The sequence below is a fragment of the Bacillus sp. (in: firmicutes) genome (genome assembly GCF_031983925.1).
In the GTDB taxonomy this organism is placed as follows: Bacteria; Bacillota; Bacilli; order Bacillales; family Bacillaceae_G; genus Bacillus_A; species Bacillus_A pacificus.
In genome coordinates, this window is the sequence record NZ_DALYZR010000007.1 from 1 (window position 1) to 115,343 (window position 115,343).

The 115,343-nt window shown below is 34.7% G+C and carries 97 protein-coding genes, 3 tRNA genes and 1 pseudogene (1 of these 101 running past the window's edge); 73 read left to right on the forward strand and 28 right to left on the reverse strand.

Annotation, left to right across the window (positions count from 1 at the left end; genetic code table 11):
- The first annotated feature begins 69 nt into the window (after window positions 1–69).
- The 15 genes from RTP99_RS19065 (at window position 70) to RTP99_RS19135 (ending at window position 17,091) form a co-directional block, all read left to right on the forward strand.
- Window positions 70–140 (forward strand) — tRNA-Cys (locus RTP99_RS19065).
- 10 nt (window positions 141–150) lie between these two features.
- Window positions 151–232 (forward strand) — tRNA-Leu (locus RTP99_RS19070).
- Window positions 233–722: 490 nt separating this feature from the next.
- Entirely contained in the window at window positions 723–1,442 is a 720-nt protein-coding gene (locus RTP99_RS19075; protein ID WP_000532946.1) for a YebC/PmpR family DNA-binding transcriptional regulator, read from the forward strand.
- Window positions 1,443–1,590: 148 nt separating this feature from the next.
- Window positions 1,591–2,052 carry an NUDIX hydrolase gene (locus RTP99_RS19080; RefSeq protein ID WP_000400448.1) on the forward strand — a complete coding sequence of 154 codons (462 nt, stop codon included), beginning with the start codon at window positions 1,591–1,593 and terminating at the stop codon, window positions 2,050–2,052.
- A gap of 486 nt (window positions 2,053–2,538) precedes the next feature.
- On the forward strand, window positions 2,539–3,315 hold the full coding sequence (locus RTP99_RS19085) for a transglycosylase domain-containing protein (protein ID WP_000664712.1): 777 nt from the start codon (window positions 2,539–2,541) through the stop codon (window positions 3,313–3,315).
- 188 nt (window positions 3,316–3,503) lie between these two features.
- Window positions 3,504–4,157, forward strand: coding sequence for a DsbA family protein (locus RTP99_RS19090; protein ID WP_000842720.1), 654 nt, complete (start codon window positions 3,504–3,506; stop codon window positions 4,155–4,157).
- A 114-nt stretch (window positions 4,158–4,271) separates the two neighbouring features.
- A tRNA-Gly gene (locus RTP99_RS19095) sits at window positions 4,272–4,345 on the forward strand.
- 198 nt (window positions 4,346–4,543) lie between these two features.
- The gene (gene queG, locus RTP99_RS19100) at window positions 4,544–5,686 is read left to right on the forward strand and encodes a tRNA epoxyqueuosine(34) reductase QueG (RefSeq protein ID WP_000345218.1); all 1,143 of its coding nucleotides are present in this window, start codon (window positions 4,544–4,546) and stop codon (window positions 5,684–5,686) included.
- A gap of 44 nt (window positions 5,687–5,730) precedes the next feature.
- On the forward strand, window positions 5,731–6,618 hold the full coding sequence (locus tag RTP99_RS19105; RefSeq protein ID WP_000260538.1) for an amidase domain-containing protein: 888 nt from the start codon (window positions 5,731–5,733) through the stop codon (window positions 6,616–6,618).
- A gap of 58 nt (window positions 6,619–6,676) precedes the next feature.
- Window positions 6,677–7,165 (forward strand): tRNA (uridine(34)/cytosine(34)/5-carboxymethylaminomethyluridine(34)-2'-O)-methyltransferase TrmL, encoded by a 489-nt coding sequence (gene trmL, locus RTP99_RS19110; protein WP_000538147.1) that lies wholly within the window; start codon window positions 6,677–6,679, stop codon window positions 7,163–7,165.
- Between the two features lie 129 nt (window positions 7,166–7,294).
- Window positions 7,295–9,403 carry a sensor domain-containing protein gene (locus tag RTP99_RS19115; protein ID WP_000664295.1) on the forward strand — a complete coding sequence of 703 codons (2,109 nt, stop codon included), beginning with the start codon at window positions 7,295–7,297 and terminating at the stop codon, window positions 9,401–9,403.
- Window positions 9,404–9,795: 392 nt separating this feature from the next.
- The gene (locus RTP99_RS19120) at window positions 9,796–11,691 is read left to right on the forward strand and encodes a PrkA family serine protein kinase (RefSeq protein WP_000353283.1); all 1,896 of its coding nucleotides are present in this window, start codon (window positions 9,796–9,798) and stop codon (window positions 11,689–11,691) included.
- 447 nt (window positions 11,692–12,138) lie between these two features.
- Complete coding sequence (gene yhbH, locus RTP99_RS19125; RefSeq protein WP_000503513.1) at window positions 12,139–13,314, forward strand: sporulation protein YhbH; 1,176 nt, start codon at window positions 12,139–12,141, stop codon at window positions 13,312–13,314.
- Between the two features lie 257 nt (window positions 13,315–13,571).
- Window positions 13,572–16,799, forward strand: a complete 3,228-nt coding sequence (locus RTP99_RS19130) for a leucine-rich repeat domain-containing protein (protein WP_312366946.1) — start codon at window positions 13,572–13,574, stop codon at window positions 16,797–16,799.
- A 160-nt stretch (window positions 16,800–16,959) separates the two neighbouring features.
- Entirely contained in the window at window positions 16,960–17,091 is a 132-nt protein-coding gene (locus tag RTP99_RS19135; RefSeq protein WP_000289527.1) for a hypothetical protein, read from the forward strand.
- Between the two features lie 45 nt (window positions 17,092–17,136).
- Here RTP99_RS19135 and RTP99_RS19140 read toward each other — a convergent pair whose 3' ends face one another.
- The 5 genes from RTP99_RS19140 to opuD all read right to left on the reverse strand — a co-directional run bounded on the left by RTP99_RS19140 (window position 17,137) and on the right by opuD (window position 21,833).
- Window positions 17,137–17,997, reverse strand: a complete 861-nt coding sequence (locus RTP99_RS19140; RefSeq protein ID WP_000714177.1) for a transporter substrate-binding domain-containing protein — start codon at window positions 17,995–17,997, stop codon at window positions 17,137–17,139.
- Window positions 17,994–18,761, reverse strand: coding sequence for an amino acid ABC transporter ATP-binding protein (locus RTP99_RS19145; RefSeq protein ID WP_000126486.1), 768 nt, complete (start codon window positions 18,759–18,761; stop codon window positions 17,994–17,996). The genes RTP99_RS19140 and RTP99_RS19145 overlap by 4 nt, the downstream gene beginning before the upstream one ends.
- Window positions 18,762–18,791: 30 nt before the next feature.
- Window positions 18,792–19,445 (reverse strand): amino acid ABC transporter permease, encoded by a 654-nt coding sequence (locus tag RTP99_RS19150; protein ID WP_000528399.1) that lies wholly within the window; start codon window positions 19,443–19,445, stop codon window positions 18,792–18,794.
- Window positions 19,426–20,091, reverse strand: a complete 666-nt coding sequence (locus tag RTP99_RS19155; RefSeq protein WP_046646254.1) for an amino acid ABC transporter permease — start codon at window positions 20,089–20,091, stop codon at window positions 19,426–19,428. The genes RTP99_RS19150 and RTP99_RS19155 overlap by 20 nt, the downstream gene beginning before the upstream one ends.
- A gap of 191 nt (window positions 20,092–20,282) precedes the next feature.
- Entirely contained in the window at window positions 20,283–21,833 is a 1,551-nt protein-coding gene (gene opuD / locus RTP99_RS19160; protein ID WP_011039981.1) for a glycine betaine transporter OpuD, read from the reverse strand.
- A gap of 246 nt (window positions 21,834–22,079) precedes the next feature.
- On the opposite strand from opuD, the gene colA reads away from it, so the two are divergent.
- The 7 genes and pseudogenes from colA (at window position 22,080) to RTP99_RS19190 (ending at window position 32,029) form a co-directional block, all read left to right on the forward strand.
- Complete coding sequence (gene colA / locus RTP99_RS19165; RefSeq protein ID WP_001036369.1) at window positions 22,080–24,977, forward strand: collagenase ColA; 2,898 nt, start codon at window positions 22,080–22,082, stop codon at window positions 24,975–24,977.
- Between the two features lie 247 nt (window positions 24,978–25,224).
- On the forward strand, window positions 25,225–25,773 hold the full coding sequence (locus RTP99_RS19170) for an NfeD family protein (protein ID WP_000242449.1): 549 nt from the start codon (window positions 25,225–25,227) through the stop codon (window positions 25,771–25,773).
- 12 nt (window positions 25,774–25,785) lie between these two features.
- Complete coding sequence (locus RTP99_RS19175; RefSeq protein ID WP_000155012.1) at window positions 25,786–27,360, forward strand: flotillin lipid rafts scaffold protein FloT; 1,575 nt, start codon at window positions 25,786–25,788, stop codon at window positions 27,358–27,360.
- 242 nt (window positions 27,361–27,602) lie between these two features.
- Window positions 27,603–28,637: pseudogene (locus tag RTP99_RS27870) on the forward strand (HAMP domain-containing protein); the annotation flags it as partial.
- An 81-nt stretch (window positions 28,638–28,718) separates the two neighbouring features.
- Window positions 28,719–29,579, forward strand: a complete 861-nt coding sequence (locus RTP99_RS27875; protein WP_372460108.1) for a methyl-accepting chemotaxis protein — start codon at window positions 28,719–28,721, stop codon at window positions 29,577–29,579.
- Window positions 29,580–29,726: 147 nt separating this feature from the next.
- Window positions 29,727–31,337, forward strand: coding sequence for an ATP-binding protein (locus RTP99_RS19185; protein ID WP_011039983.1), 1,611 nt, complete (start codon window positions 29,727–29,729; stop codon window positions 31,335–31,337).
- The gene (locus RTP99_RS19190) at window positions 31,337–32,029 is read left to right on the forward strand and encodes a response regulator (RefSeq protein WP_000503478.1); all 693 of its coding nucleotides are present in this window, start codon (window positions 31,337–31,339) and stop codon (window positions 32,027–32,029) included. The genes RTP99_RS19185 and RTP99_RS19190 overlap by 1 nt, the downstream gene beginning before the upstream one ends.
- Window positions 32,030–32,071: 42 nt before the next feature.
- Here RTP99_RS19190 and RTP99_RS19195 read toward each other — a convergent pair whose 3' ends face one another.
- Window positions 32,072–33,376, reverse strand: a complete 1,305-nt coding sequence (locus RTP99_RS19195) for a CitMHS family transporter (RefSeq protein WP_000880457.1) — start codon at window positions 33,374–33,376, stop codon at window positions 32,072–32,074.
- Window positions 33,377–33,627: 251 nt separating this feature from the next.
- Here RTP99_RS19195 and RTP99_RS19200 point away from each other — a divergent pair, with 251 nt between their 5' ends.
- The 19 genes from RTP99_RS19200 (at window position 33,628) to RTP99_RS19290 (ending at window position 52,324) form a co-directional block, all read left to right on the forward strand.
- Window positions 33,628–33,882, forward strand: coding sequence for a biotin/lipoyl-binding protein (locus RTP99_RS19200; RefSeq protein WP_000857646.1), 255 nt, complete (start codon window positions 33,628–33,630; stop codon window positions 33,880–33,882).
- Between the two features lie 131 nt (window positions 33,883–34,013).
- Window positions 34,014–34,517 carry a nitrous oxide reductase accessory protein NosL gene (locus RTP99_RS19205; RefSeq protein WP_001259402.1) on the forward strand — a complete coding sequence of 168 codons (504 nt, stop codon included), beginning with the start codon at window positions 34,014–34,016 and terminating at the stop codon, window positions 34,515–34,517.
- A 388-nt stretch (window positions 34,518–34,905) separates the two neighbouring features.
- Complete coding sequence (locus RTP99_RS19210) at window positions 34,906–35,775, forward strand: ankyrin repeat domain-containing protein (protein WP_000287347.1); 870 nt, start codon at window positions 34,906–34,908, stop codon at window positions 35,773–35,775.
- Window positions 35,776–35,922: 147 nt separating this feature from the next.
- Window positions 35,923–36,603, forward strand: a complete 681-nt coding sequence (locus RTP99_RS19215) for a GNAT family N-acetyltransferase (protein ID WP_001239732.1) — start codon at window positions 35,923–35,925, stop codon at window positions 36,601–36,603.
- A 305-nt stretch (window positions 36,604–36,908) separates the two neighbouring features.
- On the forward strand, window positions 36,909–37,475 hold the full coding sequence (locus tag RTP99_RS19220; protein WP_000472010.1) for a glycerol-3-phosphate responsive antiterminator: 567 nt from the start codon (window positions 36,909–36,911) through the stop codon (window positions 37,473–37,475).
- Window positions 37,472–38,569 (forward strand): ABC transporter ATP-binding protein, encoded by a 1,098-nt coding sequence (locus RTP99_RS19225; protein WP_000571385.1) that lies wholly within the window; start codon window positions 37,472–37,474, stop codon window positions 38,567–38,569. Before RTP99_RS19220 ends, RTP99_RS19225 begins: the two co-directional genes overlap by 4 nt.
- The gene (locus RTP99_RS19230) at window positions 38,569–39,501 is read left to right on the forward strand and encodes a carbohydrate ABC transporter permease (RefSeq protein WP_000573569.1); all 933 of its coding nucleotides are present in this window, start codon (window positions 38,569–38,571) and stop codon (window positions 39,499–39,501) included. Before RTP99_RS19225 ends, RTP99_RS19230 begins: the two co-directional genes overlap by 1 nt.
- Entirely contained in the window at window positions 39,498–40,319 is an 822-nt protein-coding gene (locus RTP99_RS19235) for a carbohydrate ABC transporter permease (protein ID WP_000635951.1), read from the forward strand. The genes RTP99_RS19230 and RTP99_RS19235 overlap by 4 nt, the downstream gene beginning before the upstream one ends.
- Before the next feature lie 21 nt (window positions 40,320–40,340).
- Window positions 40,341–41,717 carry an ABC transporter substrate-binding protein gene (locus RTP99_RS19240; RefSeq protein WP_000060586.1) on the forward strand — a complete coding sequence of 459 codons (1,377 nt, stop codon included), beginning with the start codon at window positions 40,341–40,343 and terminating at the stop codon, window positions 41,715–41,717.
- 400 nt (window positions 41,718–42,117) lie between these two features.
- A complete protein-coding gene (locus RTP99_RS19245) occupies window positions 42,118–42,822 on the forward strand; it encodes a metallophosphoesterase family protein (RefSeq protein WP_000821960.1) in 705 nt (234 codons plus the stop codon).
- 212 nt (window positions 42,823–43,034) lie between these two features.
- On the forward strand, window positions 43,035–43,706 hold the full coding sequence (locus tag RTP99_RS19250) for a response regulator transcription factor (RefSeq protein WP_001238614.1): 672 nt from the start codon (window positions 43,035–43,037) through the stop codon (window positions 43,704–43,706).
- Complete coding sequence (locus RTP99_RS19255) at window positions 43,703–44,953, forward strand: sensor histidine kinase (RefSeq protein WP_011039988.1); 1,251 nt, start codon at window positions 43,703–43,705, stop codon at window positions 44,951–44,953. Before RTP99_RS19250 ends, RTP99_RS19255 begins: the two co-directional genes overlap by 4 nt.
- Before the next feature lie 205 nt (window positions 44,954–45,158).
- Window positions 45,159–45,980 carry a hypothetical protein gene (locus tag RTP99_RS19260; protein WP_000728565.1) on the forward strand — a complete coding sequence of 274 codons (822 nt, stop codon included), beginning with the start codon at window positions 45,159–45,161 and terminating at the stop codon, window positions 45,978–45,980.
- Between the two features lie 13 nt (window positions 45,981–45,993).
- Window positions 45,994–46,743: a C39 family peptidase gene (locus RTP99_RS19265; RefSeq protein WP_041184641.1), complete on the forward strand. Its 750-nt coding sequence runs from the start codon at window positions 45,994–45,996 to the stop codon at window positions 46,741–46,743.
- Between the two features lie 237 nt (window positions 46,744–46,980).
- Window positions 46,981–47,139: a hypothetical protein gene (locus RTP99_RS19270; RefSeq protein WP_154304924.1), complete on the forward strand. Its 159-nt coding sequence runs from the start codon at window positions 46,981–46,983 to the stop codon at window positions 47,137–47,139.
- A gap of 148 nt (window positions 47,140–47,287) precedes the next feature.
- A complete protein-coding gene (locus RTP99_RS19275; RefSeq protein ID WP_000746417.1) occupies window positions 47,288–48,892 on the forward strand; it encodes a sensor histidine kinase in 1,605 nt (534 codons plus the stop codon).
- Window positions 48,889–49,596: a response regulator gene (locus tag RTP99_RS19280; RefSeq protein WP_000598648.1), complete on the forward strand. Its 708-nt coding sequence runs from the start codon at window positions 48,889–48,891 to the stop codon at window positions 49,594–49,596. Before RTP99_RS19275 ends, RTP99_RS19280 begins: the two co-directional genes overlap by 4 nt.
- A gap of 122 nt (window positions 49,597–49,718) precedes the next feature.
- A complete protein-coding gene (locus RTP99_RS19285; protein WP_000512693.1) occupies window positions 49,719–51,065 on the forward strand; it encodes a 2-hydroxycarboxylate transporter family protein in 1,347 nt (448 codons plus the stop codon).
- Between the two features lie 59 nt (window positions 51,066–51,124).
- Window positions 51,125–52,324: an NAD(P)-dependent malic enzyme gene (locus RTP99_RS19290; RefSeq protein ID WP_000892413.1), complete on the forward strand. Its 1,200-nt coding sequence runs from the start codon at window positions 51,125–51,127 to the stop codon at window positions 52,322–52,324.
- A 297-nt stretch (window positions 52,325–52,621) separates the two neighbouring features.
- Here RTP99_RS19290 and RTP99_RS19295 read toward each other — a convergent pair whose 3' ends face one another.
- Together RTP99_RS19295 and RTP99_RS19300 are read right to left on the reverse strand one after the other, a co-directional pair.
- Window positions 52,622–53,146, reverse strand: coding sequence for a DUF4871 domain-containing protein (locus RTP99_RS19295; RefSeq protein WP_000719650.1), 525 nt, complete (start codon window positions 53,144–53,146; stop codon window positions 52,622–52,624).
- 115 nt (window positions 53,147–53,261) lie between these two features.
- Entirely contained in the window at window positions 53,262–54,188 is a 927-nt protein-coding gene (locus RTP99_RS19300; protein WP_001059048.1) for a DMT family transporter, read from the reverse strand.
- Window positions 54,189–54,308: 120 nt separating this feature from the next.
- Between RTP99_RS19300 and pdxR the strand changes: the two genes are divergently transcribed.
- A complete protein-coding gene (pdxR, locus tag RTP99_RS19305; protein WP_000891906.1) occupies window positions 54,309–55,730 on the forward strand; it encodes a MocR-like pyridoxine biosynthesis transcription factor PdxR in 1,422 nt (473 codons plus the stop codon).
- Window positions 55,731–55,748: 18 nt separating this feature from the next.
- On the opposite strand, the gene RTP99_RS19310 is transcribed toward pdxR, so the two are convergent.
- The 3 genes from RTP99_RS19310 to RTP99_RS19320 form a co-directional block, all read right to left on the reverse strand.
- Entirely contained in the window at window positions 55,749–56,261 is a 513-nt protein-coding gene (locus tag RTP99_RS19310) for a GNAT family N-acetyltransferase (RefSeq protein WP_000351212.1), read from the reverse strand.
- A 292-nt stretch (window positions 56,262–56,553) separates the two neighbouring features.
- Entirely contained in the window at window positions 56,554–57,999 is a 1,446-nt protein-coding gene (locus RTP99_RS19315; protein WP_000041015.1) for a HAMP domain-containing sensor histidine kinase, read from the reverse strand.
- 65 nt (window positions 58,000–58,064) lie between these two features.
- Window positions 58,065–58,736 (reverse strand): response regulator transcription factor, encoded by a 672-nt coding sequence (locus RTP99_RS19320; RefSeq protein ID WP_000238954.1) that lies wholly within the window; start codon window positions 58,734–58,736, stop codon window positions 58,065–58,067.
- A gap of 329 nt (window positions 58,737–59,065) precedes the next feature.
- Here RTP99_RS19320 and RTP99_RS19325 point away from each other — a divergent pair, with 329 nt between their 5' ends.
- The gene (locus tag RTP99_RS19325) at window positions 59,066–59,188 is read left to right on the forward strand and encodes a hypothetical protein (protein ID WP_001068392.1); all 123 of its coding nucleotides are present in this window, start codon (window positions 59,066–59,068) and stop codon (window positions 59,186–59,188) included.
- A 476-nt stretch (window positions 59,189–59,664) separates the two neighbouring features.
- On the opposite strand, the gene RTP99_RS19330 is transcribed toward RTP99_RS19325, so the two are convergent.
- Together RTP99_RS19330 and fdhD are read right to left on the reverse strand one after the other, a co-directional pair.
- Window positions 59,665–60,171 carry a GNAT family N-acetyltransferase gene (locus RTP99_RS19330; protein ID WP_000405875.1) on the reverse strand — a complete coding sequence of 169 codons (507 nt, stop codon included), beginning with the start codon at window positions 60,169–60,171 and terminating at the stop codon, window positions 59,665–59,667.
- 231 nt (window positions 60,172–60,402) lie between these two features.
- The gene (gene fdhD / locus RTP99_RS19335) at window positions 60,403–61,209 is read right to left on the reverse strand and encodes a formate dehydrogenase accessory sulfurtransferase FdhD (RefSeq protein WP_000433849.1); all 807 of its coding nucleotides are present in this window, start codon (window positions 61,207–61,209) and stop codon (window positions 60,403–60,405) included.
- A 299-nt stretch (window positions 61,210–61,508) separates the two neighbouring features.
- On the opposite strand from fdhD, the gene fdhF reads away from it, so the two are divergent.
- The 7 genes from fdhF to RTP99_RS19370 all read left to right on the forward strand — a co-directional run bounded on the left by fdhF (window position 61,509) and on the right by RTP99_RS19370 (window position 73,174).
- Window positions 61,509–64,445, forward strand: a complete 2,937-nt coding sequence (gene fdhF / locus RTP99_RS19340) for a formate dehydrogenase subunit alpha (protein WP_000840630.1) — start codon at window positions 61,509–61,511, stop codon at window positions 64,443–64,445.
- A gap of 12 nt (window positions 64,446–64,457) precedes the next feature.
- Window positions 64,458–64,940 carry a helical membrane plugin domain-containing protein gene (locus tag RTP99_RS19345; RefSeq protein WP_001040524.1) on the forward strand — a complete coding sequence of 161 codons (483 nt, stop codon included), beginning with the start codon at window positions 64,458–64,460 and terminating at the stop codon, window positions 64,938–64,940.
- Window positions 64,941–65,095: 155 nt separating this feature from the next.
- Complete coding sequence (locus tag RTP99_RS19350) at window positions 65,096–66,967, forward strand: glycerophosphoryl diester phosphodiesterase membrane domain-containing protein (RefSeq protein WP_001164744.1); 1,872 nt, start codon at window positions 65,096–65,098, stop codon at window positions 66,965–66,967.
- 521 nt (window positions 66,968–67,488) lie between these two features.
- A complete protein-coding gene (ald, locus tag RTP99_RS19355; protein ID WP_001219742.1) occupies window positions 67,489–68,622 on the forward strand; it encodes an alanine dehydrogenase in 1,134 nt (377 codons plus the stop codon).
- Between the two features lie 103 nt (window positions 68,623–68,725).
- On the forward strand, window positions 68,726–70,141 hold the full coding sequence (locus RTP99_RS19360) for an amino acid permease (RefSeq protein WP_001284877.1): 1,416 nt from the start codon (window positions 68,726–68,728) through the stop codon (window positions 70,139–70,141).
- A gap of 265 nt (window positions 70,142–70,406) precedes the next feature.
- Complete coding sequence (locus RTP99_RS19365; protein WP_000918377.1) at window positions 70,407–70,784, forward strand: ArsR/SmtB family transcription factor; 378 nt, start codon at window positions 70,407–70,409, stop codon at window positions 70,782–70,784.
- A gap of 23 nt (window positions 70,785–70,807) precedes the next feature.
- Window positions 70,808–73,174 carry a heavy metal translocating P-type ATPase gene (locus tag RTP99_RS19370; protein ID WP_000796590.1) on the forward strand — a complete coding sequence of 789 codons (2,367 nt, stop codon included), beginning with the start codon at window positions 70,808–70,810 and terminating at the stop codon, window positions 73,172–73,174.
- 352 nt (window positions 73,175–73,526) lie between these two features.
- Here the strand turns inward: RTP99_RS19370 and RTP99_RS19375 are convergent, their stop codons facing one another.
- Window positions 73,527–74,990 carry a nicotinate phosphoribosyltransferase gene (locus RTP99_RS19375; RefSeq protein ID WP_000222901.1) on the reverse strand — a complete coding sequence of 488 codons (1,464 nt, stop codon included), beginning with the start codon at window positions 74,988–74,990 and terminating at the stop codon, window positions 73,527–73,529.
- A 200-nt stretch (window positions 74,991–75,190) separates the two neighbouring features.
- Here RTP99_RS19375 and RTP99_RS19380 point away from each other — a divergent pair, with 200 nt between their 5' ends.
- The 3 genes from RTP99_RS19380 (at window position 75,191) to RTP99_RS19390 (ending at window position 78,464) form a co-directional block, all read left to right on the forward strand.
- Window positions 75,191–76,468 (forward strand): tetratricopeptide repeat protein, encoded by a 1,278-nt coding sequence (locus RTP99_RS19380; RefSeq protein WP_001187924.1) that lies wholly within the window; start codon window positions 75,191–75,193, stop codon window positions 76,466–76,468.
- The gene (locus RTP99_RS19385) at window positions 76,465–76,593 is read left to right on the forward strand and encodes an NprX family peptide pheromone (protein ID WP_000709401.1); all 129 of its coding nucleotides are present in this window, start codon (window positions 76,465–76,467) and stop codon (window positions 76,591–76,593) included. Before RTP99_RS19380 ends, RTP99_RS19385 begins: the two co-directional genes overlap by 4 nt.
- A 170-nt stretch (window positions 76,594–76,763) precedes the next feature.
- The gene (locus RTP99_RS19390; RefSeq protein WP_000730367.1) at window positions 76,764–78,464 is read left to right on the forward strand and encodes a M4 family metallopeptidase; all 1,701 of its coding nucleotides are present in this window, start codon (window positions 76,764–76,766) and stop codon (window positions 78,462–78,464) included.
- Window positions 78,465–78,527: 63 nt separating this feature from the next.
- On the opposite strand, the gene RTP99_RS19395 is transcribed toward RTP99_RS19390, so the two are convergent.
- A complete protein-coding gene (locus tag RTP99_RS19395; protein WP_000852208.1) occupies window positions 78,528–79,076 on the reverse strand; it encodes a TVP38/TMEM64 family protein in 549 nt (182 codons plus the stop codon).
- Window positions 79,077–79,453: 377 nt separating this feature from the next.
- On the opposite strand from RTP99_RS19395, the gene RTP99_RS19400 reads away from it, so the two are divergent.
- Together RTP99_RS19400 and RTP99_RS19405 are read left to right on the forward strand one after the other, a co-directional pair.
- Window positions 79,454–79,972 carry an RNase A-like domain-containing lipoprotein gene (locus tag RTP99_RS19400; RefSeq protein WP_000822717.1) on the forward strand — a complete coding sequence of 173 codons (519 nt, stop codon included), beginning with the start codon at window positions 79,454–79,456 and terminating at the stop codon, window positions 79,970–79,972.
- Between the two features lie 15 nt (window positions 79,973–79,987).
- The gene (locus tag RTP99_RS19405; protein WP_000288789.1) at window positions 79,988–80,260 is read left to right on the forward strand and encodes a hypothetical protein; all 273 of its coding nucleotides are present in this window, start codon (window positions 79,988–79,990) and stop codon (window positions 80,258–80,260) included.
- Window positions 80,261–80,307: 47 nt separating this feature from the next.
- On the opposite strand, the gene RTP99_RS19410 is transcribed toward RTP99_RS19405, so the two are convergent.
- The 3 genes from RTP99_RS19410 to RTP99_RS19420 all read right to left on the reverse strand — a co-directional run bounded on the left by RTP99_RS19410 (window position 80,308) and on the right by RTP99_RS19420 (window position 84,187).
- Complete coding sequence (locus RTP99_RS19410) at window positions 80,308–81,570, reverse strand: VanW family protein (RefSeq protein WP_000777344.1); 1,263 nt, start codon at window positions 81,568–81,570, stop codon at window positions 80,308–80,310.
- Between the two features lie 234 nt (window positions 81,571–81,804).
- The gene (locus RTP99_RS19415; RefSeq protein WP_014893323.1) at window positions 81,805–82,821 is read right to left on the reverse strand and encodes an LCP family protein; all 1,017 of its coding nucleotides are present in this window, start codon (window positions 82,819–82,821) and stop codon (window positions 81,805–81,807) included.
- Window positions 82,822–83,008: 187 nt separating this feature from the next.
- Window positions 83,009–84,187: a NupC/NupG family nucleoside CNT transporter gene (locus RTP99_RS19420; RefSeq protein WP_000668861.1), complete on the reverse strand. Its 1,179-nt coding sequence runs from the start codon at window positions 84,185–84,187 to the stop codon at window positions 83,009–83,011.
- A 91-nt stretch (window positions 84,188–84,278) separates the two neighbouring features.
- Here RTP99_RS19420 and gloA2 point away from each other — a divergent pair, with 91 nt between their 5' ends.
- The 3 genes from gloA2 (at window position 84,279) to aspA (ending at window position 87,667) form a co-directional block, all read left to right on the forward strand.
- Window positions 84,279–84,665 carry an SMU1112c/YaeR family gloxylase I-like metalloprotein gene (gene gloA2 / locus RTP99_RS19425; RefSeq protein ID WP_001017669.1) on the forward strand — a complete coding sequence of 129 codons (387 nt, stop codon included), beginning with the start codon at window positions 84,279–84,281 and terminating at the stop codon, window positions 84,663–84,665.
- A 107-nt stretch (window positions 84,666–84,772) separates the two neighbouring features.
- Window positions 84,773–86,071 carry a hemolysin family protein gene (locus RTP99_RS19430; RefSeq protein ID WP_000353306.1) on the forward strand — a complete coding sequence of 433 codons (1,299 nt, stop codon included), beginning with the start codon at window positions 84,773–84,775 and terminating at the stop codon, window positions 86,069–86,071.
- Window positions 86,072–86,233: 162 nt separating this feature from the next.
- Window positions 86,234–87,667, forward strand: a complete 1,434-nt coding sequence (aspA, locus tag RTP99_RS19435; RefSeq protein ID WP_000562154.1) for an aspartate ammonia-lyase — start codon at window positions 86,234–86,236, stop codon at window positions 87,665–87,667.
- Window positions 87,668–87,706: 39 nt separating this feature from the next.
- Here aspA and RTP99_RS19440 read toward each other — a convergent pair whose 3' ends face one another.
- The gene (locus RTP99_RS19440; RefSeq protein ID WP_046646284.1) at window positions 87,707–89,326 is read right to left on the reverse strand and encodes an L-lactate permease; all 1,620 of its coding nucleotides are present in this window, start codon (window positions 89,324–89,326) and stop codon (window positions 87,707–87,709) included.
- Between the two features lie 811 nt (window positions 89,327–90,137).
- Here RTP99_RS19440 and RTP99_RS19445 point away from each other — a divergent pair.
- Complete coding sequence (locus RTP99_RS19445; protein WP_000081429.1) at window positions 90,138–90,425, forward strand: ArsR/SmtB family transcription factor; 288 nt, start codon at window positions 90,138–90,140, stop codon at window positions 90,423–90,425.
- 189 nt (window positions 90,426–90,614) lie between these two features.
- Window positions 90,615–90,794 (forward strand): acid-soluble spore protein H, encoded by a 180-nt coding sequence (locus tag RTP99_RS19450; RefSeq protein ID WP_000382683.1) that lies wholly within the window; start codon window positions 90,615–90,617, stop codon window positions 90,792–90,794.
- A 41-nt stretch (window positions 90,795–90,835) separates the two neighbouring features.
- On the opposite strand, the gene RTP99_RS19455 is transcribed toward RTP99_RS19450, so the two are convergent.
- Together RTP99_RS19455 and RTP99_RS19460 are read right to left on the reverse strand one after the other, a co-directional pair.
- Window positions 90,836–92,221 carry a peptide MFS transporter gene (locus RTP99_RS19455; protein ID WP_000338322.1) on the reverse strand — a complete coding sequence of 462 codons (1,386 nt, stop codon included), beginning with the start codon at window positions 92,219–92,221 and terminating at the stop codon, window positions 90,836–90,838.
- Window positions 92,222–92,602: 381 nt separating this feature from the next.
- On the reverse strand, window positions 92,603–93,568 hold the full coding sequence (locus RTP99_RS19460) for an ABC transporter substrate-binding protein (RefSeq protein WP_001010255.1): 966 nt from the start codon (window positions 93,566–93,568) through the stop codon (window positions 92,603–92,605).
- 162 nt (window positions 93,569–93,730) lie between these two features.
- On the opposite strand from RTP99_RS19460, the gene RTP99_RS19465 reads away from it, so the two are divergent.
- The 3 genes from RTP99_RS19465 to RTP99_RS19475 are packed head-to-tail and all read left to right on the forward strand — an operon-like array spanning window position 93,731 to window position 96,624.
- Window positions 93,731–94,735, forward strand: a complete 1,005-nt coding sequence (locus RTP99_RS19465) for a FecCD family ABC transporter permease (RefSeq protein WP_000925208.1) — start codon at window positions 93,731–93,733, stop codon at window positions 94,733–94,735.
- The gene (locus RTP99_RS19470; protein WP_000760061.1) at window positions 94,732–95,790 is read left to right on the forward strand and encodes a FecCD family ABC transporter permease; all 1,059 of its coding nucleotides are present in this window, start codon (window positions 94,732–94,734) and stop codon (window positions 95,788–95,790) included. The genes RTP99_RS19465 and RTP99_RS19470 overlap by 4 nt, the downstream gene beginning before the upstream one ends.
- Window positions 95,791–95,802: 12 nt before the next feature.
- The gene (locus RTP99_RS19475; RefSeq protein WP_001167956.1) at window positions 95,803–96,624 is read left to right on the forward strand and encodes an ABC transporter ATP-binding protein; all 822 of its coding nucleotides are present in this window, start codon (window positions 95,803–95,805) and stop codon (window positions 96,622–96,624) included.
- A gap of 32 nt (window positions 96,625–96,656) precedes the next feature.
- Here the strand turns inward: RTP99_RS19475 and RTP99_RS19480 are convergent, their stop codons facing one another.
- Window positions 96,657–97,388 (reverse strand): class I SAM-dependent DNA methyltransferase, encoded by a 732-nt coding sequence (locus RTP99_RS19480; protein ID WP_000885935.1) that lies wholly within the window; start codon window positions 97,386–97,388, stop codon window positions 96,657–96,659.
- 213 nt (window positions 97,389–97,601) lie between these two features.
- On the opposite strand from RTP99_RS19480, the gene RTP99_RS19485 reads away from it, so the two are divergent.
- The 4 genes from RTP99_RS19485 (at window position 97,602) to RTP99_RS19500 (ending at window position 100,866) form a co-directional block, all read left to right on the forward strand.
- Window positions 97,602–98,792, forward strand: a complete 1,191-nt coding sequence (locus RTP99_RS19485) for a glycine C-acetyltransferase (protein WP_000095907.1) — start codon at window positions 97,602–97,604, stop codon at window positions 98,790–98,792.
- A 44-nt stretch (window positions 98,793–98,836) separates the two neighbouring features.
- Window positions 98,837–99,802, forward strand: coding sequence for an L-threonine 3-dehydrogenase (locus RTP99_RS19490; protein ID WP_000723136.1), 966 nt, complete (start codon window positions 98,837–98,839; stop codon window positions 99,800–99,802).
- Between the two features lie 112 nt (window positions 99,803–99,914).
- Window positions 99,915–100,457, forward strand: a complete 543-nt coding sequence (pyrE, locus tag RTP99_RS19495) for an orotate phosphoribosyltransferase (RefSeq protein WP_000417034.1) — start codon at window positions 99,915–99,917, stop codon at window positions 100,455–100,457.
- Window positions 100,444–100,866 carry an NUDIX hydrolase gene (locus RTP99_RS19500; RefSeq protein ID WP_001189933.1) on the forward strand — a complete coding sequence of 141 codons (423 nt, stop codon included), beginning with the start codon at window positions 100,444–100,446 and terminating at the stop codon, window positions 100,864–100,866. The genes pyrE and RTP99_RS19500 overlap by 14 nt, the downstream gene beginning before the upstream one ends.
- Before the next feature lie 39 nt (window positions 100,867–100,905).
- Here RTP99_RS19500 and RTP99_RS19505 read toward each other — a convergent pair whose 3' ends face one another.
- From RTP99_RS19505 to RTP99_RS19515, 3 genes are all read right to left on the reverse strand, one after another.
- A complete protein-coding gene (locus tag RTP99_RS19505; RefSeq protein WP_001248863.1) occupies window positions 100,906–102,789 on the reverse strand; it encodes a vWA domain-containing protein in 1,884 nt (627 codons plus the stop codon).
- 3 nt (window positions 102,790–102,792) lie between these two features.
- Window positions 102,793–103,686: an ATP-binding protein gene (locus RTP99_RS19510; protein WP_000892969.1), complete on the reverse strand. Its 894-nt coding sequence runs from the start codon at window positions 103,684–103,686 to the stop codon at window positions 102,793–102,795.
- Window positions 103,687–103,813: 127 nt separating this feature from the next.
- Window positions 103,814–105,343 carry a cardiolipin synthase gene (locus tag RTP99_RS19515; RefSeq protein ID WP_000743047.1) on the reverse strand — a complete coding sequence of 510 codons (1,530 nt, stop codon included), beginning with the start codon at window positions 105,341–105,343 and terminating at the stop codon, window positions 103,814–103,816.
- Window positions 105,344–105,526: 183 nt separating this feature from the next.
- Between RTP99_RS19515 and RTP99_RS19520 the strand changes: the two genes are divergently transcribed.
- From RTP99_RS19520 to RTP99_RS19530, 3 genes are all read left to right on the forward strand, one after another.
- Entirely contained in the window at window positions 105,527–105,745 is a 219-nt protein-coding gene (locus RTP99_RS19520; protein WP_000546156.1) for a hypothetical protein, read from the forward strand.
- A 30-nt stretch (window positions 105,746–105,775) separates the two neighbouring features.
- Window positions 105,776–106,090: a hypothetical protein gene (locus RTP99_RS19525; protein WP_001106372.1), complete on the forward strand. Its 315-nt coding sequence runs from the start codon at window positions 105,776–105,778 to the stop codon at window positions 106,088–106,090.
- A 457-nt stretch (window positions 106,091–106,547) separates the two neighbouring features.
- On the forward strand, window positions 106,548–108,254 hold the full coding sequence (locus tag RTP99_RS19530; protein ID WP_000893373.1) for a putative bifunctional diguanylate cyclase/phosphodiesterase: 1,707 nt from the start codon (window positions 106,548–106,550) through the stop codon (window positions 108,252–108,254).
- 25 nt (window positions 108,255–108,279) lie between these two features.
- Here the strand turns inward: RTP99_RS19530 and RTP99_RS19535 are convergent, their stop codons facing one another.
- Complete coding sequence (locus RTP99_RS19535; protein WP_000448457.1) at window positions 108,280–109,677, reverse strand: amino acid permease; 1,398 nt, start codon at window positions 109,675–109,677, stop codon at window positions 108,280–108,282.
- 449 nt (window positions 109,678–110,126) lie between these two features.
- Between RTP99_RS19535 and treR the strand changes: the two genes are divergently transcribed.
- The 3 genes from treR (at window position 110,127) to treC (ending at window position 114,080) form a co-directional block, all read left to right on the forward strand.
- Complete coding sequence (treR, locus tag RTP99_RS19540) at window positions 110,127–110,837, forward strand: trehalose operon repressor (protein WP_000987251.1); 711 nt, start codon at window positions 110,127–110,129, stop codon at window positions 110,835–110,837.
- A gap of 140 nt (window positions 110,838–110,977) precedes the next feature.
- Window positions 110,978–112,405 carry a PTS system trehalose-specific EIIBC component gene (gene treP, locus RTP99_RS19545; protein WP_000513952.1) on the forward strand — a complete coding sequence of 476 codons (1,428 nt, stop codon included), beginning with the start codon at window positions 110,978–110,980 and terminating at the stop codon, window positions 112,403–112,405.
- Window positions 112,406–112,418: 13 nt separating this feature from the next.
- Window positions 112,419–114,080 carry an alpha,alpha-phosphotrehalase gene (treC, locus tag RTP99_RS19550; RefSeq protein ID WP_000656102.1) on the forward strand — a complete coding sequence of 554 codons (1,662 nt, stop codon included), beginning with the start codon at window positions 112,419–112,421 and terminating at the stop codon, window positions 114,078–114,080.
- Between the two features lie 31 nt (window positions 114,081–114,111).
- Here the strand turns inward: treC and gerKC are convergent, their stop codons facing one another.
- Both gerKC and RTP99_RS19560 read right to left on the reverse strand, forming a co-directional pair.
- Window positions 114,112–115,236 (reverse strand): spore germination protein GerKC, encoded by a 1,125-nt coding sequence (gene gerKC, locus RTP99_RS19555; protein WP_000474034.1) that lies wholly within the window; start codon window positions 115,234–115,236, stop codon window positions 114,112–114,114.
- Window positions 115,217–115,343: the 3' end of a GerAB/ArcD/ProY family transporter gene (locus tag RTP99_RS19560; protein ID WP_041184728.1), read on the reverse strand. The gene runs 980 nt beyond the window's last position; only the last 127 of its 1,107 coding nucleotides appear in the window; its start codon lies off the right edge, out of view — the gene reads right to left on this strand; it ends in the stop codon at window positions 115,217–115,219. Before RTP99_RS19560 ends, gerKC begins: the two co-directional genes overlap by 20 nt.

Consider the following 115,343-nt stretch of genomic DNA (forward strand, 5'->3'; position numbering starts at 1 on the left):
GAATACAACCTTGCCAAGGTTGGGGTCGCGGGTTCGAATCCCGTCTTCCGCTCCAGTAAAATTTTATATGGCGGCATAGCCAAGTGGTAAGGCAGAGGTCTGCAAAACCTTTATCACCGGTTCAAATCCGGTTGCCGCCTTTTCTTTTGTGCCGATGTGGCGGAATTGGCAGACGCGCACGACTCAAAATCGTGTTCCTTCGGGAGTGTCGGTTCGACCCCGACCATCGGTATCACGAACGGCGTAATAAAAAAGACTCTACACCAAATGTGTAGAGTCTTTTTTATATTTTCATCATACTAAAGAATAAGCACAAATAGGTACTAAATGATTAAGATAAACGTATTCATGTAGTATTTGAATGTGTCATAATTCTCCCCCTCTATACTCACTTCAAATTTTTTCCTATTTTAATTATACAACAATAGAAAGGAATTAAGGGAATATTATGGAAATCGGTATCGGTGATGTAAAAAACTCTAATAGAAATGGTAGAGTTTTTTTGCTAAATTATGTTATGTGATTCTAAAATTCGTGATAAATGTAGCAATTCATGTATAATATAACTTGTCGAAAGAACAAAATGATAGTGATTTATATTATGTCTGTAATATGAATCAAAAATGAACTTTTTATATTTCTTTTAAAAATGTGTTGAACACACATGATATTTCATATTAATATTTTTATGTAGATTTAAAACCGGAAAGAGAGTGGAAAGTATGGGTCGTAAATGGAATAATATTAAAGATAAAAAAGCATCAAAAGATGCAAATACTAGCCGTATATACGCGAAATTTGGACGTGAAATTTATGTAGCGGCAAAACAAGGCGAGCCAGATCCGGAATCAAACCAAGCGCTTAGAGTGGTATTAGAACGTGCGAAAACATACAATGTTCCAAGAACAATTATCGATCGTGCAGTTGAAAAAGCAAAAGGTGGTTCAGAAGAAAATTATGACGAGCTTCGTTATGAAGGATTCGGGCCAAATGGAGCTATGGTAATTGTAGATACACTTACAAACAACGTAAACCGTACTGCAGCAGATGTACGAGCTGCATTTAGCAAAAACGGTGGTAACATGGGTGTAAACGGTTCTGTAGCTTACATGTTTGATGCAACAGCTGTTATCGGTCTTGAAGGGAAAACATCAGATGAAGTTCTTGAGATTTTAATGGAAGCAGATGTGGATGCACGTGACATTCTTGAAGAAGAAGATGCTGTTATCGTGTATGCTGAACCAGATCAATTCCATGCAGTACAATCTGCTCTTAAAGATGCTGGCGTTGAAGAATTTACAGTTGCTGAATTAACAATGCTTGCACAAAACGATGTAACACTTCCTGAAGATGCACAAGCACAATTTGAAAAAATGGTTGATGCATTAGAAGATTTAGAAGATGTGCAACAAGTTTACCACAACGTAGACTTAGGAGAATAATACGATAGAAGCCCCTTTTCATTTAACGGATAGGGGCTTCTTTTTATGAATTTCATTAAGGTGATGAATGAGTAAAGGTATTTTGTTGTAGACAGGGAATATGCTTATAGGGATATGTGAAATATTCATTATTGCTAGGAGGCTTAATATGGAACATAAAACACCAAAGCATATCGTTGCTGTAGCAGGTTATTTAACAAATGAAAAAGACGAAGTGTTATTAGCTAAAGTACATTGGCGATCGGATACATGGGAGTTGCCAGGAGGACAGGTAGAAGAAGGAGAAGCGCTCGATCAAGCAATTTGTAGGGAAATAAAAGAGGAAACAGGATTAACGGTGAAGCCTATCGGTATTACAGGAGTTTACTATAATGCTTCCATGCACATTCTAGCTGTTGTTTTTAAAGTGGCATACGTGAGCGGTGAAATACAAATTCAGCCTGAAGAAATACAAGAGGCTAAATTTGTTGCTTTAAATGAAGAGAACATAGATGAGTACATAACGCGTCCTCATATGAAATCCAGAACGCTTGATGCGATGAGAGCAACACATTGTATTCCGTATGAAACGTGGGAAGTGCAGCCATATAACTTAATAGGAAGATTGTAAAGAAAAGAGTAGCCGGTTTGAGATACAATCAAATCACTACTCTTTTTTGTATACTGTTTAAGAAAAAGGTCAAAATAATAATAGTGTTAGTATTGATTTTAAGAACGTTTGTTCTGTATAATGTATGATATATTATATACATTTAGATTACTAGATACTCAAAAGTATATATATTGGTAGATGATATAATGAAGATAGAGTGCTTTAATATAGAAAGTATAATAGCCTTAAGATTTAATCTGTTATTGGTTTAGCATAATCTATATTCAATATTTCAGATGAATAGTAGATAAAAAAGGACTGTGATACAATACTTTTTTATCCCACTATTTGCCGGGCAATCAGATTGGTGCGTTCTGATTAAAGTTTCACCTTATACCTTACAATGATGTAAGGTATGTGTAAGAGAAATCGATGGGATATTTTTTTACAACAAGGTATTCTTAAAGTAAGAATTATACGCTGTGTGGAAAAGAGGTGTTTAAGATGAAAGAACGAGTATTATCTAGGGTGAACTATCATCAAAAAGTTGCATTAAATCCAATGACTAAGTTTTTGTATAAAGCCATTATTTTATTATTATTGTTAAGTTTCGCGTTATTATTCATTGGAAATGTAATGATCGAGAAAAGTGATATTAGTAAATTACATGTACCGGCTAAGTTAGAGGTGCCAGAATCATTAACACATGCATTTATTGCAACAGAAGATAAAAGGTTTTATCATCATAACGGTTTAGATTATATAGCGATTATCAGAGCGTCTGTTGAGAATATAAAAGCTGGTGGTGTTGTGCAAGGTGGTAGCACAATTACACAACAGTTATCAAAAAATGCTTTTTTAACGAATGAACGTACATTTTCTCGCAAGTGGAAAGAAATTTTTTATACAAAAAAAATTGAACGTACATTTACAAAGGATGAAATTTTAAAATTATATGTAAGTAATATTTATTACGGAGAAGGAGCATGGGGAATTGAAAAAGCAGCAAACCTATACTTCGGTAAAAAGGTGAGCCAATTAACATTGGCTGAAAGTGCAATGATGGCTGCTGTAGTAAAGGCACCTGCTTATTACTCACCGGTACAAAATTATGATAAGGCCGTAGAGAGACGAAATGTCGTTTTGAGATTGATGGAGAAAGAAGGCTATATCAATCATGATGAGTATGTGCAAGCAGTTAGTGAGAAGTTAGTCATTCGTCATGATATAAAAACAGAGCAGTCGATGTTAAATAGTGCTCGTGAAAAAGCAGTAAGCTAATGGAAGTTCCTAAATAGGAGCTTCTTTTTTTTGAATAAATTGTGACAAATCGTGACACAATATCGTCACAATTATTGTGTTTTTGTAATTTATGTGAGCGTGTTCATTGCGTGACGTATATAAGTGTTGATATTATGTGTATTGTGTACAATGCTGTATACAGAATATGAAATTAAAGAGGAATGTATATGAAATCATCGAACAAACTCATGGCTCTTGGTATAGTTTTTTCCATTGCAGTATTGATTGTGATCGGAACGATTGCGTATAGCATCATAAATGACAAAAAAGATAAAGGGAATGAGATGTTTGCTTATTCCACACAACAATCTTTAGGGAAAGATGATGCTCCGGTTAAGGTAGTTGAATTTGGAGACTTCAAATGTCCCGCTTGTCGTACTTGGGATGTAACAGTATTGCCACGATTAAAAGAAGAGTATATTGATAAAGGTAAAGTGCAATTATACTTTATTAATTTTCCGTTTATTGGGAAAGACTCTGATTTAGGTGCAGCAGCTGGTGAAGCAATTTATAAACAAGATAAAGATTCATTCTGGACTTTCTATGATGAGATTTATCAAAGTCAAAAGAAAGATACGGAAGAATGGATTACAGAAGAATTACTTCTTAACATTGTGAAAGAGAAGCTTCCGAAAGTTGATGTAGATCAATTTAAGAAAGATTTACACAGTAAAGAAATAAAAGAAAAAGTACGTAAAGATTCAGATCGTGCTCAAAAATTAAAAGTTCAAGGTGCTCCTTCAGTATATATAAACGGAAATCTTGCAAATCCTGATTTCGATAGTATGAAGAAGGCGATTGATAAAGAATTGAAAAAGTGATGAGCTACTCATCACTTTTTCGACTTTTTTCGATAAAATTCTTGCTTCCGCTTTTTTTACATGCTATACTACTTTACATAAGTTATTCTAATATCTTATATGTATTTCATATTTGCGGGTGTAGTTTAGTGGTAAAACAAGAGCCTTCCAAGCTCTGGTCGAGAGTTCGATTCTCTTCACCCGCTCCAAATTTTATTAAATGTTTTTCTATAAATTGTGATCAACGCAGTGTTTCGTTTCCGAGATAAACGAGGCATTGCGTTTTTTAATGTTTGGAAAACAGTATTTTATGCGAAAATAGAAGTAAAGAATAGTATTCCAAAAGTGAATTGCTAACCAATAGATCGTTACATAAAGGATGGATTCATCTGAGGAGGCGATTAGGAATGGATTTTGAACAATTAAAGCAAGATGTCATTGCGTATAGTAAAACGATTGGTATAGATAAAATAGGCTTTGCTAGTGCTTCACCATTTGAAGAATTAAAGCAGCGGTTAATCCAGCAGCAACAATTAAATTATCAATCTGGATTTGAAGAGCCTGATATAGAAAAGAGAACGAATCCACAGCTTTTATTACCTGGTGCAAAATCAATTATTGCGATTGCATTAGCGTATCCTTCAAAATTAAAAAATGCACCATTAAGTAAGCGTGGAGAACGCCGTGGGATTTTTTGTCGTGCTTCTTGGGGACAAGATTATCATCTAGTTTTACGAGATCGTTTGCAGAAATTAGAAGCATATTTAATCGAAAAACTTCCCGATATAGAAGTTAAGTCAATGGTTGATACGGGTGAATTAAGCGATCGAGCTGTTTCAGAGCGTGCTGGTATTGGATGGAGCGGTAAGAACTGCTCTATTATTACACCTGAATTTGGTTCGTATGTATATTTAGGAGAAATGATTACAAACGTTCCATTCCCACCAGATCAGCCGATAGAAGATCAATGCGGGAGCTGTACAAAGTGTATTGATATTTGTCCTACAGGTGCTTTAATACAAGGAGGACAGTTAGATTCGAAGAAGTGTATAGCATTTTTAACACAGACGAAAGGATTCCTACCGGAAGAGTATCGCGACAAAATAGGTAATCGTATTTATGGATGTGATACGTGTCAGACAGTTTGTCCGAAAAATAAAGGAATGGATTTTCATAATCACCCTGAGATGGAACCAGATCCTGAGTTAGTTAAGCCGTTATTAACACCACTTTTAACAATTAGCAATCGTGATTTTAAAGAGAAATATGGAATTATGTCTGGTTCATGGAGAGGTAAAAAACCGTTGCAACGAAATGCAATTTTGGCACTTGCGCATTTTAAAGAGGCATCAGCAATTCCTGATTTAATTGGTGTTATGAAAGACGATCCAAGACCAGTACTTCGCGGAACAGCAGCGTGGGCGCTTGGGAAAATTGGTGGAGACGGCGTGGGCGAAGCTATTGAAAAAGCGATGCAACGTGAGAAAGACGAAGAGGTTCTTCATGAAATGAATCGCGGACTTGAATTGTTAGCGCAGAAAAAAGAGTAGATAATATCTCCCTTTTTCATATTGTAATATGGGAGGGAGACGAAATGGTTGTAAAAATAAATATTGAAAAGCAAGTCCAACACTTTTTAGCATATATAACAGAGAAACGAACAAATGTAGATGGTATTGCTGAAGATTTATTACAAATAGCAAAGAGAAAGAAACAATTATTTCAAAAGCGTAATGCAGAGATAGTAAAAGCAACTGCGGACGTTTCTTTTATGAGGCAATTCAATAATAGCAATCATCAAGAAATTGATTATCAAATACATTTTAAATATTTAATTAAGCATAAAGAATTATTTTATATTGAAGAGGAACAATTAAAACGAAGAGTTTGTTTAAATAATAGCCGGATAATAGGTGATTATGCTATTGAAGTGCCAGAAGCAGTTGGAATGAGTGAGACATTAGAAAGGGAAGTTACAAAAGAGAAGTACGGTTCCTATCAGTACAACCGTTTAGAGGCAGTTAAATATGCAGAGCGTTGGTGGGATGATCGAAACCCTGCATATCGTAATTTTCCTGATAATTGTACGAATTTTATTTCTCAATGTCTTCATACTGGAGAAGTACCAATGAATGGATATCCTAATATTCGCAAAGGATGGTGGCAAAGGGAGAATCAGTGGAGTTGGAGCTGGGCTGTTGCACACTCTTTTTATTGGTATTTGTCAGGTGCTACATCAGGACTTCGAGCTGAAGCTGTAGAAAGGCCAGAGGACCTTATTCTTGGTGATGTCATCGCTTATGATTTCGAGGATGATGGTAGGTGGAATCATACGACGATTGTAGTAGCAAAAGACGCAGATGGTATGCCACTTGTAAATGCACATTCAGCGAATAGCCGTCGGCGTTATTGGAACTATGAAGATTCTAGTAAATATACACCACAAATGAAATATAAATTCTTTCATATTATTAATGGGTAGAGATTTTTCGCTCAAGTGGTATAATACGTAGTAGACAAAAAACAGAGGTGAATATCGCGTGGGAGTACATGTTGTTTTATATCAACCAGAAATTCCAGCAAATACAGGAAATATTGCTCGTACTTGTGCAGCAACTGGAACAGAATTGCATTTGATTAGACCGCTTGGATTTTCAACGGATGATAAAATGTTAAAGCGTGCAGGATTAGATTATTGGCAGCACGTGAAAATTACGTATTATGATTCAATTGAAGAGTTTTATGAGAAAAATAAAGACGGTGAGTTCTTCTATTTAACAAAGTATGGCGAGAAAGCTCATACAGCGTTTGATTATAGTAAACGTGAGAAGGATTACTACTTTGTATTTGGAAGAGAAACGAACGGTTTACCAGCTAATGTAATCGAAGAAAATTTCGATCATTGTTTACGTATTCCAATGACTGATAAAGTGCGTTCATTAAATTTATCAAATACAGCAGCTATTTTAATTTATGAAGCGTTCCGTCAACAAAATTATCCAGGATTAGATTTAGAAATTGTTTATTAAAAGTCGCCATATGGCGACTTTTTTTCTAAAAATAAAAATAAATATGGAATCATACATTTAAAAAAGGGTACATAGTCATATAGAATGGTGATATATGAATAAAAATAGATCAGACAGGTTGAGATAAATATGAAGGAACAATATCGTAATCAAAATACCTTTTTAAGTATGATAGATATGGATTTAATAAGAAGAGGATTATTACATGCTATTCAAGATTTAGTATTTATTGTGAAAGTTATGGATGATGAAACCTTTACATATATTTATGTAAATAAGATAGGTATGGATTATGCAAAGCTAAGCGAAGAATGTTATGGAAAAACGTTTTCTGAAGTATTGCCGAAAGATACGGCGGAAATATTGCAAGTGCAATATGCAAAAGTAGCGAGCGAAGTAAAAGCACATACCTTTTGTGATGTAGTTAGTTTACCAACTGGTAATTTACATTATGAATCTTCACTTAATCCTGTATTTGATGAAGAAGGAGTATGTCAGTTTATTATTTGTATTACGAGGGATATTACAGCTCAAATTGAGGAGAAGATTGAAATAGAGGAAAAACAAATGTTATTTAAGTCATTACTAGAATATAATAATGACTCCATTATATCTATAGATTCTATAGGTAGAATTACATACGCGAATCCAGCAACGTATGAAATATTTGGATATCGATATGAAGAATTAAATAATAAATTTATCTTTGAATTTATTAATAAAGAATATGAAAAAGATTTTCAAAGTATATTTAAAGGATCCATGCAAGGAAAAGCGAAGCAAATTGTTTCAAAGAAGTATATTCATAAAGAAGGGTACGAGCTATATATTTCTCTGAGGACGATTCCGATTATTGTAAATGGTGAAATTGTTGGAGTATATATTGTTACGAGAGATGTTACAAGGCAAGTATTAAATGAGATGAGAACGGAATATTTAGCTTACTATGACCAGTTAACAGGATTAATGAATAGAATTTCATGTGCAAATAAGTTAAATACTTTGTTGAATGATAATATAGAGTTTGCGCTTGTTTTTATAGATTTAGATGAATTTCATCTTATTAATGATACTTTTGGCCATAAAGAAGGAGATAAAGTATTACAAAAAGTTACAGAATGTTTAAGCAGTTTTGAAATAGCTGGTATGCACTTATTTAGAGAACACGATGATCAATTTGTTATGTTAATAGAAAATATAACGAAAGAACGTGTAGAGGGAGTTGCCAAAAACATACTGAAAAGGATTAGTGAACATTTTGTAATCGAAGAAGAGGACGTGTATTTAAGTGCGTCAATCGGAATTGTAATGGCTCCAACAGATGGAGAAGATGAAAAAATATTATTCCAAAGAGTTGATGCTGCTTTGGAAAAAGCAAAAGAAAAAGGAAAAGGGCATTATGCTTTGGAAAAAGCAAAAGAAAAAGGAAAAGGGCATTATCATTTTTATTGCAGCGGGTTAGATTGTGAGCGTGAACAAAGATTTATAATAGAAAACCAATTACATCGTGCTATAGAAAAAAATGAATTCTTCTTATATTATCAGCCGCAAATTAATATTGAAACGAAAAAAATAGCTAGTATGGAGGCTTTAATAAGATGGGAGAATAAAGAATTAGGATTTGTCTCTCCCAATCAATTTATTCCGCTAGCAGAAAGAACAGGATTTATTATTAAGCTTGATGAATGGGTAGTAAATGAAGTGTGTCGACAAATACGCGAATGGTTAAATAAAGGATATGAAGTTGTCCCAATTGCAGTTAATATTTCAGCCAGGCATTTTCGCTCTATTACATTAATAGAGATGATTACACGAGCTTTACATAAGTACAATGTACCAGCCCATTTATTAGCGATAGAGGTTACAGAAGGAGCCCTTATACATAAAGATATATCGAAAAGAGTATTGCTACAATTAAAAGAACAAAATTTAAAGATTCATTTAGATGATTTTGGTACAGGATATTCATCTTTAAGTTATTTAAAAACGTATCCAATTGATACTTTGAAAATTGATCGTTCTTTTATGGAAGGTATACATGTAGATGAACGCGATACGAATATTACGGCTGCAATTATTCATTTAGCTCATACGTTGGAATTGAATGTAATTGCAGAAGGGGTAGAAAAAGCGGAACAAATACAATTTTTGAAGGAAAAGAATGTGAAGTTTGTACAAGGTTATTATTATAGCCGCCCTTTATCAAAATATGATGTGGAAAATGTGTATTATAAATAATTGATAAAAAAAGTGATGTGCTAAGAAGCACATCACTTTTTATGTGTACCGGGTTTATCATTGTAACCAGATGTAAAAATAGCTGTAAGAAATGTGAGTGATACACCTAAAATTAATAATAATTTCATACTAATATCCCTCCTATTTTTCAGTTTACGAATCTGAAATATGAATCGAAATGTATGTAATGTTCTTGGAAGAAAAGAATTTATTTAAAATGAATAGAGGTGTAAAAACTTTAATACCTATATTATACAGAATTTTCTTTGAATTTTGGAGAGAATTTTATAGCACTACTGTATATTTCATTTTGATTTAAAGAATGTTTAAGGACATCCTAGCATACCTTTTATAATAATCCGATTGAACAAGGAGATGGGGGAGGAGCTATAATGGATATTCTAAAAAAAATTGAACAGCATCGAGAAGCAGAAGAACGCTTACAATGGGAAGGTACGTTTGCGGAGTATTTGGAGCTTGTGAAGGAAAGACCATGGGTGGCTCAAACAGCACACTCTCGCATTTACAATATGATAAAAGATGCTGGAATTGAAGAAGTTGATGGTAGAAGAAAGTATAACTTCTTTAGTAATCAGCTATTTGGGTTAGAGGATGCTTTAGAACGTCTTGTAGAGGAATATTTTCATCCGTCTGCAAAACGATTAGATGTTAGAAAACGTATTTTATTATTAATGGGTCCTGTTAGTGGAGGGAAATCAACATTAGTTACGATGTTGAAACGAGGATTAGAAACATATTCACGAACAGATCGAGGAGCAATTTTTGCAATTAAAGGATGCCCAATGCATGAGGATCCACTTCATTTAATTCCGCACCATTTACGGGATGATTTCTTTGATGAGTATGGGGTTAGAATTGAAGGGAATTTATCACCACTCAACGTTATGCGTCTAGAACAAGAATATGGTTCGAGAATTGAGGATGTAGTTGTAGAGCGTATTTTCTTCTCGGAAGATCGCCGTACAGGGATTGGTACATTTAGCCCGTCTGATCCTAAATCACAAGATATTGCCGATTTAACAGGTAGTCTAGACTTTTCTACAATCGCAGAATATGGTTCAGAATCAGATCCACGAGCGTATCGCTTCGATGGGGAATTAAATAAGGCAAACCGTGGGATGATGGAATTCCAAGAGATGTTAAAATGCGACGAGAAGTTTTTATGGCATTTATTATCGCTTACGCAAGAAGGGAATTTCAAAGCGGGAAGATTTGCGCTTATTTCAGCAGATGAATTAATTGTAGCGCATACGAATGAAACGGAGTATCGCTCTTTCATAGCAAATAAGAAAAATGAAGCATTACACTCAAGAATTATTGTAATGCCAGTTCCATATAATTTACGAGTGAGTGAAGAAGAACATATTTATGAAAAAATGATTCGTGAAAGTGATGTGTCCAATGTTCACATTGCGCCACACACACTTCGCGTTGCAGCAATGTTTACAATTTTAACTCGTTTAAAAGATCCGAAGCGTCCGGATATTGATTTAATTAAAAAGATGCGTTTATATGATGGAGAAACGGTAGAAGGTTATAATGCGATTGATGTAGAAGAGCTGCAACGTGAATATCAAGATGAGGGCATGAGCGGTATTGATCCTCGTTATGTGATTAACCGAATTTCTTCTACAATTATTCGAAAAGAGGTACCATCTATTAACGCATTAGATGTACTTAGATCGCTAAAAGACGGGTTGGATCAGCATCCGTCAATTAGTAATGAAGATCGAGAGCGTTATATGAATTTCATCTCATTAGCAAGAAAAGAATATGATGAAATTGCGAAGAAAGAAGTACAAAAAGCATTTGTGTATTCATATGAAGAATCAGCGAAGACACTTATGGATAATTACTTAGATAACGTTGAAGCATATTGCAATAAATCAAAATTACGTGACCCATTAACAGGTGAAGAAATGAGTCCAGATGAAAAGCTAATGCGCTCAATTGAGGAGCAAATTGGAATTTCAGAAAATGCAAAAAAAGCATTCCGTGAAGAGATTTTAATTCGCATTTCTGCTTATGCGCGTAAAGGAAAACGCTTTGATTATAACTCACATGAGCGCCTTCGCGAAGCAATTCAGAAAAAACTATTTGCTGATTTAAAAGATATAGTGAAAATTACAACATCAACGAAAACACCAGACGAAAATCAGCTTAAGAAAATTAATGATGTTGTTGCACGCTTAATTGATGAGCACGGCTATAATTCTTCATCTGCGAATGAATTATTACGCTATGTAGGTAGCCTGCTAAACCGATAGTTTGATAACAAAACGCTGTCTCTTGTATTTTGCGGGACAGCGTTTTATTATCCATTCATATGTGTAAAGTGTCATACCTTGTCCAAATATAATAAATTAAGATGCAATTTTATGAATTTATTGTCAATTATTTTTACAATATGCATATGATAGAGTAACCAACCATTCATACGAAAAAAGCCAACACAATACAATATGTTGCAAAGTGTAAATGTGTGCAACTATGCATTGTGTTTCTTTCTTATCAAAGGCTGAATGATTCTTTTCTAGTATGTGAGTGGCAAAATTTTGTTTAGGATGCTCGGAGTATTATATGAAAAACGTTATATATGTTTATGGGATGATTTTCGATGGGCAGTTATCTTTCATTCTAGCTGGCACAGTATAAAACAAAATTTCTAGCTTGCTGTTCATATAGGAAGACAATTACAGTAAGGAGGGAAAGAAATGGGTGAAGAAAACCAACCAAATTATACGATTTCACAGGAAAACTGGTCCCTCCATCGCAAAGGATATGACGACCAACAACGCCATCAAGAGAAAGTACAAGAGGCAATTAAGAATAATTTACCCGATCTTGTAACAGAAGAAAGCATTGTTATGTCTAATGGTAAGGATGTTGTAAAAATACCGATTCGTTCTTTAGATGAATATAAGATTAGGTACAATTATGATAAAAACAAACACGTTGGGCAAGGAAATGGTGACAGCAAAGTTGGTGATGTCGTTGCGAGAGATGGATCAGGTGGTCAAAAGCAAAAAGGGCCAGGAAAAGGGCAAGGAGCAGGGGATGCGGCTGGAGAAGATTATTATGAAGCTGAAGTCTCTATTTTAGAATTAGAGCAAGCATTTTTCAAAGAGTTAGAGCTGCCTAATTTAAAGAGAAAAGAAATGGATGAAAACCGAATTGAGCATGTTGAATTTAATGACATTAGAAAAACAGGATTATGGGGCAACATTGATAAGAAAAGAACGATGATATCCGCATATAAACGAAATGCGATGCGTGGTAAAGCATCTTTTCATCCGATTCACCAAGAAGACTTAAAGTTTCGCACTTGGAATGAAGTGTTAAAGCCAGATTCAAAAGCTGTTGTATTAGCGATGATGGATACAAGTGGATCGATGGGAATATGGGAGAAATATATGGCACGGAGCTTCTTTTTCTGGATGACGAGATTTCTACGCACAAAGTATGAAACAGTAGATATTGAATTTATTGCCCATCATACGGAGGCAAAAGTAGTTCCAGAGGAAGAGTTTTTCTCAAAAGGAGAAAGTGGCGGAACAATTTGTTCTTCTGTATACAAAAAAGCACTCGAGCTAATTGATAATAAATACTCACCAGACCGCTATAATATTTATCCATTCCATTTTTCAGACGGTGATAATTTAACTTCAGATAATGCTAGATGTGTAAAACTTGTTGAAGAATTAATGAAGAAGTGTAATATGTTTGGGTATGGGGAAGTGAATCAGTACAACCGCCATAGTACCCTCATGTCAGCCTATAAAAATATTAAAGATGAAAACTTCAGATATTATATTTTAAAGCAAAAAGCAGATGTATTCCATGCGATGAAGAGCTTTTTTAGAGAAGAATCAGGAGAGAAAATGGCATAACCCCTTTTTAAGGGGTTATTTTTTTGTAAACTTTTTATTTTTTTAGTTGACAATGATAATGAAAATCATTATCATTTATTCGAGAAATGATTACATTTTGAATTATATATTTTGGAGGAGATGTAAAGTTAAAAAGAAAATAAATTAGATGTTAATGAGTGGTCAACTTAATTGGAGTGGTATCTGTTTTAGAAACAATAACTAAAAAATCATATGTTAAGAAATTACAATTTATATAACTTGGAGGAAAGTTTAAAGTGAAAAATAATAAAAGAAAACATATAAATGCAATGTTAATAGCGGCGACGTTGTCGTTGCCATTTGCTACATATTCTACGCCGGCGTTAGCAGCTGTAGTAAGTGAAGTAAATAAAGCTGGGCATATTTTAAAGGATGGAACGTATGATGTTGTTTTAAAAGCATATAATGAGAAAACAAATGAAGAATCTCGAGCTACAACGTATATAAAAGAACCGAAAGTAACAATTGAGAACGGTAAAAAAATTGTAACAGCTACGCTAAATGATAGTGATTTTTTCCAATACCTTAAGGTAGAAGATAGTCAAAATCCAGGTACTTTACATGATGTAAAAGTACTTTCAGAAGATAAGAGAAAAAATGGGACAAAAGTGATTCAGTTTGAAATTGGAGAACTAGGAAAAAGATATAAAATGCAAATGCATATTTTCATTCCATCTATGGGATATGATGAAAAGTATCAAGTGCAGTTTGAAGTAAATACAGTTCACTCAGAAAATAATACTATAGAAGAATCAAAAGAGAAAAAAGAAGAGCAACAACAAGTAAAAAACATAATATCTGATAATAAATTACAACAATATATTAATAAAAGTGTTTTACAACGAGCAGATATAAATGCACCTATTACTGAGGAAGATGCAGCACAAATTAAAGAGTTAAAGGTGTACTTAGGAAAGGGTATTGAGAGTTTAGAAGGTCTGCAGTATATGGAAAATCTAGAAGCATTTGAATTACATGAGTCTAATGTCAAAGATATATCACCAATATCAAGTCTAAAAAAATTAAAAACAATGAAGTTATATTTGAATCCAATCGAAAATATTGCACCTATTTCTCAACTGGAAAAACTACAATTCTTAACTTTACGTGATAACAAAATTAGTGATTTAACACCATTAAGCCAGTTGAAAAAAGTAAAGGTGTTAGATTTAATTGGAAATGAAATCACGGATATTAAGCCGCTATTTTCAATGGACTCTGTAACTAAATTATATTTAAGTAATAATAAAATTAGTGATCTGACAGATATTGAGAAATTAGATGATTTACGCTTGTTATGGATAGGAAATAATTATATTGATAATCTGACAGAAATTGGTAAATTGAAGAATCTTGTTGAACTAGAAGTTGCAAATGCTGAAATCAGAGATTTAACACCATTAGCAAAAATGCAACAGTTACAATCACTTGATTTAGAGCAAAATTATATTTCTGATATTTCGCCAATTAGTAAATTAAATAATTTATATGCTTTGAATTTAATAGCAAATGAAATTCGTGACATTAGACCAGTGAAAGAATTAGGGAAAAGGGTTCCTATTAAACTTCAGCGACAAAAAATCTTTTTAAGTGATGGAGTAGTAAATGAAGATATAAAAATTCCTATATACGATTCAAATGGTGAAATAGTTCAAAATATTAAATGGCAGGGCGAGGAAGGGACGCTTAATAACGGATCTGTTAAATGGAATAGTACAGGAGAAAAAGTATATGAATTTAAATTAGAAACAGATTCTGCTGAAAGTCAAATACTATTTAATGGAACAGTATACCAAAACATCGTTGAAAAACATGAAGATATAAATATTATTCAAGATAAAAATTTACAAAAATTCATTAATAAAAATGGTTTAGGAAGAGCGAACTTAGAATCATCTATAACAAAAGAAGATTTATTACAAATTAAATCATTAAAAATAGTTGATGGGAAAAATCAAGGCATTACTGATATTTCTGGTCTAGAATATATGACAAACATAGAAGAGTTGGTTCTAGATAATATTGAGCTGAAAAATGTAGATTTTATCTCGAATTTGAGAAGCTTGAAGGCTGTGAAATTAACTTCGAATCAACTTGAAAATATTGAACCACTTTCGAAATTAGATAAGCTTGAAAAAATAGATATAAGTGACAATAATGTGAAGAACATTAGACCATTGTTCACATTAAATGCAATGAAAAATTTAAATGTATCTAATAATAAGCTTAATGATGCATCACTTCAAGAAATTCAACAGTTGAAGAATTTAGAAGTATTAAAGTTAAATCATAATGAAATTAGTAATGTGGAAGCTATTAGTGAAATAAGTATGTTGAACGAACTTGAATTGGTAGGAAATAAAGTAGTAGATATAACGCCATTAAGTAAATTGAAAAATTTACAGTGGTTAGATTTATCCGATAATAAAATTCAAGATATTTCTATTTTTGCTTCGATGCTAGATTTAATAAGCTTAAAGTTACCTGGTAATGAGATTCGTGACATTAGACCGATTATACAATTATCTCAGTGGAGTACAATAGATATTAGAAGGCAGAAAATTACTTTAGATGATGTGCAAATGAATCAAGCTGTGAAGATCCCTGTTCATGATGTAGAAGGAGTACCGCTTGAGGACATTACACTGAAAAGTGAAGGCGGAATTATTAATGAAGAAGGTACAATCACTTGGAGTACGCCAGGGGAGAAAGTATATGAGTTTACGTTTGATGGAAATAATTATTTTGGATTAGGTATTTGGTTTAGTGGAGAAGTAATACAAAACGTTGTAAATAAAACTGAATCAAAAGAAGAAACACCTAAACCAGTAGTAGAAGAAAAGCCAAAAGAGGAAACGACTAAACCAGTGGTAGAAGAAAAACCAAAAGAGGAAACATCTAAACCAGTAGTAGAAGAAAAACCAAAAGAGGAAACGACTAAACCAGTGATGGAAGAGAAACCAAAAGAAGAAACGACTAAACCAGTGGTAGAAGAAAAACCAAAAGAGGAAACGACTAAACCAGTGGTAGAAGAAAAACCAAAAGAGGAAACATCTAAACCAGTGGTAGAAGAAAAACCAAAAGAGGAAACGACTAAACCAGCGGTGGAAGAGAAACCAAAAGAAGAAACAAGTAAACCAGTGGTAGAAGAAAAACCAAAAGAGGAAACGACTAAACCAGCGGTGGAAGAGAAGTCGAAAGAAGAAACACCTAAACTAGTTATGGAAGAGAAATCAAAAGAAGGAACAAGTAAACCAGTAGTAGAAGAGCGACGAAAAGAAGGCAACAAGCTAGCAAAGGAAAATGAATCCAATAAACAAGTGGATAATAAAAAAGAAGAGAGTAAAAACACTTTAGCTGCAACGGGTGGGCAAGAGAGCAATGTATCTTTACTTTCTGGACTAGCATTCGTTTTATCTGCACTTAGTATGTTTGTATTTAGAAAAAAATTATTTAAGAAGTAAATAATATATTGTTTTGTGTATTAAACAATAAGATTTCATGAATTTTTAAGAAGACATTATCATGGCGATTTCAATTTGAAACTTGCTTATGATAGTGTCTTTTTTTATAGAGGAGGAAATTAGTGTGGAATAAAGAATGTATGGGGGAGGAGGGATGGTTATGTATGTTAGTTCTATTTTAAAGATTGAAGAGATAGCATCATTTATTGCAAATATGAACAAGGATGCTACTCATCATGTTGGGTATTGTGGAGATGAGAAAGCATGTTTACAACACTATATAATAGAGTAAAAACCCATTCGTATGAAGATTATAATTCATACGAATGGGTTTTATTTAATTTACTTTGCCGCCCTCAGTAATAACAGATTCAGGACTAATTTGAGGACCGAATTCTTCTTTTAGATGTTTGTCATATAATGTATGTAGGAAGTTTTCTTTTCCTAGTTTTTCAAGTTCTTTATTTACCCAATCATGTACTTCTTTATTGCCTTTCTTCACTGCTATAGCAATTAAGTCATCTCCACCTAATTTGTCTTTTAATAAGTGGAATCCAGGATTTTTATTTGCCCAAGATAGAAGGACAAGATTATCTTGAGCATATGAATCAGCACGGCCATCTTTTAGTGCTTGTAAAGCTTCTGTATTTTTATCAAATTTAATTAACTCTACGTTTTTCATATTCTTTGTTAAATAAATATCTGCAGTTGTACCCTTTGTTACAATTACTTTTTTCCCTTCTAAATCTTTTACTGATTGAATAGGACTACCATCTTTAACAAGCACTTGCACAGCTACTTTTAAATGTGGATTTGTAAAATCAACTACCTTTTTTCGCTCATCTGTTGCGGTCATATTTGCTAACACGAAATCTACTTTATCAGATTGTAAATATGGAATGCGGCTTGCTGCTTCAACGGGAACAAATTTTACTTTTGATTCATCACCTAATAAGTCTTTCGCAAACCGTTTTGCCATATCAATTTCAAATCCAACATTTTTCCCATCTTTGTCAACGTAACCGAACGGTGGTTTATCTGTAAAAACAGCAACTACTAGTTCACCGCGCTCTTTTATTTCTTCAATTTTTCCACTTGGTTTTGCCGAGGTCTTTTCTGTTTTCTTTTCATTTGAACCACATGCAACGACTAAAATAGAAAGGAGTCCGATAATAATAAATGTTAAAAACTTTTTCATATAATATCTCTCCCTTTCACCGTTTCAATATAGAAAAATTGATTTAAGAAATGTTGTGCACGTTCTGTTTGTGGGGATGTGAAAAAAGTAGTTGGATCTCCTGTTTCACAAATTTCTCCTTCATCCATGAAAATAATTCGATCAGCAACAGCTTTTGCAAATCCCATTTCATGAGTGACAATTAACATTGTCATACCTTGTTTAGCTAAGCTCATAATGACTTCTAATACTTCTTTGACCATTTCAGGATCTAATGCAGCTGTTACTTCATCAAATAAAATTACTTCAGGATTCATACAGAGAGTGCGAACAATTGCAATACGCTGTTGTTGCCCGCCAGATAACTCTCTTGGATAGGCATCTTTTTTCTCTAGTAAACCTACTTTTCGTAATAATTGTTCTGCTTGCTTCAATGCTTCATTTTTATTTCGTTTTTGTACTTTTAGAGGACCGAGTAAAATATTTTCTAGAACAGTCATGTGAGGAAATAAATGATAACTTTGAAAGACCATTCCGATTTTTTGACGAAGTTTTTGCCAGTTCCCATCGTTTTTCGGAAGGGGGGCGTTATGAAAAAGCATTTTCCCACTTTGGATATCCTCAAGACCATTTAAGCATCTCAATAATGTACTTTTTCCGCAGCCACTTGGTCCTAAAATAACAATGACTTCTCCGGAAGATACTTGTAAGCTTACGTCTCTTAAAACAGGGTTATCATCGTATGACTTATAGATGTTTTGTAATTGCAACAATGGTGCAGTCATATTTCTTCTCCTCTCAAATGATTGAATTGTCTATATCCATCTTGTTTCTAGTTTTCTTGACCAAATAGATAATGGATAGCAAAGTAAGAAATAAAAAATAAATAAGCAACCGTATATGAGAAATGCTTCCCCTGTTCGTTCTACAATTTGTTGTCCAGCCTTTATAACTTCAGTTACACCAATTAAAACAGTTAAAGATGTCGTTTGAATAATACGAATGAAGATGTTTATTGTAGCGGGAATCATTCGCCGTATTGCTTGAGGAATGAGTACATATTGATATAATTGTTTCTTATTCATTCCGATAGATTTGCCAGCTTCTACTTGTCCCTTTGGCAAGGACTGAAGTGCACCTCTTACAATTTCGCCTATTTCTGTAATTCCCCATAATGATAGAGCTGTAATAGCAGCTACTGTACTAGAAACATCTATCCCTAGAGTGATTGGAAGACCGAAAAAGAAAAGAAATAACCAAACAAGGATTGGGATAGAACGAAATAATTCAATATAAGTTCTTGAAATGAACCTCAAAATAGTAATCTTTGATGTACGAATGATTCCAAATAGAATGCCGCCAATTGTACTAATGATGATTGTAAAACATGCAATTAATAATGTTTGTTCTAGTCCCTTTAGCAATTGCGGAAGCGATTCTATTAGTAGATTAATGCCCGAATTGCCCATAACGATTTCTCCTTTCTAACCAAGATAGTAGAAATGATAGTGGTACAAAAAGAAAGATATAGGAAGCTGTTAACATAATGAGCATCTCAGATGTTTTGTAATAAATTGAAATCAAATTCGTTGTTGTATACAACAATTCAGGAATAGCGATCGCAGAAACGATAGATGTTTCTTTTAATAGAAAGATAAAATTTGCAAATAAGGCTGGTGCAGAAATAGTTGCAGCTTGTGGTAAAACTACAAATCTAAATAGTTGCCATTTATTTAATCCAATGGCATATCCTGATTCCACTTGGCTTTTGGATATTGAATCAAGACCAGATCGAATGACCTCTGTCATATATCCACCACCTAAAAAACACATTGCAAGTAATGCGATTGAAAAATTAGATAATTTAATGCCTAATGATGGTAAACCGAAATATAAGAAAAATAATTGAATGAGTAAAGGTGTATTTCGGGCTACTTCCACATAAGCGCGAACAACTTTATGTATAATACGAATTCGAAAGAACAGAATTAAACCATTTATACTCGCAATAAATAATGAAATGATAATGGCGAAGCATGCGATTTTTAAAGTTAATAGTGCACTATCTACAAATAGTGGAATTTGCTCCTTCATAAAATCAATGTCTATCTCCACATGGACAACCTCCCTTCATTTAGATATCAAGAAAAAAAGATTAATAGTTAGTAAATAAATGTAAAAAGATTCAATTTATTTCCTTTATAATAACATATAATTCCTATAAAACAAGTAGGTTTTATTTGTTTTGGAAAAATAAATGAAATGAATGTAGAAAACACCTCTTCTAAAAGAAGAGGTGCCAATCGTTACATAACCTTTTTTATTTTTTTCGGAACTTCTTTCGTTTGCAAATTAACGTCTTCTTTTCGTAGCTCTTTAAAGAGTGAAGTAACCATAAGGACGACTACGATAGAAAATGGTAGTGCTGCGATGATCGCTGCAATTTGCAGTGCATTTAACCCTCCAACTTGTAATAAAATAGCTGCGATGATCGCGATTGTTAATCCCCATATAAGTTTTAAACTATTTTTTGGTGATAAGCTTCCGTTACTCGTTTGCATAGAAACGACAAATGTTGCCGAGTCAGCAGAAGTAACGAAAAATGTGGCTACTAAAATTAACCCGATAATTGTTAAAAATGTAGAGAACGGTAGATGTGAAATAACAGCAAATAATCCAATCTCTGTACCATTTTTCGCGATTTCATCAGCTATGCCAAGCGATTGGAACATTTCCATATGGATAGCGGTACCGCCAAATACTGCAAACCAAAATGTGCAGATAAGAGTTGGGACTAATACAACTCCAAAAATAAACTCTTTTATTGTGCGTCCTTTAGAAATACGGGCGATGAATGTACCGACGAATGGAGACCAAGAGATCCACCATCCCCAATAGAAAATAGTCCAGTTTTCTATCCAAGAAGAAGATTTTTCATTAAATGCTCCTAAATTTAATCCCATACTAGGTAAAGCTCCAATATAAGAACCGAGTGTAGATGTGAAATATTTCATAATAAATACAGTTGGTCCTAAAAGTAAAAAGGAGACGAGTAATATACCTGCAAGAGAGAAATTTAAGTTACTCAAATATTTAATCCCACGATCTAAGCCTGTTTGTGCACTTGTTAAATATAAAACAGCGAAGATGGCGATAAGTATGAGCTGTGTAAGTAAAGTGTTATGAATAGAAGGGAATAAATAGCTTAATCCTCCGGCGATTTGTTGAGCACCAATCCCAACAGATGGCACAATACCGAATACAGTGGCTAAAACAGCTAAAATATCAACTGTTTTTCCGATAGGAGAATTTTTCGATCGATTAAATAATGGAGTAACTGTAGCCCCAATTGTGCTACCTTTTTGTTTGCGGAATGTGAAATATGCAATTGTTAAAGCAACCATTGCGTATAGTGACCATGGAAAGAGACCCCAGTGGAAAAATGAATATTGCATAGCGAGCTTGGCGCTTTCCTCTGTACCTGCTTTTCCTGTTAGTGGATCTGTAAAATGTGAAATCGGTTCAGCGATTCCATAAAAGAGGAGTCCAATTCCCATTCCTGCCCCAAATAACATGGATAGCCAAGATGGATAACTATACTTTGGTTTTTCACCATCTTTACCAAGACGAATAGAACCGTACTTAGAAAATGCTAAATAAGCGGCTAAAATAATCATTGTGGTCATAAGTAGAGAGTAAAACCATCCAAATTTATTAAGGATAAATGAATTTAAGGAAGATGTAACGCTTTGTAAATCATAGCCTTGTATCCAACTTGCCGGGGTAATTCCCCATATGATGAATAATGTTGTTAGCAAGATGGAGATATAAAATACACTGTTTTCTTTTTTTATCATAGAATCCCACCCTTGTTTAATAAAGTTAACAATTATATTAATCATAACAATTAAAGAAATAATTGTCAAAAAATTCCCTTTTTATTACGTGAAAGGATTCGGATTACTTTCGGGAGAAAAAAGGGAATTTGTTCACGATATGTACAAAATGTAAGAAGAAATAATATGAAATATTGCATTTTATATTGTTGTATCTAGATTTTATGTTAAATTCGTGAATGGAATATTTGAATAGGGGGCAAGGATATGAACAAGAAATCAAAAATTAATAAAGTAATGCTTAGTATTAGTACAATGGCTCTATCGCTGGGGGCAATTCAAACTCATGCATCAGCAGAAGAAAAGGTGCCATATAATGTATTGCATTCGAAACCAGTTGGAATTGAAAAACCAGTAGATGAGATTGGACACGTTTCTAAAGCGGAGGAAATATTATCGTTTGAAGAACGGTTAAAAGTAGGAGACTTTTCACAGCGACCAGCATCTATTCCGAACAAAGCGGCAGTAAAGCAAGTTAAAGAAAGCTATTCAATGGCTGATTTAAACAAAATGAATAATCAAGAATTAGTTGAAACGTTAGGCAGTATTAAGTGGCATCAAATTACAGACTTATTCCAGTTTAATGAAGATGCAAAAGCTTTTTATAAAGATAAAGGGAAAATGCAAGTCGTTATAGATGAATTAGCTCATCGGGGTAGTACATTTACGAAAGATGATTCAAAAGGAATTCAAACATTTACGGAAGTGTTACGTTCAGCTTTTTATTTGGCATTTTATAATAACGAATTAAGTGAATTAAATGAAAGAAGCTTCCAGGACAAATGTTTACCTGCTTTAAAAGCAATCGCAAAAAATCCAAACTTTGAGCTTGGTACAGCTGAACAAGATACAGTCGTATCTGCATACGGTAAATTGATTAGTAATGCGTCAAGCGATGTTGAAACAGTTCAATACGCATCAAATATTTTAAAGCAATACAATGATAATTTTACTACGTATGTAAATGATCGAATGAAGGGACAAGCAATATACGATATTATGCAAGGGATTGACTATGATATACAGTCTTACTTAATTGAAGCTCGTAAAGAAGCAAATGAAACGATGTGGTACGGGAAAGTAGATGGGTTTATTAATGAAATAAATCGTATCGCTCTTCTAAATGAAGTAACACAAGAAAATAAGTGGCTCGTTAATAATGGCATTTACTTTGCTAGTCGTTTAGGGAAGTTTCACAGTAATCCAAATAAAGGATTAGAAGTTGTGACACAGGCAATGCATATGTATCCACGTTTAAGTGAACCGTATTTTGTCGCAGTAGAACAAATTACAACAAATTATAACGGAAAAGATTATAGCGGGAATACAGTAGATTTAGAGAAAATACGTAAAGAAGGAAAAGAACAGTACTTACCAAAAACGTATACATTTGATGATGGATCTATCGTATTTAAAACAGGAGATAAAGTATCGGAAGAAAAAATTAAGAGACTGTACTGGGCTGCAAAGGAAGTAAAGGCGCAGTATCATCGTGTAATTGGGAATGATAAAGCGTTAGAGCCGGGAAATGCAGATGATATATTAACGATAGTAATTTATAACAGCCCAGAAGAGTACCAGTTAAATAGACAACTGTATGGATATGAAACGAACAACGGTGGAATTTATATTGAAGAAACAGGAACATTCTTTACATATGAACGCACGCCAGAACAAAGTATTTATAGTTTAGAAGAGTTATTCCGCCATGAGTTTACTCATTATCTTCAAGGGAGATATGAAGTGCCAGGTTTATTCGGAAGAGGAGATATGTATCAAAATGAAAGGTTAACTTGGTTCCAAGAAGGAAACGCAGAGTTTTTCGCAGGGGCTACTCGTACAAATAATGTAGTACCGAGAAAGAGCATCATTAGTGGATTATCATCTGATCCTGCAAGCCGTTATACTGCAGAGCGCACACTATTTGCTAAATATGGTTCTTGGGATTTCTATAATTACTCGTTCGCATTGCAATCTTACTTATATACACATCAATTTGAAACGTTTGATAAAATTCAAGATTTAATTCGTGCAAATGACGTGAAAAATTATGATGCCTATCGTGAGAATTTAAGTAAAGACCTTAAACTAAATGAAGAGTATCAAGAGTATATGCAGCAGCTAATCGATAATCAAGATAAATATAATGTACCGGAAGTAGCAGATGATTATTTAGCTGAACATGCCCCAAAATCATTAACAGCAGTAGAGAAAGAAATTACTGAAACGTTGCCGATGAAAGATGCAAAAATGACAAAACATAGCTCCCAATTCTTTAATACATTTACATTAGAAGGTACGTATACAGGTAGTGTAACAAAAGGTGAGTCAGAAGATTGGAACGCAATGAGTAAAAAAGTAAATGAAGCTTTGGAACAACTTGGGCAAAAAGAATGGAGTGGCTACAAAACTGTTACAGCATATTTCGTCAATTACCGTGTAAATAGCTCAAATGAGTTTGAATATGATGTAGTCTTCCACGGTATCGCAAAAGATGACGGAGAAAATAAAGCTCCAACGGTTCATATAAATGGCCCTTATAATGGACTTGTAAAAGAAGGTATTCAATTTAAAAGTGACGGCTCAAAAGATGAAGATGGAAAAATTGTTTCTTATTTATGGGACTTTGGAGACGGAAGCACAAGTGCAGAAGTAAATCCGGTACATGTATATGAAAGAGAAGGTTCATATAAAGTAGCGTTAAGAGTAAAAGATGATAAAGGAAAAGAGAGCAAAAGCGAAACAACGGTTACGGTTAAAGATGGAAGCTTAACAGAATCAGAACCAAATAATCGCCCAGAGGAAGCAAATCGTATTGGACTAAACACTACTATAAAAGGTAGCCTTATCGGCGGAGATCACACTGATGTTTATACATTTAATGTAGCATCAGCGAAAAATATTGATATTTCCGTTTTAAATGAGTATGGAATCGGGATGACATGGGTACTTCACCATGAATCAGATATGCAAAATTATGCTGCTTACGGTCAAGCAAATGGAAATCATATAGAGGCAAATTTTAATGCAAAACCAGGTAAGTACTACTTGTATGTATATAAATATGATAATGGCGATGGAACTTACGAATTATCAGTAAAATAAGTGCTTTTCCAATGTATGTTTAACTTTACTTTTTGTGGAAAATAGTATATTATATAGATATATAATATATCGGTTATTTACTAGGAGGAGCCTGTCACAATAGGCTTCTCCTGTTCTTTTTTAGGGGGCCTGTCTTACAGGCTTTTCTTTAAAGGGTAAATAACTGAAAATTAAGAACAATAATCTTTGAAAGAGGTGGGGCATACACATAACAAAAAAGGGATTGTTTAAGAGAGGGGGATAAGAAATGGTTTTGTTTGGTTATCCACTTGAGACAATTTATTTATACGGATTTATTATTGCTACTATACTCACTGTGATTTATATCTTTTTTGGGGATATATTTGAATCCATATTTAGTTTTGGAGGCGGATCGGTATCCGTTGTTACTTTATTACTTAGTTTTTTCGCCATGCTATGTGGACTTAGTTATATAGGAGAATATTTATTTTCCTTTAATAGTCTTCTTATTTTCGTGGCTGCATTTGCTATATCTTTTATTGGTGTATTCATAATGAAAATATTAATTTTAAAACCGATTGCAGAAGCAGAACAAAATACTGTGCAACGTATGGATGAATTCATTGGTTGCAAGGGAGAAGTCATTACGACAATTCCTACAGAAGGATTTGGTGAAGTATTAATCTCCTCCCAATTTGGAAGTAATGCAATTCCAGCTAAAACAATTGGGAAAAAAGATATTTCACAAGGAACTGAAGTTATTATTGAGGGAGTCCAAGATGGTGTTTTGCTTGTACAAAACATCGCTTATTCTTTAAAAAAACCAAAATTATAAGGGGGAATTTCCATGACGATTCCATTAATTATTGGTGGAGTTTTACTCGCAATTTTAATTTTACTCATTTTAGTATTCATTACGAAGTATCGAACAGTTGGACCAGATGAAGCGTTAATTGTTACAGGGAATTGGCTTGGTGGTGGGAAAAATGTAGTTACCACTGATGATGGAAAGAAGATTAAGATTATTCGCGGTGGCGGTACATTCGTAGTTCCAATTATGCAAAGAGCAGAACCTTTAAGCTTACTAAATTACAAATTAGAAGTGGGTACACGCGATACGTATACGAAGCAAGGTGTTCCAGTTACAGTAAATGGTGTTTCTATTATTAAAGTAGGTTCTACAATTGAAGAAGTATCGACAGCAGCTGAGCAATATTTAGGAAAAGAAACAGAAGAGTTAAAAGTAGAAGCAAAAGAGGTTTTAGAAGGTCATTTACGTGCGATTTTATCCTCTATGACAGTAGAAGATGCGTATAGTAATAGAGAGCAATTTGCTCAAAAGGTGCATGAAGTAGCGTCTACAGATTTAAAGAAAATGGGTCTTCGCATCGTTTCCTTTACCATTAAAGAAATCATGGATAAGAACGGTTACTTAGATGCACTTGGTCAGCCGCAAATTGCGACGGTTAAGCGTGATGCAACAATTGCAAACGCAGAGCGTGAAAAAGAAGCTCGTATTGAAAAAGCTCGTGCTGAGAAGGAAGCGAAAGAAGCTGAATACCAACGTGATGCACAAATCGCTGAAGCTGAAAAACATAAAGAATTAAAAGTACAATCTTATAAGAGAGAGCAAGAACAAGCTCGTGCAGACGCCGATCTTTCTTACGAATTACAACAAGCGAAAGCGCAACAAGGTGTTACAGAAGAGCAAATGCGCGTTAAAATCATTGAGCGTGAGAAACAAATTGAGTTAGAAGAAAAAGAGATTGCGCGTCGTGAAAAGCAATACGATGCAGAAGTAAAGAAAAAAGCAGATGCAGATCGCTATGCTGTTGAGCAATCAGCGGAAGCAGAAAAAGTAAAACAAATTAAAAAGGCAGATGCGGATCAATATAAGATTGAAGCAGAAGCGAGAGCACGTGCAGAAGAAGTACGTGTAGAAGGTTTAGCGAAGGCGGAAATTGAGAAAGCGCAAGGTCAAGCGAAAGCGGAAGTACAAAAAGCACAAGGTACAGCAGAAGCCGATGTTATCAGATTAAAAGGTTTAGCGGAAGCAGAAGCGAAACAAAAAATTGCAGAGGCATTTGAGTTATATGGCCAAGCGGCAATTATGGATATGGTTCTTAAGATGCTTCCAAGTTATGCGAAGGAAGTTGCTAGTCCACTTAGCAACATTGATAAAATTACAGTTGTCGATACAGGCGGCGGTGGTAAAAATAGCGGCGCCGGAAAAGTTGCAGGTTATGCGACTGATTTAATGGCAACGATGCAAGAAACATTAAAAGCTTCTTCTGGCATTGATTTAAAAGAGTTATTAGAAGGATTTGCTGGAAAAGGAGCGGTTCAACAATTATCAAACGATAAACCTATTGTATCTGTAGTAGAAGATGAGAAAAAAGAAGTAGAAAAAGATAAAGAATAGTATAGTGGGTGGAACCTCTAGTAAGTGAGATACTAGAGGTTCTTCTGTGAATGATAATATTTCGAATAATGTACATTTTTATATATTGTTTTAATTATTTAATTTATATAGAATGAAAAAGGTATGTATTAATTCTTTAATAGAAAAAGAGATAAAGAGTTGATACGTTTTAATCGTATAATTTATATAAAGAAATTAAATGTAAGGTAATTACATTTAAAACGGTATGGAGGGGTAGAAATATGTTTCAAAGGAAATTAAGGAGAAGTAGTTTAAAAGCAAAGTTACTTGTATCATTTGTTATCATTTTAGTTCTTCCAAGTATTGTAATTGGTTGGACGTCTTATCAGCAAGCGAAGACAAACTTTAATGAAACAATTTTACAATCAGCGGAAGATAACGTAAAGATTTTAAATAATGTTATTAATAAAGAGATAGACAGTAAAAAGGTAGACGCAGTATATTTTACAAAGTTATTTAACGGAGTAAGTTACGGGACTGATCAGCTCCAAAATGTGCAAAATAAATTAGAAGAATATAATAAATTACATCCAGAAATAGAAGCAATTTATACGGGATCTAGTATGGGACAATTTATTCAATCACCGTCTATTCAAATGCCAGATGGATACAATCCTACCGAAAGAGATTGGTATAAAGAAGCAGCGAAAAAAAGCGGAGAAGTGGTTATCACAGCCCCATATAAGTCAAGTACAACAGGGAATATTGTTATTACAATAGCAAAACAAAATGAGGATAAGAGCGGTGTTCTCGGTATTGATTTAATTATTAATGACATTGTAAATACTTCAAAAATGGTCAACATCGGCAAAAAAGGATATGTAGCAATCTTCGACCAATCTAAACATGTAATAGCACATCCGACGATGAAGCCAGGTGACAAAATAGAAGAAAAACTTGAGAAGGAATTGTACAAACAGGAAACAGGTGAGTTTAAATTCAAACTTGAGGGTGATGATCGCAATATTACCTTTATAACAAATAAGCAGACTGGATGGAAAATAGCAGGAATTATGCCTTCAAAAGAAATTATTGAAGCAGCTAATCCTATTTTCTATAAAACGCTAACTGTTATTGGTATTTCATTAATAATTGGTGGGATTTTAATTTACTTCATAATTGCCTCTATTATTAGTCCGTTAAAACAACTTGTTATATCATCGAAAAAGATTAGTGAAGGCGATTTAACAGAATCCATTACAGTTCATACTAAAGATGAAATTGGACAGCTAGGAGAAAGCTTTAATGAGATGGCAGCATCATTACAGAATGTCATTTCCAATATAAACACTTCAGCAAGTCATGTAGCGGCATCTTCAGAAGAATTAACAGCTAGTATGAAGCAGACAAGTGAAGCAACGGAACAAATTACACAAGCAATAGAGCAAGTGTCGAGCGGGGCTGAAATACAAACGAAAGAAGTTGAAGAAGGCGCAACATTATTAGAGGAAGTTACAGAAGGAATTCAGCGTGTTGCAGATAGTTCTTCATTAGTATCCACAGCATCTATGTATACGAAGAAAAAGGCTGAAGATGGTGGAAAGTTAGTTGAAAAAACTGTGAATCAAATGCAATTAATCCATGAGTCTGTTTCACAATCAGATAAAGTTATTGTTTTGTTAGATGATAAATCAAAACAAATTGGAGCAATTCTTGAGGTGATTCAACATATTGCAGAGCAGACAAATTTGTTAGCGTTAAATGCGGCAATTGAGGCTGCGAGAGCTGGTGAGCAAGGAAGAGGATTTGCAATTGTAGCAGATGAAGTACGAAAATTAGCTGAGCAATCAGGACAGTCTTCTACGGAAATTGGAAAACTAGTGAAAGAGATCCAATTTGATATAAAAGAAACGGTAAGTTCTATGAAGCAAGTTGGGACAGAAGTACAATCAGGACTTGTAGTTGCAAATGAAACGAAGCAAAGCTTTGCTGAAATATTGAAATCTACGGATGATACAGTTGTACAAATTGATAACATGGTAGATGTAGCGAAGCAAATGACGGTAGATGCAAGACAAGTAAGTGCATCTATTAATGAAATTGCAGCTACGATTGAAGAAAATGCAGCAAGCGTTCAAAATATTGCTGGTTCATCTGAGGAACAATTAGCTTCAGTAGATGAAATAAATGCAGCAGCAGTCCATTTATCACAAATGGCAGAAGAGTTACAAGAGATGATTGGTAAGTTTAAAGTGTAATAACGAATGTTAAGAAACGAGGTAATAATTTTACTTCGTTTCTTTTTTTATGAATAGAAAAAGAAATATAGAGTAACCATGTTATGATTAAGTATAATTAAAGAGACTGTATATTCTTTAAATTCTATCTTTAATCATGTTAGGGGAATGGTTTTGAAATTAAAAAAATTAAAACTACAACCGAGAATTACATTAACTATTAGTACACTAATTTTAGTTGTACTTCTGTTAACGAGTTATTTATTTTATTACATATTATCTGAAACGGTAGAAGAACAAATTGGGAAACGGGCTTTGCATGTTGCGAAAACAGTTGCTGCTATACCAGAAATAAAGGAAGCTTTTCAAAAAGAAAATCCAGCTTCTATCATTCAGCCGATTGCAGAAAAAATTCGAATTGATACAGATGCTGATTTTATTGTAGTTGGAAATAAAGAGGGGATTCGATATGCACACCCTAAGCGAGATAAAATAGGAGAAGCAATGGTTGGTGGAGATAACGAAGGGGTTCTATTAGAAGGGAAATCTTATGTTTCGAGAGCAACTGGATCATTAGGCCCTTCATTACGCGGAAAAGTTCCAATCCGTAATCAGGAAAATGAAATTATTGGCGTGGTGTCTGTTGGATTTTCAATGGACGATATTCATGGTGCAGTAGAAGTGTATGGAAAGCGTGTATTTTGGATTACAATAGCAGGTCTTTTAATTGGGATAATTGGTTCTATATATTTAGCAGGCAGTATAAAAAGAATGATGTTTGGTATGGAGCCAGAAGAAATTTCATCTTTATATGAAGAGCATAGTACAGTGATTCAATCTGTACGTGAAGGGATTATTGTTATTGATCAAAATGGGATGATTAGATTAGTCAATCAAGCAGCTTATGACATTCTTTCATTAGATGAACAACGAAATATTATTGGAGAATTCATTTTAGATGTAATTCCTAATTCAACGATACTAGATGTACTTCAAACTGGGGAAGAACAGTTTGATCGTCAATTAAATATAAAAGGGCAGGCTGTTATTGCGAATCGTCTACCTATTAAAGTAAAGAATAAAGTAACTGGTGTTGTATCGAGCTTACGTTTGAAATCTGAAATGGATCAGTTAACAGCAGAATTATCTCAGACGAAGCAATATACAGAGGCATTACGAGCGCAAACGCATGAATATAATAACTTATTGTATACGCTCTCAGGACTTATCCAGTTAGAATCATATGAAGATGCTTTAGAGCTTATTCATAAGGAAACGGCGGTCTATCAAGATTTTGTTCAATTTATTATGAAGCGAATTCAAAATCCATGGTTAGGTGGGATTTTAATTGGATTCTATAATAGAGCAAGAGAGTTGAAGATTGATTTTATGCTAGACAGAGAGAGTAGCTTAGACAAATTAAGCCCGCATATTGAGAGTAATTATGTCGTTTCTATTTTAGGAAATTTAATTACGAATGCATTTGAAGCGATTGAAAGAAATGAAGAACATAATAAGAAAGTAAGAATGTTTGTAACTGATATCGGAGAAGAAATAGTAATTGAAGTGGAAGACTCAGGACAAGGGATTCATGATGAGGTCATTACTAGCATATTCTATAAAGGCTTCTCGACGAAAGAAGGCGAGAAGCGAGGGTATGGATTAGCAAAAGTGAAAGAGTTAGTAGAAGATTTAAATGGAAGTATCGCAATCGAAAAAGGGGATTTAGGTGGTGCATTGTTTATTATTGCATTACCGAAAGAGAGAGGCGAGTTGTAATGGGTGAGGAGATTGAAGTATTGATTGTAGAAGATGATATTCGAATTGCAGATATTCATCGGCGTTTTACTGGAAAGATTGAGGGATTTAAAGTAATTGGAACAGCGACGACTGGGGAACAAGCGAAAGAATGGTTAGATCTTGTGAAGCCACAGCTTGTTTTATTAGACGTGTACTTACCTGATATGCAAGGAACCGAACTTGTCACATATATTAGGCATAATTTACATGATACAGATATTATTATGATTACAGCTGCATCGGAAACAGATGTAGTGAGGCACGCCCTGCGAGGCGGAGTAACAGATTATATCGTAAAACCACTTATGTTTGATCGATTTAAGACAAGTTTGGAAAATTATAAAAAAAAGCTGGTACAGTTAAAGAAAAATAATCAGTTATCTATAGAACAAATTGAACATTTATGGTCTCAAAGGGGTGTAAAGGGAAATGAAATAGAATATGCGCCGAAAGGTATAGACCCCTTAACTTTAGCAAAAATAAAAAAGCATATGTTAACAGTAAAGGAAGAAGGTATTACTGCGGAAGTGCTAAGCTCAATGGTCGGAGTAAGTAGGTCAACAGCAAGGCGCTATTTAGAGTATTTAATATCTGGGAAAAAAGTTCATGCAGAGCTTATATATGGAAGTGTGGGGAGACCAGAGAGAAGATATTTTCTTGTTTCTTCATAATAAAAAACAGTAGCGGATATATGTCCGCTACTGTTTTTTATTTTATATCGGAATAATCCCAATTACAATTCCAGTAATCAACATGACCATTGTCGTTCCAACTGCCCACAATAAAGTGAAGCGTTGATGTTCACCAAAATCAACTTTAGCCATTCCGACTAATAAATAAGTGGATGCAACAAGAGGGCTTAATAAGTGAACAGGTTGCCCGAGTAAGGAAGCGCGTCCCATTTCAGCTGCACTAATTCCGTAAGTGGCAGCAGCTTTCGTTAAAATAGGTAGTACACCGAAATAAAATGCATCATTGGACATGAAAAATGTGAATGGCATACTAAGAAGAGCTGTAATAATTGGTAGTTGTGGTCCAAGAGCGTCTGGTATAAGAGTTACTACACTTTTAGCCATTGCATCTACCATTTTTGTTCCTGATAAAATCCCAGTGAAAATCCCAGCGGCAAATACGAGAGAAACAACCGCTAATACGTTTCCTGCGTGAGAAGCAATACGCTCTTTCTGTTGCTCTAAGTTCGGATAGTTAATCATAACAGCAATAGCGAAAGCGATTGTAAATAAAACAGGTAACGGCATAACTTCTAGTATGAGACAGACAAGTAAGGTAGCAGTTAATAAAAAGTTAATCCATAGAAGTTTAGGGCGCTTATGAACAGCAGCTTCTACTGTTGCAGCTTGCTCATCCATCGTTTGCATTTGTTTTAAATATTGTACATCCATAATTCCTAAACGCTTTCTTTCTTTTTTTCCAAGATAGTAAGCAACGAAAACTACCCAAAGTGCACCAGCAATCATTCCTGGTATAAGTGGTGTAAAGAGCTCTGATGCGTCTAGTCCAAGTGCACTCATAACACGAGCTGTCGGTCCACCCCACGGTGTAAGATTTGTCACGCCTGCACCTAACATAACAACCCCAGCTAATATAAGTGGATTCATTCCAAGGCGTTTATATAGTGGGTACATTGCGGAAACAGTAATCATATACGTTGTCGTTCCATCCCCATCTAATGAAACGATAATTGTAAGAATTGCTGTGCCAACAACAATTTTTAAAGGATCTCCTTTCACAAATTTCAAAATCCTACTAATGACAGGATCGAATAAACCGCTATCAATCATAATTCCAAAATATAAAATGGCAAACATAAGCATAATACCAGTAGGTGCTAGTTTTTGAATTCCTTCTAACATCATAGGTCCCATGTTTGCATAAAAGCCTCCAATTAATGCGAACGTAATTGGAATTAATATTAATGCTACTAGTGCTGACATACGTTTCGTCATAATTAAAAACATAAAGACAAATACCATCGCAAATCCAAGTAGTGCTAACATGTAATCTCCCCCTCAAAATGATTACGCTTTCAAAATAAAATAAAAATTCAGAAAAAGGTTTTTTGTTTATCATAAAAGTATCTATTTGAATGGTAAATAATTTGAAAAATAACATCATTAGAAGCATAATTTTTATTTTGGTCATTTTGTTCACGGTAGTTAATTTGAATTTTTTAAAAATAAGCTGCTCTCCATAAGAATGGTAGAATAAGATGAAAATATTGAAGTGTGAAATAGGGAGTAGATTTTATATGAAAACAAGAATGGAAGAGATTTGTAGTTCTTATGAAGGAAAAGTAGAAGAGATTTTTGTTAATGAATCTTCTTACGTATATGAGTGGGAAAAATTAATGATGATCCGAAAAAATAACGGTGAACTTGAAAAGGTTGCAGTCGGCATCAGTGGAAATATAAGATTAGTAAATGTAGTTGTTGGGCAGCAAATTCATACAGGTACATTATTAGTTAGGTTGGAAGATGATTTATTAATTACAGGTTGTGAATGATGAGAGGTGTGTAGAGAGGACTACACATCTTTTTTGTTCCATATATTACAAAAGACACATCGTTTTTTCACAAATCGCACACAAGTTTTTGATATGCTCCTTGTAGAAGATACGGTTAGGGAGGAAATATAATGAGAACAAAGTATGTGATGCTTGCTATATGCTTATTCTTTGTCTTTACAATTGTAGGATGTGGTAAGAAACAAGCAGAGGCTGTGGCAATTGATGAGAAACATGATAAGTGTGATATTTGCCAAATTGGGGTAATGGATAATCAATTTGCAACAGAAATCATTTTAGAAAATGGAAAAGCATTAAAGTTTGATGATATCGGTTGTATGTATAAATGGATGGAGATTAATCCAGGTGAAAAGACGAAAGAAAAATTTGTTCGAGATTATGATTCGAAAGATTGGGTTTCGTTAGAAGACGCTACTTATGTATATGATAAAACAATTACAACACCAATGGCTTATAATGTCATTTCATTTAAAAACAAAAAAGATGCAGAGAGCTTTGTATCTAACTATAAGGGGAAAATTCTTTCGTATAAAGAGCTAGCAGAGCATAAATGGGAAATGAATAAAGAAATGATGGGGAACCCGAAAAAGGGAAATCACGGTGCACATCATTAATACTAGAAAAAGACAACTATATAGTTGTCTTTTTCTAGTATTAATGATGTGCAAATATAGAAAAGGTGTAAAATTTTTAGAAGAACGGTTACAATGGAATATAGTAACCTAAAGCAATCATTTATCCCGCTTTAATGGGCAGTAAGACCCCACCTCAAAATGCAGCGAAAGCAAAGAAGTTAGGTGGGGGTCGGGCTGCCCATAAAAGCCCGATTGGTTCAACTAATAATCAGTGGGGGATGAAGAAAACCCCCACTGATTAAAGTTTCACTTTATGTACTTTTTAGAAATGTATACAAATGCGGTAAAATCGTGCTAAACTAATTGCTTCGCTAATATAAGTTTAGATAATCCGATTAAAGAAGGAATATAAAGGGCTTATGGATAAATGTACTCAAGAAGAGTTATTGTATGTGATGGAGGAATGGTTAAGAAAACATTATCTTTCATAGGAGCTGTAGTTGTGAGAAAACAAAAAATTTTATTATGTATGTTATTAGGACTTTTAATGACGGTAGTGGCTTGCGATAAGCAAGAAGAGCCAGAATCGAAACCGGTTCATGTGAAAAACGAAAAGAAAAAAGAGAAGCATAAAGAACAGGAAGAATCTAAAGAAGAAAAAAGTATAAATTTAATGGACAAACAGTTGCTACTTTCTGCAACTCTTGGAGACACAGAAACAGCTATGAAGTTGATCCAAGATGGAGCGAATATAAATGTAGAAGGTGACAACGGAGAAACACCTGTCCTTGCAGCAACGTACCAAAATCATGTAGAGACAGTGAAAGCATTAATTGGTGCAGGGGCTAATATTGAAATTAAAGATGAGAAACAAAGCAATCCACTTCTTTATGCAAGTAGAGAAGGCTATACGGATATTGTAAAAGTATTAATTAATGCAGGAGTTAATACGAAAGAAACGACTAAGTCAGGTGGAACAGCACTTATTTCTGCATCTGAGCGTGGCCATGTAGAGGTCGTAAAAGAATTGTTAGAGCATACAGATATTGATGTGAATTATAAAAATGCTCGTGGTGGAACAGCTTTAGTAGAAGCAATCGTATTAGGAAATGGTAGTGAAAACCATAAGAAAGTAATTCAAATGCTTATTGACCACGGGGCAGATGTAAATATGGCCAATAAGGAAAATATTACGCCACTGCAATATGCTGAAAAAAGAGGTTTTAAAGATATTGCAAATATGTTGAGGGCAGCTGGAGCGAATGAAGTAGTACAGCCACAACAACCAGTAGAATAAAAAACGAAAAATAATCCCATTTAGATAGACAGAATGAAGAAATCAGTTAGCATGATGGATTCAGTAATGTGTATGTAAATGGGATTTTTATTTTGAGCATGAAAAATAGATTGTAAATGGTATATGAAGTAACTAAGGAGGATATAAATGAGGCTCTCAGAACTTGATTTAATAGCAATTCAAGTAGAGGTTTTATTTGTTCATAATCAAGTAGGGAAAATGAAATATGTAAATGAACAAGGAAATCCGAAAGCACCACGCTTTTTTCTTGGCAGAACTCGTGAAGGGAGTATAACGAGATATCATTGTGATTTGGATGATGAAACGGTAGGTAACATTGAGAAATTAATTCGAGAACCTTCAAATCATATAGAGATAGCACAGATTATCCATGTATTAAATGAAGAAAGAACAGTAAAAAATATTTGGATGGGCCCTGCTTTTATGTTCTCTAATAATTTACATAAGCCAACTAGAACAATACAGATAACAGAGAAGAATAAAGAGCTTTTGCGAGGAAATTTTCCTAATCTAATAGAACAGATGGAGTGGAGGCAACCTTACTTTGCAATTGTAAAAAATGAAAAGGTAGTTTCTATATGTTGCAGTGCTAGGAGTACACCTGTAGCTGCTGAGGCGAGTGTGGAAACTTTAGCGGAGTTTCAAGGGAATGGATATGGTACTGATGTTGTTACAGCCTGGGCGATATCAATACAAGAAGAAAACCGCATTCCACTTTATAGTACTTCTTGGGATAACTTTGCTTCACAAGCAGTTGCAAAAAAACTAAAACTAATTAATTATGGAATGAATTTGCATATCACTTAAATTTTAAAAATAGTTGTTTGCGGTTGGGATTCATCCATATATTTAGATTATTGTTAAAAATATGGTGAATATTAACATTCGATTAACACCTAATTAACAATTTATCAAAACTGACTTAATAAATACGTAATATAGTAAAGGTAACAAAATAACTAGGGTAGAGAACATTTGAGAACACCCGCTTACATATAACGTGCCACTTTCTTAGGTCTGCTCTATTCCCTAGAGTTCAAATAAGGAGAAAGGTGTTCTATGTAAGTAGGTGTTTTTAGTTTGGATAAAAACAGAAAAGTTAGGTGGAATATATGTTTAAAGAACCTTATATTGCGATGATAAAGGATTGGAAAGGATACAACACATACAAAAAATTACCGAAAACAGTTTTTCTTATGACGGGTTCAATGCTGGAATTACCAGAGCGTGTATATGAATTACAGAAACATGGACATGATGTCTTTCTTCATTGTGATTTTATACAAGGTTTAAATACGAATACAGAGGAAGCACTTTTGTATATTCAAGACGTTATCGGAGCACAAGGCATTATTTCAACAAAAGGATCGACAATTCGAAATGCCAATAAAATTGGATTAAAAACGATCCAACGTATTTTTATTGTCGATACTTTATCTCTTACAAAATCAATTGAAAATTGTAAAACGACTAAACCGAATGCAGTAGAGATTATGCCTGGTATTATGCCTTCCATTATTAAGCAGTTAGCAGAGGAAATAGAATTTCCTATCATTGCAGGCGGATTGATTCAAACGCGAGAAGATGCAGAAGTTGCCATTCGTGCAGGAGCGAGTGCGATTTCGACGAGTCACTATGAAGTATGGATACAAGAAGAAAAAAGGAGTGCAATCTTGTGATTGAATTGAAAAATGTTTCAAAGGTATATAAAAATGCAGAAGAGACAGCGGTTAAGGGTGTATCGGTTCACATTAAGAAGGGCGAGTTTTTTGTTTTAGTTGGGCCTTCAGGATGTGGGAAAAGCACATTATTACGAATGATCGCTGGCCTAGAAGAAATTTCTTCGGGGGATTTAATTATTAATGAACGTGTTGCAAATGATTTAGAGCCGAAAGATCGTAATCTATCAATGGTATTTCAAAATTACGCACTATACCCACACTTATCTGTAGAAGAAAATATTTTATTTGGACTTAAGGTAAGGAAAGTACAAAAAGAAGAGCGGCAAAAGAGATTAATGGAAGCTATTGAAATGGTAGGGCTGAAAGAGTATGTGAAAATGAAACCAGGTCAATTATCAGGTGGACAAAGACAGCGTGTTGCGCTTGCTAGAGCAATCGTGAGCCAAGCACCGATTTGTTTAATGGATGAACCACTTTCGAATTTAGACGCGAAATTACGTGCGCAAATGAGAATTGAAATTAGAGAAATTCAGCAGCGTTTAGGAATTACAATGATTTACGTTACTCATGATCAAATAGAGGCGATGACTATGGGGGACCGTATCATGGTTTTAAATAAAGGAAGTATACAGCAAGTTGGAACACCGCTTGACATCTATAACGAACCAGCAAATGAATTTGTTGCAAGTTTTATAGGGTCTCCTTCGATGAATATAAATGATGGAGAAGTAGACAAAGGAAAAGGTGTATTACATATAGGGCAATTGCAAATTCCGTTATCTATTGGACAGTTAAAGCAATTACCAGAAGGAATAATTCGCATAGGCATGCGTCCTGAGCATATTGCCCTGTCTGAGGAAGGACAAGAAGTTACGCTACAATCTGTAGAAGTATTAGGCAACGAATCTATATTAAACTTCGCAATAAATGGAACAACTTGGAGTGCAAAAGTCATTGGACAGCTACTCCTGAACAAAGGTGACAAAGTAAAATTATTATTCTCACAAGATAAGTTATGCTTCTTTCATCAAAATACGAATGAACGATTAAAAGTGGTAGCTGAAGAAGAGTTGAAAGTGGTGGCGAAATAATGATTGAAGTAGGCAAGTTACCAGCCCAAGCAAAGGTGGTAAAAAAGAAGAATTTATGGAGCAGAACGAAAGATTTAAGAATAGGATTATTATTTTTAGCGCCATCTATTTTATTGTTCTCGATTTTTCTTTTTTATCCATTATTTAGGACGATTTACTATAGCTTTTATTTAACAGATATACACGGAGAAGCTAATCTTTTCGTTGGATTAGAAAATTATCAATACTTATTTTCTGATCCTGCTTTCTACAAAAGCATAAAGTCAACTTTATTATTTGTTGTATATACAGTGCCTACGAGTATTATACTCGCTTTATTTCTTGCATTGATTGCAAATGGAAAAGTAAGAGGTATTGGGGTATTCCGTGTGTTATTTTCTTCCACTATGGGAATATCAGTAGCTGCTAGTGCGGTGATTTGGCTATTTTTATTTCATCCAAGTGTCGGATTATTTAATAATATATTAGCCTCTATGAATCTACCTGCAATCGCATGGTTAACGAGTCCAGATTGGGCATTGTTCTCTGTATCAGTTACAACGGTTTGGGTGAATACAGGATTTGCATTTTTAGTTATATTAGGTGGTTTACAAAACATTGATACGTCTTTATATGAAAGTGCATCTATAGATGGTGCTAGCTATTTATATAAGCTTCGTCGTGTTACATTACCGATGCTATCACCAACTTTATTCTTTATCGTGACAGTAACGTTAATTAGTGCGTTCCAAAGCTTCGGACAAATTGATATTTTAACGCATGGTGGACCAAATGATGCAACGAATTTAATTGTATATTCGATTTATAAAGAGGCATTTGTGAATCATCAATTTGGAACAGCAAGTGCACAAGCGATGGTATTATTTATTTTCATTTTCATTGCTACATTACTTCAATTCAAGTTTGCTGAGAGAAAGGTGCATTATAAATGATCGTTAAACAGTGGAAACAAAATTTCCTATTATACATGCTGCTCATTATTAGTGCAGTAATGGTGTTTTTTCCTGTACTCTATGCATTTTTAATAAGCTTTATGACACCAGACGATATTCAAATGAGAAGGTTATTTCCGACTCAATTTACTTTTGATAATTTTATTAATATTTTTCAAAAAGTACCGCTTTTTACATACTTATATAACAGTTTAGTTGTATCGACAGTTGTTATGATTGGACAACTTATCGTATCAAGCTTAGCAGCGTATGCTTTCGTCTTTCTTCAGTTTAAAGGAAGAAATCTTATTTTCTTCCTGTTTATTTCAACGATGCTTATTCCGTGGGAAGCGACGATGGTACCTAACTTTTTAACGATTCAAAACTTTGGTTGGATCAATAGCTTCGCTGGAATGACAGTGCCGTTTTTTGCAACAGCTTTCGGTATTTTCTTACTACGTCAACACTTTATGACGCTTCCGAATGAACTGAAAGAAGCTGCTTTTATTGAAGGGATTGGAAATGTAAAGTTTTTATTTAGCGTTGTAATTCCGTATTGTAAAACGAGTTTTATTACGCTTGGAGTATATAGTTTTTTAACAACATGGAATATGTACTTATGGCCACTTTTAGTGACCACTGATGAAAAGGTAAGAACAGTCCAAATTGGTGTGAAGCAGCTTCAGTCTCAAGAAGTTGCAACTGATTGGGGAAGCGTAATGGCCGGTGTTACGGTTATCGTAATTCCGACATTGATTCTACTATTTTTAGGGCAAAAGCAATTACAACAAGGATTAACAAAAGGTGCAATTAAATAACTAAGAGAAGGTGAGATTAAAATGAGTCTAGTTAAAAAAGGTGCTGCTCTATTAATGATAGCAACAATGGCATTATCTAGTGCAGCTTGTTCAAATAGTAAAACAGAAGGAAAACCGGAAGCGCAGGCAAAAGTAGCACCAGTTGAAAAAAATGGTGATAAAACTGTAATTCGTTTTTGGCATGCGATGGGTGGAAAAACACAAGGCGTGCTAGATGGGCTTGTTGCAGACTATAATAAGTCGCAAAATAAATACGAGATAAAGGCGGAGTTCCAAGGGACATATGAAGAGTCTTTAACGAAATTTAGAACGATGTCTGCTACGAAAGAAGCGCCAGCTCTTGTTCAGTCGAGTGAAATTACAACAAAATATATGATTGATAGTAAAAAGATTACGCCAATTGATAGTTGGATAAAAAAAGATAAGTACGATACTTCAAAGTTGGAAAAAGCAATTACAAATTATTATTCAGTTGATGGAAAAATGTATTCTATGCCATTTAATTCATCTACACCAGTATTAATTTATAATAAAGATGCTTTCGCAAAGGCGGGCTTAGATCCAGAGAAAGCTCCAAAAACATATGCGGAATTACAAGAAGCAGCGAAAAAGTTAACGATTAAAGAAGGCGGAAATGTAAAACAATATGGATTCTCCATGCTTAACTACGGTTGGTTCTTTGAAGAATTGTTAGCGACACAAGGCGCTTTATATGTAGATAATGAAAATGGTCGTAAAGAAGCTGCAAAGAAAGCTGTATTTAACGGTAAAGAAGGACAGAAAGTATTTGGGATGCTAGATGAGTTAAATAAAGCTGGTGCACTAGGAAAGTATGGAGCAAGTTGGGATGATATTCGTGCGGCGTTCCAGTCTGGACAAGTTGCTATGTATTTAGATTCTTCAGCAGGTGTTCGTGATTTAATTGATGCATCTAAGTTTAATGTAGGCGTTTCATATATTCCATACCCAGAAGATTCAAAACAAAATGGTGTTATTATTGGTGGAGCATCATTATGGATGACGAATATGGTTTCAGAAGAAACACAACAAGGTGCTTGGGACTTTATGAAATATTTAACGAAGCCAGACGTACAAGCAAAATGGCATACTGCAACAGGCTACTTCTCTATTAATCCAGATGCATATAATGAACCATTAGTAAAAGAGCAATATGAAAAATATCCACAGTTAAAAGTAACAGTAGATCAATTGCAAGCGACGAAACAATCTCCAGCAACACAAGGTGCTTTAATTAGTGTATTCCCAGAATCACGAGATGCAGTTGTAAAAGCATTAGAAGCAATGTATGACGGAAAGAATAGTAAAGAAGCGTTAGATGAAGCTGCAAAAGCTACAGATAGAGCAATTAGTATTTCAGCTCGTACGAGTCAAAAATAAGAGAAAGCCGTATCCGAAAAAGGATACGGCTTTTTTTAGGAGATAAGGGATCAAAAAAATGAAGAAGTCTTATCCCTTTTATATGAGTAAAGGGTCTAGAATGAATCTTGTCCTTTTCATTATTTGTTTAACTCCATTGCAACTTGTTTGCCATTTACGAAAACCTCTGCCACGGCTACCATAACTTCCATCACTTTTTTCATATCTCATCTCTCCTTGTTTTTTGTTTCATTTCTTACTTTTAGTATAAGGAAATATAGCAATCGCAACTATCGAATTGGATGACAAGAGACTTACATTGTTGTAAGGATAATCGTTGTATCTGTAATAAATACGGTTTTAAATTACAATTCTGAAGTTTCTGTCGTTTTGAACTATAATTAGAAAGAGGGGTGATAATATGAAAAGAATTCTTGTTATTAGTGATATTCATGGAGAAATAGAAAAGTTCGAACAGTTACTGGAAGAAGCTCAATACGATGCAAAACAGGATCAATTAATTTTACTGGGAGATTATGTGGATCGTGGTCCAAATGCGCGTGCAGTAATTGAAAAAGTAAAAGAGTTAAAAGAAGATGGAGCCTTCGTTCTAAAGGGCAATCATGAAGATATGATGATTAAGGCGTTAACGACTGATGAGGAACGTTCATGGAACCATTGGGTAAAAAGGAATGGTGGAGACAAGACGTTATACAGCTATGGATTTGTAGAAGAAGATATTGTGGTTAATGAGGAGAATTTCCAAAAAAAGATTTTACAATCTCGTGTATTAGATGAACATGTAAAGTTTATTCAGGAATTAGATCATTACATTGAAACAGAAAAGTATATATTTGTACATGCTGGTGTTGAGCCATTGAAACGAGTTTCTGAATGTGAACCATATACGTTAATGTGGATTCGTAATGAGTTTCATAGTGGGTATAGTGGTGAAAAGGTTGTTGTATTTGGTCATACGGAAACAAAAACGCTTCACGGTAGTGAGAATTGTGGCGTATATTTTGGGAGCAATCGTATTATAGGAATTGATGGCGGTGCTGTATATGGCGGCCAGCTAAATTGTTTAGAATTGCCGAGCAAAAGGGTATATGTAGTAAAAAATTGAAAGAGATAAGGGAAATCTTATTTCTTTCAATTTTTTATTAAGGTAAATTTAAGGAAGAGTCTTTATAATTAATCTTTAAAATTCTGTATCAAGAAAAAGTGTAGAAAGAACGAATTAAAAATGAAGTTACAAAATATGATTATATTCTTTTGTTAGGAAAAGCAGGAATGTGATTATAAATAGAATCGAACGATATGGTGGAAGGTGAGAATATGCGCTTACTTGTAGTAGAAGATAATGCTTCTTTATTAGAATCTATTGTCCAAATATTACACGACGAATTTGAAGTAGATACAGCATTGAATGGAGAAGATGGATTATTTCTAGCATCACAAAATATATATGACGCTATTTTACTTGATGTGATGATGCCAGAAATGGACGGTTTTGAAGTAATTCAAAAAATACGTGATGAAAAGATTGAAACACCAGTCCTGTTTTTAACAGCGAGAGATTCTTTAGAAGATCGCGTAAAAGGGTTGGATTTTGGCGGGGATGACTATATCGTTAAGCCGTTTCAGGCCCCAGAATTAAAGGCGAGAATTCGTGCTTTATTGCGACGAAGCGGTAGTTTAACAACAAAGCAGACTATTCGCTATAAAGGGATTGAACTGTTTGGAAAAGATAAAGATGTTCAAGTAGATGGACAAAGTATGAAGTTAACATTAAAACAATATGAGCTTCTAGAGTACCTCGTTCAAAATAGCGGAAAGATTTTAATGCGTGAACAAATTTTTGATCGTGTTTGGGGATTTGATTCAGATACGACAGTGGCAATTGTAGAAGTGTATGTACATCATTTACGTAAAAAATTAGAGCCATTCGGTTATCAGAAAGATATTCAAACCGTTCGAGGTATTGGATATATATTAAAAGAACAATGAAAAAGGGAAGTATGTTTCAGAAGACGCGTATTCGATTGACTATATTGAATTCATTAGTATTTATCATTTTGATAGGCGTATTAGGTAGTATCATTTATTCTTACACATATAAGCGTATTTATAGTGGAGTAAATGAATCGATAGAAAAAGCCGTTCAACATAGAAAGAATGCAGATGATAAAAAACTACCTAAAAAAATTAGGGGATATCCTCCAATTGGGGATCCAAGGATAATGGAGTTAACTTGGATGGGAAACACGGTGGAGATAGATATTGAAAACGGCAAACGTCGTTTTATCTTTGAAGACAATTTGGAAAAGTTTTCTCCAAAGAAATTAGGAACTTTGCAAGATATAGAAGTACAAGGGCAATATTTTAGAATATTTGCATTTCAGAAAGATGCAAAAATAGTTCAAATTGCAAGGGATATAACAGCTGAAAAAGAAATGTTACATACTTTATTTTTAATTCTTGTGATAGGTTGTAGCGTAGGAAGTTTATGTGCAATAGGAATTGGCTTTTTCTTAGCTGGCAGGGCACTTGTACCCATTCAAAATTCATGGGAAAAACAGCAGCAATTCGTTTCTGATGCATCACATGAACTAAGGACACCCCTTGCAGTTATTCAATCAAAAACAGATGTTTTATTCCAGTCACCATCCGCTACGATAGAAGAAAAAGCGATGGATATTTCTACAATTTCAAAAGAATGTAGGCGGTTATCGAAACTTGTTAGTAATTTATTATTGCTAGCACGTTCTGATTCTAATCAAATTGAGATGGATAAGAAAACATTTGAACTCGATAAATTGTTAGAAGAAATAGTAGCTCCATATAAGGAGATTGCTTCTTATCAAGAAAAAGAAATGATATTAAAAGTAGAACGTGGCGTATCTTTTATGGGTGATAGAGAGCGGATTCATCAAATGATGGTCATATTGTTAGATAATGCGATGAAGTATACGAATGAAGGTGGTCATATTCAAATCGATTGTACGCAAATGAACAGTTCAATTCGTATACGAGTGAAAGATGATGGGATAGGAGTGAAAGATGAGGATATCCCAAAACTATTTAATCGTTTTTATCAAGGGGATAAAGCGAGAAGTGCGTCAGAAGGAGCGGGATTAGGCCTTTCAATCGCGAACTGGATTGTAGAAAAGCATTATGGGAAAATATTAGTAGAGAGCAGATGGGGAGAGGGTACTTGTTTTGAAGTGATTCTTCCGAAAAACCAAAGGATATAAGTGAGAAGACGATCTTGTTTTTACAAGGTCGTCTTTTTTTAAGGGAAAGTTAAGAAACTATTTTTAACATGTATTATATACGTAAAGTTCGCCCTATAAAGAAGCGATTATAAAAAGGTATTTGAGTAGATTACATCGATCATAATATAGTATTAAAATTTTATGGGAATGATGGAAAAGAAAGTGTAAGAGGGAGGAATTAATTTTGAAAAAGAAAATGATGATGGTATTCACTATTGGAGTAATGAGTTTAAGTATATTAGGGGGTGCCTCTCCTTCTGAAACATCAAAAGGAAAGACAGATTACAAGCAGCGCAGTAAAGAACAATTAAACAATGGAAAGATACATGCTGTGCATACAGAAGAAAAGGCGGAGAATTTAGGGATTGAAACGGCAGGGAAAGAACAAATTACGCTAGAAAAAGAAATTCATGAGACGGAAGTAGGAAGAGAAGCAGAACAGTTAGGAATTTCAATTGAAGGAAAAGATGTTGGAACTCTTTCAGAAGAAATCTATGAAACAAAAGTGAAGCAAGAAGCGTTAAAGCTAGGCATATCAATAGAAAATACATCAATTGTAAATTTGATTACTCAAATTAATACGATTAAAATTAGCGATGAAGCGGATAAATTAGGTATTTCAACAAATGGAAAAAAAATAGAGGAAATTGCGGAAGAAATCTATGGAACGAAAGTAAGAGAGGAAGCAGGGAAGTTAGGGATTTCAAAAAAAGGAAAAGAGATAGAAGAGTTAGCACAAGAAGTGTACGAACAAAAAGTGCAAGAAGAGGCAAAAAAATATCATATTGATTTGTATGGGAAAGATATATATCAAGTATTAAGTGAAATTAATGAACAAAAGGTGTTACAAATGGCAGATGAGCTTAATATGGATAAAACGAATATGAACACTCAAGAACTAGCAGAAAAAATAAAAAAAGATCATCCTGAAAAAGGAAAAGAACTAAATTTTGTACCCGTAATTCGCACGGATGCTGACGCGTTTTATTCTTATTTAACGAACTAAAAAGGGCGTGAGAGTGATACGGAAATGGAAGTGGTATATATGTATGGCCTTACTGGGTATAGCAGCATGGAGCGTATACACAAATGGAATTACAAAGTATGTGGAGAAGTTAACATTCTTCAATATACAAAGTGGAAAAGAAGCGAAGTTTAGTAATAATGGTGAAAAGGTCATCTTATCAAATGTACCTTTCATTCAGCAATTACCAGAGTTAGATAGAGGTTGTGAAGTGACGAGCTTAGCGATGATGTTACAATACGCAGGTATTACAGTGGATAAGATGAAATTAGCAAACGAAATAAAGAAAGTTGATTTTATGAACGATGGTGTACGTGGGAATCCGAATGAAGGATTTGTAGGAAATATTTATACCTTTTCTGAATCAGGATATGGTGTATATCATGGACCACTTTTTCAATTAGCGAAAAAGTATTTACCTAATAAAGCTGTGGACTTAACAGGGAAGAGTATAGAAGAACTTTATAAGAGTGTAAAATCAGGACAACCGGTAGTCATGATTACGAATGTAACATTTGAGCCATTAGATGAAGAGGAGTTTACTACATGGGAAACAAATAGTGGAGATGTTTCTATTACGTATAATGAACATTGTGTAGTACTTATTGGATATGATAAGGAGTTTGTATATATTCGAGATCCTCTAAGTGATAGTTTAGATGTAAAAGTACCGAGAGAAAGTTTTGAAAAGGCATGGGTGCAAATGGGTAGTCAGGCGATTAGCTATGTGAAAAGCTCTAAATGAATTAGTAAGGAATTATAAGAGGAGTTTTGGTGGTTTTTTTGTTAAGAAATAAGAGGATTTTAGCCTATTATATAAGCTAAAGTTCTCTTGTTTTTTTATGATTAAATATTTAGAAGTAGTGAATATGTAAAAATGCATAATTGACGAAAGTATTACAAGTTATCATTATATATTGTTTTGTGTATATTGATTGTATAAAATTACACAAGTATCCACATTCCATAAAGGAGGCTTATTATGCAAAAAATATTTAACTGGGTTAAATGTATGAGCATCAAGAAAAAATTAATCATTTCATTTTTTCTTATTTTAACTATACCAGGACTTATTATCGGTGGTGTTTCATATCAAACCGCCAAAACAAATTTTGAACAACAAATCAATGGAAGAAATTAGTTCAGCTTCGCAAAATTTAGCTGAGATGGCCGAAGAACTACAAGCGATGACTAGTAAATTTAAAGTATAATAACAGCAGATAAGTAAGGTGAAAATAATATCATCTTACTTATTTTTCTATTCAGCAATTAGGGGAGTCATTAACGGGATGAAAAAAAGAAAAAGACTATGGAATTTATGGAAAACGATTACATTGTTAGTTTGTACAGTTGTAATTTTTTCTTTACTTGTGACAGATATATTAATTAGTCATAATGTAGAACGGACAACGGAGGATAGCCAGGCAGAGAAAGCAAAAACAATTGCACACATTGTGGCGAATGATTCAATTGTAATCGACGGTTTAATTGGGAAGACGGATACTGCTGCAATTCAAACGTATACAAATAGAATATTAAAAAACACAGGTGTTCAATTTATTGTAGTTATGGACATGAATGGAATAAGAAAATCACATCCAAATCCTCAAAAAATAGGTCATCATTTTATTGGGGGAGATGAAGGGCCTGCATTGAAAGGAAAGGAACATGTATCGCTGGCAGAAGGAACTTTAGGTATTTCAATGCGAGTATTTGTACCTGTATTTTCTGAAACAGGTGAACAACTTGGAGCGGTGGCCGTTGGTATTTCAGCAGATAATGTAAAAGAGAGAGTTAAGGAAAGTAGACATATCATTTATATTGGTGTCGGAGTTGGAGTACTAGTCGGAATTATAGGAGCAATATTGCTAGCTAGACATATAAAGAAAAGTTTATTCGGTCTTGAACCTCATAGGATAGCGAAAATTCTTGAAGAAAGAAATACGATGCTACAATCTGTAAAGGAAGGTATTATTGCTGTAGATAAAGAGGCCAATGTAACTTTGATAAATAATGAGGCAAAACGATTGTTTAAGAAAAGTGGATTAGAAGAGGATTTTATCGGTAAAGATGTTGAGTTATATATGCCTAATTCACGTATAAAAGAAGTATTAAAAACGGGAGAAGTACAATTAAACGAAGAACAAAATATTTATGGAATTACAATTGTGACGAATCGTGTTCCTTTATATGTAAAAGGAGAAATAGTTGGCGCAATTGCAACATTTCGTGATAAAACAGAGATTAGAAAATTAGCAGAAGAATTAACTGGTATTAGATTATATGCGGAAGCATTACGGGCACAATCGCATGAATTTATGAATAAAATGCATGTCGTATTAGGGCTTACACATATGAAGCAGTATGAAGAATTACAGAAATATATAAGCGGTATGGTATCAGAGCATCAATATGAAATTGGTGGGATTATGAAAAGAATAAAAAGTCCAGTATTTGCTGGTTTTTTACTCGGGAAACTTAGCTATGCTAGAGAGAAAAATATAAAATTAATTATAAGTGAAGATTCTTACATGCCAGAAATAGAGGATGAAAGTATTACTCATGAATTGATTACGATTGTCGGAAATTTAATTGATAATGCATTAGAGGCAGTGACGAATTGTGAAAAGAAGCAAGTTGAAGTTGAGATACAATATGGGGATACACTAACCATTACAGTACAAGATACGGGAAAAGGTATACAAGAAGAAGAAATAGGGGCATTATTTACGAAAGGTTATTCCACAAAGGGGGATAACCGTGGTTATGGTTTGTATCTTGTAAAAGAAAGTATACAGCGAATAAATGGGAAAATTCATGTGTATTCATTAGTAGGAAAGGGAACAACGATAACAATTGAAATACCTAAAGGTAGGGATGAGAGGCAAATATGATTAAAGTTTTAATTGTAGAAGATGACCCGATGGTAGCAATGTTAAATACGCATTATTTAGAGCAAGCAGGAGGGTTTGAACTTGTTCAAGCAGTGAATTCGGTAAAATCGGCGATAGAAGTATTAGAGGCATCACGAGTAGATTTAGTATTACTTGATATTTTTATGCCTGAAGAGACTGGATTTGAGCTTTTAATGTATATTCGGAACCAAGAAAAAGAAATCGATATTATGATGATTTCAGCTGTACATGATATGGGGAGTATTAAAAAAGCATTACAATATGGCGTAGTAGATTATTTAATTAAACCATTTACATTTGAACGATTTAAAGAAGCATTAACTATATATCGAGAAAAACTTACTTTCATGAAAGAACAACAAAAAATTAGTCAATCGGAATTAGATTCGTTAATTTTGCAAAAAGAAAAAAGAGAACCTACTGTCATGAAAGAGCTTCCGAAAGGATTAACGAAGCAAACGATGCAATTAATTTGGAAGAAGATCGAGTCGCTGAATGGAAGAGCGTTTACAACAGATGAAATGGCACAATTAGTTGGTGTTTCAAGAGTTTCTATTCGAAAGTATGTAATGTTTTTAACAGAAATTGGAGTATTAGAAAACGAAATGGTGTATCAACATGTAGGGAGGCCGGTGAGTAAATTAAGATGTATTGACCAAAATAAAATAGCGTTTTACGTATAAGCGACTTATTATAAGTCGCTTATACTTTTTTTAATTACAAAATCAATTACAAAACTTACAAAAACTATTTTTACTATTGAAAGCGTTTTAATATTGTTATTAAGAAAACAAGGGGGTGCCATATGGGAATTCAAAAGGATGTGGAAGCGGTATCATTTTCTGGAGGAAATGAAGTACAAAGAGAATCTTTCGCCTCTAAAATTATGAATGTGAAAATCGGTGTTATACCTTTACCGTTATATGTAGTATTGGCTGCTATTATTTATGGGGCATCTGTATATAATAAATTGCCAGCAGATATGATTGGTGGATTTGCAGTTATTATGATCATGGGTATTTTCTTAGGAGACATTGGGATGAGAATTCCAATTTTAAAAAATATCGGTGGTCCAGCAATACTTTCGTTATTTATTCCATCATTACTTGTATTTTTTAACTGGATGAATCCAGCTTCAATGGAAGCTGCGACTATGTTAATGAAAAAATCGAACTTTTTATATTTATATATTTCTTGTTTAGTAGTCGGAAGTATTTTAGGAATGAATCGTAAAGTATTAGTGCAAGGTTTCGTTCGTATGTTTATACCTTTAGTAGTAGGGACGTTAGCTTCTGTAGCAGTAGGATTATTGGTTGGTTCACTATTTGGATTTGAAATGAAGCAAACATTCTTCTTTATCATCGTACCAATTGTGAGTGGTGGTATCGGGGAAGGGATTTTACCATTGTCGCTAGCTTATAGTGATATTTTAAATGAATCATCAGCAACATTTGTATCACAGCTTATTCCAGCGGCTATTATTGGAAATATGTTCGCTATTGTGAGTGCAGGGTATATGAAGCGTTTAGGTGAGAAGAAACCGGAGCTTAGTGGTAACGGTGTATTAGTAAAAACAGATAATCAAGCCGAGTTATTAAAAGAACAAAATACAGAGAAGCCAATTGACTTCTCATTAATGGGAGCAGGTTTATTAATTGCGTGTACGTTCTTCATCTTCGGAGGATTTGCTTCTAAGTTCATCGGTATTCCTGGGGCAATCATTATGATCTTCTCAGCAGCACTTGTGAAATACTTTAAATTAATGCCAGCAAAAATGGAGCAAGGAGCATTCCATCTATATAAATTCATTTCGAAGAATTTAACTTGGCCTTTAATGGTTGGACTAGGATTACTATATATTCCGCTAAAAGACGTAGCAGCAGTTCTTTCAGTAGGATATGTTGTCGTGTGCGCATCAGTTGTTCTTACAATGGTAGCATCAGGTTTCCTTGTAGGGAAAGTGATGAAAATGTATCCAGTTGAATCAGCGATTGTAACTGGATGTCATAGTGGTTTAGGTGGAACTGGAGATGTTGCTATTTTATCAGCTTCAAATCGAATGGAATTAATGCCATTCGCGCAAATTTCGACTCGTTTAGGCGGGGCAGCAATGGTTGTAACAGCGACAATTTTATTAAAAATGTTTTCATGATCAAACAAGCTAGCTATATTCATATAGCTAGCTTGTCAAATTAAGGGGAGATTATAAGTATGTTAGAAAATCAAATTAATGAAAGATCATTGTTATTGCATAAAGAATTAGTAGGGAAAATTGAAATTACAAGTAAGGTAGAAGTAAATTCAGCAGATGATTTAAGTCTGACATATACACCAGGTGTAGCGGAGTCTTGCAAAGCAATTGCAGCAGATGAAGAAACAGTGTATGACTATACAGCACGTGGTAATATGGTGGCAGTTATCTCAGATGGAACAGCGGTACTCGGTTTAGGGAATATTGGCCCGAAAGCAGCTATGCCTGTTATGGAAGGGAAGAGTATTTTATTTAAAAAATTTGCGAATGTAGATGCTTTCCCGTTATGTTTAGGTACGACTGATGTGGATGAAATCGTTACCCTTGTAAAAAATTTAGAGCCTACATTTGCAGGGATCAATTTAGAAGATATTGCAGCACCACGTTGTTTTGAAATTGAAAAACGATTAAAAGAAGAAACGAATATTCCTGTATTTCATGATGATCAACATGGAACAGCTATTGTCGTTTTAGCAGCTGTTATTAATGCATTAAAGGTTGTTAGAAAACAAATGGATCATGTGAAGATTGTTATTAACGGTGCGGGTTCGGCAGGAATTGCAATTGGAAAATTATTATTAAAGGCTGGTGCACAGCACATTACGTTAGTTAGCTTAGAAGGTATTGTTTGTGAAGGTGAAACATGGATGAACGAAGCGCAAATTGAGGTTTCAAAAAAGACAAATCGAGAACATGTGCGTGGAACGTTGAAAGAAGCAATTCACCAAGCTGATATTTTTATTGGCGTATCTGCTCCTAACGTATTAACGAAAGAATTTGTACAGACGATGAATGAGAAAGCAATTGTGTTTGCAATGGCGAATCCAATTCCAGAAATCTTCCCTGAGGATGCATTAGAGGCTGGAGCAGCTGTAGTAGGAACTGGGCGCTCGGATTATGCGAATCAAGTAAATAATGTATTGGCGTTCCCTGGAATATTCCGCGGTGCGTTAGATGTGCGTGCGACTGATATTACAGAAGAAATGAAATTAGCGGCAGCATATGGGATCGCTAACATCATTACGGACGAAGAACGTAATGCGAATTATGTAATCCCCAATCCATTAGATAAAAGAGTTGTTCCAAGTGTTGCTGAAGCAGTAGCGAAAGCAGCGATTGATTCAGGTGTGGCACGAATTACGAGAATACCAAGTTATTAATAGCTAAAAGCAGTGCCTAAAAAGGCACTGCTTTTTTGAGATAAGAAATCAAAATAATGAAGAAGTGTAAAATTATTTATTTATGTTTCCTCATTATTTATTTAATTCCATTGCAACTTGTTTACCATTTACTAAAACTTCAGTTACTGCTACGATCACTTCTATCATTTTTTTCATCTCTCATCTCTCCTCGTGTCATTTCTTACTTTAAGTATAAGAGAAGAGAGATACTTCAACTATCGAAGTATATGACGTAGAAATTACATTGTTGTAAGAAAGTAGTTTATTTTTGTAACTTTACTCAGCAGTGATTACAAACTGATCATAATATTTTTCATTCACATATATATTTAATAACCATAATCCAGATGAAGGTAGTGACATAGTGAGAGGGAGTTCGTTTGTAGTGGAATCAATTGTATTTGAAGTAGTCCAAGTTGGTTTGGAAGTTTCTTGTTGAAAGAGTACGGGTGTTGGAGTTACTGATCCTTGCTTTAGTGCAATAATAGATAATTCTCCAGTTGGCATTTCAGGATCTAAAAAGTACCACATCATTTCGCTTTTTTCATTTGCGATAATAGGGCTATCAGCCATTGCGATTTTGTCTTCGATACCTCTTAAAGGTATTTTTTCTTGTATGAAGGAGGGTGTTTCTTCCCAATTTACATCTTTTAAAACGCTAAGGTGAAAGAAGGAAGGTGCATTAACTTGAGTGGATGACGTTGCGATAGCTTCTTTTTTAGGTAATTCTGAATCAGGTTGCAATTGCGAGCATCCAGTGATGAGAAAGAAGAACAGTAGCATAGTTCCGATTTTTTTCATGGTGCCACACTCCTAATTTTGATTGTTAGTGTAATTGTATTTGCTAGAAAGCGGGACAATTCCTTTAAAGTATAAAAAGAGGTCGTAAGTTTTGTACGACCTTTTTTGACATTTTCTATATTTGTTCAGATGTAAAGGCTGGCTCATTTTCTTTTTGCGGCATTGTTAAGAAAATAACAGAAAGAACGATACATACGCCGCCTAATAATTGATATGCTCCAAAAGATTCATTCAGCCAAGCGATTGAAACGATGGCAGCTACAAGTGGTTCAATACTAGATAAAATGCTTGTTTCTGTTGCTGCTAAATATTTCAGACTACCGATATAAAGAAGAAAAGAAAGAGTTCCACTTATGATGATAAGAATAAGCATTGAAAAAGTTTTTGTTGTAAAAGTTTGCGAAAGCTCATGCCATCCAAACGAGCGATTACAAATAAGCAGGGCAATGCCGCCAATTAACATCCCCCATCCAATTACTAGGGTTGTTCCGCATTCTTTAATAAGGGAAGCTGGATGGAGGGTATAAAATGCAAATCCAATTGCTGTTAATAGACCAAAAATAATGGCTTCTTTCGATAAAACAATATTTTCAATTGAACCGTTTGTAATAATAAAGTATGTCCCTGTTAGCGCAGTTATAATTGCGAGTAGTTGCATAGAAGCAGGGAATTTTCGTTGTTCAAATGCGACATAAATGGTAATAAAAACAGGGCCTAGAAATTGAAATAGCGTTGCTGTGACCGCATTACTAATATGAACTGTTTCGATAAAGGCGTATTGTGCACCAAGCATGCCGAGAATAGAGAAAATAATAAGTTGTATAGAATGTCTAGGGTGTTTCCAAATTTGAAAAATGTTTTGTTTCTTTATCAGTAAAAAAGATAAAATAAATATTCCCGCAAGCAGCAATCGAATTGTTAAAAAATCAATTGAGGATACATTAGTATGCTGAAATAGCCACTGAATCATTGGACCAGATAATCCCCATAATGTAGCTCCTGTAATAATCATAATGAGTCCGATACGTCTACCATTGTTCATTATCATGTTTCTCCTCTCTGGTATTTGATTTTTTATGTGTGACATGATAAAAGGAATTATATATAACTTCTGGTACTGTAAAAAGTATCAGATTGTAGTTTTATTAAGGGGTCAGATATTATGTTAGAATTAACGCCTAATTTAAATATGAATAGTAAAAAGGCATTGTACGTGCAATTGTATGAGTATATAAAAAAAGAGATTAAAGATGGAACGATTGTCCCTTTTACGAAATTACCGGCTAAGCGAAAGTTAGCGATACATTTACAAGTAAGTAAAAATACAGTAGAGGCAGCGTACGAACAATTACTTGCAGAAGGTTATATTGAGTCGATATCGAGAAAAGGTTATTTTGTATGCAAGATTGAGCAAATGGTTCATGTAGAGGATAGCGAAGAGAGAATAGAAGAAGTACTGTTTCAGGAGAAGAGTTATAAATTTGACTTTACACAAACAGGCATTGATACAAATGCTTTTCCATTCAATATGTATCGGAAAATTGTAAATGAAGTATGGCAGCCGTATAATAACGAACTTCTCTTTCTAGGACACCCTCAAGGGGAAGCGAGCTTAAGAGAAGAGATTACGAATTATTTGTATGAATCTAGAGGTGTACGTTGTTCAGCTAGTCAAATTGTATTAGGTGCGGGAACACAAATATTAGTGAAACTATTGTTTCAATTGTTAAAGGGAAGCAATTATGCAGTGGAAAACCCAGGTTATCATAGGAAAATGGTCGTTTTTGAACAGGGAGAAGAGAAGGTTCAAATGTTGTCTTTAGATAGGGACGGCATTTGTATGGCAGATTTAGAAAATAGCGATGCAAATGTTGTATTTGTAACTCCCTCTCATCAATTCCCATATGGAATGATTATGCCTATTACGAGAAGGACGCAGCTTTTACAATGGGCGAAGAAAGCGAAAGACAGGTATATTATTGAAGATGATTACGATAGTGAATTTCGCTATTCAGGAAGGCCAATTCCGGCACTGCAAGGATTAGATACAGAGGGGAAAGTTATTTATATGGGGACGCTATCAAAAGCTTTATTGCCCTCGTTACGGATGAGCTATATAGTATTACCGAAGAATTTAATTATAAAGTATCAAAAAGAATATTTGTTTTATACACAAAGCGTTTCAAGAATGGATCAAGAAGTGATTAGAAAGTTTTTAAATGAAGGCTATTGGGAAAAACATATTCATAAAATGCGTGTCGTCTACCGAAAAAAGAGGGATCGACTTGTCTTTGAAATAGAAAAGTATTTCTCTAATCGTGTTGAAGTGATAGGAGAAGATTCAGGATTGCACATTTTATTACAAGTGCATAATGGAATGCGAGAAGAGGAACTCATTCAAGAAGCTGCAAAATATAGTATTAAAGTATATCCTGTTTCTACGTACTATAAAGACGGTACTGCACCTGAAAATGTCGTTTTACTTGGGTTTGCGATCTTATCAGAAGAAGAAATTGCAAAAGCGATTCAACTATTAAATACAGCGTGGTTTAGAAAAAAAGTAAAAAAACATCCTCATACATGAGAGGATGTTTTTTATTATTTATTTATTTTCGTCTAAGAATAAGACCATATGCTCTTCGTCCCAATATTGTCCGTTATATTTTAATGAACGTTCTTGCACACCGAATGTTTTAAATCCTAATGATTCATAAAGTTTTTTTGCTCCATCGTTGCCAACAACAACATCAAGCATAACTTGTTCTACTTCTAAAGATTTAGCAAGTTCAAGACATTCTTTAATAAGTGCTTTTCCTGCTCCAAGTCCGCGTGCTTTTGGAGACACATATACAGAACCGATTTTAGCTTTATGTTCTTGTTTTACATATGGTTTCGTTTCCAGTGTTGCAACCCCGATTAATTTTCCATCTTTGAATGCGCCTAGCGTATAGTTTTCATCTTGTGCTAATTTTTGTGCTTTATATTCAATCGCACACTCTTTATTAATAATATCTTCATAAGAAGAGCTAAAAGCTTCAGGGTTTTGCTTTAATCCTTCTACACGAAGTTCTAAGTAAATTTCCGCTTCGTCTTTTGTTAATACATGGATATCCAATTATATCACCCTCCAAATCTTTGACAAATGTATCTTTACTCCGCTATTTGTGGGCAGTAGACTCCAACTTTAAAATCCAGCGAATGCGCGGAAGTTAGATTGGAGATAACTGCCCGTAAATGCCCGATTGGTTCAACTAATAATCCATGGGGTGAACCATTCCATGGATTAAAGTTTCACTTTATTTTATATTGAAATAAGAATAATTTCAAAAGCTTAGCTTAAATGAGCTGATTTTATGAACAAAATAACACCAGTAGTGTTTACTACTACTGGTGTTTTCACACACATATTATTCAAAAGGTAGCTCAATTATAAAGGTTGTTCCTACGCCTAATTTGCTTGTTACTAGAATGGAACCGTTATGCAATTCCACAATTTCTTTCGCAACAGCTAGCCCGATACCCTTTCCTCCAGTAGCTCTCGTTCTAGATTTATCAACACGATAAAAACGATCGAAAATATGCGGAATATCTTCCTCAGGAATACCTTCACCTTCATCTTGTACACTTATTGTAAAAGAATTTGTTTCTGTGAGTACGCGTATTGTAATAGTGGTGTTTTCTAGCGAATGTTGATAAGCATTGTGTAATAAATTTAACATAACTTGTTCCATACGTCTTTCGTCTATGCAAACTTCTAAATCGTCTTTGCAATATACATGGAGTTGCATTTGTTTGTTAGTTAATGTTGTTTTTGTCTTTTCAACCATTCGTTCTAAAAATGGTTGAAGGGTCACTTTTTGTTTTTTTATAACAAATTGGTGTTGTTCTAATTGTACGAGCATAAATAAATCTTGAACGAGATCAGTTACACTATCTGTTTCATCCTCAATGATTTGTAAGTATTCTTCTCGCTCTTCTTTCGTTAAAGTGTCTCTCTTTGCTACTTTCGCATAACCTTTCATATAGGTCAATGGAGTTAATAGTTCATGGGCGACACTAGCAAGAAATTCATTGCGTTCTTTTTTCATATAAGTTAGTTCACTGGACAAATCTTCAATCGTTTTTGCTAAGCTTCCAAGTTCATCATTCCGTTTAATACCTAATTGAATTGGCTTATTTAATTTTGGCATTTTTTCTGTTGCCCTCTTCATTTTTATAAGCGGTTCTGTAATAACACGAGAAAAAACAAAGACAGAAATAGTTGTTAAAATAACCGTCAATATACTAATAATAAGGAATTGATTCATGAGTTTAAGTAACATTCTTTCTAAGAAAGATGTTTTTAATAACATATATAAATTACCTTGAAATCCTTGAATTTCAATTGGGCTTACTGTTGAGATGAATTTTGATTTTTTCCAATTTCTCTCAATAATTAATCCGTCTTTTGGAATAGGTTCTGTTTTACAAGTAAGTTGTTTTTGCATTTCCTTTGTTACGGGTTCTGAGTTAGAGATAATTTTTCCGTCATTGTCAGTGATAATGATAGTTATATCCGAATTAGCAATTAACTCGGATTCAATTAATCCTTCAGCCGCATGTTCGATAGTGAACTCCTGATACCCATAACGTTTTGGACGTTCAGTGTATTGCTGGTGTTTAGTACGTTCATTCCACTCTGCACGTTTTTTTAGCATTTTACTATAGCGATTCCCTTTTTCTAAAAGAGCAAGTGTTTCTTCCTCAATCCGCATTGTTGAAATGCTTTTGTAAAAAGATACGAAAGCAATTGTTTCAATACATAAAGCTAATATTAAAAAGTATGTCCCAATTTTAAGTGAAAGTTTACTCATTTTCTCACCATACCTTATTTCATATAAAGGGTCAGTGGTATGGTATTTTCCACTGACCGAAGTAATTATTCACTTTTCCATTTATATCCGACCTTATAAACAGTTTCTAAGTAATTTTCAACTGGAAATCCTTTTTTACGTAATTTATCACGGATATTGCGAATATGTGAATCGATTGTTCTATATTCAATGTCTGTTTCATAACCCCAAATTTTTTCGATTAAATCATCTCGGCTATAAGCACGGTTTGTATTTTGTAAAAATAGTCCAAGTAACGAAAATTCGATAGGAGTCAGTGAGATTTTTTCATCATACACTGTGACAGTATGTTTCGTTTTATCCCACTCAATACCATTGAAGCTAACAAATCCATCTTTCTTTGTACGGCGTAATATAGCCTCAATTCGTGCAACTAATACATGCTCATCAAATGGTTTTGTAATATAGTCATCTGCGCCGATCGTAAGGCCTTTTACCATATCGTAATTTTGATTACGAGCTGTTAGCATAATGATTGGAACGTTGGAAATTTGACGGATTTGATAGCAAGTATCCCATCCATCCATATTCGGCATCATTACATCTAACAAAACAATATCGAAGTCTTTTTGTTCTATTAACTTTAGTGCTTCAAGGCCAGAGGTAGCTTTCATACAAAAATAGCCACGAGGACTTAAGAACAGATCTAATAATCGTAACATACGTTCTTCATCGTCTACTAATAAAATTTTTACCATAATCTTGTGCACCCCAAACTGTTCATTCTACTTGTATAGTTTACATGAAAATGATAAAAAACTCTTTTTATGTGATTGAGTGGAAGAGTGATTTCTCGCTCAGAGTAATTGACATAAAAAATGCACTAGTTTTGCACAACTATTTTTTATAATAGAAAACGTAGCGACACAAAATACCCTATGTTGCGACATAACGTCATGTCATTTTATTTATAAAATGACAATTCCATTCTATTGTGTATGTGAGATAGAGAGGGTTTTCGTATTCACCTCGCATCGGATAAGAAAAATTTCCTATCTCACACTTTTTTTAAAAGGAGATCATACACATGAATCCAAAAGAAGAAATTTCAAAAAAAGAAAAGCAAGATCGTAATACGGTTGTCATGTGCGTTGCCGTATCTATGGTTATTATTATAAGTTGTGTAAATAAAATTTTGGGGATTTTATAATATAAAAAAAGCTTATTGCTTCTTAAGAAGCAATAAGCTTTTTTCGTTGTTAGGGGGAGTATTTTTATCCGACTTTAATGGGCAGTAAGACCCCCACTTCAAAATGCAGCGAAAGCAAAGAAGTTAGGTGGGGGGCGGGCTTCCCATAAAAGTCCGATTGGTGAGGGCTGATTAAAGTTTCACTTTATATAATAAACCAAGGTAAAATTGCTAATCCAGAAGTTACAATTGCTGTAGTAAATATTAAAACCATAGCTCGTTTGTTTTGTTTCATGTCACATTCTCCTCTACATATCAAGTACATGCGATCAGCGTGGGATGTAGTTCCCCACTGAGTAAAGTTTCACTTTACACTTTTAGTATAATGAATGGAAAGGTTTGGTACGATCGATAAAGGTGACATGAAGATTACATTGTTGTAATGAAAAAAGCACCTTTCTTAATAAGAAGATGCTTTTAAAAACTATATTGAATTATTAATCATTTAAGAATAGAACCATATGTTCCTCGTCCCAATATTGACCGTTATGTTTTAATGAACGCTCTTGTACGCCGTAAGTTTGGAAACCTAATGATTCATATAATTTTTTTGCTGCATCGTTACCAACTACAACATCGAGCATAAGTTGTTCTACATGTAATTTATCGGCATTCTCAATAATTGCTTTAATGAGAGCCCGTCCTGCTCCAAGGCCACGTGCTTTAGGGGAAACAAAAACGGAACCGATTTTTGCCTTATGTTCTTGTTTAATGAAAGGCTTTGTTTCTAAAGTAGCAATGCCGATTAAATCGTTATCTTTGAAGACCCCTAGAGTATACTTATCCGGATTGCTTAATCGTTTTGCCATAGCAGCTACAGGATCCTCATGTTTCAGAACATCTTCATAAGAAGAGCTAAAAGCTTCCGGGTTCTTCGTTAAACCTTCCATACAAACTTTTAAATATATTTCTGCGTCCTCTGTTGTTAATAAGCGAATTTCCATCGTTGTAACCTCCTTGGTCGATTTTAAATCAAATAAATCCATTACATATATAAGAATGTGTATGCGTTTTGTTAGCAGTCTCTTTTAATTTGTAAAAGAATGAAAAGATATATGCTACAATATTTTGTTTTTAATTATGTAATGAAATTATATATTAACTTTATTAACTATTCAAGTGTTTAATATATTACATTTTCATAACTAAAATAACTCCTCGATTGAGGAGTTATTTTAGTTATTCAATCGATAACCATCAATTCGATGTGGATGTGTGTAAATATTACAAGATTCATTTCTAATAAATCCTACGACGGTAATGCCTAAATCGTGAGCGAGTTGCAATGCTAATTTTGTTGGTGCGGATTTAGATAGAACAATTTCACATCCGATTTTTGAAACTTTGAGTAAAATTTCGGATGAAATGCGTCCGCTAAATGCAATGATTTTTCCTTTAACAGATATATTGTTGCGTAAACAATGTCCATATATTTTATCTAATGCATTATGTCTTCCAATATCCATTCTTGATAGGAGGATATTGTTTCGATCACATAGTGCGGTATTGTGAACACCGCCAGTTTGGCGAAAGGTAGTGGAAGATTGTTGTAAAGTATTCATTAAGTAAAAGCATTCTTCAGGAGTAATTTTTACATGTATATCATGTAAATCTTTTGCTTTTGCTGCATCGTTAACGAAAATAAAACCTTGTCTACCTTTTCCGCAGCAGGAAGTGATGTATCGTTTATTATATAAATTTTGATAGAGCGGATTTATTTTTGATGATGTTACATGGACAATTCCGTTATCTTTTTGCACCCATAGTTCTTCAACATCTTTATAAGAAGAAATAATCCCCTCAGAAATTAAAAACCCAATTACCATATCTTCAATATAATTTGGTGTACATACGACTGTTACATATTCTTCACCATTCAATTTAATCGTAATAGGAGATTCTGTAACAATCTCATCAAGTTGTTTTGAAAATGTACCAGATTGATAACGTACAATTGTATACGTTTCTTGCGTAGGCTCCATATTAAATTCCCCTTTTTTATGTATTTCTCTCCCATATTTATCATAAAACAATGGGAAAAATAAAAACACCTATTAGGAAGAAGATCACAGATTATTTTGGTTATTATTGTATATGTACGATATAATAGAAATGTAGAATAGTGAAATTTTCAAGCTTTCGTAGTGATGCCTTATAAACATCTAGAATCGACTTCAAAAGAAAAGTATTTGGGCAGGGCGTTTCAAAAATATGTACAATCCACTTATGAAAACGGATTCATAAGTGGATTGTACAGTTGGTTGTAAGGAGAGGGGAAACTATGGCAGAACAGACAGTCCGTGTAACCGTGGATGGTAAAGAATGTTCCACATCGGGTGAAAAGACGATACTACAATTATTTAACGAGAGTAATTTGGAACATCCTCAAATTTGTCATGTACCAGAAGTAGATCCAATTCAAACTTGTGATACGTGTATTGTAGAAGTAGATGGGAAGTTAATGCGTGCTTGTTCAACGAAATTAGAGAACGGTATGCATATCGAAAGACAGTCCCAGCGTGCCAAAGAGGCGCAGACTGAGGCGATGGATCGAATATTAGAGAATCATTTATTGTATTGTACCGTGTGTGATAACAATAATGGTAATTGTAAAGTCCATAACACCGTACATATGATGGGAATTGAAGAACAGAAATATCCGTATGAGCCGAAAGTAAGTGCTTGTGAAGTGGATATGTCACATCCGTTTTATCGGTATGATCCAAATCAATGTATTGCTTGTGGACAGTGTGTAGAAGTATGTCAAAACCTACAGGTTAATGAAACTATATCGATAGACTGGAGCTTAGATCGTCCGCGTGTTATATGGGATAATGGTGTAAGTATAAACGATTCATCTTGTGTAAGTTGTGGGCAGTGTGTAACAGTATGTCCATGTAATGCGTTAATGGAAAAATCAATGTTAGGTGAAGCTGGATTCATGACAGGATTAAAACCAGACGTGTTAAATCCGATGATTGATTTTGTAAAGGATGTAGAGCCTGGATATAGTAGTATTTTAGCGGTTTCAGAAGTAGAGGCTGCGATGCGTAAGACGAAAGTTAATAAAACAAAAACAGTTTGTACATTTTGTGGTGTCGGTTGTTCATTCGAAGTATGGACGAAAGATCGCCATATATTAAAAGTGCAACCTGTTTCAGATGCACCGGTTAATGGTATTTCCACATGTGTAAAAGGTAAATTTGGATGGGACTTTGTAAATAGTGAAGATCGAATTACGAAGCCATTAATTCGCCAAGGAGATATGTTTGTTGAAGCTTCATGGGAAGAAGCGTTAGAAGTTGTTGCTTCTAACATGCAGCATATTAAATCTGAATACGGCAGCGATGCATTTGGATTCATTTCTTCATCGAAAGTAACGAATGAAGAAAATTACCTTATGCAAAAACTAGCTCGACAAATATATGGAACGAATAATGTAGACAATTGTTCTCGTTATTGTCAATCTCCAGCAACAGATGGTTTATTTAAAACTGTCGGTATGGGCGGCGATGCAGGAACAGTGAAAGATATAGCTGAAGCAGGACTTGTCATTATCGTTGGTGCGAATCCAACAGAAGGACACCCTGTACTTGCGACGCGTGTAAAACGTGCTCATAAATTACACGAGCAAAAACTGATTGTAGCAGACCTTCGTAAACATGAAATGGCAGAGCGTGCGGATTTATTTATTCATCCGCGCCAAGGTACGGATTACGTATGGCTTGCTGGTATTACGAAATATATTATTGATCAAGATTGGCATGATAAAAAGTTCATAGCTGAAAATGTGAAGAACTTTGATGAATATAGCACAATGCTAGAAAAGTATACGCTTGATTATACAGAAGAAATTACGGGGATTTCGAAAGAAAACCTGAAAGAAATGGCTCGTATGGTATGTGAAGCAGATGGAACTTGTATACTTTGGGGAATGGGGGTAACGCAAAATACAGGAGGAAGTACAACATCTGCTGCCATTTCAAATTTACTGCTTGTTACGGGGAACTATCGTCGTCCTGGTGCAGGCGCATATCCATTACGAGGTCATAATAATGTACAAGGTGCTTGTGATATGGCGACATTACCAAACTGGCTTCCAGGTTATCAAGCAGTATCGGATGATACGCTTCGTGCTAAGTTTGAAAAAGCATACGGCACAACGATTCCGAAAGCACCAGGATTAAATAATATTGCAATGTTACTTGCGGCAGAAGAAGGAAAACTACGTGGTATGTATGTCATGGGAGAAGAAATGGCTTTAGTCGATTCCAATGCAAACCATGTGCAACATATTTTAGCGAATTTAGACTTCCTTGTTGTTCAAGATATGTTCTTATCAAAAACAGCTCGTTTTGCTGATGTTATTTTACCAGCGGCACCAAGCTTAGAAAAAGAAGGAACGTTTACGAATACAGAGCGACGTATTCAAAGATTATATGAAGTATTAAAACCACTGGGCGATTCAAAACCAGATTGGTGGATTTTACAAAAAGTTGCTCGTGCACTCGGCGGGGATTGGAATTACGAAAGTCCAAGTGAAATTATGGACGAAATTGCATCGCTTGCACCGTTATACTCTCAAGCAACGTACGATCGTCTAGAAGGATGGAATAGTTTATGTTGGGGTAGCCATGATGGTAGTGATACACCGCTATTATATGTAGACGGATTTAACTTCCCAGATAAACTAGCTCGTTTATCATTAGATGAATGGATACCACCGGTTGTAGCGCCAGATGAGTATGATTTACTTTTAAATAATGGACGTATGCTAGAACATTTCCATGAAGGGAATATGACGAATAAGTCGGCTGGTATTTTATCTAAAGTATCTGAAGTGTTCGTTGAAATTTCACCTGAACTTGCTATAGAACGCAATGTGAAAGATGGTGGTCTTGTAGAATTAGCATCACCATTTGGCAAAATTAAAGTACAAGCGCTTATTACTGATCGTGTAACGGGGAAAGAGCTATACTTACCGATGCATGCAACGATAAATGAAGAAGCGATCAATATTTTAACTGGGACGGCAACAGACCTTTATACGTGTACACCGGCGTACAAACAAACGATGGTGAAAATGCGTGTATTACGTGAAAAAGGAAATCGTCCGTTACCATCTTCAAACCCGCGAGATAAAAAGCGTAATCCGCAAAATGGTGTTGAAATCGAGCAAAAATGGCAAAGAAAACAATACGTATCACTCGTGGACTAGGGGGCGAAGATAGTGGCGAAAGAAATTACTTTAATTAAAAAGAAAGTTGTAACAGAGGAAGAACAGAAACAGCAAGTAGCAGATGACCTTCTAAATGAGCTATCTAATAATCGTGAAGCAGTAGAAGAAACGATGCAACTGTTAGCGCAGTTGCAGAAGGCTGGAATATTAGATGCGGCGATTAGTTTACTTGCTGCGAAGGAAGATGTTTCAAAAATCGCTGTGGAGCAATTAAATCGTGAACCAGTTAAAAATGCACTTAACAATATGATGGGTGCGGGGGAAGCACTATCCTCAGTTGACCCAGAAGTAACGAAGCAAATTACATCGAGCTTAGTCACTGGATTGCAATTTGCAACAGATGAATTAAAAAGTGGTAAAAAAACAAAAGTGATGGATTTCTTTAAAGTGTTAAAAGATCCAGATATCAATAGAGCCATTACATTCGGTTTTAGCTTCTTGAAAGCATTTGGACAAGGGTTAGAGAAAAAATAGAGTAAGTGAAAAAGTGATGGGAAGTAGCCATCACTTTTTTCATTGCATGTATAAGAGTGTTCATGTTAAGCGGAATATATTATTATTAAAGGGATGGGTTAGAAATGGAAATGTGGAATCCATCTCAAATATCGTTTTAGAATGTGGAGGAATATATGCAACACCGTAAAAGACTATCTATACCAGGAGTAATGAGACATTCCTTTCAAACTGTTAGATTTGCTTTTTGGAATGTGTTAACATTCCAACTTGCTTATAAATTATTAGCAGCGATTGTGTTTATCCCACTTTTCGGTATTATTTTCAATAAGTTGTTGTACTTTGGTGGGTATGCAAACGCAACAAATGATGAGTTATTAGCATTTTTGAAAACACCATACGGGATTTTAGCGATTGTAATTTTATCTATATTGGCATTGTTTCTGATCTTTACAGAGTTTGCAGTACTTATTATCATTTCGTACTTCGCTCATAAAAGGCAAAAGGTGAGATTACGTCCGATTTTATATAAAACAGTAACGTATTTACCTTCTCTGTTTACATATTGCTTACCTGGCTTTGTTTTGTATGCAGTTGTACTATTACCACTATTAAGTATGGGATATAAATCTGCATTGATTCCTGAAATTCAAATTCCTAATTTTATTACAGGTGAACTATTTAAGACAACAATGGGGCAAGTTGGATATTATACTTTCTTTGCTGTAGTTGCCTATTTGAACCTTCGTTGGATTTTTGTTTTACCTATTATTGTTTTAGAGGAGAAGCCGTTCCGTACGGCAGCACGAAAAAGTGCAACCTTAGTAAAAGAAAGCTTCTTTAAAGTGTTGTTCTTTTTAGTAGGTTTTTTCATATCTGTAGGAATTGTTTTTCTTTTATGTGTAGGAATTTATTTACTTTGTCTGTGGGGAGTATATGAATTTACAAACCCAGAAGGGACATTTGCACTACTAGCAGAGTCAACTATTTCAGTTTTCCTAACAAGTACATTGTATCTATTTAGCTTTATTATGACGCCGTTCTATATTATGGCGTTAACAAGATTGTATTTACAAAAGGTTCCAGTCGAAGATGTTTTATTAGAAGAAGGATTAGATTATTCAAAGACGAAGGCAGATAAATGTTTCTTCCAAAAACATCGTTGGAAATTTATTGGTGTATATATTGTAGGAATTATTACGGCGGGAATGGTTGTTGCTTTCATTGTGACCTTTATTACAAACACATATAAAGAACCGATTATTATGGCTCATCGCGGTTATATTTCAAAAGGTGTAGAAAATACGAAAGAAGCTGTGCAGGGAGCTATTGATGCGAAAGCAGACTACGCTGAAATTGATGTACTACAAACGAAAGACGGTGAACTAGCAGTTATACATGATTTGAAGTTGAAACGCCTTGCTAATGCTAATGTTCATGTTTCGGATTTAACGATGGACGAGTTAAGGCAGCTTACCCTTAGTCAAGATGGGTTTTCAGGACAAATCAGTACACTTGATGAAATCATTAAGTTGGCTAAGGGTAAAATCAAACTTAATATTGAAGTGAAGCTTCATGGTGGTGAAAAAGATTTTGTAAATAAAGTATTAAAAACGATTAAAGATAATGAATTTGAGAAGCAATGTGTTATTCAAACGTTACATTACCCACTTATAAAAGAGTTTAAGCGTGCAAATTCAGATATAAAAGTCGGATATATACTGTATGCAAGTAGAGCCAACTTAAAGAATGTGAAAGCTGATTTTTATGTAGCAGAAGAATACATGTTAAATAAGAAATTAGTAAAAGAAGCAAGGAAGTTAAACAAACCAATTTACGTATGGACAGTAAATGATATGGAAAGTTTAAAGGGATATTATAAATTGAACGTAGATGGTATCATTACCGACTATCCTGAAGATGCACGTGAAACAATTAAGATGTTAAAAGAGCAAGAAGAGGAAGAAAGTGATCTGTTTGATAAAATTACCGAAACAACAGATGATTTATTTTCCAAGTTATTTATAAGTTATCCGGCTGCTAGCTAAATGCTAGCAGCTGTTTTTTTATCCCGCATTAACGGGCGGTAAGACCCCTACCTCAAAATTCAGGGGAAGCAAAGAAGTTAGGTGGGGGATCAACTGCTCGTAAAAGCCCGATTGGTGAGGGCTGATAATCAGTGGGGATGAACAAAACCCCCACTGATTAAAGTTGCACTTTATAAAAAGAATATATCTCTAAAGTATTGTGTAAATTAATAACTGTATATGTATACGGCATCATTGAGATTTCTTACATCGTTACATTATTGTCAAATAATAAATGATTACTACTTATTTTGAAGGAGTATAATAAAAATAGATTGATAGATAACGAGATGGAACAAAGAGACTAATAGAATCAATGTTCCATATATTTACACTATTCTAAATATATAAACTTTAAAAATATAGTATGTTAGCGTTTTCATAACTTTTAAGTTATGCTAGAATAAGGACATAAGTTATTAATTATTACAAAAAGAAAAAAGACTTTCTTTTTTCTGTTAATTATAAGGGGGCATTTCATTATGCGTATTGGGGTACCAGCAGAAATTAAAAACAACGAAAACCGTGTGGCAATGACACCAGCAGGTGTTGTACATTTAATTCGTAACAATCACGAAGTATTCATTCAAAAGGGTGCAGGTTTAGGATCTGGTTTCACAGATGCTCAGTATGTTGAAGCAGGAGCAAAAATTGTTGATACAGCTGAAGAAGCTTGGAACATGGAAATGGTTATGAAAGTTAAGGAACCAATTGAAAGCGAATACAAACACTTCAGCGAAGGTTTAATCTTATTCACATACTTACACTTAGCTCCAGAACCAGAATTAACAAAAGCATTAATCGAAAAGAAAGTTGTTTCTATTGCATATGAAACAGTACAATTAGAAAACCGTTCTCTACCATTACTTGCACCTATGAGTGAAGTAGCTGGTCGTATGGCTGCACAAATTGGTGCACAATTCCTTGAGAAGAACAAAGGCGGTAAAGGTATCTTACTTGCAGGTGTTCCAGGGGTTAAACGTGGTAAAGTAACAATCATCGGTGGTGGACAAGCTGGTACAAATGCTGCTAAAATTGCAGTTGGACTAGGTGCGGATGTAACAATCATCGACTTAAGTGCAGAACGTCTTCGTCAATTAGATGACATTTTCGGAAACCAAGTAAAAACTTTAATGTCTAATCCGTACAATATTGCAGAAGCTGTAAAAGAGTCTGATCTTGTAATCGGTGCAGTATTAATCCCAGGTGCAAAAGCGCCAAAACTTGTAACAGAAGAAATGATTAAATCAATGGAACCTGGTTCTGTTGTTGTAGATATCGCGATTGACCAAGGTGGTATTTTCGAAACAACTGACCGTATTACAACTCATGATAACCCAACTTACGAAAAACACGGCGTTGTTCATTATGCAGTTGCAAACATGCCAGGTGCGGTTCCACGTACATCAACTCTTGCATTAACAAACGTAACAGTACCATACGCAGTACAAATTGCTAACAAAGGCTACAAAGAAGCTTGCTTAGGCAACTCTGCATTACTAAAAGGTATTAATACATTAGATGGCTATGTAACATTCGAAGCAGTTGCAGAAGCTCACGGTGTAGAGTACAAAGGTGCTAAAGAATTATTAGAAGCAGAAACAGTATCTTGCTAATAGAAGCATTATACAAAACAAAATCGAACAATATATAAACCAACATGATAAGAGCTAAGAGTGAATATCTCTTAGCTCTTCTTGGCAAAAGGGGGCATACATCGTGGCCAACCTATTTAAAAAGAAATCCGTTACGCAATTGTTAGGGGAAAGTAAAAGTAAAACTTTAACGAAAACGCTAGGGGCATTTGACCTAACAATGCTAGGGATTGGTGCGATAATTGGTACAGGAGTACTAGTATTAACAGGATTAGTAGCAGCAAGAGATGCTGGTCCAGCAGTTATCTTTTCATTCATGATTGCAGCGATTGTTTGTGGATTTGCAGCATTATGTTATGCAGAAGTTGCATCTACACTTCCGGTTTCAGGTAGTGTGTACACATATTCATATGCGACAATTGGTGAGTTTATTGCCCATCTAATGGGATGGACATTACTATCTGTATATGTCGTAACAACTGCTGCAGTAGCAGGTGGATGGACAGGTTATTTTAATAACTTAGTGAGTGGATTCGGATTAGAAATTCCAACAGAGTTGTTAAAGATTCCATCACAAGGTGGGATCGTGAATTTACCAGCAGTAGTCATTACATTAGTTTTAACTTGGTTACTATCAAGAGGTACGAAAGAAAGTAAGCGTGTGAATAACATAATGGTATTAATTAAAATTGGTATTGTTATTTTATTCATTGCAGTTGGTGCGTTCTACGTACAACCAGAAAACTGGACACCATTTGCACCATACGGTATTAGCGGAATCTTTGCCGGCGGAGCAGCAGTATTCTTTGCTTTCTTAGGATTTGATGCATTAGCAACTTCTGCTGAAGAAGTAAAAAATCCACAACGTGATTTACCGATTGGTATTATTGCTTCGTTAGTTATTTGTACAATTATTTATGTTGTAGTATGTCTCGTTATGACAGGTATGGTTTCTTATAAAGAATTAGATGTACCAGAAGCTATGGCATATGTGTTAGAAGTTGTAGGACAAGATAAAGTAGCAGGTGTAATCGCAGTTGGAGCTGTAATTGGTATTATGGCTGTAATCTTTGCTTACATTTATGCAACGACACGTGTATTCTTCGCGATGAGCCGTGATGGTTTATTACCAAAATCATTTGCGAAAATTAATAAAAAGACAGAAGCACCAGTATTTTCAACTTGGTTAACAGGTATTGGTAGTGCTTTAATTGCTGGATTTATCGATTTAAAAGAATTATCGAATTTAGCGAATATTGGAGCATTGTTAACATTTGCGATGGTAGGTGTGTCAGTTATTATTCTTCGTAAAACACATCCGAACTTAAAACGTGGCTTTATGGTACCACTTGTACCAACGCTACCGCTTATTTCAATCGCATGTTGTCTATTCTTAATGTTTAACCTACCATTAACAACATGGATCTACTTCGGTATTTGGTTAGCAATTGGAGTAGTTGTATACTTTGTTTATTCGAAAAAACATAGTCATTTAAAAGACGATGGAAGTTCGCAGGATAATTTAGAACAAGCTAATTAAAAGCTTAGTTAAAAGGGATATAAGTATAGTAAGCCTTGTGCGTCTAGGGAACGCGCAAGGCTTTTTCTTTTGTGCAAAGTGTATATTCTTTTTGTATGAGAATGTAATGGATGCGGAAAATATGTGTAGATCTTTTTAAAATGTGAACGAAATGTTCAAAAAAATGTATGAGATTTCATTGACACATATGAATGGACGCTCATATAATAAAGGTATAAGATATATGAATGATTGTTCATATGTTCAAATAAAGAGGTGAGCTATAATGGCTGGAAATAAAGTAGAAACACCACAAGAGACATGTTCTCAAACGATAATTCATGAAGAAGTTGTTGATCAAGTAAAACAAACAATTCCAACGGATGAAAGTTTAAGTAAAGTAGCAGAATTATTTAAAGTATTAGGCGATCGTACACGTACGAGAATATTACATGCATTATTTGAAGCTGAAATGTGTGTTTGTGATTTAGCGTATTTATTAGGAATGACACAATCATCTATTTCACATCAGCTTCGTGTGTTAAAGCAAGCGAAACTTGTAAAGAATCGTAAAGAAGGAAAGGTCGTTTATTATTCGTTAGCTGACCAACACGTAATTCATATCTTCGAGCAAGCGTTTGAACACGTAAACGAGGAAGAATAAATAGAACGCGAGGAGGGAGAACGATGGCTGAAGCATTAGTGAAAAAGAAACTGATGTTAGAAGGTTTAGATTGTGCGAACTGTGCAATGAAAATTGAAAAAGGTGTTGGAAATATAGAAGGAGTAAATTCTTGCTCTGTAAATTTCGCGACAAAAACAATGGTTTTAGAAACAGCGCAAAATAAAGAAAGTGAAGTTGTTACAGAAGCAAAACAACTCGTTACAAAATTAGAACCGCACATTAAAGTGCAAGAAGAAAAAAACACAAAAATGGCAAAAGAAGTGTTTATATTAGAAGGTTTAGATTGCGCAAATTGTGCGATGAAGATTGAAAATAAAGTTAAGGAAATGCCGACGGTTTCAGCAGCAACTGTTGATTTCGTATCAAAGAAATTACGAGTTGAAGTAGCGAATAAAAGGGAACTAGAAGCGACTGTAGCTAATATAACAAATGTCGTTCAAAAGTTAGAACCAGATGTGAAAGTTGTTCGTGAAGAAAAGGGTGGTCATGACCATGGACATAGTCATGATCATGGTGAAGCAAATGTGAAAAAGATGGTAGGACGATTAGTGGTCGGCGGAATTTTGACAGCAATTGCTGCATTAGCTGGCTTACCACAAATGATCACAATTCCGTTATTCGTCCTTGCGTATGTATTAATCGGTGGAGATATCGTTTGGAGAGCAGTAAGAAACATAACTCGTGGCCAAGTGTTTGATGAGAACTTCTTAATGGCAATTGCAACACTAGGAGCTTTCGCAATTCAACAATACCCAGAAGCGGTTGCAGTAATGTTATTCTATCAAGTAGGAGAACTATTCCAAAGTATTGCGGTAAACCGTTCTCGAAAATCAATTACTTCATTAATGGATATTCGTCCTGATTACGCGAATGTAAAGGTTGGAAATGAAACGAAACAAGTATCACCAGAAGATGTACAAATCGGCGATTATATTATCGTGAAACCTGGTGAGAAAGTACCGTTAGACGGAAAAGTAGTTGAAGGAACATCAATGGTAGATACTTCAGCATTGACTGGTGAATCTGTACCACGTGAAGTTGAAATTGGAAATGATGTATTAAGTGGTTTTGTGAACCAAAATGGTGTATTAACAATTGAAGTTACAAAAGAATTTGGTGAATCAACTGTATCAAAAATTTTAGATTTAGTTCAAAATGCAAGCAGTAAAAAAGCGCCAACAGAAAACTTTATTACGAAGTTCGCGCGTTACTACACTCCAGTTGTAGTAATTACAGCAGCAATCATGGCGTTTATTCCACCACTTATTTTAGAAGGAGCTACATTCTCGGATTGGATTTATAGAGCTTTAGTGTTCTTAGTAATCTCTTGTCCATGTGCGTTAGTTGTATCTATTCCTCTTGGATTCTTTGGAGGTATCGGTGGCGCATCTAAAAGTGGTGTGTTAGTAAAAGGAAGTAACTATTTAGAAGCTTTAAATGATGTGAAATATATTGTTTTTGATAAAACAGGCACATTAACAAAAGGTGTCTTCAAAGTTACAAAAATGGAACCAAGCGAAGGCATTACAAATGAAGAATTATTAGAGTATGCAGCATTTGCTGAAGTGTATTCTAACCATCCAATTGCACAATCGATTCGAAATGCATATGGAAAATCAGTTGATGAAAAAATAATCGATGATTATAACGAAATTTCTGGTCACGGTACAGTCGTAAAAGTACAAGGAAAAGAAATTTTTGCAGGTAATGCTAAATTAATGAGAAAAGAGAACATTACATTTAAGCAACCAGAAACAGTAGGTACATTAGTTCACGTTGCTGTAGATGGAAAATATGCAGGTTATATTGTTATCTCTGATGAGGTAAAAGAAGATTCAAAACAAGCAATTCAAAAGTTAAAAGAACTAGGCATTAAGAAGACAGTCATGTTAACTGGTGATGCAAAACCAGTTGGTGAAGCTGTTGGTAAAGAATTAGGTTTAGATGAAGTTCACGCAGAACTATTACCGCAACAAAAAGTAGAAGAGATTGAAAAAATTGATGCAGCGAAGCATGGAAAAGAAAAAGTTGCTTTCGTTGGTGATGGTATTAATGATACACCGGTATTAGCAAGAGCCGATGTTGGTATTGCAATGGGTGGTTTAGGATCAGATGCAGCAATTGAAGCAGCAGATATCGTTATTATGACTGATGAGCCTTCAAAAATTGCAACAGCTGTAAACATTGCAAAACGTACACGACGCATTGTGTGGCAAAATATTATCTTTGCATTAGGGGTAAAAGGATTAGTTTTACTACTTGGTGCTTTCGGTATTGCAACAATGTGGGAAGCGGTTTTCTCAGATGTTGGTGTGACACTACTGGCAGTGTTAAATGCAATGCGTGTACTAAGAGTGAAAGATTTATAAAGTGAAACTTTAATCAGTGGGGGGGGCTTTATCCCCCACTGATTATTAGTTGAACCAATCGGGCTTTTACGGGCAGTTGATCCCCCATCTAACGCCTTTGCTTTCGCTGAATTTTGAGGTGGGGGGTCTTACTGCCCGTTAATGCGGGATAAAAAAGAGGACGCAACCTGCGTCCTCCTTTTTTAGGTTATTCTGTTGAAATTGACTCAATAAAATAATAACAAATATTATTTCGAAAATAAATAACGTAATATTAAAATTTACAAATAAAAAATATTTGTCTTGTTATTTTAATATATTTTTTACAAAGATATATAGCATTGAAAAAACAGAGAAGGGCAGTTTCTCTGTTTTATTTTTGTATATTTTTTTCAACTTGTTCTCGAACAGTTTGAATGTAATTCATTTTATGATCCCAGCATTCTTGACTTAAATCGACAGGGTATTCTTCAGGATTTAAAGTTCGCATATATTCTTCCCAAAATAGTGCGAGACTTTGTTCATTATATTTTTGAATATCTAATATGCCTGGTAGTTCATATGTTCTTTCACCGTTAACGAAAATGTCTTTATGCAGTTCGCGTGCTTCAAAGTTGGTTACAAATTTACTTATATACGTGTGAACAGGATGAAACATTTTTAGGCGCTCTTCTTTTCCTGGTTCTTCACAATCTAATGCAATATAATCGCCTTCAGCATGATCGTTCACTCGATTGATAATGCGATAAATTCGTTTCAGTCCTGGAGTAGTAATTTTTTCAGGGTTAGATGAAATTTTAATTGTATCATTTAATTTTCCATCAGTATCTTCAATCGCAACGAGTTTATAAACAGCTCCTAAAGCTGGTTGCTCAAAGGATGTAATCAATTTTGTTCCAACGCCCCATACATCAATTTTTGCTCCTTGAGATTTTAAATGCATAATGGTGTATTCATCTAAATCGCTAGAGGCAATAATTTTTGTATTTGTAAACCCAGCTTCATCTAGTAGTTTTCTTGCCTTTTTAGATAAATAAGCCATATCACCACTATCGAGGCGAATTCCGTAAAAATCGATGCGATCCCCGAACTCTTTCGCCACGCGAATTGCATTTGGAACACCAGATTTTAATGTGTCATATGTATCAACGAGAAAGACGCATTTTTTATGAGTTTCAGCGTATTTCTTAAACGCAACATATTCATCACGGTATGCTTGAACGAAAGAGTGTGCATGTGTGCCGGCTACAGGTATTCCGAAGCGTTTCCCAGCCCGTACGTTACTCGTAGATGAGAAACCACCGATAAAGGCAGCACGTGTACCCCAAAGGGCTGCATCGAACTCGTGGGCACGTCTTGTGCCGAATTCTAAAAGTTCATCGTTATTTGCAGCGTGCTTCATACGAGCTGCTTTCGTTGCAATTAATGTTTGGTAATTCACAATGTTTAACAGGGCGGTTTCAATAATTTGTGCTTCGCCGAGCGGTGCATCGACACGTAATAAAGGCTCGTTATTAAAGACAACTTCACCTTCTTGCATACTTCGAATCGTCCCAGTGAATTTCATATTTTGTAAATACTGAAGAAATTCTTCTTCAAATTGTAATTCTGCTAAATAAGCGATATCGCTTTCGGTAAAGCTGAAGTTTTCTATGTACTCTACAATTTTTTCAAGACCAGCAAAAACAGCATAACCATTCTCGAATGGAAGTTTTCGAAAGTATAAATCAAACACCGAGCGGCGGTTATGAATACCATCTTTCCAATATGTATAAGCCATATTAATTTGATATAAATCTGTATGTAAGGCATAGCTATCGTCTTTATAATAAGTCATCGCGAAAACACCTCCATAATTTGGTTATAGTATACCAATTTTTCAAGGCTCGTAGCAAAGAATGGATATGAAAGTATAGTCAAGAGGGAAAAAAATGAAATATTGCATATTTTTTAGAAAATTAACATTTATCAATTTATATTTCTCAAGATTTTATGTATTATTAAAGTAATGGGGGTAAATGAGAATGGAGGAGGACAATGCAACAAACATTAGAAAAAATAGGCAAACAAGTCTTTTATAAGCGGCTACAGCAAAAAATGACACAAGAAGAATTATGTCAGGGCATTTGTTCTGTCTCATACTTAAGTAAAATCGAAAATGGAAAGATCGAAGCATCAGAAGAGATTCTACAATTGCTCTGCGCAAGATTAGAAATTGCCGTGACGGATTTGAGAGATGTAGAAGAAGATGTGAAGGGGAAGTTGGATGAATGGCTGAATGCACTAATTCGTTTGGAGAAGGCACAGGTTGAACGTATCTATAATGAATTGCAAGAAGATATGCAACATGTTTTAGATTTTGAAATCATAAATTATTATAAACTACTTAATATACGTTATTTACTGATGAAAAGAGATTTGCCAGTAATCGCAGAAGAATTAGAGAGGCTTAAGAAGGCATATAAGAAATTCTCACCTTTTCAGAAGTTGTTGTATACGTATAGTAAAGGATTATTATGCTGTTTACAATATAAGTGGAAACAGGGATTAAGTTATTTATTAGAGACAGAAGCTATGGCAAAAGATCTAGGATATCATGAGACAGGAATTTATTATAATATTGCTCTTACTTATAGTCATTTGGAAATTCAACATCTTACGTTACACTTTGCAAATATTGCACTAGAAGCATTTAGAAATGAGTATAAATTTCGGAATGTGATAAACTGTCAAATTCTTATTGCATTAAGTTATGCGGAACAAGGGCAATATGAAGAAGCTCTAGCAATGTATGAGAGCATACTGCGGGAATCAGAGGCTTTTGCGGATAAAGACGTTCTAAAGGCTATTACTTTAAGTAATATTGGGAATATACACTATAAAAAGAAAAAATATAATCAAGCAAAAGATTATTATTTAGAGAGTTTACAACTTCAAAAACAAATAGATTTAAATTATATAGACACATTATATGAAATGGCATTAGCTTGTATTAAATTAGAGCAGTTTGAAGAAGCAAGAGAATGGATTGATAAAGGTATTGTTGCTGCCAAACGTGAAGAGAGATTTAATACAAAATTATATTTACTGCTCATGCTTCGTAATAAGTATTTTGAAGAGGCGCGAGAGTATAAACAATTTTTGGAATTAGAAGCTATTCCGTTTTATAAATCAGCAGGTAATAAAATAGAACTGAAGAAAGTATATATGGAGCTTGCGGAATATTTTTCTAAATCACTAAACTTTGAGCAAAGTAATCACTACTATAAGCTAGTTATTGAAATGTTAGAAAGTCATAAGGAGGATGAAAAATGAAAAAAGCATTAGCTGGAATTTTAGCAGTTGCAGTAGTACTTACAATTGTCGGTGGAGTACAGTATACGAGTAAACCAGATACTTACGGATTAGATTCTAGTGTATCACAAACTGTAAATGTATAATATTAAAAAACCCCTTTCCAACCGGAAAGGGGTTTTTCAATATTTGTTCCCCAAAATTCTACAATACTTGAGAAAATAATTATTTGAATTTTTAGTATATTAATAGTGAAAACATAATGCTAATATGAAACTACTCTTTTTCAAAAAATAATTTATTAGGGGGAAGGTTCATGAAAAAGAAAAGTTTAGCATTAGTGTTAGCGACAGGAATGGCAGTTACTACGTTTGGAGGGACAGGCTCTGCGTTTGCAGATTCTAAAAATGTACTCTCTACGAAGAAGTACAATGAGACAGTACAGTCACCGGAGTTTATTTCTGGTGATCTAACTGAAGCAACTGGTAAGAAAGCAGAATCTGTTGTGTTTGATTACTTAAACGCGGCAAAAGGTGATTATAAGTTAGGGGAAAAGAGTGCGCAAGATTCTTTCAAAGTGAAACAAGTGAAGAAAGATGCTGTAACTGATTCAACGGTAGTACGTTTGCAACAAGTATACGAAGGAGTACCTGTATGGGGTTCTACGCAAGTAGCTCATGTGAGTAAAGATGGCTCTTTAAAGGTATTGTCTGGAACAGTTGCGGCTGATTTAGACAAAAAGGACAAGCTGAAAAATAAAAATAAGATTGAAGGCGCAAAAGCGATTGAAATCGCACAGCAGGATTTAGGAGTAACGCCGAAATATGAAGTAGAACCAAAAGCTGACTTATATGTATATCAAAATGGTGAGGAGACAACATATGCATATGTGGTAAATCTAAATTTCTTAGATCCAAGTCCAGGAAACTACTACTATTTTATTGAAGCAGACAGCGGTAAAGTATTAAATAAATTTAATACAATCGATCATGTGACAAATGATGATAAGTCACCAGTTAAACAAGAGGCTCCTAAGCAAGATGCAAAAGCAGTTGTAAAGCCTGTTACAGGAACGAATAAAGTAGGGACTGGTAAAGGGGTATTAGGAGATACGAAGTCGCTTAATACAACATTATCTGGATCTTCTTACTATTTACAAGATAATACGCGCGGAGCAACGATTTTCACATATGATGCGAAAAACCGCTCAACATTACCAGGAACGTTATGGGCGGATGCTGATAATGTTTTCAATGCAGCGTATGATGCAGCGGCAGTAGATGCTCATTATTATGCGGGTGTCACGTATGATTACTATAAAAATACATTTAATCGTAATTCGATTAATGATGCAGGAGCACCGTTAAAATCAACAGTTCATTACGGAAGTAATTATAATAATGCATTCTGGAACGGATCACAAATGGTGTACGGAGATGGTGATGGTGTAACATTCACTTCATTATCTGGTGGTATTGATGTTATTGGTCACGAATTAACGCATGCAGTTACGGAAAATAGTTCTAATTTAATTTATCAAAATGAATCAGGTGCGTTAAATGAAGCAATTTCTGATATCTTTGGTACATTAGTAGAGTTCTATGATAACCGTAACCCAGATTGGGAGATTGGGGAAGATATTTACACACCTGGTAAAGCGGGAGATGCGCTTCGTTCTATGAGTGACCCTACGAAGTATGGTGACCCAGATCATTATTCTAAGCGTTACACGGGTTCAAGTGATAACGGTGGGGTTCATACAAACAGTGGCATTATTAATAAACAAGCTTATTTATTAGCAAATGGCGGTACACATTACGGTGTAACTGTAACTGGTATCGGTAAAGATAAGCTAGGTGCAATTTACTACCGTGCAAACACACAATATTACACGCAATCTACTACATTTAGCCAAGCTCGTGCTGGTGCAGTACAAGCTGCAGCTGACTTATATGGTGCGAATTCTGCAGAAGTAGCAGCAGTTAAGCAATCATTTAGTGCTGTTGGTATCAACTAAGGCTTTAGAGGATAGCTATTAATAAAATACCTCAAAAATAAAGAAGGAGCATAGGCTCCTTCTTTATTTTTTTCTCCATTTTTTCCACAAATAATACAACCCAATGCAACCTGCGATTGTTACAATCCACTTCGCTTCATTTGTGCCATTCATGACATGGTATGCAGAATATACCTCGATTAACAATGCCGGTATTTTACCTATTGTACTGGCAATACTGAAGGATAGTAATGACATTTTGCCTAGAGCTGCAAATAAAGTCACGATACTAGACGGAATGAAAGGAATGAGGCGGAACGATAGGACGAGTAGAAAGGCCTCTCTACCTTCTACATAAAGTAGGCGTTCTACCTTTGGATACTTATTTACTTTGCTGTGAGTGAATTTCTGAAGACCTATACGATAAATATAAAACGAGATAATAGCCCCTAATGCCTCACCAGCGATCGAAATAATAGTTCCATTTGTTACACCAAAGAGCTGTATGTTAATAGCGGTCAAAAAAATACTAGGGATAACGCCTAAAAGACTAATGACTATGTTGATTAAGATGCTAAGTGGAATTGCGATTGAATAATAGTCTGTTAAGAAGTTTTGAATTGTTTCAGCCATTGTTTAAAATCCTTTATCTTTTTTTGCATTACACCATATTTCCATTGTATAGGCAAGTGCAAATTTACATAATGTAGAAAACGTTGATAAAACACCATTCATATACCTTATATAGGTATTAGGTATGTATAATAAGGGGTATATTTTAATAAATTAAAAAACACCAAATAAACCCTTTATTTAAAGGGTTTATTTGGTGTTTTTATAGGTGTTTAAACTTGGGAAATAATTATAAAAACATAGGGGTATATTTATAAAAGGTCAAAAATAGCGGTTTTATGAAAAATAGATGAGGAATTTGAAAAATGTATATGTTTTTTCGGTGTGAAATTGACTTTTAGTGAAGTTACGATAATAATCATGAAAGAGGTGATATGATGAAACGAATAAGTAGTCTTTTCGTGAGTAGTTTATTGGCACTCATGCTGATCTTAAGTGGATGTGCAGGAAAAGAACAAAAAACAGAGAAACAAACAGGGAATCAATCGGCATCAGTAGAAAAAATTAGTGATAATATTTTAGATGAAATGGAAGGGCCACCTAAAAATGGTCACACGATTGAAAGACATGTAGGCAAATCAGAAGAAGATCTGAAGAATCGCTTGAAGACAGATAAAGTATCAGCAGCAAGTACATACTATGACAAGGAAACGGCAACGAAAGCTGTAAAAGATAGTTTGAAGCAGCATGATAAGGAAATTCAAGATTGGTTAAAAAATTCTAAAGAGGCTCGTCTCGTATTAAATACAACACATTCATTCCCGGTTGGAAAAACGGTAATAAAGAAAAATATGAATGTAAAAGACAAGTTAGTCAAAACTGTTACTGTTTTAGCGAGAGATAAGTCAGGAGATTTAGGATATAAGATCATTACTTCTTATCCATCTGATAAATAAGAAGGGGGAGTAAATATGTATACGACATTACAATATTTTTTCAAATCGTATTGTACGTTAAGTATCCATGAAGATGAAGTAGTAGGCGTGATGGAAGAGTTTATAGAGCAAGAGGACGAAGAAATTGTTTTGAAATTACGCGATGAATTATTATATATGAAGAAAAAGGATGCTTGGGAAGAGGCGTGCGTATTAGCTGCGAAGCAAGGAAATCGTATGTGGTCGTTAGAAGAAACGAAAGACCATCTTGCAACCTTTTTAGTATTATTGCAAAAGAAAAAGGCGTGACTTATTCACGCCTTTTTCTTTTTGAAATTTGTTCGTTTAATAGTGTCTTATTCTTTTGGAGCGCTTTTATATACGCTTTTTGAAATTTGCCCATTAGATATTACTTCACCGTTTTGTGTAACTTTTTTATATGTAACTGCTGTTATTTTATCATTAGTTCTACTAATTACTTGAGAAGAAACTTCAACATTTTTACCAGTATTTGTGCCGAAAATACGTGTAGTAATACTACCTCCATTTGAAAATGCTTGAATATAAATATGATTGCCTGTATTGTTTTTAAATTTTAAATCTGGACCATAATCTGCTACTGCTGCATCTTGCCCAAGTGGTAAATAATTTACGGGCATAGAATGATTGCTTCGAGAAACAATTCCTAAATCTGCTCTTAAAGCTGCGCTATATAAAGTACTACTAACTTGGCAAACGCCTCCACCTGCACTTTGTATAACTTTCCCTTGTGAATATACAGCTGCGGATTTATAACCATGAGCAGCATCCGTTACGCCAACGCGGCCATTAAAACTAAATGTTTCATCAGGTGCGACAATCACTCCACTTAAAGTATTAGCTGACTTATTTACGTTAAAGGATTGATTCCCATTACGACCAGCCATTGGAGTTGAATATTCAGCAATTACTTCTTTAATCCCCATTTTCTGTATATCTTCTGTAGAACGTTCAGGCTTTAATAGTGTAACGGGTAATGTAACGTCAGATGTGCCAGAAGTAATGGCTTGCTGCGTTAAATCAGTTAACTTTTCTTTATCGATTTTTTCTCCATTTTGGCTCTGGCTAATATTTACTGTAGTGCCTTCAATACTTAATTCAGCATTAACGGGATTTTTTAATGTTTCATTATATTTATCCTTCATAAAGTTTTTATAAGCAGTTGTATTTAATTGAGGTGTTAATTTATAGTCACGTTTTACTTCACCGTTCTCAGCTTGTTTCCGCATTTTGTAACGATTTATTGCGTTGCCTTCTTGTTCTTTAAAGATTTTGTCGATAATATCTTTTTCTTTATAATTTATCCCTAAATCTTTCCATGTGTAAGTTTGTTTATCGTTTTGGAATATGTACGTAAGTGATTTTTGATCTAATTCAGTGATTTTTTGATTAATAATAGCTTGAATATCTTTTTTATTTTTTCCATCGAGAGAAATACCTTCAAATGAAGTATTGGGTAATGCAGTAGTATCTAATTGATTATTTAGTTTGGATACATATTGATATCCGCCAACACCGCCAACACAAAGTAATATGCCTCCAGCAATTGCAGAACCGATCAGTATTTTACTTAGCTTCATTTATTTCCCCCCAGAAATTTTTGTATAAATATATGTATTACATTTTTTGTATAAAAATGATGAAAATAACATTATGTACGTACTAGTATACTATTATTTTCACTATGTGTGTAATGTTTTTATAAAAAATGTTACACTGTTGTAATAATTGTCTCTTTTTGTCACAATGTGTACGAAAAATATGTTGAAAATTATAATAAAAAGGCTGTCTAGAAAGTTCTAGCAGCCTTTTTATTATAATTTTTTATGTTCATTTTTATTCGTAACACCGAGATGTTCTTGTAGTGTTGTCGAAATCGTATTGACGCTTTTTTCGTTTGGAACGTAATAATAAATACCACCTATATATTTATCAGTACCTTCTACTTGCATTTTGTCCATTTTTAAATTGGAATCCATTGAATTTTTTGCAATTGTCATCATATCATCAAAAGTTAAATTTGTTTTTAAGTCTTTATCGACAGCGTCTAATAGACCACCGATCTTATTAATGGAATTAAGTGATAGTGCTTTTTGAGCGATAGCTTCTAAAACAAGCTGTTGTCGTTGACCGCGCATATAATCACTATCGATATGACGAGTTCTTGCTAGTGCCAGTGCTTCCTCTCCATTTAAATGTTGACGTCCCTTTTTAAGGTGAACTGCATCTGCTTCATCTTTACTATTTTGTTCTGTGAACTCCACTGGAACATCTACAGTAATCCCACCAAGGGAATCAACAATTTTGATAAAGGATTTAAAGTTGAATTTTACATAGTAGTCAACTGGAACATCTAAAAAGTTCTCTACCGTATCAATCGTGCTATCTACACCACCGAATACGTGCGCATGTGTAATTTTATCGTATTTATCACGTGATTTAATGTATACACGTGAATCACGTGGAATACTGACAAGCTTAACAGATTTATCGTTTTTATTAATTGTGGCAAGTAATAGTGCATCTGTACGAGTTGCTTTTCCGTAATTTTTGTCCCTGATTTCACTTTCATCAACCCCCATAATGAGTACAGAAATGTTATCAGTCATAGGTTTAACGGCTTTTTCACGTTTGCTGGATTTATCCCCACGGCCCAGTTCAGAATAGGCATTACTTAACACAGACTTTGCTTTACTGTATATATGGAAGGAATAGCCTCCGGCTCCAAGTGCTACAACCAGTAATGGAATAAGCAGGAACCAAAGTAGGCGTTTTTTCTTTGAGCGTCCTTTTTTGGCTCGAGTATCTTTGTTCATATCGGATTTCATCATTTTTTCTCCTTTAAAACTATCAAAGTATATACATCTAGAAGCGCATTCAAACACATAAAAAATATTGTACGCTAAATAAAAGCGATTGTACATGTATAAAAAATAGATGTCTTGATTATTTATAAAGACATCTATTCGTTATTGTATACAAAAGATAGGGAGAAGAAAATGATAAAATTTTACCTAATTACAACATAATGCTTACGATAATTGCAGATAAAATGCTAACGAGAGTTGCTCCGTATAGTAATTTAAGGCCAAATCTGGCAACGACGTTTCCTTGTTCTTCGTTTAATCCTTTTACCGCACCTGAAATAATGCCGATAGAAGAAAAGTTGGCAAAAGAGACGAGGAAGACAGAAATAATACCAACTGTACGAGGAGAAAGGCTATTAGAAATTTTACTAAGATCCATCATGGCTACAAATTCATTCGTTACAAGCTTCGTTGCCATAATGCTACCAGCTGTGACAATTTCAGTACTTGGTACACCGATAAGAAATGCAATTGGTGCAAAGACGTAGCCGATTAATTGCTGGAAAGTAATGCCGAATATAATGAGGAATAGATCATTAATGCAGCTAATTAATGCGACGAATCCGATAAGCATAGCACCGACAACGATAGCTACTCGAAAGCCATCTAGAATGTACTCTCCAAGCATTTCAAAAAAGCTTTGCTTTTCACCTTTTATTTCTAAAATATCTTCGTCATCCCTCACGTCGTAAGGGTTAATGATAAGTACGATAATAAAGCCGCTAAATAAATTGAGAACGAGTGCGGTTACTACATATTTAGGTTCGATCATTGTCATATAGGCACCTACGATAGACATAGATACAGTTGACATGGCAGATGCACAAAGTGTATAAAGACGGTGTTTTGGAATTTGAGCTAATTGTTTTTTGACCGTAATAAAAACTTCTGATTGGCCGACAATGGCAGATGCGATAGCATTGTAAGACTCTAATTTCCCAAGACCATTTATTTTGCTAAGGAAGTAACCAATCCAACGAATGAAAAATGGTAGTATTTTGAAATGTTGCAATATACCAATTAAGACGGAAATGAAGACAATTGGTAATAAGACAGTAAGGAAAAATGGCATTTCACCTTTATTGGCAAGGCCGCCAAATACGAAGTTTATACCATCAGCAGCATACTCGAGTAGCTTTGTAAACAGACTAGAAATGACCCGAATAAGTATGAGGCCAAATTCTGTATTTAATAATAAATAGGTTAAAATTAACTGTATAATAAGCATGATGAAAATAGGTTTCAATTTAATATGTTTCTTATTGTTACTAGCAATATAAGCAAGGAAGAAAACAACGATAAGTCCTACGAAAAAAGTAATAAATTTCATAGTAAGCCCCCTAATAGAGATATTCTGCTATATATGTTTTTCATTTCAAGGGAGAATATGCATCTTTGGTAAAGAAAGGAAGAGAGAGAGTATGAATATATGTAGAGTACACCACGTTGCAATTATTTGTTCAAATTATGATGTGTCAAAAGATTTTTATACCAGGATATTAGGTTTTAAAGAGGTAAATGAGGTATATAGAAAGGAACGAGATTCTTATAAGTTAGATTTATGTGTAGGGGGAGAGTATCAAATTGAATTATTTTCATTCCCAAGTCCACCTGAGCGCCCGAGTTTTCCAGAAGCGTCTGGACTTAGACATTTAGCATTTGCTGTTACAAATATAGAAGAGGCTGTAAAACATTTAAACGAATGTGGTGTTGAGACTGAGTCGATACGTATTGATGAAATAACCGGAAAGAAATTTGTTTTTTTCCAAGATCCGGATGGTCTACCTTTAGAATTGTATGAGGTTTGAAATTGGTGAATTTTATATAGGGTTGCTTTTGAGTAAATGAAGAAACTAAAGTGAAACTTCTTTTTTAAAGGAGGTGTCACTTTAGCTAAGAAAGCTAAAGGATATATGTGGATATTTTAAAATTACTGATGGTAGTCATTCTTATTGCATTAACAGGTTTTTTTGTAGCTGTTGAGTTTGCAATTATTAAGGTGCGTAGCAGTCGTATTGACCAACTCGTTAGTGAGAAACGACGAGGAGCATTGGCAGCAAAAAAAGTAACTTCAAATTTAGATGAATATTTATCAGCATGTCAGTTAGGTATTACAATTACCGCTTTAGGACTTGGGTGGTTAGGCGAGCCGACTATAAAACATTTACTTGAGCCGTTGTTTTTAAAACTACACCTATCTTCTGCAATTGCAAGTACCGTTTCATTTATTATTGCTTTTGCAGTTATTACGTTTTTACATGTTGTTATTGGTGAACTTGCTCCTAAGACGTTCGCCATACAAAGAGCAGAGCAAGTTAGCTTATTATTATCGAAGCCACTTATTTACTTTTACAGAGTAATGTATCCGTTTATTTGGGCTTTAAATGGTTCTGCAAGGCTTGTAACAGGACTATTCGGGTTACATCCAGCTTCTGAGCATGAAGTTGCTCATTCGGAAGAAGAATTACGATTAATCTTATCTGAGAGTTATGAGAGCGGGGAGATTAATCAAAGGGAATTTAAATATGTAAATAATATTTTTGAATTTGATAATAGAGTAGCAAAGGAAATTATGGTGCCTCGTACGGAAGTTGTAGGTTTATATGAGGACGAACCATTTGAAACACATATTAAAATAATCGCACAAGAAAAATATACGAGGTATCCTGTATTTGGTGAAGATAAAGATGAAATCATTGGAATGGTTAATGTAAAGGATTTATTTATTCGTTATATGGATGGTAATCGGGACGAGGAGTGCTCGATTATGCCATATACAAGGCCGGTTATTGAAGTGTTAGAAAATATTCCAATTCATGATTTACTATTACAAATGCAAAGAAAACACATTCCATTAGCTGTTTTGTATGATGAATATGGTGGTACAGCGGGGATTGTTACATTAGAAGATATTTTAGAAGAAATTGTTGGAGAAATTCGAGATGAATACGATGAAGATGAACACCCGCCTATAGAGCATATAAGTGAAGGGTGTAAAATTGTAGAGGGGAAAGTGCTTATTAGTGAAGTAAATGATTTATTTGGCATCCACTTAATCGCTGATGATGTAGATACAATTGGTGGCTGGATTATGGTACAAAAGCAAGTCGTTGCTGAAGGAGATATTATTGAAAAACACGGCTTTTCTTTTAAAGTTCTAGAAAAAGATATGCATCAAATTAAACGAGTGGAAATAAAGAAGGGAGAAGAATGATTTTCTATAAAAGATATATGTAGAAAATTAAATGTTTGCGCTTTCAAAAAAGGTGCTATATAGTGAAGGTGGACACTGAAAAATTCTTCTGAATGATACTCGTATTTTTAGAGGGCGAATTTTTTAAATAGGGATTTAGAATGAAAAGTATAGGTGATGAAAATGATAGCAACGAAGGATATACGTATAGAAAAAGATTTTTTAGGTGAAAAGGAAGTACCAAGTAGAGCTTATTATGGTGTACAAACATTACGTGCGGTAGAAAATTTCCCGATTACAGGGTATCGCATTCATCCATCACTCATTACGGCAATGGCAATTGTGAAAAAAGCGGCGGCACTTGCAAATATGGATACTGGTTACTTAGCGAAAGACATTGGACACGAAATTGCAGAGGCAGCACAAGAAATTGTTGATGGGAAATTTCATGATCAATTTATTGTAGATCCAATTCAGGGCGGTGCTGGAACTTCTATTAATATGAATACAAATGAAGTAATCGCTAATCGAGCGTTAGAACGTATGGGATATGAAAAAGGCGAGTATGCAAAAATTAGCCCAAATACGCATGTAAACATGGCTCAGTCAACGAATGATGCGTTTCCAACAGGAATTCATATTGCAACTCTTATGATGTTAGAAGAACTTCTTATTACAATGGAAGAACTTCATGCTGCTTTCCTTGCAAAAGCAAAAGAGTTCGATCACGTCATTAAAATGGGACGTACGCATTTACAAGATGCTGTTCCGATTCGTCTTGGACAAGAATTTGAAGCGTATAGCAGAGTGCTTGCGCGTGATATAAAAAGAATTAAACAATCTCGCCAACATTTATATGAAGTGAATATGGGGGCGACAGCTGTTGGTACGGGATTAAATGCAAACCCTACCTACATTGAACAAGTGGTTAAACACTTACGAACATTTAGCGGATTCCCACTTGTTGGTGCAGAGCATTTAGTTGATGCAACACAAAATACAGATGCATACACAGAAGTATCTGCAGCATTAAAAGTATGTATGATGAATATGTCTAAAATTGCGAACGACCTTCGTATTATGGCATCTGGTCCACGTGTTGGATTGGCGGAAATTCAATTACCAGCTCGTCAACCAGGTTCATCTATTATGCCAGGTAAAGTAAATCCTGTTATGGCAGAAGTAATTAATCAAGTCGCTTTCCAAGTAATTGGTAATGATCACACAATTTGCTTAGCGTCAGAAGCAGGACAACTGGAGCTCAACGTAATGGAGCCTGTGCTTGTATTTAATTTAATTCAATCTATCAGTATTATGAATAACGGATTCCGTGTATTCCGTGAATATTGTATTAAAGGAATTACAGCAAATGAAGAACTGCTGAAGCAATATGTTGAGAAAAGTGTTGGAATTATTACAGCAGTTAACCCTCATATTGGTTATGAAGTAGCATCACGTATTGCACGTGAAGCAATTGAAACAGGAAAATCTGTTCGGGAGTTATGTTTAGAACATGGTGTACTGACAGAAGAAGAATTAGATATTATTTTAGATCCATTCGAAATGACGCATCCTGAAATTGCTGGTGCTTCTTTACTAAAGAATAAGAAGATGTAATGTAAAAAAACACCGATCCATTTGGATCGGTGTTTTATTTTAAAAGATATTAAATACAGCGTTTAATTGAAGTAAGCTAATGATAGCTAAGAAGATTAAACTGTATTTCATTGCTGTTTTAAATAGGGCAGATTCTTTACCAACTAGTCCAACTGCTGCACAAGCAACTGCTACAGATTGTGGTGAAACCATTTTTGCCATTGTACCACCTACTACGTTTAATGCAACAAGAGTAGAAGGAACGATGTTTAATTGATCTGCAGTTACTGCTTGAAGCGGTGCGAATAATGAACCACTTGATACTACTGAACCTGTAATGAATACGCCAATCCATCCTAAGATTGGAGAAAGAATTGGGAATGCATTACCAGTAGAAGAGAATGCAAGTCCAAGTGTAGATGACATACCAGAGTAGTTTTCCACGTAAGCTAAAGCGATAACACTACAGATTGTATACACTGGAGCTTTTAGTTCTTTTATTGTTTCAACCATTAATTCTTTAACCATTTTACCTTTTACGCGGTACACGATAAGTGAAACGATAATTGCTAATACGATTGCAGTAGTTGTAGATGAGAATACATCAAATTTGAAAACCGCTGCGAAAGGTGTATCAGCTTTTGTAATTGGTGTAGTTTTCATAACAGCGTTATGAAGACCAGGGAATTGAATGTTAAATACTAGGTTTGCTAGTGCGCCATCCGGAGCAAATAAAGCTTTAATTGGTTTTAAATTAAAGATTGTTACAAATGCAGTTAAGAATACGAATGGAGACCAAGCATATAAAATTTGATTGAATGTATGAGATTCTTTTTCTTCGTGTTTTTCTTCTTTAGCAGAAGATTTTGGCTGCCAAACACGTAAGAATAATGCAAGAGAGATCATACTTACAACGGCTGCGAAAATATTAGTAAGTTCTGCACCTAAGAAGTAAGTTACAACGAACTGAGTAATTGCGAAAGAAATACCACTTACAAGAATACCTTGCCAAGTTTCTTTAATACCTTTAATTCCATCGACCATTGAAACAAGTAAGAAAGGTAATACAATACTAATGAATGGTAGAATAAGAACAGTTTGACGACCGATAGTTAATGCATCTAATTCAGTTAATTGTGCTGGTACTGTAACTGGGATACCCATAGCGCCCATAGCACCACCAGCGATGTTTGCTACTAAACAAATACCTGCTGCTTTTAATGGATTAAAGCCCATACCTACAAGTAGTGCAGCTGTAATAGCAACTGGAACCCCTAGACCAGCTGCGCCTTCTAAGAAAGCACCGAAAGAATAAGCGATTAATAATACTTGTAAACGTTGATCATTTGTAATGCTTGAAATACTATCACGAATGATGTTGAATTGCTCTGTTTTAACAGTTAATTTGTAAAGGAAAATTGCTGCGATAACGATAGTACAAATTGGGTAAAATCCGGATAAAATACCGAATCCGGCAGATGCTACAGCTACTGTTGCTGGCATTTTATAAACGAATATAGCAAGAATAATAGCGACAATCACACTGTAAAGCCCAGCGATATAACTTTTCATTTTCAGTCCCATTAAACAAATGATGAAGCAAAAAATTGGAAGTGCTGCGATTAGAGCAGATAACCAAATATTGTTTAATGGGTCATAAATTTGTGTCCAAGTACTCATAATAATGACAACTCCTATCTATTTTATGTGAAGAAATTCACATTATTTGTGAAACTATTCACAATCAACTTACATGCTTAGTATATTCTCCTTCAACACTATTGTCAACGTAAAAAAGTATAATTATTCCATAATAGTGTTAAAAGAAATGCTTTGTTCATAAAGTAGACAAAAAGCCCACTCAAATCTATTTGAGTGGGTGAGATAAATGATTTACATATTCTTTTCTTATAGTTGTTTATACATTATTGATCCTACAGCTCTATAATAGAGACCGTCTTTGTATTAAATATAGAGCTGCAGAATGTACCGCTTGCCCTATTTGATCAAGTTAGGAGTGGGACAGGAAATGTATTTAATAGGAAGTATTCCATCATAGTTCAAGCTAGTGAATATGAATTAAAAAGTAATAAGTTAATATTTAATGTTACGGCAGCTCTTTTTACTGAAAATTCCTTTTAGCGTAACAAAGAGGTTAAATATAACCCAAATACGTTACGATAGGTTATCAATTATAGACGGTATTTTACAATATCATTACTGCACATTGCAATGAGGTAAAAATATAACAAAAAGCCTGATAAAACAACGTTTGCAAGCAAAGTATTTGCAGCCCGTTATTTTGCTTTTTCGTTATATCGTATAGTATAATATTCAAAATCAGCAAGGAATTTTTCCTGAGTCCTTTGCTGGTTAAGGTGGAAAAATTTTTCAGCTTTATAGGTTGATAAAGTTATGTCGTAACAGGAAATATAAGAACAGATATATAAATAAATAAAAAGAAAATAAAAACGAAAATGAGGGGAACTTTATGAGCCAAAATCAATTCGAATGTCGTATTTCAGAAGAAGATGTACAAATGTTAAGAGCGTTAGCGCATCCGTTGCGTCTACGCCTAGTAATGGAACTAATGCAACGTGGAACATGTAACGTAACACAATTACAGGAAGTGTTAGAAATTCCGCAATCAACAGTTTCGCAACATTTAACGAAATTAAAACAAAATAAAGTAGTACGCTTTGAACGACGAGGACTGGAAGTGTATTATCAAATTCATAATGATAAAGTAAGTGAAGTAGTAAAAACATTATTTTCTTAAAATTTGAATATTATGGAAAAAGACGTATGGGATCTACGTCTTTTTTTATTTGTTAGAAGGTGATATGAGAAAGAATGTTAATATGTAAGGAAAAAAGGCTAACCATTAAAATGTTGCTATATGGAATATATTCTAAAAGGAAAAGAAAAGATAGAAAGGAGTGTAATAAGTAAAAGGAGGGATAGTAGAATGGATGTAAAACGTGTGAAACAAATTTTATCTTCTTCAAGTAGAATCGACGTTACATATGAAGGTGTACCAGTATGGATTGAGAGCTGTGACGAGCAGAGTGGGGTTGCTCAAGTGTATGATGTATCTAATCCTGGAGAAAGCGTCCACGTGAACGTGACGGCGTTAGAGGAGAAGTAATAGAAAAGACGCTTCTGATTTTAGAAGCGTCTGTTTTTGTATTATTCCATCATACTCGCAACTTTTTTAGAGAAGAGAAGTAGTACAAGTCCTAAGACGATAACGATAATGCCAATACTTGCAAATACTTCAAGGTATCCTAATGATTGTGTAAAGGAAGCAAGTTTACCAGCTAACCAGTTAGCCATACCTGAACCAGCTAACCATACACCCATTAGTAATGATGCTAATTTAACAGGTGCAATTGCACTTACCATTGATAGACCGATTGGTGATAAGAATAGTTCTCCAATTGTATGGAACATATAAGTGATAACGATGAATAATAAGTTTGCTTTAACAGTTATATCAGCTTCACTACTTCCAGTTTTTAGAACCGCTAATGTTAAAACAAGGTAACCTATACCTAGTAAAATCATACCAAATGCCATTTTTGTTGGTATTTTTAAATCGCCACGCTTTGATTTAGAAAGTTTTAACCATAGCATAGATACGAATGGTGCAAGTAGTACGATGAACGCTGGATTAACGGATTGGAACCAAGATGTTGGAATTTCCCATCCAAAAATTGTACGATCAACAAATTTATCTGTATAAAGTGTTAAAGAACTACCAGCTTGTTCAAAGCCTGCCCAGAAGAATACTACGAAACAAGTTAAAATTACAATTGCCCAAGTGCGGTTTTTTTCTTGTTTTGTTAAAGGTTTCTTTTCGACTGCAGGTTGATTTTTTGTTTTTTTACCAACAACTGTTGTTCCTGCTGTACCAAGATAGCGAGGAGCTAATAAGTTGAAAACAATTTGTCCAATAATCATACCGATACAAGCTGCTAAGAATCCGTATTTATATCCCATAACCATAACGCCATCAACGCTTGTTTTAAAGAAATCTTCTGCTAAAAATCCACAAATAAGTGGAGCGAAGAAAGCACCTACGTTAATACCCATATAGAAGATAGTAAATGCACTGTCACGACGTGAATCATTTTCACTATACAATTCACCTAACAGTGTAGAAATATTTGGTTTGAAGAATCCATTACCAATGACTAATAGTATTAATCCTAGAAATAGTCCTGTTTTTGTATTCATTGAGAATAGTACAAAGTTGCCGATTGCCATAATAATTCCGCCGAGAGTAATGGCATGACGTCTTGTAATATAATGATCCGTTAGCCATCCACCTATAATTGGCATGAAATATACTGCCGCTGTAAAAGTACCATATAATTGCACTGCAAACGCCTTATCAAATCCTAATCCGCCACTAACCGCAGCAGTCGTTAAATAAAGAACTAAAAGGCCACGCATTCCATAATAACTAAATCTTTCCCACATTTCTGTTAAGAACAACAAGTACAATCCTGGTGGATGTTTTTTTGGTGATTGTTGCTCTCCAGCTTTGTCTAATTTTAAAGCTGCATCCATTTTTGTTTCCCCCTAATCCTGTATAACGGATATTTATGTAATCATTTTAATTTACAAAATATTTAGAAGTCAATAGAATTATATGGAAATAGAAAGAAAATTTCTAAAAAAGGTCTATTTTACTTCAACCGTTACTGTATTTTGCCCTGAAAACGAGATGATAAGCGTTTTCAAATGTAATAATTGAATTCTAAAAGAAAATAAAATAGTGATTAATCAGAAAATTTAGATTAAAATATTTATTCTGATATAAAGAAAATACATTCTATTTACTTTTATAATATAACATATTGGGAATAAAAATACAAAATGAAATAATGTGACATTTAAGTGAATTGAAAAATAACCAGCTCCATAGAAGCAGAGCTGGCTAAGGAAAGATTATTTAACAAAGCGTTTTTCGATATCATCTAATAGTAGGTTAGCAGCCATTACACCACCAGCTGTATTCCAAATCACATCATCAACTTTGTATGCTTTACCATTTTTTACTGCATTTAAGTTTTTAAATAGCGGATCATTGATATATTCTTTTTCTAATTCAGAGCCTTTGTTCTCGTTTCCTTTATCGAATGTGAAGTAGAATAATACATCGCCATCCATTGCAGAAATACGTTCTTTAGATACGTTACGCTCTGCGAAGTCATCTTTATTTTGATCACCAGGACGTTTAAATCCAAGTTCTTTTAAAATAACACCAGAGAATGTATCACCATGATAAATACGAACATCACCAGGCATGAAGCGAACCATAGAGATTTCTTGATTTACTTTATCACCTAGTTTGGCTTTTAAATCTTTCATACTTTTCTCGTAATCAGCTAAAACCTTTTGGCCTTCTTTTTCTTTATTTAATGCTTTCGCATAAAACTTGAAGTTATCTTTCCATTCACCACGTAATGTTTCAGAGAACACAGTAGGTGCAATTGCTTTTAGTTGCTCGTACACTTTTTCGTGACGCATTTTGTTACCGATAATTAAGTCTGGTTGTAAAGAAGCGATTGTTTCTACGTTCACTTGTCCTTCATCACCAACAACTTTTACATCTTTCATTTTATCTTTAATATGTGGATACCATGGATCACCAGTCCAAGATTTTACAGCCCCAACTGGTTTCACACCTAGCTCAAGTAAAGCTTCAGTTCCTTCGTTTGTTAAAATAACTACACGTTTTGGATTAGCAGGAACTTCTGTTTTCCCCATTGCATGTTCAACTGTAATCATTTCTTTTTTTGTATCTTCTTTTGTATCTTCTTTCGTATTTGATTTTCCACAAGCACTTAAAAGTAGTGAAAAGGCTAGTAAAAATACAAATACTGTAAACGATTTCTTTCGCATGAAATTCATTATGTACCCCCTACATAGTGAGAATTTTTTTCAATAGCAAGCATGATAATAATACTTCATGGCCTCGTTGTCAATGAAAATAATTCTCATTTCCGTTGACAATGAGAATTAAGTTGAAATACACTTACAACGTATCATTATACATTGAAGGGGAAACGCTGCATGTTATTAAAAACAAATCAAGCAAAATGGATTGGATTATTTGTTGGGATCATTGCAGTCATTACTTGTATTTGGGGAAGTATTATTTTTGGATATACAAATACGAGTTGGAAATTAGCGTTAGATGCTTTTTTCCATTTTAATGGTTCTAATGAACATATTATTATTCAAAATGTGCGTCTACCAAGGGCATTAATTGCAGCAAGTGTTGGTGCTAGTTTAGCCATTGCAGGTTGTCTTATGCAAACTTTAACGAAGAATCCACTTGCTTCTCCAGATTTTATTGGATTAAATTCAGGTGCTGCTTTCTTCATCGTTGTAGCAATTGTTATTTTTTCCGTGACGTCATTATCAGCCTTCACGTGGATTGCCTTTTTAGGGGCAGCAGTTGCAGCTGTACTTGTATTTGCTTCTAGTTCTTTAGGAAAAGAGGGGACAACACCTCTTAAGTTAACATTAGCAGGGGTCGCAATTAGTGCGTTATTTTCATCATTAACACAAGGATTACTTGTTTTAAATGAAAAGGCGCTTGAAGAAGTATTATTTTGGCTTGCCGGATCTGTGCAAGGAAGAAAGTTAGAAATTTTACAATCTGTATTCCCGTATTTATTAATAGGTTGGATTGCATCTATTATGATGGCAGGGAAAGTAAATACATTGATGATGGGGGAAGACGTTGCAAAGGGACTTGGGCAACGAACGATTTTAATGAAATCATTCGTGTTACTTATTATTGTCCTGTTGTCTGGTGGTTCAGTTGCCGTTGCTGGTCCAATTGGATTTATTGGAATCATTACCCCGCACTTTTCCAGATTTCTTGTTGGAGTAGATCATAGATGGAGAGTGCCGTATAGCGGCTTGTTAGGTGCAATACTATTAATCTTAGCTGATATCGCAGCAAGATATGTCATTATGCCACAAGAAGTACCAGTAGGAGTTATGACAGCATTTATTGGTGCGCCGTTCTTTATTTATATTGCACGTAAGAGAGGGCTTAGCAAATGAAGAAGTATATTCCGTTTCGTATAGGAAAAGGCGGGCTCTCGTTTTTAATGTATAAACGAGCTTGTCTCGTCTTATTCAGTTTACTAGTTGTTTTAATAGGATTATTTTTTGCGAGTGCAGGTATGGGAGACATGAAAATTGCTCCTTATGATGTATGGCAAGCGATCAATGGAAATGGCGATGCGATGTCAAATATGGTTGTAAATAAGTTTCGTATGCCGCGTATTTTAATTGCTATTCTTGTAGGGATCGCACTTGCGATCGCAGGATGTATTTTACAAGGCCTCGTCCGAAATCCACTTGCTTCTCCGGATATTATCGGGATTACAGGTGGTGCAAGTGTTGCAGTTGTATTGTTTTTAGCTATATTTAGTGATAAAAATAATGCGCTAACTGTAAGCATTCATTATATGCCGCTAGCAGCCTTTGTTGGGGCAACAATTGTAGCGCTTTTTGTATATTTATTTGCATGGAGAAATGACGGGTTATCGCCGATTAGTCTTGTTTTAATTGGTGTTGGGTTTTGGGCATTAACGAAAGCGGTAACGACTTTGTTTATGTTATTAGCGCCAATTTATCAAGCAAGTCAAGCGAATGTATGGATTACGGGTACTGTTTACGGTTCTTCATGGCAAAATGTCATGGTACTTGCGCCGTGGGTTCTCATTTTAACGGTAATATCATTTATAGCTGCTAGACATTTAAATGCGCAAGAGCTAGGGGATGATATTGCGGTAGGACTTGGTGTTCCTTTAACGAAGTCACGCGTATTCATGTTATTACTTAGTACAGCTTTAATTGGTGGAGCAGTTGCCTTTGCTGGAGGAATTGGATTTGTCGGTTTAATGGCACCTCATATTGCACGAAGACTAGTTGGTTCTTTATATGGTGCATTACTCCCAGTTGCGGCGATTGTTGGTGCAATTTTAGTACTTGCTGCAGATTTAATTGGGCGTACAGTTTTCACCCCACTTGAAATTCCAGCAGGGGTATTTACATCAGCAATTGGTGCACCTTATTTTATTTATTTACTTTATAAAAGTCGGAATTCATAAAGGGAGATGAATATGCAAAAAGCATTGGAGACGAAACGTTTGACGTTGTCTTATGGTGAAACAATTATTATTGATGAGTTGAATTTAGAAATTCCAAAAGGCGAAATTACAATCTTCATTGGTTCTAACGGTTGCGGGAAATCAACTTTATTACGTTCACTAGCTAGATTGTTAAAACCAACAACTGGTGACATTTTGTTAGATAATCAAGCGATTCAAAGTATGCAAACGAAGCAAATTGCCCGTCAAATGGCAATTTTACCGCAAGGACCGCAAGCGCCAGAAGGTCTTACAGTATTGCAACTTGTAAAACAAGGGCGTTATCCATATCAAACATGGCTGAAACAGTGGTCAGAAAAAGACGAAGAAATGGTACAGAAGGCACTTGCAGCAACAGGGATGACAGAATTTGCTGAGCGTGATGTGCATGCTCTTTCAGGTGGACAACGACAACGCGCTTGGATTGCAATGACGCTTGCACAAGATACAGATATTATTTTATTGGATGAGCCTACTACCTATTTAGATATGACTCACCAAATTGAAGTGCTAGATTTATTATTCGAATTAAATGAAAAAGAACAAAGAACAATTGTTATGGTACTACACGATTTAAATTTAGCCTGCCGTTATGCAGACAATATTGTAGCCATTCAAGATAAACAAATATATGCACAAGGTAAGCCAGAAGAAGTAGTAGATGAGAAGCTAGTACGTGATGTATTCCGAATGGAATGTCAAATCAGTACAGATCCATTATTTGGGACGCCACTTTGTATCCCACATGGAAAAGGAAGACGTGTACGTAAAGAGGTTGCTCAGGCAATGAGATAATGAAAAAGACGATGAGAGGGTCATCGTCTTTTTTATTTTCGGCAAGAGAATAAGAGGAAGAGGGGGATACGTAAACGACGTTCATATTCTTCCGCGTTTTGAAAATAAGTTTGATCTGGTGTAGCTTCTTTTAAATTTGTAATTGTAAATCCAGCTTGTTGTAATAGTGTAAAATATTCTTCCGTTGTACGATGATATTTAATAACTTCTTGATCAATCCAAGGTTCAACCCGTTTGCCTAGTTTAAAGTAATCATCGACGAGCCAACTCGTTCTTTTTCCGCTCGTTTGCAAGCTTTCAAATGAAGAGGTAATAATAGGGTGTTGAACGCTAAAAGTAAAGGTTCCATTTGTCTTTAAAGTTTCGTACACATTTTGAAAAATGATAGGAAGATGTTCGATATAATGTAAGGCGAGTCTAGATGTTACTAAATCAAAAGTAGAAGGAGGGTATGTGTAGTCTTTGAGGTTTAAAAAATGAACGGCGCCATTTTTGTTTTCTAGTTGTTTTTTAGCTTTTTCATACATAAGTTCGGAGCCTTCAATACCAGTGTAAGAGTGGCAGCCTTTTTCTAATAACTCTTCACCGAACTTAGCATCACCGCAGCCTAAATCAAGAATTCGCTTTCCTTTAACATCACTAATGAGTTGAAAGAAGGCTGGTTTTTCAAGTGCCTCATTTGGGCTATTTTCTCGATATCTTCGCTTCATATATTGTTCAAAAAATGCTTCGTTATTATATACATCTGATTCAGTAAATGCCATGATTGAAGCCTCCTTACATATTTTTTTTATTCTACCAAATATGAAAAGTAAATAATAGATTTCTTGTAATGAATCGTATATAATCTAGAATTGTAAGCGGTTACTTTAAACTATTTTTCTATAATAAATTCTGAAAACGTGTTAAGCTAGTAGAGGGATTATTAGAACTATTAAGACAATAATTCGCTTACATGAACGATGGGAGGCTTCACGATGTCTAGTAAAACACTTGCAAAATTTTTAGAAGAAAATTTAGAGGATTTAAAATCAAAGGGGCTTTATAACGTAATTGATCCGCTTGAGAGTTCAAATGGACCGATCATTACAATTGGCGGAAAAGAATATATTAACTTATCTTCAAACAACTATCTTGGATTAGCAACAGATAGCCGTTTGCAAGAAGCAGCAATTGGTGCAATTCATAAGTACGGCGTTGGAGCAGGAGCGGTTCGTACAATTAACGGTACTTTAGATTTGCATATTAAATTAGAAGAAACAATTGCAAAGTTTAAACATACAGAAGCAGCAATCGCTTACCAATCAGGATTTAACTGTAATATGGCAGCGATTTCAGCTGTTATGGATAAAAACGATGCGATTCTTTCAGACGAATTAAACCATGCTTCTATTATCGATGGTAGTCGTCTATCAAAAGCAAAAATTATCGTTTATAAACATTCTGATATGGAAGATTTACGCCAAAAAGCAATCGCGGCGAAAGAATCAGGTCTTTACAATAAATTAATGGTCATTACAGACGGTGTCTTCTCAATGGATGGAGATGTTGCAAAACTACCAGAAATCGTTGAAATTGCAGAAGAGTTAGACTTAATGACCTATGTAGATGATGCACACGGTTCAGGTGTACTTGGAAAAGGTGCAGGAACTGTAAAGCACTTCGGTCTATCTGATAAAGTTGATTTCCAAATTGGTACATTATCAAAAGCAATTGGGGTAATTGGTGGATATGTAGCAGGGAAACAAAACTTAATTGACTGGTTAAAAGTTCGTTCACGTCCATTCTTATTCTCTACAGCATTAACACCAGCTGATGCAGCAGCTTGCATGCGATCCATTGAAATTTTAATGGAAAGCACAGAGTTACATGATCGCCTGTGGGAAAATGGTCGCTATTTAAAACAAGGGTTAAAAGAACTTGGCTTTAACATCGGAGAAAGTGAAACACCAATTACACCTTGCATTATTGGTGACGAAGTATTAACACAAGAATTTAGTAAACGTCTAAATGAAGAGGGCGTATATGCAAAATCTATCGTGTTCCCAACTGTACCTAAAGGAACAGGACGCGTTCGTAATATGCCAACAGCAGCTCATACGAAAGAAATGTTGGATGAGGCAATTCGTAAGTATGAAAAAGTAGGGAAAGAAATGGGCATCATTTAAGTAAAGACATCTTTTGAATAGCTTGCAAATGAGGAGTGGGGAAAATGAAAAAAATTCTAGTAACCGGTTCTTTAGGGCAAATTGGTTCTGAACTAGTAATGAAACTTCGTGATGTATACGGCGCATCAAATGTTATTGCAACAGATATTCGTGAAACAGATAGTGAAGTAGTAACATCTGGTCCATTTGAAACGTTAGATGTAACAGATGGACAAAAACTACATGATATCGCAAAGCGTAATGAAGTAGATACAATTATTCATTTAGCAGCTTTACTTTCAGCAACAGCAGAAAAAAATCCATTATTTGCATGGAATTTAAATATGGGCGGACTTGTAAATGCATTAGAAGCAGCTCGTGAATTAAACTGTAAATTCTTCACGCCAAGTTCTATCGGTGCATTTGGTCCATCAACGCCGAAAGATAATACGCCACAAGATACAATTCAGCGTCCTACTACGATGTATGGGGTAAACAAAGTAGCAGGAGAATTACTATGTGATTATTATCATCAAAAATTTGGCGTTGATACGCGCGGTGTACGTTTCCCAGGTTTAATTTCTTATGTAGCTCCTCCAGGAGGGGGAACAACTGATTATGCAGTTGAAATTTATTATGAGGCGATTAAAAAAGGCACATACACCTCATACATTGCAGAAGGAACATACATGGATATGATGTACATGCCAGATGCTTTACAAGCGATCATTTCATTAATGGAAGCTGATCCAAGTAAACTTGTGCATAGAAACGCGTTCAATATTACAGCAATGAGCTTTGAGCCGGAGCAAATCGCAGCATCAATTCGTAAACACATCCCGGCGTTTACGATGGATTACGCTGTAGATCCTGCTCGTCAAACAATCGCTGATAGCTGGCCAAACTCTATTGATGCAACAGCAGCAATGAAAGAGTGGGGCTTTAAAGCAGAATACGATTTAGACAAAATGACAACGGACATGCTTGCTAAGTTAAAAAAAAAGCTCACAGCTGAGTTAGTGATGAATTAATAGGAAGGGTCGATTCTTAGGAATCGACCTTTTTTGTTTGTATTTTAGGAATATACAAATAATTACAAGTGTGATAGAATGAATTAATTTGTGTGTAAAGGGGAGACAGGGAATGGAGAAATGGGAGTTAGCAAAGGAAATTTACAATACGTCACGTTTAACGGGAACATTTAAACTTCGATCAGGACAAGTATCAAATCAATACTTTGATAAGTACTTATTTGAATCTAATCCAGTACTGCTAGTAGAAATTGCTAAACAATTGAAAGAGCTCATTCCTCCTGAGACAGAAGTGCTCGCAGGTTTAGAGATGGGAGGAATTCCAGTAGCAACAGCATTATCTTTACAAACAGGTATACCAGTTGTATTTGTAAGAAAAGAAGCGAAGAAGTACGGTACATGCAAGTTAGCAGAAGGCGTTGATATTGCTGGGAAAAATGTTTGTGTTGTTGAAGATGTTATTACGACAGGTGGTCAAATATTATTAAGCACGAAAGATTTAAGAGGATTAGGTGCGAAAGTCCACCATGTTCTAGGCGTGATTGAACGAACGAAAGAGGGAAAAGAAAACTTATTAGAAGATGGTTTACAGCTACATTCCTTATTTACAATGGATGAGTTAATTGAAGGAGAAAAGCAACATGCAAAGAGTTGATGTCGTATATGCACTAATACATGACGAAGAAACAGATAAAATATTAATGGTACATAATGTAGAACAAAATATTTGGTCATTGCCGGGTGGGGCTGTTGAAAAGGGTGAAACGTTAGAGGAAGCTCTAGTAAGGGAAGTAAGAGAAGAGACAGGTTTAACGGCTATGACAGGTGGACTTGTTGCGATCAATGAAAAATTCTTTGAAGAATCAGGGAATCATGCACTATTATTTACATTCCGAGCAAATGTAGTAACAGGTGAACTTATTGCAGAAGATGAAGAAGAAATTTCTGCAATAGAGTGGGTGGACAGAGCAATTGCAAATGAACGATTCCCGTTCTACGATGGTGGATTTGAGGCATTATTAGAAGTAGCCATTCCATACAAGTTTCAGCCAGAAACAAAGTGATTGAAAGAAAAAAACAGGAGCGCAACGCTCCTGTTTTTTCTATTCAATCGTCTTCAGTAATAACTTTTTCAATAGTGGTTTAATCTTCAAACGTAAATCTTCAGCGTGATTTGCAACTAAGAAGTGATGGTTATAAATGTTCTTCATTAATTGATAAGTTGCTTCTTTTGCTTCGCCTTCTTCGATGAAGATCCCGATTACTTCCATACCACTTTTACGAGCAAGTTTGACAGCTTCATGCGTATCTAAAATACCGTCTTGTTGATAGTCTAGTGCAGAAGGCTCACCGTCTGTGAAGACAAGTAAGAATTTATGCTTTTCTGGTCTTTTTGCAAGCTTTTCAGAAACGATACGAATAATATATCCATCGCGGTTATCTTCTTCTTCGCGAAGTTGCATAATTTCGGGACCAACGTTTGGTAACGTTGAGTTTTTATACGTTACAACTTCATGGATAACGTTCGGCTTATCTTCAGGTTTAGCACTAGAAGCATCTTCCCAAAATCCGCTAATAGCGTGCGGGATTTTTAAAGATTTCAACGCTTCATGGAATAGGACCACACTCTTTTTCGTTTCTTCCATTTTGTTATACATAGAACCAGAGCAGTCCACTAGTAGTTGGAATGCAACGTCGAGCTCTTGTGATTCTTGCCCTTTTTTATAAAACATGCGAGGCTGCTTTTCAGTATAAATACGAAGGAATTTCTTACGAAGTCTTCCGTAATATTTATCACTATTTGCATTCGTTTTATTTTCAATCGTTTTTTCAATAATTTTCTTTAATTCTTTTACATCTTTATTAACGACTGATTTAATAGCTTGGTAATCCTTTTTCTCGTCAGGATTTGGTTTGCGTGCTTCTTTAAATGTATGAGAAGCGCCAGTGTTATACTTACCATATGCACCATCATTTTGACTAGAAGCGTGAGAGGCTCTTGCTTCCTCTGTATCAGTACCATCAAAGTTGGATTGTGTACTTTTTTGAGAAGTACCTTGTACAGAGCCAAGTGCTTGGTCACCATCTTCTGATTCGCGAGCAGTATCACCCATCATATTTGTTTTTGTTCCGCTTTCTAATTCAAAGCGTAAAAAGTTCTCGTTTTCGTTATTTTTATTTTCACGATGCCATGTGGAGAAACTTTCATCCATTTTGTTTTTATTTTCATCGTCATCTATGAGTTGTGTATCATCATTTGCTAATTTTTCGGGACGGCTGTCTTTTTCATCTGCAATAACAGATAAGTAGAGCGGAGCATGTCCGAAATAGTTGTTAAGCATATCACTTTCAAGAAGCTCCTCTAAACGATAGCGAATTTTCTCAACGATATACATAATATCTTCCGTATTACGAGCTTGGAATGTTTCATGCAGAATAGCTTCAATTTGCTCGAAATATTCATTATTAAACATTTCATATTTATCGCTCGTTAATGAAAGATAGCATAGACAAAATAGACGATCACCGTGATAGTTACGAACGCGATTGATTTCATTTTGTGAGCTAAAGTAATTGCGATACATTTCTTTTCTTCTTTTAAAAACATGCTTTGTGCCAGGGCGTAAGTTTTTTACGATTTCCTCAACACGTAAATCTTCTAATAGAACAAATAATTGTGTTAAAAACTTTTTTAAGGGTGATTCTTGTAATTCAATCGCATAAGAACGAATTAAAGTCATGTCCGAGTAATGTTTATTACCAAGTGCTTTTAAAAACACTTCGCTTTTTAATCCGATTACTGTATCCTCTTCTTTTCGATCATCCCAAAAGTGACTAATGACAACCTTTTTTTCAATTTCGTCGTAGTATGCTTTATAGCCATACTCAAGGTAGGCATCATCTTCTTTGAGAAGGGCATACATTAAGTTTTCCATTTGTAGAAACAGCGACGCATCAATTTTTTTGTCACTAAAAATTTGTCTCATGAATTATCCCTCAAAGAAATAACTTTCTGCTAATTCACGGACAGTCATTTGTTCTGTTTCATCGTTTAATTTTGCGATAATACTACGTTCAATTGCACGCATAACAGGAATATATACACCTAAATCACATGCATCAATAATGCCACGAATACTTGCTGCTTCTTCACTTACGCGGCCGTCACGAGCTAAAGGCATAAGATCGCTTGCAAATGCAACGAACTTTTCAATTGTTGTAACATCGTTTAATTTTGATTCTGCTAATAATAATTCTTTTAATGTATCACCTTGAATGTAAGGAACTTCAATAATAACGAAACGGTTTTTTAACGCTTCGTTTAGTTCACTTGTACCAACGTAACCTTCATTAATAGCAGCGATTACGCGATATTCGTCATCACCGTATACAACTTCTTGTGTAAACGGGTTTGTAATCATTTTACGGTAATCTAATGCACCGTGAAGAAGCGGTAACGTTTCAGGTTTTGCCATATTGATTTCATCAATATATAGGAAATGACCGTTCTTCATCGCTTTCATAAGAGGACCGTTAACGAAAGCAACTTCAGATGCGCCATCTTTCGTTTGTAGTGTGTTGTATCCTAAAATACCTTCTACATCTAGGTCGACAGAACAGTTAATGCTATGCATTGGTTTTTGGAATAAAGAAGAAAGCGTTTCAGCTAGTACTGTTTTACCACTACCAGTTGGTCCTTTTAATAGAATGTTCTTGCCAAGAAGAAGTGCTGTAATAGCATCTTCGATAATGCTATTATCAGATGCTTTATATATTTTTGTACCGATTAAATGTGCATTTTCACCAGCTTCTTGCTTATTCTTTTCGTGAATTGTAGAGAGCTGTTGTTTTAAATCAGCATGTATATGAAATTGTTCTAACATGTATTTCCCACCTAACATTATTTTCATAAAGTAATACATCTTATGATAACTTGTTTTAATATGGTATGCAAAGAAAAGGGGAGGGGACAAATATAAAAGAAAAAGCAATCAATTGTACATTGATTGCTTATAGTAAAGGAGAAATGAGCCTCATAAAAGACTCTAATATTCGTTTTTTGATACTTCTTTTTTGGAAAGCGTTCCATTTAATTTCAGTGGAATGCTTAAAGTCTTCTTCAAAATCACGTTTAATATCATGAACAGTTTTTGATTCATACAGTACGCTAATAATTTCGTAATTCAATTCAAAGCTTCGTACATCCATATTTGCTGTTCCGATTGTTGCAATTTTATCATCAACAAGTACAAGTTTTGCATGCATAAAGCCATCTTTATAACTATAGATGGAGGCACCAGCTTTTAAAAGTGGAGTGAAGTAGGATTGGGATGCTTGATCACTAATAATACTATCACTTTTACCAGGATATAAAATGCGTACATCTATGCCAGATATTGCACTTAAACGTAATAATGTTAAAGTTTCTTGATCTGGAATAAAATATGGTGTAGCAATCCAAATAGATTTTTTTGCAGAGCCCATAATAGCTAATAACGTATTACGAATGCTCTTATCATCTGAGCTTGGCCCGCTTGCTACAATTTGCACAGCACCTTCTGCACTTGAAACTTCTTTACCTGGGAAGTATTGTCTATTCATAAATTGATCCCAGGAATAGGTTTTCAAACCACTAGATGCATAGAGCCAGTCCTCTAGAAAAATTGCTTGTAATTTATATAACGCTTTTCCTTCGATTTTTAAATGACTATCACGCCAAACGGGAAACTTTTTTGAACGGCCAAGATATTCATCACCGACATTAAGTCCTCCAGTAAAACCAATTTCTCCATCGACAATGACGATTTTACGGTGGTTACGATAATTAACTGTTTCAAGTAACCAAGCTGAAAAAATAGGGTCAAATTCAACAATTTCAATCCCAGCTTCTTTCATAGGTTTTAAAAAGCGTCTTCTTAACGTATTACTTCCTAATCCATCATAAAGGAAGCGTACAATAACACCAGCTTTTGCTTTGTTTATTAAAGCATCCCGGACTTTTGTACCAATCTCATCAGATTTATAAATATAGTATTGAATATGTATGTGATGTTTTGCTTGCTCGATAGCTTGCAAAATTTCTGAAAATGTTTGATCTCCGTTTGTTAAAAGTTTTGTAGTTGTTCTATCTGCGGCAGGCCCGCCTCCAAATTTTTGTACAACTTCTGTTAAATGGGTAGAGCGTTCACTTAATGGGACTTTGAGTGATAACTCTAGTCGTCTTCCTTCTAATATTTCACGGAATAATTTTCTTTGTTCTTCTGAACGATGGAGATGCTTTTTTCTTCTCCAACGGCTACGCCCGAAAATAGAGTATAAAAGTACACCTACAACGGGAAGAAGTGCTAATACTAAAAACCAAGCTAAGGTACTTTGAGGAGACCTATTTTCGATAAAAATAACGAATGAAATTCCTACAATTGTGATGGACCAGAGAACGCCGACAAATGTATATAACGAAATATACGATGTATTTAATAGGAAAAGAACGATAGATACAATTGTAAATATTAATAGTAATTGGACAATAGGTTTCTTCATTTCTATATAATTCCTCTAATCTTTCTTCAATATAGACTTCCTAAATAGCAGATGTAATGTGACATTTTTATTATAAAGTGTTTTCTGTTTTTTACAAAATGTAGGTATTTCCCCATACTTTCCGCATTTGTCCTACATACAGTGTATTGTTACGTTTTTAAAGAGAAAAGGAGGGTGAATAAAATGCATGGTCGTCCAATTGGAGGATTTGGTCACGGTGGTTTTCATGGTGGTTTTGGACATTCACCATTTTTTGGTGGGGGGTTCTTCCCAGGTTTTGTAGCAGGTGCATTACTCAGCCCTGGGTTTGGTTATGGCGGATATGGTTATCCGTATTACTCGGATTATCCTTATTATACAGGCTACCAACAAGATCCATATTATTCATACAATACCTATTAAGATGAGAACATGAAAAAGGAGAGGGAAAACATGAATTATATAGAAAATAACGGATTGTATTATCGTCATAATCATGGAGGTCACCATCATAATGGGGGACATCACCACCATGGAGGGCACAATCACCATGATTACCACCATCATCATCACGGAGGTGGATGGGGCTGGGGTGGAGGCTCATGGGGCGGTGGATTTTTCCCTGGAAGTTTTGCTGGAGGTGTGTTAGGTGGGCTTACAGCAGGTGCATTAACGGGTGCAGCAGGTGGAGGATACTATCCAGCACCGTACCCAGTAACTTATCCAGCGCCATATCCAGTTCCATATCCAACACCATATCCGTATTAAACCAAAAAAGAGGCTATCCTCTTTTTTGGTTTAATACGGTATTTATTTATAAAATACTTCCAAAATTAAGGTGAAAATATGTTAATATTTTGTTATTATAATTCAAAAAACATATATAATAATTTTAATTTATCCCGCATTAAAGGGCAGTAAGACCCCCACCTCAAAATTCAGCGGAAACAAGGAAGTTAGGCGGAGATCACCCCCCCACTGATTAAAGTTTCACTTTATATATATGTTCTTGAAGAGTTGTATAGAGTTAGCTATAAGAAACTACTACGTATAATTGAAAAGGTATTATATTGCTTTTTATTACAAATAATATTATGTTATTTTAATCGGCATATTTCAAAACATGATGTATGTAAAGGGCGATTATTAGGAAATGAAATATCTCTATTTCTATGAAAAGAAACAAGTTGTGTTTTAGTCAGATAGGAAGCAAGGAGAGATGCGCATGCTAGAACAAAGAGGTCATGCATTATATGAATCTTCATTGCGAGATTTAAAGTTAGCATTAGATGAGTCTTCAATTGTTGCGATTACAGACCGAAAGGGTCTTATTACATATGTAAATGATAAGTTTTGTGAAATCTCCAAATATACACGAGAAGAGTTAATAGGGAAAGATCATCGTATTTTAAATTCAGGATATCACCCAAAAACATTTTTTCAAATGCTATGGAAGCGTATTTTGAGCGGAAAAGTATGGAGAGGTGAGATTCGGAATCAAGCAAAAGATGGGACATATTATTGGGTTAAAACAACAATTGTTCCATTTTTAAATGAAAAAGGAGAGCCATATCAATTTATTGCGATCCGAAATGATATTAGTAGTAGGAAAGAAGCAGAACAGAGGTTACGGTTAAGCGAAAGTCGTTATAGAGAACTTGCGTATCATGATGCTTTAACGAGTTTACCGAACCGTTTACAATTAATAACGACTGTTAACGAATTAATTGCAGATAAAAAAGAGTTTGGTATGATTTATTTTGATTTGGATCGTTTTAAATTAGTAAACGATACGCTAGGTCATATGATAGGAGATTTACTTTTAAGCGAAGTTGCTTCACGGTTGCATTATGTGCTAGGAGAGAAAGATGTTCTGGCTAGGCTGGGTGGCGACGAATTTGTGTTGTTAACAAAAAATCATACACAAGATGAGATGAGGCAACTAGCGACATCTGTGTTGTCATGCTTTCAGGCACCATTTATGCTTGAAGGTCATGAAGTATACATTTCAGCAAGTCTAGGACTGTGCTCATATCCGCAAGATGGACAAGATGTGGAAACACTATTGAAAAATTCAGATCTAGCTATGTACAGTGCGAAAGAACAAGGTAGAAATGCCGCTTGTTTCTTTACCGATGAGTTACGTGCGAAAATAAATCGTAGAATGAAAATTGAATTTGCTTTGCAAAAGGCAATTCGTGATGAAGAGTTAGAGGTGGCGTTGCAGCCTATTATTGATTTGAAAACGAAGAAATATACTGGTATCGAGGCTTTAGTACGTTGTACGACAGAAGAAGGGCCTATTTCCCCAAGTGAATTTATCCCTATAGCTGAAGAATCAGGACTTATTATAAAATTAGGAGATTGGGTATTAGAAAAGTCATGTCGCTTATTTAAAACATTACCAAATTATCAAGAAGGATTAAAGTTATCTGTGAATTTATCTATACAACAATTAATGCAGAAACGTTTTATTTTGTCTGTACGTAGCATTTTAAAGAGAACTGGATTTCCTCCGAATCGTTTAATTTTAGAAATAACGGAAAGTACTGCTGTTCGTCATTTTGATTATATTATTGCTACATTACAAGAATTAAGAAATATGGGGATTTTAATTGCTTTAGATGATTTCGGAACGGGTTATTCTTCCTTATATTATTTAAAACAACTACCGCTGGATATAGTAAAAATTGATCGTAATTTTATTCGTGAATTTCATTATGATCATGCACAGCCAGAGCGAACGATTGTAAAATCCGTTATTGAAATTGCCCATAGCTTACATTTAGCAGTAGTTGCTGAAGGGGTAGAGACAGTAGAGCAAGAAAGTTTATTACAATCTATGGGTTGTGATTATGTGCAAGGATTTTATTATGCGAAACCTTTATCTGTAGGAGAGTTAAAAGAAAAGTTAACTACAGATTTCATATAAAAAAGAGAAGCGTAGCTTCTCTTTTTTAATTCATTTTTTGTGAGTTTTTCATTAGTATTGGATAGAGAATCAGACCTAATACGAACAATCCGATTCCTAAGAAGAACGTTTTTAAATCAGCAGTTCCCGTTTTGATAACCCAAATAGAATATATGAATGCTAATGTAGTAATGATGCCGTCCTTTATTCGAGAGCCAGGCATTATATCATACGTTTCTCCTGTAATAACTAATTTGAATTGGTACAGCGTAGAAACAAGGTATGGAATTAAATAAGCTAATGTTGCTACAACGATAGCGAAATTATAAGCTTCTGATACGGTACCAGAAATCGTTGAGAACAAGAAAATCTGCGTCATTACATTTGTAATCAATAATGATTTTGAAGGACTACCCTTTTTATTCGTTTTCGCGAAAAGCTTAGGGAAAAGTCCGTTCTTTGCAGCCTGGTAAGGTACTTCTGAACTAACAACAATCCAGCCCACTGTAGATCCAAATAAAGATACAAGTGCAAGTAGAGCCATGATATAGGCACCTTTATTGCCAATTGCTAAATTTAATGCGTCTACTAATGGTTTTTGAGACTCTTTTAAAGCATCTTGCGGGAGAGCGCCCATTGTAAGCAGAGTAATTGACATGTAAATAAGAAGAGCGATAATTAATCCGAAAATCGTAGCTTTTTTTACATCGCGCTGAGATTTTGCACGATTAGAAAGCATGACAGCCGATTCAATACCGATGAACGCCCAAAGTGTTGCAATAGCAGCTGAATTGATTTGTCCACCTAAAGAAATGGATTGTCCTGCTTCATTCATAAATGTTTGCCCATCTCCGAAATTAGAGGCATTGAAAATGAATAATGTGATTACAATAAACATTGTAAATCCAATAATTTTTGCAATAGTAGCAAGAAGATTCATATTTCCAGCACGATCAATATTTTGAGAAAGAATATATTGAATTCCCCATAACATAAGGCTGCATACGAGGAACGTTAATCCTTTTCCAAGTTCTAGTGAAAATCCGTTCGTTGAAAAGAGAATTTGCTTACTTTGTAAAACTGGAAAGAATGTTGATAAATATCCAGCAAAGGAAATAATAACAGATGCTGTTGCAGCCCAGTTCGCAGCCCAATATCCCCATGCCATACTATAGCCTGCAACTTTACCCGCTTTTTTTGAAGGGAACATCGCTTGAGCATAGCTTTGTGGTCCCGCTTTTAATTCTGGTTTTCGGATTGCTAAATTTCCAAATACGAGTGCAATCATAAATACGCCAAGTCCTGTAATACTCCACGCAAGTGTAGAACCCATTGGACCTGATACTTGTGCTAAATTCGCTGGGAGCATAAATACGCCACCGCCAACCATATTCCCGATAACAAAAGCTGTTAAAACCCATAATCCCCATTTTTTCGTTTCCATTTTTGTTAACTCCTTTGTAGTAAGATTTGCTTAAACATCATTTTTTACTAGCTTTTTGGCAATAAAAAAAGAGCCATGTAGATAAAAAATACCTACATGGCTCTTCGCCTAACGTAGGTACAACGGGAATAACCCTTGTACCTACGCGTAATTTTTCCGCTAGGTTTCAAGGGTTACGTATGATGATGATGTTTTTGTGCAAATGTAACTACAATTGTTGTATAAGTAAGCATAGTTCTTTGCTCCCTTTCTCCTCTGATTTTGAAGTTAGTATACTACATGTTTTTTTGAATGAAAAGAAAAATATAAAAATTTTTATAAAAATACGTTTTAGAGATTAAATATTTACCTTTATTTTTCCTATACTGGAAAATAAGTGAGAGATTGGCAGAAGAGTGTAGCATGGTATAATACATATAGAACTAGAAGGTGACAAGGGGCTATTGTAGATGATGAGTAAGTATGAACAAATTTATACAGAAATCAGTAATTCTATTGATAATAGGCAATTAAAAGAGGGATGCAAAATCCCATCAGAAACTGAATTAATGAAGCAATATGAAGCGAGCCGCGGTACTGTAAGAAAAGCTGTAGATTTATTACAAGAACGTGGATATGTTCAAAAAATACACGGAAAAGGTGTTTTTGTTTTAAAGCGAAAAAACATTGAATTCAACTTTGGTGGTATTGTAAGTTTCCAAGAAGAAAATGAACGTTTAGGACGTCATTGTATTACAGAAGTCGTAGAAATGGAGAAAGTAAAAGCAACAAAAGAGGTTGCAAAGCTATTAAATGTGAAAGAGAAAACAGACATAGATCATATTAAACGCGTACGAAATATTGATGGAGAAAAAGTAATTTTGGATATTAATCATTTTGTATCGGAATATATTCCTGGATTAACGAGTGAAATTGCAGCGCAATCCATTTATAAATATATTGAGAAAGAACTAGGTCTTCATATTAGTTATTCACAGAGAGTAATTGAAGTGCAACCATGTACAGAGGACGATAGAAAGTATTTAGATTTAAATGGAACAGACTATGTTGTTGTCGTGAAAAACTTTACGCATTTGTATGATGGAAGTCAGTTCGAATATACAGAATCCCGCCACCGCTTAGATATTTTTCATTTTTCGGATGTGGCGCGGAGAAAATAAGGAGATGGAACGTAATAACGTTTCATCTCTTTTTTTATAAAAAAATGACAAACTCGTATATACGAGTGTTGACTAACTTATATATACGAGTTAATATGTAATTGTAAACGGTATCAAAAAAAGAAAAGAGGGACGGGAATATGGGGAAAGACTATCGTAAAACAGCAGAGGAAGTGTTGCAGTATATTGGCGGGAAAGACAATATTGAACAAGCTGCGCACTGTGTAACGAGACTCCGTATCGCTTTAAAGGATGAAAGTAAAATAGATAACGATAAATTGCAGTCTGTTTCATTAGTGAAGGGAGCGTTTCATAACGCTGGGGTATTTCAAATTGTAATCGGTCCAGGAGATGTTGATCGAGTATATGCTGAATTGATAACGCTTGCAGGTATGAAGGAAGCGACAGTAGCTGATGTAAAAGATTCTGGAAACCAAAAGCTAAATCCAGCTCAAAAGTTTGTAAAAGTATTTTCAGATGTATTTATGCCGATATTACCAGCAATCGTAACAGCTGGTTTACTAATGGGAATTAACAACCTATTAGGGGCGAAGGACTTATTTTTTGAAGGTAAAAATTTATTAGATGTGTATCCAAACTTAAGTGGGCTTTGGGATTTAATTAATATGATGGCGAATACAGCTTTCGTATTCTTACCAGCACTTGTCGGTTGGTCAGCAACGAAGCGTTTTGGTGGTAGTCCGATATTAGGAATTGTTATGGGATTAATGCTTGTGCATCCAGCATTATTAAACGCGTGGGATTACGGAAAAGCAGCAACTGGTTTAGATGGACAAAAGATTGAGTACTTCGATATTTTAGGATTATTTCAAATTGAAAAAGTAGGGTATCAAGGTCAAATCCTACCGGTCTTAGTAGCAGCATTTGTATTAAGTAAAGTGGAAATCTTCTTAAAGAAACATGTACCAAATGCAATTCAATTGTTAGTTGTACCAATTACAACGATTGTCGTAACAGGTGTGTTAGCATTAGGGATTATTGGTCCAGTTACACGTCATATTGGAGATTTATTAACAGCTGGATTAGTAGGTGTATATGAAACAGTACCAGTAGTTGGAGCAGTATTGTTTGGAGCATTATATGCACCGCTTGTAATTACAGGTATGCATCATATGTTTATTGCTATCGACTTACAATTAATTGCACAACACGGAGGTACATTCATTTGGCCAATGATTGCTCTTTCTAACATTGCGCAAGGTAGTGCGGCACTTGCGATGTTCTGGATTTCTAAAAATCAAAATGATAAAAGTATGGCATCTACATCAGCAATCTCAGCATATTTCGGTATTACAGAGCCAGCTATGTTTGGTGTAAACTTACGAAATAAATTCCCATTCTATGCCGCAATTATAGGATCGGCTGTGGCAGCAATATTTATTACGTTAAATGGTGTATTAGCACCGGCTATCGGAATTGGCGGATTACCCGCATTTATTTCTATCATTCCGAAATCGATTCCAATGTTTATTGTCGGAATGATTATCGCAGTTGTAATCCCATTTACGTTAACGTGGTTATTTGCAAAGCGAGTAAAACAGAAGTAGGAGGAAGTTAAACATGAAGGATTGGCATAAAAGTGTAGTTTATCAAATTTATCCGAAGAGCTTTAATAGCTATTACAATAAAGAAACCGGTGATATAAAAGGGGTTACAGAGAAACTAGATTATTTAAAAGAACTCGGAGTAGATTATATTTGGTTAACACCGATATACCAATCACCACAAAATGATAATGGATACGATGTAAGTGATTACTACCGTATTGATCCATCTTACGGAACGATGGAAGAGTTTGAAGAGCTTTTAGAAGAGGCGAAAGCACGTAATATTGAAATTATGCTTGATATCGTTGTAAATCATAGTTCGACGGAGCATAAGTGGTTTAAGGAAGCGAAGGAAGATAAAAATAGTCCATATCGAAATTATTACATTTGGCGTGATGAAAAAAATAATTGGCAATCTAAGTTTGGTGGATCTGCTTGGAAATATGATGAGAAGACAGAGCAATATTATTTACATCTATTTGATGAGACACAAGCGGATTTAAACTGGGAAAATGAAAAACTTCGTGAAGAAGTATATGATATGATGCGCTTTTGGCTTGATAAAGGGGTAACTGGATTCCGATTAGATGTTATTAATTTAATTTCAAAAGATCAACAATTCTTAAATGATGACGGAAGTACAGCGACAAGCGATGGCCGTAAATATTATACAGATGGCCCACGTGTGCATGAATATTTACAAGAAATGAACCGAAATGTTTTTGAAGGGAAAGATGTAATTACAGTTGGAGAAATGTCATCTACGACAATTGATAATTGTATTAAATATTCAAACCCTGAGCGTAATGAATTAAGTATGACGTTTAGTTTCCATCATTTAAAAGTTGATTATCCGAATGGTGATAAGTGGACGAAGGCTGATTTTGATTTTATTAAATTAAAAGAGATTATGTCTAATTGGCAAATTGAAATGCAAAAGGGCAGGGGATGGAATGCGTTATTCTGGTGTAATCATGACCAGCCTCGTATTGTGTCACGCTTTGGTGATGATAAGGAGTACCGAAATGAATCTGCGAAAATGTTAGCGACAGCTATGCATATGTTGCAGGGCACACCTTACATTTATCAAGGTGAAGAAATCGGTATGACGAATCCTAAATTCGAGTCTATTGAGCAATATCGCGATGTAGAATCGTTAAATATATACGATATAAAGCTGGAAGAAGGATTATCAAAAGAAGAGATTATCGGGATTTTAAAACAAAAATCTCGTGACAACTCCCGTACTCCAATGCAGTGGAATGAAGAGATGAACAGTGGCTTTACAACAAGTACACCTTGGATTTCAGTGGCTGAAAACTATAAAGAAATAAATGTAGAGAAGGCACTAGAAGATAAAGAGTCTGTATTTTATCATTATAAAAAGTTAATCGAACTTCGAAAAACGTATGATGTAATTACAGAAGGAGAATATGCTATTTTGGATGAAAATGATCCTAAAATTTGGGCATATACTCGTACTACAGAAAGTGAAGTGCTACTTGTTATCAATAACTTCTATGGAGAGGAAATAACGTACTCTGTACCAGCGCACGTTCAATTGGATGGAATGAAACAAGAAGTATTACTGTCGAATTATAAAGATTCCAGCAAGGATATTACAAACCTTGACTTAAGACCATATGAATCAATTGTATATCGATATACGAAATAAAAAGTTGTATGCCTGCGTGGCATACAACTTTTTATTTTAAGACACCACTATACAAAATGCTTACTTCTACCTCAGGCTTAAATTTTACTTTTGCATAATCTTTATTCCAATTTTTTTTCTTCCATAGGTCAGGATGATAAGCGATAAGATGTCTACCAATTCCGAAAGCATCACAATTTGCCTTTTGTAACTTTTTCGTTATTTTTTTCGCTTCTTTCGTGAGCTGTTTGGATAGTTCCTTATTTAGTTTTTTTCTTTCATCCATTTTGTAAAGATTATCTCTCGGAGCTTCAAGAGCTATAACTTTTAATTGAAGCTTAATGTGAGCATACACATTTCCTTTTTTATCTGTTGTTATTTTTAAGTCTCGTTTTAGTTTTCTATTGCTAATTTCCATTGTTAAATAATCGGATGTCTTCTTCGATTCATCACTAGTAAGTTTTTGAGTTATACGTGCGCTTGTTCCCATTTTTCCAGTTAATAAAACGAATAAAACAGATTGTTTCAAAGGTAAATGCCCAGTTAATTTGTCTTTATTAAATAAAGCCAACCCGTCTGTAATAACTTCTTTTCCTTTTATTTTTATAGAAGGGAGGGTAAAGTCTTTACCGGGGTCTAACATTTTTGTAGCGGCTGTCTCCAAAGTTTCTTTTGGAAACACACTCATATCTTCTAAGCTTTTCACTTTTTTCTTTAGAAAATCTCCAATTAACAAATTTCCGACCTTCTTTTTTTCCAGTATCTTGGATGTTTCACCATCTACTGCAATAAGTTTTACTAAAGCAGTTGGGTTTGTTGGATCCCGAAAACTGACATCTAAATAGGGTAGTATCCCTTTTTTTAAAATTTTGGTTCCTAGTAATTGAACACCATATTTGAAATAGCGAATATTTCCAGTCACATTTTTTTTTAGAGCATCACTTGTATCCCTTATGTTATGCCCCGTTGCTGAATGTATTTCATTCTCAAATGAAGATTGCTCTCCACTTGAACTTTTTACGAGCTCAATTGTTTGCTGGAGTTTATTCTCTTCCGTAATATCAGATCCAATACTATAAGCTAACCTTGCTTCTCTTAATGGTTCTTGATCCCAACAGCCAGAAAGGAGGGAACTCGTACATAATATAAAAAGTAATTTAACTCTTTTTTTGAACATATTGTTCTCCTTTCTTATTTCTGAATAAGGAATAAAGAAGAAATAGAAAAGGTAAGATTAAAATGAAAATATAGGTAAATTTATCAGTAAATTGCGCAAGTACTTTT

Coding starts and splice junctions, on each gene's coding strand:
- RTP99_RS19075 (WP_000532946.1), top strand. CDS start 723: ATGGGTCGTAAATGGAATAATATTAAAGATAAAAAAGCATCAAAAGAT.
- RTP99_RS19080 (WP_000400448.1), top strand. CDS start 1,591: ATGGAACATAAAACACCAAAGCATATCGTTGCTGTAGCAGGTTATTTA.
- RTP99_RS19085 (WP_000664712.1), top strand. CDS start 2,539: ATGAAAGAACGAGTATTATCTAGGGTGAACTATCATCAAAAAGTTGCA.
- RTP99_RS19090 (WP_000842720.1), top strand. CDS start 3,504: ATGAAATCATCGAACAAACTCATGGCTCTTGGTATAGTTTTTTCCATT.
- queG (WP_000345218.1), top strand. CDS start 4,544: ATGGATTTTGAACAATTAAAGCAAGATGTCATTGCGTATAGTAAAACG.
- RTP99_RS19105 (WP_000260538.1), top strand. CDS start 5,731: ATGGTTGTAAAAATAAATATTGAAAAGCAAGTCCAACACTTTTTAGCA.
- RTP99_RS19115 (WP_000664295.1), top strand. CDS start 7,295: ATGAAGGAACAATATCGTAATCAAAATACCTTTTTAAGTATGATAGAT.
- RTP99_RS19120 (WP_000353283.1), top strand. CDS start 9,796: ATGGATATTCTAAAAAAAATTGAACAGCATCGAGAAGCAGAAGAACGC.
- yhbH (WP_000503513.1), top strand. CDS start 12,139: ATGGGTGAAGAAAACCAACCAAATTATACGATTTCACAGGAAAACTGG.
- RTP99_RS19135 (WP_000289527.1), top strand. CDS start 16,960: ATGTATGTTAGTTCTATTTTAAAGATTGAAGAGATAGCATCATTTATT.
- RTP99_RS19140 (WP_000714177.1), bottom strand. CDS start 17,997: ATGAAAAAGTTTTTAACATTTATTATTATCGGACTCCTTTCTATTTTA.
- RTP99_RS19145 (WP_000126486.1), bottom strand. CDS start 18,761: ATGACTGCACCATTGTTGCAATTACAAAACATCTATAAGTCATACGAT.
- RTP99_RS19150 (WP_000528399.1), bottom strand. CDS start 19,445: ATGGGCAATTCGGGCATTAATCTACTAATAGAATCGCTTCCGCAATTG.
- opuD (WP_011039981.1), bottom strand. CDS start 21,833: ATGATAAAAAAAGAAAACAGTGTATTTTATATCTCCATCTTGCTAACA.
- colA (WP_001036369.1), top strand. CDS start 22,080: ATGAACAAGAAATCAAAAATTAATAAAGTAATGCTTAGTATTAGTACA.
- RTP99_RS19170 (WP_000242449.1), top strand. CDS start 25,225: ATGGTTTTGTTTGGTTATCCACTTGAGACAATTTATTTATACGGATTT.
- RTP99_RS19175 (WP_000155012.1), top strand. CDS start 25,786: ATGACGATTCCATTAATTATTGGTGGAGTTTTACTCGCAATTTTAATT.
- RTP99_RS27875 (WP_372460108.1), top strand. CDS start 28,719: ATGAAGCAGACAAGTGAAGCAACGGAACAAATTACACAAGCAATAGAG.
- RTP99_RS19185 (WP_011039983.1), top strand. CDS start 29,727: ATGGTTTTGAAATTAAAAAAATTAAAACTACAACCGAGAATTACATTA.
- RTP99_RS19190 (WP_000503478.1), top strand. CDS start 31,337: ATGGGTGAGGAGATTGAAGTATTGATTGTAGAAGATGATATTCGAATT.
- RTP99_RS19195 (WP_000880457.1), bottom strand. CDS start 33,376: ATGTTAGCACTACTTGGATTTGCGATGGTATTTGTCTTTATGTTTTTA.
- RTP99_RS19200 (WP_000857646.1), top strand. CDS start 33,628: ATGAAAACAAGAATGGAAGAGATTTGTAGTTCTTATGAAGGAAAAGTA.
- RTP99_RS19205 (WP_001259402.1), top strand. CDS start 34,014: ATGAGAACAAAGTATGTGATGCTTGCTATATGCTTATTCTTTGTCTTT.
- RTP99_RS19210 (WP_000287347.1), top strand. CDS start 34,906: ATGTACTCAAGAAGAGTTATTGTATGTGATGGAGGAATGGTTAAGAAA.
- RTP99_RS19215 (WP_001239732.1), top strand. CDS start 35,923: ATGAGGCTCTCAGAACTTGATTTAATAGCAATTCAAGTAGAGGTTTTA.
- RTP99_RS19220 (WP_000472010.1), top strand. CDS start 36,909: ATGTTTAAAGAACCTTATATTGCGATGATAAAGGATTGGAAAGGATAC.
- RTP99_RS19230 (WP_000573569.1), top strand. CDS start 38,569: ATGATTGAAGTAGGCAAGTTACCAGCCCAAGCAAAGGTGGTAAAAAAG.
- RTP99_RS19235 (WP_000635951.1), top strand. CDS start 39,498: ATGATCGTTAAACAGTGGAAACAAAATTTCCTATTATACATGCTGCTC.
- RTP99_RS19240 (WP_000060586.1), top strand. CDS start 40,341: ATGAGTCTAGTTAAAAAAGGTGCTGCTCTATTAATGATAGCAACAATG.
- RTP99_RS19245 (WP_000821960.1), top strand. CDS start 42,118: ATGAAAAGAATTCTTGTTATTAGTGATATTCATGGAGAAATAGAAAAG.
- RTP99_RS19250 (WP_001238614.1), top strand. CDS start 43,035: ATGCGCTTACTTGTAGTAGAAGATAATGCTTCTTTATTAGAATCTATT.
- RTP99_RS19255 (WP_011039988.1), top strand. CDS start 43,703: ATGAAAAAGGGAAGTATGTTTCAGAAGACGCGTATTCGATTGACTATA.
- RTP99_RS19270 (WP_154304924.1), top strand. CDS start 46,981: ATGCAAAAAATATTTAACTGGGTTAAATGTATGAGCATCAAGAAAAAA.
- RTP99_RS19275 (WP_000746417.1), top strand. CDS start 47,288: ATGAAAAAAAGAAAAAGACTATGGAATTTATGGAAAACGATTACATTG.
- RTP99_RS19280 (WP_000598648.1), top strand. CDS start 48,889: ATGATTAAAGTTTTAATTGTAGAAGATGACCCGATGGTAGCAATGTTA.
- RTP99_RS19285 (WP_000512693.1), top strand. CDS start 49,719: ATGGGAATTCAAAAGGATGTGGAAGCGGTATCATTTTCTGGAGGAAAT.
- RTP99_RS19290 (WP_000892413.1), top strand. CDS start 51,125: ATGTTAGAAAATCAAATTAATGAAAGATCATTGTTATTGCATAAAGAA.
- RTP99_RS19295 (WP_000719650.1), bottom strand. CDS start 53,146: ATGAAAAAAATCGGAACTATGCTACTGTTCTTCTTTCTCATCACTGGA.
- RTP99_RS19300 (WP_001059048.1), bottom strand. CDS start 54,188: ATGAACAATGGTAGACGTATCGGACTCATTATGATTATTACAGGAGCT.
- pdxR (WP_000891906.1), top strand. CDS start 54,309: ATGTTAGAATTAACGCCTAATTTAAATATGAATAGTAAAAAGGCATTG.
- RTP99_RS19315 (WP_000041015.1), bottom strand. CDS start 57,999: ATGAGTAAACTTTCACTTAAAATTGGGACATACTTTTTAATATTAGCT.
- RTP99_RS19320 (WP_000238954.1), bottom strand. CDS start 58,736: ATGGTAAAAATTTTATTAGTAGACGATGAAGAACGTATGTTACGATTA.
- RTP99_RS19325 (WP_001068392.1), top strand. CDS start 59,066: ATGAATCCAAAAGAAGAAATTTCAAAAAAAGAAAAGCAAGATCGTAAT.
- RTP99_RS19330 (WP_000405875.1), bottom strand. CDS start 60,171: ATGGAAATTCGCTTATTAACAACAGAGGACGCAGAAATATATTTAAAA.
- fdhD (WP_000433849.1), bottom strand. CDS start 61,209: ATGGAGCCTACGCAAGAAACGTATACAATTGTACGTTATCAATCTGGT.
- fdhF (WP_000840630.1), top strand. CDS start 61,509: ATGGCAGAACAGACAGTCCGTGTAACCGTGGATGGTAAAGAATGTTCC.
- RTP99_RS19350 (WP_001164744.1), top strand. CDS start 65,096: ATGCAACACCGTAAAAGACTATCTATACCAGGAGTAATGAGACATTCC.
- ald (WP_001219742.1), top strand. CDS start 67,489: ATGCGTATTGGGGTACCAGCAGAAATTAAAAACAACGAAAACCGTGTG.
- RTP99_RS19365 (WP_000918377.1), top strand. CDS start 70,407: ATGGCTGGAAATAAAGTAGAAACACCACAAGAGACATGTTCTCAAACG.
- RTP99_RS19370 (WP_000796590.1), top strand. CDS start 70,808: ATGGCTGAAGCATTAGTGAAAAAGAAACTGATGTTAGAAGGTTTAGAT.
- RTP99_RS19375 (WP_000222901.1), bottom strand. CDS start 74,990: ATGACTTATTATAAAGACGATAGCTATGCCTTACATACAGATTTATAT.
- RTP99_RS19380 (WP_001187924.1), top strand. CDS start 75,191: ATGCAACAAACATTAGAAAAAATAGGCAAACAAGTCTTTTATAAGCGG.
- RTP99_RS19385 (WP_000709401.1), top strand. CDS start 76,465: ATGAAAAAAGCATTAGCTGGAATTTTAGCAGTTGCAGTAGTACTTACA.
- RTP99_RS19390 (WP_000730367.1), top strand. CDS start 76,764: ATGAAAAAGAAAAGTTTAGCATTAGTGTTAGCGACAGGAATGGCAGTT.
- RTP99_RS19395 (WP_000852208.1), bottom strand. CDS start 79,076: ATGGCTGAAACAATTCAAAACTTCTTAACAGACTATTATTCAATCGCA.
- RTP99_RS19400 (WP_000822717.1), top strand. CDS start 79,454: ATGAAACGAATAAGTAGTCTTTTCGTGAGTAGTTTATTGGCACTCATG.
- RTP99_RS19405 (WP_000288789.1), top strand. CDS start 79,988: ATGTATACGACATTACAATATTTTTTCAAATCGTATTGTACGTTAAGT.
- RTP99_RS19410 (WP_000777344.1), bottom strand. CDS start 81,570: ATGAAGCTAAGTAAAATACTGATCGGTTCTGCAATTGCTGGAGGCATA.
- RTP99_RS19415 (WP_014893323.1), bottom strand. CDS start 82,821: ATGATGAAATCCGATATGAACAAAGATACTCGAGCCAAAAAAGGACGC.
- RTP99_RS19420 (WP_000668861.1), bottom strand. CDS start 84,187: ATGAAATTTATTACTTTTTTCGTAGGACTTATCGTTGTTTTCTTCCTT.
- gloA2 (WP_001017669.1), top strand. CDS start 84,279: ATGAATATATGTAGAGTACACCACGTTGCAATTATTTGTTCAAATTAT.
- aspA (WP_000562154.1), top strand. CDS start 86,234: ATGATAGCAACGAAGGATATACGTATAGAAAAAGATTTTTTAGGTGAA.
- RTP99_RS19440 (WP_046646284.1), bottom strand. CDS start 89,326: ATGAGTACTTGGACACAAATTTATGACCCATTAAACAATATTTGGTTA.
- RTP99_RS19445 (WP_000081429.1), top strand. CDS start 90,138: ATGAGCCAAAATCAATTCGAATGTCGTATTTCAGAAGAAGATGTACAA.
- RTP99_RS19450 (WP_000382683.1), top strand. CDS start 90,615: ATGGATGTAAAACGTGTGAAACAAATTTTATCTTCTTCAAGTAGAATC.
- RTP99_RS19455 (WP_000338322.1), bottom strand. CDS start 92,221: ATGGATGCAGCTTTAAAATTAGACAAAGCTGGAGAGCAACAATCACCA.
- RTP99_RS19460 (WP_001010255.1), bottom strand. CDS start 93,568: ATGAATTTCATGCGAAAGAAATCGTTTACAGTATTTGTATTTTTACTA.
- RTP99_RS19465 (WP_000925208.1), top strand. CDS start 93,731: ATGTTATTAAAAACAAATCAAGCAAAATGGATTGGATTATTTGTTGGG.
- RTP99_RS19470 (WP_000760061.1), top strand. CDS start 94,732: ATGAAGAAGTATATTCCGTTTCGTATAGGAAAAGGCGGGCTCTCGTTT.
- RTP99_RS19475 (WP_001167956.1), top strand. CDS start 95,803: ATGCAAAAAGCATTGGAGACGAAACGTTTGACGTTGTCTTATGGTGAA.
- RTP99_RS19480 (WP_000885935.1), bottom strand. CDS start 97,388: ATGGCATTTACTGAATCAGATGTATATAATAACGAAGCATTTTTTGAA.
- RTP99_RS19485 (WP_000095907.1), top strand. CDS start 97,602: ATGTCTAGTAAAACACTTGCAAAATTTTTAGAAGAAAATTTAGAGGAT.
- RTP99_RS19490 (WP_000723136.1), top strand. CDS start 98,837: ATGAAAAAAATTCTAGTAACCGGTTCTTTAGGGCAAATTGGTTCTGAA.
- pyrE (WP_000417034.1), top strand. CDS start 99,915: ATGGAGAAATGGGAGTTAGCAAAGGAAATTTACAATACGTCACGTTTA.
- RTP99_RS19500 (WP_001189933.1), top strand. CDS start 100,444: ATGCAAAGAGTTGATGTCGTATATGCACTAATACATGACGAAGAAACA.
- RTP99_RS19505 (WP_001248863.1), bottom strand. CDS start 102,789: ATGAGACAAATTTTTAGTGACAAAAAAATTGATGCGTCGCTGTTTCTA.
- RTP99_RS19510 (WP_000892969.1), bottom strand. CDS start 103,686: ATGTTAGAACAATTTCATATACATGCTGATTTAAAACAACAGCTCTCT.
- RTP99_RS19515 (WP_000743047.1), bottom strand. CDS start 105,343: ATGAAGAAACCTATTGTCCAATTACTATTAATATTTACAATTGTATCT.
- RTP99_RS19520 (WP_000546156.1), top strand. CDS start 105,527: ATGCATGGTCGTCCAATTGGAGGATTTGGTCACGGTGGTTTTCATGGT.
- RTP99_RS19525 (WP_001106372.1), top strand. CDS start 105,776: ATGAATTATATAGAAAATAACGGATTGTATTATCGTCATAATCATGGA.
- RTP99_RS19530 (WP_000893373.1), top strand. CDS start 106,548: ATGCTAGAACAAAGAGGTCATGCATTATATGAATCTTCATTGCGAGAT.
- RTP99_RS19535 (WP_000448457.1), bottom strand. CDS start 109,677: ATGGAAACGAAAAAATGGGGATTATGGGTTTTAACAGCTTTTGTTATC.
- treR (WP_000987251.1), top strand. CDS start 110,127: ATGATGAGTAAGTATGAACAAATTTATACAGAAATCAGTAATTCTATT.
- treP (WP_000513952.1), top strand. CDS start 110,978: ATGGGGAAAGACTATCGTAAAACAGCAGAGGAAGTGTTGCAGTATATT.
- treC (WP_000656102.1), top strand. CDS start 112,419: ATGAAGGATTGGCATAAAAGTGTAGTTTATCAAATTTATCCGAAGAGC.
- gerKC (WP_000474034.1), bottom strand. CDS start 115,236: ATGTTCAAAAAAAGAGTTAAATTACTTTTTATATTATGTACGAGTTCC.